General features: G+C 38.3%; 112 protein-coding genes and 4 tRNA genes (2 of these 116 cut by a window edge). 51 read left to right on the plus strand and 65 right to left on the minus strand.

Annotated features, from left to right (window positions below):
- Positions 1–208, plus strand: the end of a protein-coding gene (locus tag ABEG20_RS09535) for a carboxypeptidase regulatory-like domain-containing protein (RefSeq protein WP_406827141.1). 2,453 nt of this gene lie to the left of the window's left edge; the window shows 208 of its 2,661 coding nt (coding positions 2,454–2,661); its start codon lies beyond the left edge, outside the window; it ends in the stop codon at positions 206–208.
- Between the two features lie 56 nt (positions 209–264).
- Here the strand turns inward: ABEG20_RS09535 and ABEG20_RS09540 are convergent, their stop codons facing one another.
- The 4 genes from ABEG20_RS09540 to ABEG20_RS09555 form a co-directional block, all read right to left on the minus strand.
- Positions 265–1,761, minus strand: coding sequence for a M56 family metallopeptidase (locus ABEG20_RS09540; protein WP_406827142.1), 1,497 nt, complete (start codon positions 1,759–1,761; stop codon positions 265–267).
- A gap of 5 nt (positions 1,762–1,766) precedes the next feature.
- On the minus strand, positions 1,767–2,129 hold the full coding sequence (locus ABEG20_RS09545) for a BlaI/MecI/CopY family transcriptional regulator (RefSeq protein WP_406827143.1): 363 nt from the start codon (positions 2,127–2,129) through the stop codon (positions 1,767–1,769).
- A gap of 141 nt (positions 2,130–2,270) precedes the next feature.
- Positions 2,271–2,771, minus strand: a complete 501-nt coding sequence (locus tag ABEG20_RS09550; RefSeq protein ID WP_406827144.1) for a hypothetical protein — start codon at positions 2,769–2,771, stop codon at positions 2,271–2,273.
- 120 nt (positions 2,772–2,891) lie between these two features.
- A complete protein-coding gene (locus ABEG20_RS09555) occupies positions 2,892–4,265 on the minus strand; it encodes a dicarboxylate/amino acid:cation symporter (protein ID WP_406827145.1) in 1,374 nt (457 codons plus the stop codon).
- 158 nt (positions 4,266–4,423) lie between these two features.
- On the opposite strand from ABEG20_RS09555, the gene ABEG20_RS09560 reads away from it, so the two are divergent.
- The 3 genes from ABEG20_RS09560 to ABEG20_RS09570 all read left to right on the plus strand — a co-directional run bounded on the left by ABEG20_RS09560 (position 4,424) and on the right by ABEG20_RS09570 (position 6,175).
- Entirely contained in the window at positions 4,424–4,921 is a 498-nt protein-coding gene (locus tag ABEG20_RS09560) for an RNA polymerase sigma factor (RefSeq protein WP_039476083.1), read from the plus strand.
- Positions 4,908–5,507 carry a hypothetical protein gene (locus ABEG20_RS09565; RefSeq protein WP_406827146.1) on the plus strand — a complete coding sequence of 200 codons (600 nt, stop codon included), beginning with the start codon at positions 4,908–4,910 and terminating at the stop codon, positions 5,505–5,507. Before ABEG20_RS09560 ends, ABEG20_RS09565 begins: the two co-directional genes overlap by 14 nt.
- 101 nt (positions 5,508–5,608) lie before the next feature.
- Entirely contained in the window at positions 5,609–6,175 is a 567-nt protein-coding gene (locus ABEG20_RS09570) for a DUF922 domain-containing protein (protein ID WP_406827147.1), read from the plus strand.
- Here the strand turns inward: ABEG20_RS09570 and ABEG20_RS09575 are convergent.
- The 10 genes from ABEG20_RS09575 to guaB form a co-directional block, all read right to left on the minus strand.
- Positions 6,164–6,535: a diacylglycerol kinase family protein gene (locus ABEG20_RS09575; RefSeq protein WP_406827148.1), complete on the minus strand. Its 372-nt coding sequence runs from the start codon at positions 6,533–6,535 to the stop codon at positions 6,164–6,166. The two genes, ABEG20_RS09570 and ABEG20_RS09575, sit on opposite strands and share 12 nt — an antisense overlap.
- Positions 6,536–7,064: 529 nt before the next feature.
- Positions 7,065–7,661 carry a hypothetical protein gene (locus ABEG20_RS09580; RefSeq protein WP_406827149.1) on the minus strand — a complete coding sequence of 199 codons (597 nt, stop codon included), beginning with the start codon at positions 7,659–7,661 and terminating at the stop codon, positions 7,065–7,067.
- Positions 7,662–7,723: 62 nt separating this feature from the next.
- Positions 7,724–9,634, minus strand: a complete 1,911-nt coding sequence (locus tag ABEG20_RS09585) for a beta-N-acetylhexosaminidase (protein ID WP_406827150.1) — start codon at positions 9,632–9,634, stop codon at positions 7,724–7,726.
- A 644-nt stretch (positions 9,635–10,278) separates the two neighbouring features.
- On the minus strand, positions 10,279–11,235 hold the full coding sequence (gene trxB / locus ABEG20_RS09590) for a thioredoxin-disulfide reductase (RefSeq protein ID WP_406827151.1): 957 nt from the start codon (positions 11,233–11,235) through the stop codon (positions 10,279–10,281).
- 226 nt (positions 11,236–11,461) lie between these two features.
- Positions 11,462–13,090 carry an acyl-CoA carboxylase subunit beta gene (locus ABEG20_RS09595; protein ID WP_406827152.1) on the minus strand — a complete coding sequence of 543 codons (1,629 nt, stop codon included), beginning with the start codon at positions 13,088–13,090 and terminating at the stop codon, positions 11,462–11,464.
- 338 nt (positions 13,091–13,428) lie between these two features.
- Positions 13,429–13,983 (minus strand): hypothetical protein, encoded by a 555-nt coding sequence (locus ABEG20_RS09600; protein ID WP_406827153.1) that lies wholly within the window; start codon positions 13,981–13,983, stop codon positions 13,429–13,431.
- Positions 13,984–14,042: 59 nt separating this feature from the next.
- Entirely contained in the window at positions 14,043–14,504 is a 462-nt protein-coding gene (locus ABEG20_RS09605) for a MaoC family dehydratase (protein WP_406827154.1), read from the minus strand.
- Between the two features lie 89 nt (positions 14,505–14,593).
- Positions 14,594–15,187 carry a TIGR00730 family Rossman fold protein gene (locus ABEG20_RS09610; protein ID WP_406827155.1) on the minus strand — a complete coding sequence of 198 codons (594 nt, stop codon included), beginning with the start codon at positions 15,185–15,187 and terminating at the stop codon, positions 14,594–14,596.
- A 348-nt stretch (positions 15,188–15,535) separates the two neighbouring features.
- Positions 15,536–18,115: a TonB-dependent receptor gene (locus ABEG20_RS09615; protein WP_406827156.1), complete on the minus strand. Its 2,580-nt coding sequence runs from the start codon at positions 18,113–18,115 to the stop codon at positions 15,536–15,538.
- Positions 18,116–18,517: 402 nt separating this feature from the next.
- Positions 18,518–19,987, minus strand: coding sequence for an IMP dehydrogenase (gene guaB, locus ABEG20_RS09620; RefSeq protein WP_406827157.1), 1,470 nt, complete (start codon positions 19,985–19,987; stop codon positions 18,518–18,520).
- Between the two features lie 292 nt (positions 19,988–20,279).
- Here guaB and ABEG20_RS09625 point away from each other — a divergent pair, with 292 nt between their 5' ends.
- Positions 20,280–20,561, plus strand: coding sequence for a pyrimidine/purine nucleoside phosphorylase (locus ABEG20_RS09625; protein WP_406827158.1), 282 nt, complete (start codon positions 20,280–20,282; stop codon positions 20,559–20,561).
- A 133-nt stretch (positions 20,562–20,694) separates the two neighbouring features.
- On the opposite strand, the gene ABEG20_RS09630 is transcribed toward ABEG20_RS09625, so the two are convergent.
- Together ABEG20_RS09630 and ABEG20_RS09635 are read right to left on the minus strand one after the other, a co-directional pair.
- Entirely contained in the window at positions 20,695–21,966 is a 1,272-nt protein-coding gene (locus tag ABEG20_RS09630) for a M16 family metallopeptidase (protein ID WP_406827159.1), read from the minus strand.
- Positions 21,959–23,203 carry a M16 family metallopeptidase gene (locus ABEG20_RS09635; protein WP_406827160.1) on the minus strand — a complete coding sequence of 415 codons (1,245 nt, stop codon included), beginning with the start codon at positions 23,201–23,203 and terminating at the stop codon, positions 21,959–21,961. Before ABEG20_RS09635 ends, ABEG20_RS09630 begins: the two co-directional genes overlap by 8 nt.
- A gap of 158 nt (positions 23,204–23,361) precedes the next feature.
- On the opposite strand from ABEG20_RS09635, the gene ABEG20_RS09640 reads away from it, so the two are divergent.
- From ABEG20_RS09640 to ABEG20_RS09650, 3 genes are all read left to right on the plus strand, one after another.
- Positions 23,362–23,991: a hypothetical protein gene (locus tag ABEG20_RS09640; RefSeq protein ID WP_406827161.1), complete on the plus strand. Its 630-nt coding sequence runs from the start codon at positions 23,362–23,364 to the stop codon at positions 23,989–23,991.
- 1 nt (position 23,992) lies between these two features.
- On the plus strand, positions 23,993–24,610 hold the full coding sequence (locus tag ABEG20_RS09645; protein ID WP_406827162.1) for a hypothetical protein: 618 nt from the start codon (positions 23,993–23,995) through the stop codon (positions 24,608–24,610).
- A 62-nt stretch (positions 24,611–24,672) separates the two neighbouring features.
- Positions 24,673–25,797: a CofH family radical SAM protein gene (locus ABEG20_RS09650; protein WP_406827163.1), complete on the plus strand. Its 1,125-nt coding sequence runs from the start codon at positions 24,673–24,675 to the stop codon at positions 25,795–25,797.
- 219 nt (positions 25,798–26,016) lie between these two features.
- Here the strand turns inward: ABEG20_RS09650 and ABEG20_RS09655 are convergent, their stop codons facing one another.
- Positions 26,017–26,931 (minus strand): ferritin-like domain-containing protein, encoded by a 915-nt coding sequence (locus ABEG20_RS09655; RefSeq protein ID WP_406827164.1) that lies wholly within the window; start codon positions 26,929–26,931, stop codon positions 26,017–26,019.
- A gap of 18 nt (positions 26,932–26,949) precedes the next feature.
- On the minus strand, positions 26,950–27,684 hold the full coding sequence (locus tag ABEG20_RS09660; protein ID WP_406827165.1) for a ferritin-like domain-containing protein: 735 nt from the start codon (positions 27,682–27,684) through the stop codon (positions 26,950–26,952).
- A gap of 125 nt (positions 27,685–27,809) precedes the next feature.
- Here ABEG20_RS09660 and ABEG20_RS09665 point away from each other — a divergent pair, with 125 nt between their 5' ends.
- From ABEG20_RS09665 to ABEG20_RS09685, 5 genes are all read left to right on the plus strand, one after another.
- Positions 27,810–28,595, plus strand: coding sequence for a LytR/AlgR family response regulator transcription factor (locus ABEG20_RS09665; protein WP_406827166.1), 786 nt, complete (start codon positions 27,810–27,812; stop codon positions 28,593–28,595).
- A 67-nt stretch (positions 28,596–28,662) separates the two neighbouring features.
- Positions 28,663–31,590 carry a two-component regulator propeller domain-containing protein gene (locus tag ABEG20_RS09670; protein ID WP_406827167.1) on the plus strand — a complete coding sequence of 976 codons (2,928 nt, stop codon included), beginning with the start codon at positions 28,663–28,665 and terminating at the stop codon, positions 31,588–31,590.
- A gap of 250 nt (positions 31,591–31,840) precedes the next feature.
- Positions 31,841–32,407, plus strand: coding sequence for an SMC-Scp complex subunit ScpB (gene scpB, locus ABEG20_RS09675; RefSeq protein WP_406827168.1), 567 nt, complete (start codon positions 31,841–31,843; stop codon positions 32,405–32,407).
- 87 nt (positions 32,408–32,494) lie between these two features.
- Entirely contained in the window at positions 32,495–32,686 is a 192-nt protein-coding gene (locus ABEG20_RS09680) for a hypothetical protein (RefSeq protein ID WP_205056023.1), read from the plus strand.
- Positions 32,687–32,758: 72 nt separating this feature from the next.
- Positions 32,759–33,877 (plus strand): GNAT family N-acetyltransferase, encoded by a 1,119-nt coding sequence (locus ABEG20_RS09685; RefSeq protein ID WP_406827169.1) that lies wholly within the window; start codon positions 32,759–32,761, stop codon positions 33,875–33,877.
- Between the two features lie 298 nt (positions 33,878–34,175).
- Here the strand turns inward: ABEG20_RS09685 and ABEG20_RS09690 are convergent, their stop codons facing one another.
- The 8 genes from ABEG20_RS09690 to ABEG20_RS09725 all read right to left on the minus strand — a co-directional run bounded on the left by ABEG20_RS09690 (position 34,176) and on the right by ABEG20_RS09725 (position 40,712).
- On the minus strand, positions 34,176–35,105 hold the full coding sequence (locus ABEG20_RS09690; protein WP_406827170.1) for an EamA family transporter: 930 nt from the start codon (positions 35,103–35,105) through the stop codon (positions 34,176–34,178).
- Between the two features lie 4 nt (positions 35,106–35,109).
- Positions 35,110–35,589 (minus strand): Lrp/AsnC family transcriptional regulator, encoded by a 480-nt coding sequence (locus ABEG20_RS09695; RefSeq protein ID WP_406827171.1) that lies wholly within the window; start codon positions 35,587–35,589, stop codon positions 35,110–35,112.
- 119 nt (positions 35,590–35,708) lie between these two features.
- Complete coding sequence (locus ABEG20_RS09700) at positions 35,709–36,029, minus strand: helix-turn-helix domain-containing protein (RefSeq protein WP_406827172.1); 321 nt, start codon at positions 36,027–36,029, stop codon at positions 35,709–35,711.
- Positions 36,030–36,106: 77 nt separating this feature from the next.
- Positions 36,107–37,459, minus strand: a complete 1,353-nt coding sequence (gene murC, locus ABEG20_RS09705; protein ID WP_406827173.1) for a UDP-N-acetylmuramate--L-alanine ligase — start codon at positions 37,457–37,459, stop codon at positions 36,107–36,109.
- A gap of 115 nt (positions 37,460–37,574) precedes the next feature.
- Complete coding sequence (gene prmA, locus ABEG20_RS09710) at positions 37,575–38,414, minus strand: 50S ribosomal protein L11 methyltransferase (protein ID WP_406827174.1); 840 nt, start codon at positions 38,412–38,414, stop codon at positions 37,575–37,577.
- Entirely contained in the window at positions 38,415–39,176 is a 762-nt protein-coding gene (gene tpiA / locus ABEG20_RS09715; RefSeq protein WP_406827175.1) for a triose-phosphate isomerase, read from the minus strand.
- A 48-nt stretch (positions 39,177–39,224) separates the two neighbouring features.
- Positions 39,225–40,391 carry a putative sugar nucleotidyl transferase gene (locus tag ABEG20_RS09720; RefSeq protein WP_406827176.1) on the minus strand — a complete coding sequence of 389 codons (1,167 nt, stop codon included), beginning with the start codon at positions 40,389–40,391 and terminating at the stop codon, positions 39,225–39,227.
- 72 nt (positions 40,392–40,463) lie between these two features.
- Entirely contained in the window at positions 40,464–40,712 is a 249-nt protein-coding gene (locus ABEG20_RS09725; RefSeq protein ID WP_025142617.1) for a type B 50S ribosomal protein L31, read from the minus strand.
- 289 nt (positions 40,713–41,001) lie between these two features.
- Between ABEG20_RS09725 and ABEG20_RS09730 the strand changes: the two genes are divergently transcribed.
- Both ABEG20_RS09730 and ABEG20_RS09735 read left to right on the plus strand, forming a co-directional pair.
- Complete coding sequence (locus ABEG20_RS09730) at positions 41,002–41,169, plus strand: hypothetical protein (protein ID WP_165902591.1); 168 nt, start codon at positions 41,002–41,004, stop codon at positions 41,167–41,169.
- A gap of 8 nt (positions 41,170–41,177) precedes the next feature.
- Positions 41,178–41,876, plus strand: coding sequence for a hypothetical protein (locus ABEG20_RS09735; protein ID WP_406827177.1), 699 nt, complete (start codon positions 41,178–41,180; stop codon positions 41,874–41,876).
- Here the strand turns inward: ABEG20_RS09735 and ABEG20_RS09740 are convergent.
- Both ABEG20_RS09740 and mce read right to left on the minus strand, forming a co-directional pair.
- On the minus strand, positions 41,873–42,157 hold the full coding sequence (locus ABEG20_RS09740; protein ID WP_406827178.1) for a hypothetical protein: 285 nt from the start codon (positions 42,155–42,157) through the stop codon (positions 41,873–41,875). The genes ABEG20_RS09735 and ABEG20_RS09740 overlap by 4 nt on opposite strands.
- Before the next feature lie 282 nt (positions 42,158–42,439).
- Complete coding sequence (mce, locus tag ABEG20_RS09745; protein ID WP_406827179.1) at positions 42,440–42,847, minus strand: methylmalonyl-CoA epimerase; 408 nt, start codon at positions 42,845–42,847, stop codon at positions 42,440–42,442.
- A 117-nt stretch (positions 42,848–42,964) separates the two neighbouring features.
- Between mce and ABEG20_RS09750 the strand changes: the two genes are divergently transcribed.
- The 3 genes from ABEG20_RS09750 to ABEG20_RS09760 all read left to right on the plus strand — a co-directional run bounded on the left by ABEG20_RS09750 (position 42,965) and on the right by ABEG20_RS09760 (position 45,122).
- The gene (locus tag ABEG20_RS09750; RefSeq protein ID WP_406827180.1) at positions 42,965–44,176 is read left to right on the plus strand and encodes an IscS subfamily cysteine desulfurase; all 1,212 of its coding nucleotides are present in this window, start codon (positions 42,965–42,967) and stop codon (positions 44,174–44,176) included.
- A gap of 113 nt (positions 44,177–44,289) precedes the next feature.
- Positions 44,290–44,703 carry a Fe-S cluster assembly scaffold IscU gene (gene iscU, locus ABEG20_RS09755; RefSeq protein WP_025142622.1) on the plus strand — a complete coding sequence of 138 codons (414 nt, stop codon included), beginning with the start codon at positions 44,290–44,292 and terminating at the stop codon, positions 44,701–44,703.
- Positions 44,704–44,795: 92 nt separating this feature from the next.
- Positions 44,796–45,122, plus strand: a complete 327-nt coding sequence (locus ABEG20_RS09760; protein WP_121284726.1) for an iron-sulfur cluster assembly accessory protein — start codon at positions 44,796–44,798, stop codon at positions 45,120–45,122.
- A gap of 59 nt (positions 45,123–45,181) precedes the next feature.
- Here ABEG20_RS09760 and ABEG20_RS09765 read toward each other — a convergent pair whose 3' ends face one another.
- The gene (locus tag ABEG20_RS09765) at positions 45,182–45,901 is read right to left on the minus strand and encodes a hypothetical protein (protein ID WP_406827181.1); all 720 of its coding nucleotides are present in this window, start codon (positions 45,899–45,901) and stop codon (positions 45,182–45,184) included.
- A gap of 293 nt (positions 45,902–46,194) precedes the next feature.
- Here ABEG20_RS09765 and ABEG20_RS09770 point away from each other — a divergent pair, with 293 nt between their 5' ends.
- Complete coding sequence (locus tag ABEG20_RS09770; protein ID WP_406827182.1) at positions 46,195–48,123, plus strand: AMP-dependent synthetase/ligase; 1,929 nt, start codon at positions 46,195–46,197, stop codon at positions 48,121–48,123.
- Positions 48,124–48,194: 71 nt separating this feature from the next.
- On the opposite strand, the gene ABEG20_RS09775 is transcribed toward ABEG20_RS09770, so the two are convergent.
- Positions 48,195–48,884 (minus strand): DUF2461 domain-containing protein, encoded by a 690-nt coding sequence (locus ABEG20_RS09775; protein ID WP_406827183.1) that lies wholly within the window; start codon positions 48,882–48,884, stop codon positions 48,195–48,197.
- Positions 48,885–49,228: 344 nt separating this feature from the next.
- Between ABEG20_RS09775 and lysS the strand changes: the two genes are divergently transcribed.
- Together lysS and ABEG20_RS09785 are read left to right on the plus strand one after the other, a co-directional pair.
- Positions 49,229–50,938, plus strand: a complete 1,710-nt coding sequence (gene lysS, locus ABEG20_RS09780) for a lysine--tRNA ligase (protein ID WP_406827184.1) — start codon at positions 49,229–49,231, stop codon at positions 50,936–50,938.
- Positions 50,939–51,074: 136 nt separating this feature from the next.
- On the plus strand, positions 51,075–51,287 hold the full coding sequence (locus ABEG20_RS09785) for a hypothetical protein (RefSeq protein WP_335321652.1): 213 nt from the start codon (positions 51,075–51,077) through the stop codon (positions 51,285–51,287).
- A 75-nt stretch (positions 51,288–51,362) separates the two neighbouring features.
- Here the strand turns inward: ABEG20_RS09785 and ABEG20_RS09790 are convergent, their stop codons facing one another.
- Positions 51,363–51,917 carry a pyridoxamine 5'-phosphate oxidase family protein gene (locus ABEG20_RS09790; protein WP_406827185.1) on the minus strand — a complete coding sequence of 185 codons (555 nt, stop codon included), beginning with the start codon at positions 51,915–51,917 and terminating at the stop codon, positions 51,363–51,365.
- Between the two features lie 162 nt (positions 51,918–52,079).
- On the opposite strand from ABEG20_RS09790, the gene ABEG20_RS09795 reads away from it, so the two are divergent.
- On the plus strand, positions 52,080–52,577 hold the full coding sequence (locus ABEG20_RS09795; protein ID WP_406827186.1) for a YdeI/OmpD-associated family protein: 498 nt from the start codon (positions 52,080–52,082) through the stop codon (positions 52,575–52,577).
- Between the two features lie 461 nt (positions 52,578–53,038).
- On the opposite strand, the gene ABEG20_RS09800 is transcribed toward ABEG20_RS09795, so the two are convergent.
- A complete protein-coding gene (locus ABEG20_RS09800) occupies positions 53,039–55,057 on the minus strand; it encodes a M3 family metallopeptidase (RefSeq protein ID WP_406827187.1) in 2,019 nt (672 codons plus the stop codon).
- Between the two features lie 112 nt (positions 55,058–55,169).
- Positions 55,170–55,709 (minus strand): hypothetical protein, encoded by a 540-nt coding sequence (locus ABEG20_RS09805; protein WP_090496042.1) that lies wholly within the window; start codon positions 55,707–55,709, stop codon positions 55,170–55,172.
- A 115-nt stretch (positions 55,710–55,824) separates the two neighbouring features.
- Between ABEG20_RS09805 and ABEG20_RS09810 the strand changes: the two genes are divergently transcribed.
- The 3 genes from ABEG20_RS09810 to ABEG20_RS09820 all read left to right on the plus strand — a co-directional run bounded on the left by ABEG20_RS09810 (position 55,825) and on the right by ABEG20_RS09820 (position 57,941).
- Positions 55,825–56,343 (plus strand): thioredoxin family protein, encoded by a 519-nt coding sequence (locus ABEG20_RS09810; protein ID WP_406827188.1) that lies wholly within the window; start codon positions 55,825–55,827, stop codon positions 56,341–56,343.
- A gap of 201 nt (positions 56,344–56,544) precedes the next feature.
- A complete protein-coding gene (gene ung / locus ABEG20_RS09815) occupies positions 56,545–57,225 on the plus strand; it encodes a uracil-DNA glycosylase (RefSeq protein WP_406827189.1) in 681 nt (226 codons plus the stop codon).
- Positions 57,225–57,941: an alpha/beta fold hydrolase gene (locus ABEG20_RS09820; protein ID WP_406827190.1), complete on the plus strand. Its 717-nt coding sequence runs from the start codon at positions 57,225–57,227 to the stop codon at positions 57,939–57,941. The genes ung and ABEG20_RS09820 overlap by 1 nt, the downstream gene beginning before the upstream one ends.
- Positions 57,942–58,365: 424 nt before the next feature.
- Here the strand turns inward: ABEG20_RS09820 and trpA are convergent, their stop codons facing one another.
- The 4 genes from trpA to trpD form a co-directional block, all read right to left on the minus strand.
- On the minus strand, positions 58,366–59,133 hold the full coding sequence (gene trpA, locus ABEG20_RS09825; RefSeq protein ID WP_406827191.1) for a tryptophan synthase subunit alpha: 768 nt from the start codon (positions 59,131–59,133) through the stop codon (positions 58,366–58,368).
- Between the two features lie 36 nt (positions 59,134–59,169).
- Positions 59,170–60,351, minus strand: a complete 1,182-nt coding sequence (trpB, locus tag ABEG20_RS09830) for a tryptophan synthase subunit beta (RefSeq protein ID WP_406827192.1) — start codon at positions 60,349–60,351, stop codon at positions 59,170–59,172.
- A gap of 150 nt (positions 60,352–60,501) precedes the next feature.
- Positions 60,502–61,134, minus strand: coding sequence for a phosphoribosylanthranilate isomerase (locus tag ABEG20_RS09835; RefSeq protein WP_406827193.1), 633 nt, complete (start codon positions 61,132–61,134; stop codon positions 60,502–60,504).
- Positions 61,128–62,117 (minus strand): anthranilate phosphoribosyltransferase, encoded by a 990-nt coding sequence (gene trpD / locus ABEG20_RS09840; protein ID WP_406827194.1) that lies wholly within the window; start codon positions 62,115–62,117, stop codon positions 61,128–61,130. Before trpD ends, ABEG20_RS09835 begins: the two co-directional genes overlap by 7 nt.
- 294 nt (positions 62,118–62,411) lie before the next feature.
- On the opposite strand from trpD, the gene ABEG20_RS09845 reads away from it, so the two are divergent.
- Positions 62,412–63,353, plus strand: a complete 942-nt coding sequence (locus ABEG20_RS09845; RefSeq protein ID WP_406827195.1) for an ion channel — start codon at positions 62,412–62,414, stop codon at positions 63,351–63,353.
- Positions 63,354–63,666: 313 nt separating this feature from the next.
- Here ABEG20_RS09845 and ABEG20_RS09850 read toward each other — a convergent pair whose 3' ends face one another.
- The 3 genes from ABEG20_RS09850 to recR all read right to left on the minus strand — a co-directional run bounded on the left by ABEG20_RS09850 (position 63,667) and on the right by recR (position 66,458).
- Positions 63,667–64,509, minus strand: a complete 843-nt coding sequence (locus ABEG20_RS09850; RefSeq protein WP_406827196.1) for an alpha/beta hydrolase — start codon at positions 64,507–64,509, stop codon at positions 63,667–63,669.
- 396 nt (positions 64,510–64,905) lie between these two features.
- The gene (locus tag ABEG20_RS09855) at positions 64,906–65,724 is read right to left on the minus strand and encodes an SDR family oxidoreductase (RefSeq protein WP_406827197.1); all 819 of its coding nucleotides are present in this window, start codon (positions 65,722–65,724) and stop codon (positions 64,906–64,908) included.
- A 116-nt stretch (positions 65,725–65,840) separates the two neighbouring features.
- On the minus strand, positions 65,841–66,458 hold the full coding sequence (recR, locus tag ABEG20_RS09860; RefSeq protein ID WP_406827199.1) for a recombination mediator RecR: 618 nt from the start codon (positions 66,456–66,458) through the stop codon (positions 65,841–65,843).
- A 279-nt stretch (positions 66,459–66,737) separates the two neighbouring features.
- Between recR and ABEG20_RS09865 the strand changes: the two genes are divergently transcribed.
- The 4 genes from ABEG20_RS09865 (at position 66,738) to ABEG20_RS09880 (ending at position 70,151) form a co-directional block, all read left to right on the plus strand.
- Entirely contained in the window at positions 66,738–68,246 is a 1,509-nt protein-coding gene (locus ABEG20_RS09865) for a sodium:solute symporter (protein ID WP_406827200.1), read from the plus strand.
- Between the two features lie 17 nt (positions 68,247–68,263).
- A complete protein-coding gene (locus ABEG20_RS09870) occupies positions 68,264–68,971 on the plus strand; it encodes a TIGR00730 family Rossman fold protein (RefSeq protein WP_029278019.1) in 708 nt (235 codons plus the stop codon).
- Between the two features lie 157 nt (positions 68,972–69,128).
- Positions 69,129–69,632, plus strand: a complete 504-nt coding sequence (locus tag ABEG20_RS09875; protein WP_406827202.1) for a hypothetical protein — start codon at positions 69,129–69,131, stop codon at positions 69,630–69,632.
- A 24-nt stretch (positions 69,633–69,656) separates the two neighbouring features.
- The gene (locus ABEG20_RS09880) at positions 69,657–70,151 is read left to right on the plus strand and encodes a hypothetical protein (protein ID WP_406827203.1); all 495 of its coding nucleotides are present in this window, start codon (positions 69,657–69,659) and stop codon (positions 70,149–70,151) included.
- A gap of 214 nt (positions 70,152–70,365) precedes the next feature.
- Here the strand turns inward: ABEG20_RS09880 and arsC are convergent, their stop codons facing one another.
- The 3 genes from arsC to ABEG20_RS09895 form a co-directional block, all read right to left on the minus strand.
- Entirely contained in the window at positions 70,366–70,710 is a 345-nt protein-coding gene (gene arsC, locus ABEG20_RS09885) for an arsenate reductase (glutaredoxin) (protein WP_406827204.1), read from the minus strand.
- A 12-nt stretch (positions 70,711–70,722) separates the two neighbouring features.
- The gene (locus ABEG20_RS09890; protein ID WP_406827205.1) at positions 70,723–71,313 is read right to left on the minus strand and encodes a DUF502 domain-containing protein; all 591 of its coding nucleotides are present in this window, start codon (positions 71,311–71,313) and stop codon (positions 70,723–70,725) included.
- A gap of 365 nt (positions 71,314–71,678) precedes the next feature.
- Complete coding sequence (locus ABEG20_RS09895; RefSeq protein ID WP_406827206.1) at positions 71,679–74,138, minus strand: bifunctional UDP-N-acetylmuramoyl-tripeptide:D-alanyl-D-alanine ligase/alanine racemase; 2,460 nt, start codon at positions 74,136–74,138, stop codon at positions 71,679–71,681.
- A gap of 61 nt (positions 74,139–74,199) precedes the next feature.
- On the opposite strand from ABEG20_RS09895, the gene ABEG20_RS09900 reads away from it, so the two are divergent.
- The 3 genes from ABEG20_RS09900 (at position 74,200) to ABEG20_RS09910 (ending at position 75,011) form a co-directional block, all read left to right on the plus strand.
- Positions 74,200–74,688 carry a regulatory protein RecX gene (locus ABEG20_RS09900; RefSeq protein WP_406827208.1) on the plus strand — a complete coding sequence of 163 codons (489 nt, stop codon included), beginning with the start codon at positions 74,200–74,202 and terminating at the stop codon, positions 74,686–74,688.
- Between the two features lie 94 nt (positions 74,689–74,782).
- Positions 74,783–74,858, plus strand: a tRNA-Gly gene (locus ABEG20_RS09905).
- Between the two features lie 69 nt (positions 74,859–74,927).
- Positions 74,928–75,011 (plus strand) — tRNA-Leu (locus ABEG20_RS09910).
- A 125-nt stretch (positions 75,012–75,136) separates the two neighbouring features.
- On the opposite strand, the gene ABEG20_RS09915 is transcribed toward ABEG20_RS09910, so the two are convergent.
- The gene (locus ABEG20_RS09915; RefSeq protein WP_406827209.1) at positions 75,137–75,634 is read right to left on the minus strand and encodes a hypothetical protein; all 498 of its coding nucleotides are present in this window, start codon (positions 75,632–75,634) and stop codon (positions 75,137–75,139) included.
- A gap of 51 nt (positions 75,635–75,685) precedes the next feature.
- The gene (locus ABEG20_RS09920; RefSeq protein ID WP_406827210.1) at positions 75,686–76,411 is read right to left on the minus strand and encodes a hypothetical protein; all 726 of its coding nucleotides are present in this window, start codon (positions 76,409–76,411) and stop codon (positions 75,686–75,688) included.
- Positions 76,412–76,804: 393 nt separating this feature from the next.
- Between ABEG20_RS09920 and ABEG20_RS09925 the strand changes: the two genes are divergently transcribed.
- Together ABEG20_RS09925 and ABEG20_RS09930 are read left to right on the plus strand one after the other, a co-directional pair.
- Positions 76,805–76,877 (plus strand) — tRNA-Gly (locus ABEG20_RS09925).
- A gap of 71 nt (positions 76,878–76,948) precedes the next feature.
- Positions 76,949–77,032 (plus strand) — tRNA-Leu (locus ABEG20_RS09930).
- A gap of 416 nt (positions 77,033–77,448) precedes the next feature.
- Here ABEG20_RS09930 and ABEG20_RS09935 read toward each other — a convergent pair.
- On the minus strand, positions 77,449–78,147 hold the full coding sequence (locus ABEG20_RS09935) for a YoaK family protein (RefSeq protein WP_406827211.1): 699 nt from the start codon (positions 78,145–78,147) through the stop codon (positions 77,449–77,451).
- Positions 78,148–78,615: 468 nt separating this feature from the next.
- Between ABEG20_RS09935 and ABEG20_RS09940 the strand changes: the two genes are divergently transcribed.
- The 3 genes from ABEG20_RS09940 to ABEG20_RS09950 all read left to right on the plus strand — a co-directional run bounded on the left by ABEG20_RS09940 (position 78,616) and on the right by ABEG20_RS09950 (position 80,804).
- The gene (locus tag ABEG20_RS09940) at positions 78,616–80,034 is read left to right on the plus strand and encodes an SDR family oxidoreductase (RefSeq protein ID WP_406827212.1); all 1,419 of its coding nucleotides are present in this window, start codon (positions 78,616–78,618) and stop codon (positions 80,032–80,034) included.
- Positions 80,035–80,040: 6 nt separating this feature from the next.
- On the plus strand, positions 80,041–80,187 hold the full coding sequence (locus tag ABEG20_RS09945) for a DUF2256 domain-containing protein (protein ID WP_406827213.1): 147 nt from the start codon (positions 80,041–80,043) through the stop codon (positions 80,185–80,187).
- A gap of 77 nt (positions 80,188–80,264) precedes the next feature.
- Positions 80,265–80,804, plus strand: coding sequence for a lipocalin family protein (locus tag ABEG20_RS09950; protein WP_406827214.1), 540 nt, complete (start codon positions 80,265–80,267; stop codon positions 80,802–80,804).
- 177 nt (positions 80,805–80,981) lie between these two features.
- Here ABEG20_RS09950 and ABEG20_RS09955 read toward each other — a convergent pair whose 3' ends face one another.
- On the minus strand, positions 80,982–81,260 hold the full coding sequence (locus ABEG20_RS09955; protein WP_406827215.1) for a hypothetical protein: 279 nt from the start codon (positions 81,258–81,260) through the stop codon (positions 80,982–80,984).
- Between the two features lie 255 nt (positions 81,261–81,515).
- On the opposite strand from ABEG20_RS09955, the gene ABEG20_RS09960 reads away from it, so the two are divergent.
- Positions 81,516–82,172: a response regulator gene (locus ABEG20_RS09960; RefSeq protein ID WP_406827216.1), complete on the plus strand. Its 657-nt coding sequence runs from the start codon at positions 81,516–81,518 to the stop codon at positions 82,170–82,172.
- Between the two features lie 368 nt (positions 82,173–82,540).
- Here ABEG20_RS09960 and ABEG20_RS09965 read toward each other — a convergent pair whose 3' ends face one another.
- Both ABEG20_RS09965 and ABEG20_RS09970 read right to left on the minus strand, forming a co-directional pair.
- Positions 82,541–82,795 (minus strand): hypothetical protein, encoded by a 255-nt coding sequence (locus ABEG20_RS09965; RefSeq protein ID WP_406827217.1) that lies wholly within the window; start codon positions 82,793–82,795, stop codon positions 82,541–82,543.
- A gap of 222 nt (positions 82,796–83,017) precedes the next feature.
- On the minus strand, positions 83,018–83,836 hold the full coding sequence (locus tag ABEG20_RS09970) for an alpha/beta hydrolase (protein ID WP_406827218.1): 819 nt from the start codon (positions 83,834–83,836) through the stop codon (positions 83,018–83,020).
- 186 nt (positions 83,837–84,022) lie between these two features.
- Here ABEG20_RS09970 and ABEG20_RS09975 point away from each other — a divergent pair, with 186 nt between their 5' ends.
- Positions 84,023–85,114 (plus strand): AI-2E family transporter, encoded by a 1,092-nt coding sequence (locus ABEG20_RS09975; protein WP_406827219.1) that lies wholly within the window; start codon positions 84,023–84,025, stop codon positions 85,112–85,114.
- Between the two features lie 363 nt (positions 85,115–85,477).
- On the opposite strand, the gene ABEG20_RS09980 is transcribed toward ABEG20_RS09975, so the two are convergent.
- On the minus strand, positions 85,478–86,020 hold the full coding sequence (locus tag ABEG20_RS09980) for a peroxiredoxin (RefSeq protein ID WP_406827220.1): 543 nt from the start codon (positions 86,018–86,020) through the stop codon (positions 85,478–85,480).
- 246 nt (positions 86,021–86,266) lie between these two features.
- On the opposite strand from ABEG20_RS09980, the gene ABEG20_RS09985 reads away from it, so the two are divergent.
- The 6 genes from ABEG20_RS09985 to ABEG20_RS10010 all read left to right on the plus strand — a co-directional run bounded on the left by ABEG20_RS09985 (position 86,267) and on the right by ABEG20_RS10010 (position 94,899).
- Positions 86,267–86,785 carry a protease gene (locus ABEG20_RS09985; RefSeq protein WP_406827221.1) on the plus strand — a complete coding sequence of 173 codons (519 nt, stop codon included), beginning with the start codon at positions 86,267–86,269 and terminating at the stop codon, positions 86,783–86,785.
- 332 nt (positions 86,786–87,117) lie between these two features.
- A complete protein-coding gene (locus ABEG20_RS09990) occupies positions 87,118–87,537 on the plus strand; it encodes an SRPBCC family protein (protein ID WP_406827222.1) in 420 nt (139 codons plus the stop codon).
- Positions 87,538–88,124: 587 nt separating this feature from the next.
- A complete protein-coding gene (locus tag ABEG20_RS09995) occupies positions 88,125–89,519 on the plus strand; it encodes a TolC family protein (RefSeq protein WP_406827223.1) in 1,395 nt (464 codons plus the stop codon).
- Positions 89,520–89,532: 13 nt separating this feature from the next.
- Entirely contained in the window at positions 89,533–92,817 is a 3,285-nt protein-coding gene (locus tag ABEG20_RS10000) for an efflux RND transporter permease subunit (RefSeq protein WP_406827224.1), read from the plus strand.
- Between the two features lie 13 nt (positions 92,818–92,830).
- A complete protein-coding gene (locus ABEG20_RS10005) occupies positions 92,831–93,931 on the plus strand; it encodes an efflux RND transporter periplasmic adaptor subunit (RefSeq protein ID WP_406827225.1) in 1,101 nt (366 codons plus the stop codon).
- A 26-nt stretch (positions 93,932–93,957) separates the two neighbouring features.
- Positions 93,958–94,899 carry a helix-turn-helix domain-containing protein gene (locus tag ABEG20_RS10010; protein ID WP_406827226.1) on the plus strand — a complete coding sequence of 314 codons (942 nt, stop codon included), beginning with the start codon at positions 93,958–93,960 and terminating at the stop codon, positions 94,897–94,899.
- A gap of 294 nt (positions 94,900–95,193) precedes the next feature.
- Here ABEG20_RS10010 and ABEG20_RS10015 read toward each other — a convergent pair whose 3' ends face one another.
- Together ABEG20_RS10015 and ABEG20_RS10020 are read right to left on the minus strand one after the other, a co-directional pair.
- Entirely contained in the window at positions 95,194–98,712 is a 3,519-nt protein-coding gene (locus tag ABEG20_RS10015; RefSeq protein ID WP_406827227.1) for a M1 family aminopeptidase, read from the minus strand.
- Positions 98,709–99,608 carry an ABC transporter ATP-binding protein gene (locus tag ABEG20_RS10020; protein WP_406827228.1) on the minus strand — a complete coding sequence of 300 codons (900 nt, stop codon included), beginning with the start codon at positions 99,606–99,608 and terminating at the stop codon, positions 98,709–98,711. The genes ABEG20_RS10015 and ABEG20_RS10020 overlap by 4 nt, the downstream gene beginning before the upstream one ends.
- Positions 99,609–100,265: 657 nt before the next feature.
- Here ABEG20_RS10020 and ABEG20_RS10025 point away from each other — a divergent pair.
- Positions 100,266–101,429, plus strand: a complete 1,164-nt coding sequence (locus ABEG20_RS10025; RefSeq protein WP_406827229.1) for a sensor histidine kinase — start codon at positions 100,266–100,268, stop codon at positions 101,427–101,429.
- Complete coding sequence (locus tag ABEG20_RS10030; protein WP_406827230.1) at positions 101,426–102,151, plus strand: LytR/AlgR family response regulator transcription factor; 726 nt, start codon at positions 101,426–101,428, stop codon at positions 102,149–102,151. Before ABEG20_RS10025 ends, ABEG20_RS10030 begins: the two co-directional genes overlap by 4 nt.
- A gap of 3 nt (positions 102,152–102,154) precedes the next feature.
- On the opposite strand, the gene ABEG20_RS10035 is transcribed toward ABEG20_RS10030, so the two are convergent.
- Positions 102,155–102,748: a 2OG-Fe(II) oxygenase gene (locus ABEG20_RS10035; protein WP_406827231.1), complete on the minus strand. Its 594-nt coding sequence runs from the start codon at positions 102,746–102,748 to the stop codon at positions 102,155–102,157.
- A 112-nt stretch (positions 102,749–102,860) separates the two neighbouring features.
- On the opposite strand from ABEG20_RS10035, the gene ABEG20_RS10040 reads away from it, so the two are divergent.
- The 3 genes from ABEG20_RS10040 (at position 102,861) to ABEG20_RS10050 (ending at position 105,587) form a co-directional block, all read left to right on the plus strand.
- The gene (locus tag ABEG20_RS10040) at positions 102,861–103,865 is read left to right on the plus strand and encodes a phosphotransferase enzyme family protein (RefSeq protein ID WP_406827232.1); all 1,005 of its coding nucleotides are present in this window, start codon (positions 102,861–102,863) and stop codon (positions 103,863–103,865) included.
- A gap of 63 nt (positions 103,866–103,928) precedes the next feature.
- Positions 103,929–104,792, plus strand: a complete 864-nt coding sequence (locus ABEG20_RS10045) for a dienelactone hydrolase family protein (protein WP_406827233.1) — start codon at positions 103,929–103,931, stop codon at positions 104,790–104,792.
- Between the two features lie 570 nt (positions 104,793–105,362).
- Positions 105,363–105,587 carry a GIY-YIG nuclease family protein gene (locus ABEG20_RS10050; RefSeq protein ID WP_406827234.1) on the plus strand — a complete coding sequence of 75 codons (225 nt, stop codon included), beginning with the start codon at positions 105,363–105,365 and terminating at the stop codon, positions 105,585–105,587.
- A gap of 1,006 nt (positions 105,588–106,593) precedes the next feature.
- Here the strand turns inward: ABEG20_RS10050 and ABEG20_RS10055 are convergent.
- The 12 genes from ABEG20_RS10055 to ABEG20_RS10110 form a co-directional block, all read right to left on the minus strand.
- On the minus strand, positions 106,594–107,556 hold the full coding sequence (locus ABEG20_RS10055) for a hypothetical protein (RefSeq protein ID WP_406827235.1): 963 nt from the start codon (positions 107,554–107,556) through the stop codon (positions 106,594–106,596).
- Between the two features lie 7 nt (positions 107,557–107,563).
- The gene (locus tag ABEG20_RS10060; protein WP_406827236.1) at positions 107,564–108,661 is read right to left on the minus strand and encodes a toxic anion resistance protein; all 1,098 of its coding nucleotides are present in this window, start codon (positions 108,659–108,661) and stop codon (positions 107,564–107,566) included.
- Positions 108,662–108,688: 27 nt separating this feature from the next.
- Positions 108,689–109,303, minus strand: a complete 615-nt coding sequence (locus tag ABEG20_RS10065) for a TerD family protein (RefSeq protein ID WP_406827237.1) — start codon at positions 109,301–109,303, stop codon at positions 108,689–108,691.
- A 4-nt stretch (positions 109,304–109,307) separates the two neighbouring features.
- A complete protein-coding gene (locus ABEG20_RS10070; RefSeq protein ID WP_406827238.1) occupies positions 109,308–109,862 on the minus strand; it encodes a TerD family protein in 555 nt (184 codons plus the stop codon).
- 2 nt (positions 109,863–109,864) lie between these two features.
- Positions 109,865–110,701 (minus strand): phosphoribosyltransferase family protein, encoded by an 837-nt coding sequence (locus ABEG20_RS10075; RefSeq protein WP_406827239.1) that lies wholly within the window; start codon positions 110,699–110,701, stop codon positions 109,865–109,867.
- Positions 110,688–111,392 (minus strand): HAD family hydrolase, encoded by a 705-nt coding sequence (locus ABEG20_RS10080; protein WP_406827240.1) that lies wholly within the window; start codon positions 111,390–111,392, stop codon positions 110,688–110,690. Before ABEG20_RS10080 ends, ABEG20_RS10075 begins: the two co-directional genes overlap by 14 nt.
- A gap of 104 nt (positions 111,393–111,496) precedes the next feature.
- Positions 111,497–112,312, minus strand: a complete 816-nt coding sequence (locus tag ABEG20_RS10085; RefSeq protein ID WP_406827241.1) for a TerC family protein — start codon at positions 112,310–112,312, stop codon at positions 111,497–111,499.
- Positions 112,313–112,450: 138 nt separating this feature from the next.
- Positions 112,451–113,470 (minus strand): WD40/YVTN/BNR-like repeat-containing protein, encoded by a 1,020-nt coding sequence (locus ABEG20_RS10090; RefSeq protein WP_406827242.1) that lies wholly within the window; start codon positions 113,468–113,470, stop codon positions 112,451–112,453.
- 7 nt (positions 113,471–113,477) lie between these two features.
- Positions 113,478–113,909 carry a DUF2147 domain-containing protein gene (locus ABEG20_RS10095; protein WP_406827243.1) on the minus strand — a complete coding sequence of 144 codons (432 nt, stop codon included), beginning with the start codon at positions 113,907–113,909 and terminating at the stop codon, positions 113,478–113,480.
- Between the two features lie 102 nt (positions 113,910–114,011).
- The gene (locus tag ABEG20_RS10100; RefSeq protein WP_406827244.1) at positions 114,012–114,392 is read right to left on the minus strand and encodes a DoxX family membrane protein; all 381 of its coding nucleotides are present in this window, start codon (positions 114,390–114,392) and stop codon (positions 114,012–114,014) included.
- 370 nt (positions 114,393–114,762) lie between these two features.
- A complete protein-coding gene (locus ABEG20_RS10105) occupies positions 114,763–115,179 on the minus strand; it encodes a VOC family protein (RefSeq protein ID WP_406827245.1) in 417 nt (138 codons plus the stop codon).
- Between the two features lie 134 nt (positions 115,180–115,313).
- Positions 115,314–115,343: the 3' portion of a hypothetical protein gene (locus ABEG20_RS10110; RefSeq protein ID WP_406827246.1), read on the minus strand. Its footprint extends 384 nt past the window's final position; only the last 30 of its 414 coding nucleotides appear in the window; the start codon falls outside the window, past its right edge; it ends in the stop codon at positions 115,314–115,316.

The raw sequence follows: 115,343 nt of genomic DNA on the forward strand, positions 1-115,343 counted from the left end.
GTCGCAACCTGATTTGAAGTACCTTTTTGCAGATGCAAACATGCGCTACAAATGGCTGAAAAGGAAGACTGATATTGAATTTGGGATCACCAACCTCACCAATATTAAAAGATTTGATGCCATCTACCTTTCGGCGAATTCCCTAACTACCGGAACTTATGATATCCCCGGACGGGTGGCCATGCTGAAAGCAACATTTAATTTTTAATAAATCAAAGGCAAATTTGTCAACTTTCTGGCACCTTGCTAATAAAGTTGACAAATTTAATTTGCCGAAGGCTTTGTATTTATCTGTATGGATTGCCCATTTTGATCCATTTTCAGATCCATGATCATATTGGGATTTAATTGATCAAGCTCGGCCTTACTCACCTTGTTTCCATTCAGATAATAACTCATACTGGTAACCGACGATTCTTTTGCTGCTGGTTTATCTTTTAATGTCCCGATATTTTCTTTCGTGTTGACAGTAGATTTCATCACAAAAACAGCAGTAACTTTTTTCCCTTTGATATCAGCTACATTTCCGAAGCCTCCGTTTACCTGATCAGCCAGCATAATCTGCTCAATTCTTTCATTAGCAGGAACAGAATCGTTAAATGTGAATTGTTTAACAAAAACCCTTTTGTTTGAACGGCCATCTGTTTTAAAACTAAATTTAAAATGATCAACCTTTTTTTGAATTGCAGTCACTAGATTATGCTGTGCCGAATCCCCAATATTCTGTTTCAAAACAAAGGTAAATGTGGTAGCGGTATCTGTTTTATGCACCATTGGTGCTGTAGTCTTTCTCTTTTTGTCAATTTTTGATTTTATTTTGGCTTCCCCAACATTTTCAGCCTGCTGATGCGGCATCACATTGATTACCATTTTGGTTAATGGTACCAAACCTTTCTGTACAGCTTTTTTATCGATGGTAAAAGCAAGGGTAATGCACAACAAAACAGGTAAAGCGAGCATATAGCGAGTCAAATTTAATTTTGAGGAGCGCTTAGCATTCATCATCTTGATCCTTTTCTTAAGATCAGATAAGTTAAAATTATTGACAATAGCTACTGACGGCTGTAACGCACCTACATCGAGCAAACTATACTGATAGGTTTTTCTATCAATCCCCTTCCTTAAAATACGGGCATCGGTAATAAACTCAATATTTTCGCGTACGGCCTTTTTCATCAGCCAAACGCCGGGGTTAAACCAGTAAAAAACCACACAAATTTCGGCCAGAATAATATCAAGTGTATGCCATTGTTCCACATGTACTTGTTCATGTTCCAAAATATTGGGCAGATCTTCCTGCTTATGCAAGCCCGGATTAATATAAATGGTTTGCCAGAAACTGAAAGGACTTACCTCATCTGATAAAATTCTTACCGGATATTGATTTAACTTATCGGGCAAAGAATTTTGATGCATACGGTACAAAGAAATAAACTGCACCATTAACCGCAACGCCATGAGCACCACACCAGCGTAAAAGAATACCGAAAGTAGTTGCCACAATACCGGAACTGCATCTTGTTTGATCAACTGCCTCACCTGTTGGTTCAAACCGGGAACAAATGCAGGTACAGATTTATGGCTGCCCAACAAACTGGTCAGGTTAATAAAAGGATAAGCAGAAGAAAACAAAATTCCGAATAACAGAAACATCCTGTTAATGGAATAGAAGGTTAATCTCCGTAACACCAGGTAATAGGTAGCCGAAAACAAAATCAGCACCAGGTTAATTTTCAATAAAATGAGAAAGAAATGTGGCATAGCCTTTACTTTTCAGGGTGCTCTATTAAATTTATAATCTCTTTAAGTTCTGCAGCACTGATTTTTTTGTCCCTGGCAAAAAAAGCAACAAGCTCTTTATACGAACTTTGAAAATAATTATTGACAAAACCGCTCATAAAACGCTTTTTATACTCTATTTCTTTAACTTTTGCACTATAGCGGTTGGCATTGGCAAAACGCTCGCTTACCAGGTATCCTTTACGTTCCAGGTTTTTAATAGTCGATGCCAAAGTGGTATATGGCGGTTTAGGCTCCGGCAGCACATCCATAAAATCTTTAATAAAACCTTTTCCAACCTGCCAAACAGCCAGCATCGCTTCTTCTTCCTGCAATGTTAATTTTTCCATTTTTACGAATATATCGTAAATATACGAAAACATCCTAAATAAAAAAGGCCTTAATCTAAGCAGATTAAGGCCTTTTCCTATAATAATGGGTATTTTATTTCAGCTAAATCTGACTCGGGACTCCCGACTATGGACTTTAGACTATTTAGCGCTTCTTTTTTCGGCCTGTAACAACGTCTGATCTACAACCTTACGCATTTGCACTGCAGCATCCAATAATTTTGGATTACCATCAAAATCGCCGTAAATGACTACATGTTTTGTTTTTTCCTTGTACTTGAACAAGATATCATAACGTGGTACAGCCATTGATTTTTCGCTCTTCTTACCTATCGTATCCGGAAAATTCCAGAGTCCAATTTCATTGGCTTTGCCGTGCATGTAAAGAATATCATCGTTCTTTAAAAAGATTTTTTTCTTAATTACCGAATCTGCCCCATTTACATACTGATATTCGCCTGTGGCCGAATTATAGTGATTTTCCAGGGTATCTTTAATACCCCATTTATACTCCATCGATACAAAATCCTTTTTCCGGAACGGTGCATTCTGGATAATTGGTTTATAATAGATGTAACAATAAATGATCATCGGCACGATAATCGTAATGGCTAAGAATATTTTTTTTCCTCTACTTGACACTTTGTATTGAATTATTGAATGATTTTGAATGCTTGAATTTTGAATGAGCGAATTAGAGCATTATTGAATAATTGAATGTTAAAACAGACTCAGGACTAAATACTCCGGACTTCAGACTACCTACTCCTTCAACTCCCCTTCCCATTTACTGACCACAGCAGTAGCAATACTGTTACCCACCACATTAGTTGCCGAACGGCCCATATCCAGTAAAGGATCAATACCAATTAACAACGCCAAACCTGCTTCAGGAATGTTAAAACTGGCAATGGTACCCGCTATAACCACTAAAGATGCTCTAGGCACACCCGCAATACCCTTACTGGTTAACATCAGGATTAACAGCATTGAAATTTGTTGCTCGAAACTTAAATGAATGCCATAAGCCTGCGCAATAAATAGCGAGGCAAAGGTCATGTACATCATTGATCCATCTAAATTGAATGAATAGCCCAATGGCAGCACAAAACTTACAATTTTATCCTTACAGCCGAAGCGTTCTAACAGCATCATTGTTTTTGGATAGGCCGCTTCGCTACTTGCAGTACTAAAAGCCAGAAGTGCAGGCTCCTTCATATCGTTTACCAAACGGAAAATACGTTTTTTGAGTATCAGGAAGCCAAGAAAGATTAATAATCCCCACAAAATGATTAAACCAAAATAAAATTCACCAATAAAAATGGCATAGGTATTCAGCACGCTTAAACCCTGTTTAGCAATAATAGCCGTCATCGCACCAAAAACAGCAAGCGGTGCAAAGTTCATGACATAGCCCGTCATCTTTAAAATTACATGTGCAATAGCATCAAAAGCCTTAACTACAATAGCTCCTGCAGGGCCGATTGCTGCTGTTGCCACGCCAAAGAATAGGGAGAAAACTACAATTTGAAGGATTTCATTGTTAGCCATCGATTCGGCAATACTTTTAGGAAATACATGTGCGATAAAATCTTTAACACTCATGGCTGCCTTTTGGATCCCGGTATCAACCAGATGATCAGGAAGTGATAATTTCATATGCTTGCCAGGTTCAAACAAATTCACCAGAATCATTCCCAATACCAGCGACATTAGCGACATGGTTAAAAACCAGCCGAGCGTTTTACCGCCGATACGGCCTACGGCTTTAATATCCCCTACTTTGGCAACGCCTACAACCAGCGTAGTAAACACCAGCGGTGCAACAATCATTTTGATCAGGCGTAGAAAAATATCGCTTAACAGGGTAAAAAACTCCAGCTTTTTTTCCCTTATTGCTTCATTTTCTTTTTTGATTTTAGCGGCAGCTTTTTTATCAATTTTAAGCTGGCTGTAAACTGCGCTCGTGGTATCAGTCGATTTTATAATGTTTACATCTATACTTTTAACCTTTGCATCGGCATTCAGGATATTCTGATTGTAAACATTGATAGCATTTACATTTAAAATGTACCCCAATGCAATCCCTGCAATCAGCGCTATAAAAATAAAAAGCGTGAGTTTGTTTTTCTTCATGAATAAAAAAGTTTGTGGCAACTTAATTCGGTAAAACTACGATATTTACGGCTTGTAACAAATTTTGAGTTCAGGAGGTATCAAAAATATATTATTTTGAAATCCTCATGTAACAAAAAGTGTGTATCAACATCTAAAAAGCAACGACAAACTCCTAAATGGAACAAAAAGACAAGTTATTTAAGCAGATCTTCGATTCGAATTCCAAAAAAATATTCCATTTATGTTATGGTTATACTGGCGATACCGACGCTGCAAATGATCTCTTACAGGAAACTTTTTTGAAGGTATGGCAAAATCTGGATAAGTTCCGCAATAAATCTTTGATTTCAACATGGATTTATCGCATCGCAGTGAATACCTGTTTAACTTACCTGAGATCGGAAAAGAGACAGGCTAAAGACGAATTAACCGATAACATCATTGAAAATAAAGTAGAAGAATTTTCGGAGAAAAACGAACAGGTAGCCCTGCTTTATAAATGTATTTCTAAACTTGAAGAGAATGATCGTTTAATTATTACCATGGTACTTGATGAGCTCCCGTACCACGAAATTGCTGATATTTCAGGTATCAGTGAAGGCAATTTAAGGGTAAAAATTCATCGTATTAAACAAAAATTAACAGAACTATATAGCCAGTATGCAAGCGTTTGATCAAATACAGGAGTTGTGGCAAAAACACGAAGTAGAAGTTAAGGTTTCTGCTGATGAGATGTTGCAACAAGCGAAAAAAGAAGTAAATGGATTAAAGCTGAAATCGGCCTTAAACATTGGGGGTATGCTGCTGTCTTTCATCGCCATTGCCGCATTATGGATATTCTTTCACTTCCAATCGTGGACTACACATGTAGGCATTAGCATTACCGTTATCGCCATCGGCGTTTATACTTTAATTCTTTACCGCGATTACCGTCTTATTTCAAAAAATGATTTCACTGCTCATCCCAACGAGTTTTTAAACAACTTAAAAACTTATCAGTTAAACCGTTACAAACTATACAATACGCTTTATTGGTTTTACGCTATTGCCCTTTCTTTGGGTATAATATTTTATTTCGTAGAAATACTGGCATACTTTAACACTATACAGAAAGTGATTGCCATTGGTTTAACAGCACTTTGGATTATTTTCTGCTCAACCATTTTACGCAAAGCCGTAATTAAGAGAGAAAAGGAGAGGATTGCTTTGCTGATTGAAAAATTTGAGCGCATTAGCGCACAGATTTCTACCCCGGAATAATTTTAGGCACGGTTTTTTCGTTGTAAAATTCGACACACAAAATCCTGATCATTTGACTGGTTAATAGGCAAAAATTCAGGATAAGATACCGTTGAAAAATTATGCTATTGAAAAAACTGATCATACCGATATTATTGCTGCTGCCCTTTTCTTTTGGTTTTAAACAGGATTTTACCCAACCTGTGCAACTTAACTGGGAAACTTATTTTAAAGGCAAAGCTGATGAGCGTTCGCCATTTATTGCATTAACAGCAATGACCTGGGAGTACAGCTATAACAGTACGGTGTATCGAAACCGAGTAGTCATCGATCTTAAAAACGAAGTTCGTATTGACAAAAACCGTTCCTGGGTAAAGTGGGATAAAATTAAAGATCCCGAAGTCAGGGCGAGTTTACTACACCATGAACAGGGCCATGTAAACATTCAGTATATTTTGCTTTCTGAAGCAGAAAGAGTGCTGAAAAACCGCAATTATTCAGTTAGCAACTATAAAGCGCAGATAGCCGAACTGGCCAACCAGATCAGTACTTATTTCGATACCATGCAGCGTAACTATGATGAAGAAACCGGGCATGGCAGCAACCATAAAATGCAGGCCCGCTGGGACCGGATAATCGAGGATAAAATGGAGGAATCGAGAACAGCCACGCTGGCTTTACAGAAATAATTTGGGGATAAATATAATGGCACCAACGGCTAAAGCTAAACATGCAGCAACCAAAACCGCAGCAGCAGCCAGATCTTTTACGATTTTGATTTTAGGATGAAAATCTGGTGAAACCACATCAGCCAGTTTTTCAATAGCTGAATTTAAAATTTCGGCCACGATAACGGCTGATATAACGCTTAAAATAGCAATCCACTCTAAGGCAGAAAGTTTTAAGTAAAAAGAAAAACCAATCGCAATAACTGATGCAAAAAGATGAACCCTCCCGTTATGATCGAGCATAAAAAACAGTTTTAAACCCTGAAAAGCATATTTAAAACTTTTAATACGATCTATAATAGAAAATTTTTGGTTGTTCATTATTTTTGAAATTCGTCATCCTGAATTTATTTCAGGATCTCTCAGTATAAATTGATGCAGAAATAATTTACCAATAATAGTCTTTAATAAGAAAAATCATCATTGCGAGGCACGAGGCAATTTTAATGCGTACGCTAGTAGCGATCGTTTTAAGATTGCTTCCCCGAAAGGTTGGTGCAAGCTGTAGGCTGAAAAAGCCTTCTCACAAGGACAATGACTCCTAGCCTTTAAATTTACTAAATCATCTGTCAATCCTATTGATTTTTATACAATAAATTATCTCTCAGGATAACATCGAGGGCGAAAAGCCTTCATCTCGACCGCAGCAAAGCAAAGTGCCTGCCCGTACAGGCGAGAAGAGATCTTTGTAACAACTTATTAAAATCAAATTTAAAAGATTTCTCCATTTCGCTACCGGTGAAAAATCGGTAAGCTTCAGTCGAAATGACGATTAACTGGTTAGAAGTTGTCGCCACGCCATACACATCACGCTATGCACCATCCACCTTTATACCTTCCACCTTCTACCCTACTTCACCTCGCTCGTCGAAAAACTGTTACCACTTAACCTGTATTGATAAGTTTTAGTCACCGTTTTACTACTATCTGCGCTATCTTTTGCAGGAAAAGAACGAAAAAGATCGCCATTTTTAATAGAAAACTTATCGTTACCCGCATAGCCTTTCTTTTGGTTTCCACTTAAAGAAGGAAAACTGATTTTATTAAAATTGCCGCCTGCGTATTCAAAAACATGGAGATCGGAAACATTTTTTTTGCTCAGTAACTGAACGTATAATTCCGGATTTCCGTCGTTATCCAAATCCATGTTCCAGGCATCGGTAATAATCCCTGAGCGATCAACAGCTACTGAACGGTAATGATTATGGATAGAATCGGACATTAGAATCTGATATCCACCTATCGAATCCACTCCTTTTCCCCAACTTACAATTTCGAAATTTAATCCGGGTTTTACCTCAATATCTTTATAAAAAGGAAAGGGGTTTTTCTGCACTTTTACAGTTTCTGGCTTTACTTCTTTTGGTTTATCTTCTGTGCATGCCAAACAAAACAGCATCCCTGTGATGCACAAGAGATGCTGTAATGTATATTTCTGAGGTTTCATTTTATTAAGGGATATTTTAGTTGTCCCAAATTAAGGATTTTAGCCTATCAAAGCAATTATTTTTATTTCTTTGCTTCTGCTGAAACGTCAGGTGCGCCGTTATTTAAAACCGTTTCCGTAGTTACACTTCTTCTACCGCTCGGGGCAATAACAATTGTTTTTAGAACCCTCTTCTCTCCTTTTGGTACTGTAATTTTTACCGGACCGGTGTATAAAAAAGCATTTTCTGAAGGACGCGATAAATCAATTGAATAATAGATTTTACCACCTTTAACAGGCACTTTTAGGTCAATAGTAAATTCACCTCCTGTTAAATTTTTATCGCTCAGGCCAATTGGAGTGGGTACCCAATAGTTAACATTTATTTTATCTAAACGGGCTAAATGTACAGGCAAACGTTCTTCGCTAAAGTTTTTCAAATCTTTGCGTTCAACCGGCGACCAGGCAATTTCCGACAGAGCCAGTATGCGTGGATAAGCATGGTTTTCCGCCTTCTCGGGGGTTTTGATGTATTCAGTCCACATATTGGCCTGTACACCTTTAATATATTTTCGCTGATCGGCAGTTAATATTTTTGGAATGGGATCATAAGCATATATTTTCTGATATGGCGCAAAACCACCAATGGTAACCGGCTCATCAGGAGAATTAGATTGTTTATGATCGATATACAAACCCATAGAACCTGGCGTCATAATTACATCATGATTTTGCTGCGCTGCAGCAATACCACCGTCTTCGCCCCTCCAGCTCATTACTGTTGCATTTGGTGCCAAACCGCCTTCCAAAATCTCGTCCCAGCCAATAATAGAACGGCCTTTGCTGTTTACATGTTTTTCGATCGTCTGGATAAAATAACTTTGCAGTTCATGCTCATCCTTTAAACCTTTTTCTTTCATCAAAGCCTGGCAAAATGGCGATTCTTTCCAATAGGTTTTTGGTGCTTCGTCGCCACCGATATGGATATATTTTGAAGGGAAAATAGCAATCACCTCATCCAGGATATTATTTAACATGGTAAAGGTATTGGCAGATGGCACAAAAATATCATCAAAAACACCCCAGGTTTGCTGCACCTGTTTGCCTTTTCGGCTGCCGGCCCATGGCGTTTTATCGCTGATAAAAGTATCGCGATCAGGAAAACAGCTTAATTCTGGGTATGAAGCAATAGCAGCAGAAGCATGACCAGGTAATTCAATTTCGGGGATTACGGTGATGTATTTAGCAGCTGCATATTTAACAATATCTTTGGCTTCTTCCTGCGTGTAAAAACCTTTTACCGGCTTAAGGTAATTTCCGTTACCCGGATAATTACCGATGATCGTACCATTACGCGATGAACCGATTTCGGTGAGTTTAGGGTATTTTTTTATTTCCAATCTCCAGCCCTGATCATCAGTTAAATGCCAGTGAAAAGTATTGATTTTATAATAAGCCAACTGATCGATGTATTTTTTGATAAAAGAAACCGGAAAAAAATGACGGCTTACGTCCAGCATCGTTCCACGATAAGCAAAACGGGGATAATCATTAATATTAACGGCAGGGATAGTAATTTTATCGGCAAGTTTATCTGGCATCATTTGCATAGCCGATTGAACCGCATAAAACAGCCCAGCGCCTTTTCCGGTTAAAACAATCTGTTTTGGTGTAACTTTAATGGTATAACCTTCGGCTGGTAATTGATCTGCGCCAACAGATGTTAAAATAATAGCCTTCTGGTTAGGTTGGGTAATTTTAGTTTCGCGTAAAGCAAACCCCGCCTTGGTCACAATAAAAGCATTTAATAAATCAGCCATCTTCGCACCATCAATGCTTTGATTGACTAAAACTGTGGTTTTATCTAATTCGAAATTTCCGCTTGCCCTCGTAACGGATACGGGAGCAGGTATGATCCCCAGGTTGGGATCACGCTGCGCAAATGCACTTGAACCGATTAAAACTCCAATAAAAATAGATAATGCTTTGTTCATTTTAGTATTGATTTTATAGCTTAAACTAATTATTTGAACCAAGATAGAGATTATGGAGAAATTACAAATCCCACATTCTTGTTACAATGCTGATCAACCGTTTGACTTTGATGTATAAGACATATAAATCTTAAGTGGTCGTCATTTCGAGCGGAGTGCAACGCAGCCGAGAAATCTATATAGTGAAGTTTCTTGCGAGTAGATCTCTCCATTTCACTGCGTTTCATCCAATAGCTATCGGATCGAGATGACGACTTTTTTTTTGAAATCAGATACAGCAGCGTTTGGGTTATGATACTCCCGCTCCCGCTTCTGCCAATTTGAAGAAAATTGGCATCCCGCTTCGATCGGGTTTAGATGGCACAACCAGTTGAACTATTAGGGGCTGCAAAGTGCAAAAGAATTATTTTAGACAGCATGTTATTCAACTGTAAATAGCAGGTGAAAAGAATTATTTAAACCTCATTGAAGTGAAAAGCCCGCAGCGTTGGACTTGTAACGGAAAGCAGGACTAGCATTAAAAAGAGTCACTGTAATTGTTTTCCAAAAAACAAGAGGGCTTAGCATTATGCTTTGAAGAATGTGGCACAAAAAAAGAGAAACCGTTAGTAATTTCTCTTTTTCAAAATATTTTAAAATGATGCTTATGCTTCTACCGGATGTTCTTTAGCGGCCAGGTATCTTTCTGCATCAAGCGCAGCCATACAACCTGAACCTGCAGCGGTTACCGCTTGTCTGTAATACATATCCTGCACATCTCCACAGGCAAAAACACCTTCGATATTGGTCAAGGTAGAACCTGGTTTAGTGGTTAAATAACCGGTTTCATCCATATCCAACTGTCCTTTAAAAATATCAGTGTTCGGTTTATGACCAATAGCTACAAAGAAACCTTCAACAGCGATATCAGATTCTACACCTGTTTTATTATTTAAAACTTTAACAGCAGTTACATTTTTACCGTTACCTAAAATTTCCTGCGTTTCGGTATTGTAATGTACTATGATATTTGGCGTAGCTAACACACGGCTAACCATGGCTTTAGAAGCCCTGAATTCATCACGGCGAACCAACAAATGCACTGTTTTACAAAGTTTAGCTAAGTAAGTTGCTTCCTCGGCAGCGGTATCGCCGGCACCTACAATGGCCACATCCTGACCTTTAAAAAAGAAACCATCGCAAACGGCACAGGCAGAAACACCAAAGCCATTATATTGTTGCTCACTAGGCAGACCCAACCATTTTGCAGTAGCCCCTGTTGCAATAATTACGGTATCGGCAGTAATGGTTTTAATTTCATCGACTACCACTTTATGAGGGTTTGAAGAAAAATCTACCGAGCTTACATAACCGAAACGGATATCGGTACCAAAACGTTCTGCCTGCTTGCGAAAATCTTCCATCATTTCCGGTCCCATAATTCCTTGTGGGTAGCCAGGGAAATTTTCCACATCTGTAGTTTGTGTAAGCTGTCCGCCAGCCTGCATGCCCGTATACATGATTGGTTTTAAATCAGCTCTGGCGGCATAAATTGCAGCAGTATAACCTGCAGGACCTGAACCTATAATTAAACACTGAACGTGTTCGTTTTCTTGTGACATTATATAATAAGTTTGAAATTCATTAATCGTAGTGCAAATTTAATGCTTTAAATAATTGTTAACAAGCGCACATTGTCAACATAGTTTACTTATTAACATGCCAGATTTTTAGCATGGAGCAAGGGGCATAGTAGCTTGGTTTTACACAATGAAATAAATCGCCCAGCTTTGTGTTTCTCTGCGCCTTTTCTTTGCGCTCTTTGTGGTTAAAAAAGTCGATCATGAACTAAGTCTGTATCACCCCAACACTAAACTTTTTGGTAATCGGTGATTGATTGGCGGCCTCAATACCCATCGAAATTACCTTTCTGGTTTCGAGTGGATCGATAATCCCATCAACCCAAAGTCGTGAAGCAGCATAATAAGGGGTAGTTTGGCTATCATATTTATCGGTAATTTCTTTTAGCAGTTCAGCCTGTTTTTCGGGGGTAATCACCTCCCCTTTAGCTTTTAATGATGCTTCCTGAATTTGCAGCAGGGTTTTAGCAGCCTGTGAGCCACCCATAACAGCAATTTTTGCTGTAGGCCAGGCATAGATCAATCTTGGATCGTAAGCCTTACCGCACATGGCATAATTACCGGCACCATAAGAATTACCTAATACGATTGTAAACTTAGGCACTACCGAATTGGCAACGGCATTAACCATTTTGGCCCCGTCTTTGATAATACCACCGTGTTCAGAGCGACTGCCAACCATAAAACCGGTCACATCCTGCAGAAAAACCAAAGGAATTTTTTTCTGGTTGCAATTCATGATAAAACGGCTGGCCTTATCGGCACTATCCGAATAAATTACCCCACCAAACTGCATCTCCCCTTTTTTCGATTTGACTACTTTACGCTGATTAGCGACGATACCTACGGCCCAGCCGTCAATACGGCCTAAACCACAAACAATACTCTGTCCGTAACCTTTTTTATATTCTTCAAATTCAGAACCATCGACCAAACGGTTAATGATATCCATCATTTCGTAAGGTTTATCTCGGTTTTCGGGAAAAATACCATACAAGTCCTCTTCTTTTTCTTTTGGCTTAACCGCAGCAATACGATCGAAACCAGCATTCTGAGGAGCCCCCAGCATACTCATGATGTTTTTGATGCTATCTAAACAGGCCTGATCGTTAGGATGTTTATAATCGGTAACACCGGATATTTCGCAATGTGTGGTTGCACCGCCTAAAGTTTCATTATCCACTTCTTCTCCTATGGCCGATTTAACCAGATAAGACCCCGCTAGAAAAACAGAACCCGTTTTATCCACAATCATGGCTTCATCGCTCATAATAGGTAAATAGGCACCTCCTGCAACACAAGCGCCCATAATGGCCGAAATCTGTACAATCCCATCTGAAGACATGATGGCATTATTGCGGAACATTCTGCCAAAATGTTCTTTATCAGGAAAAATTTCATCCTGCATGGGCAGGTAAACACCAGCACTGTCAACCAAATAAATTACCGGCAAGCGGTTTTCCATGGCAATTTCCTGTGCCCGGAGGTTCTTTTTGGCTGTCATCGGGAACCAGGCGCCTGCTTTTACGGTCGCATCGTTAGCCACAATCATACATTGCCGGCCACTTACATAACCCATACCACACACTACCCCAGCTGAAGGGCATCCCCCCTGCTCGGCATACATACCATCAGCCGTAAAGGCGCCAACTTCTAAAAAGTCAGAATCTTTATCAATTAAATATTCAATCCGCTCACGTGCCAGCAGCTTACCTTTTTCTTTTTGTTTTGCAGCATTTTTTTCACCGCCACCCAGGTATACTTTTTTGAGTCTGGTTTTCAGTTCGTAAACCAACTGCTTGTTTACATCCTCGTTTTTATTGAATTCGATATTCATGGAGGCAATTTAAATTTAATTTTATAAAAACAGTATTGACCAAAATGGTTTCTGGTCTACAGATAGGCTTAACCACAAAGAACGCTAGTTTTTTAACCACAAAATTCTCAGAGGAAAAGTACGGCGGGGCACAGCGTTAGATGGAGTCAAACATATCCATGTTTCCATACTTGCGTGGATTTTTTAACCGCAAAGTGCGTTAAGTATTTCAAACACAGAGATCACAAAGTTGGGTTTAGCATCTCCGTATTTGCTGTGCTTCTATGACTAACTAATTGGTGGCAAGAAAATTAATACTTTCTCTGTGTCCTCTGTGTAAAACTCCGTGAACGCTGTGGTTAATTTTTATCTTGGCTCTCTTGATAAACTACTCCATCAATTTTTATTTTTTGGTATTGATCAGCCCAGCCTTTACCTCTTATATATTTCACCAGCGTGGGATGACCTTTTAAATTGGGATGGTAAACAGGATCAAACGAAAAAGTGATTTCACGATCTGATTTTTGAACAACAGTTACTTCATTATCATTTTCATCTTTTTCGCCCGTAGTGAAAAACTTATCGCCTTTCTTTGCAGAAAAATCAGCTCTGGTATATGTTTTCAAAGGACTATCGGGATAGCCCTCAATCAATTTATGATGCTCGTCTATCCTCAAATAAACCGTACTACTTGCATCGCCACCTACCAAAGAATAGAACTTGTAAAAAAGCTTCTTATTAATCCGAACGGTATCTTGAATTTCGGTATAGGATTGCGCATTCATATACCATAAATTACCAATCTGCATCGGTAAAAATGAATCGGCTGCCAAATGCTGATCCTTCTTGATTTGGCAAGACAGGATAAACGGGATAACTAAAATAAAGCTTAAGAATTTATTGTTTTTGATCATGAGCGAATTTATTTCCTATTTAAACTATAAATATAAACAATCCGCTACATTGTAAATAATTAATTTACAAAATGATACAAGAAAACTACTTCTCCGCTAAATGCAGGTTTTTTCTGATCTTCGATTTCCATTTCGATAGCCATATTAACTTTGGTTACACCACGGAGGTTAATAATTGAAGCCAGTTTAGCCTTTAACCTTACCTTACTGTTTACCGTTACGGCTTGTGCAAATCTTAAACTTTCTATCCCGTAATTGATCTCCATTTTTAGGTTTTGAATATCAACAATTTCTTTCCATAGATATGGGATTAATGAAAGCGTCAAATAACCGTGCGCTATAGTTGCCTTAAAAGGGCCTTCATTTTGAGCCCTTTCTTCATCAGTATGAATCCACTGATGATCAAGTGTGGCATCGGCAAATTTGTTAATCTGTTCTTGTGTAATGGTATGCCACGAAGAAACGCCTAATTCTTTGCCCAGGTATTGTTCAAATTCTGAGTGCGAGGTAATAATTTGCATTTGGTATATTTTTTTTGGCGCCAAGTGTTTTGCGTATGGCGGATTAATATTGATTAGTGTTAGTTGATGCTTATTACTTAATACTTTTTCTAACTCAAATTTCTGTCTCTAAACCAGACCTCGTCCGGAATAGCCGAAAAATCATGCATTTTATTTATTAAAGTTTTGGCATCTGCTTCATTGAATACTAAATCGCGATTGGCCGGTTTCAAAAATTTATTTTGCACCATCATATCCATTTGGGCGAATAAAGGATCGTAAAAACCACCAACATTTAATACACCGATTGGTTTATTGTGCAGACCGAGCTGAAGCCAGGTTAACACTTCAAAAAATTCCTCCAATGTACCAAAGCCGCCGGGTAAGATCACAAAACCATCGCTCAGATCGGCCATTTTCTGTTTTCGCTGATGCATATTTTCGGTAACAACCATTTCTGTTAAACCTTGGTGCCCAACTTCTTTATCCATTAAAAACTGGGGAATTACACCCGTAACCAAACCACCTAAATCCAGCACATCGTTAGCGAGCACTCCCATTACACCAACACTTCCACCCCCATAAACCAGTCTGATCTCCTGCTTTACAAGTGTTTCTGCCAATTTGTTTATTGCATCACGTAACTTTGCATCGCCATTAAAATTTGAGCCGCAGTATACACAAACCGAAGAAAGCTTATTCATTGAATTAAAAATTTAACGAAGTTAAGATTTTATCGGCTTTCTATAAATTTTTATTCTGCACAATGCTGTTACTGGACTTATTGCGCATAAAACCTGCAAAACTCAATCGAATGATTTCTCCATCCAAGAACCACTTAACTTGTTGAATAAACCTGGATAGAAAGGAAAAACCGGAGCGAAGTGAGGATTTCAGGAATAGCAAGAACTGACTTTAAGATGCCCCCTGTCATTGCTTTTAAAACCATATTAACACTTAAAATATTTAAACGTTTCCTGTTCCAAGAAAAAGGAGCGGCATTATGCCACTCCCGCTAACCAAATATAAGAGAGAAAAGATGAATTTAGCTATTAGAAAGCATAACGGATGGTTGCCCCATAAGTTCTTGGATCACCCAATACACCTGCGTATAAACCAGAGTTGCCTGCTGCAGCCTGTAATTGCTCATAATAATTCTTGTTAGCAATATTTCTGCTCCAAACAAACAAGGAGAACTTATCTGATTTGAATCCTAACCTGGCATTAAATAAGGCATAACCTTTAACAATCAATACGCTTGACGGTGTAGGATTTGAAGAGTATTCTGAACGGTAACTGGCGTCACCGGCAATGAAATACCGTCCCGTTCTGGTGGCCAGATTGCCGGGCGTACTCAATTCTGAACCACCAGAGATATTCCATTTGGAAATACCCGGTAACCTACCGCCCGATGCATCTTTAAATGCCACCTGGGTAGCCACGCCATTGATCAGTTCGGTGTGCCCGGTTTCTTCTAAAGGAAGTGGTGCATTTGTAAATTTCACATACTTGCCATCAAGATATGCCAAAGCCGCATTTAACGTTAAAAACCGCTCCAACTGGTAAGTGCCGTCTATTTCCAATCCTTTTACCCTTACTTTTTCAGCATTGGCCAAATAACCTCTGTTTACACCGAGCTGTGGCGATTGCACATTGGTCTGGTAATCTTTAATATCTGTATTAAACAAACTAATATTTACTATGGCACCTTTAATTGGCTTCGTTTTAGCACCTAACTCATAATGCTGAACGTATTCGGGTTTAACAATCGCTACCGATAAATCGGCTGCACCAGTTGAGGTGGTTGGCAAACCGCCTACGTTAACCCCTACCGGTTTATAAGCGGTAGAGAAAGTTCCATAAACATTTAAGTTATGGGTTGGACGGTAAGAAACGGTAAAGTTACCTGATAAATTGTTGTTATCTACCTTTGTGGTGAACTGCTGATTGGCATAAACAGCTGCTTTAAGCGCCAATAATGCCGCATCAGTGGTTTGTAAACCGCCATACGTTACCCGATCATAATCCACATCCTTCTTATCATAGGTATACCTTAAGCCTGGTAATACATGCAGATTTTTTAAAACTTCCCAATCAACCTGTGCAAAAACAGCCGCACTTAACGATTTAATGGTAGAGTTGGTTTTAATTCCAAAACCATCCAGTAAACCCGGAGTAGAATATAAGGCCTGGCTTCCGGTATTGCTGGTTTGTACAAAACGCCATTGATCTTTACCTACCTCTTCTGTTTGTGCCAAACCTTTTAAATTCTGACCCAGGAAATAAACCCCCACTACCCCACTTAATTTTTCAGTAATATTTCCTGCATACCTAACTTCCTGCGAGTACTGATCATGTCGTGAGGTACCCTGCGATTTGGTTAGTGCCGCCAATTCTGAGAAATCCCGGTCATTTGTTGGATCCCAGTTCCAGAATCTCCAGGCCGTAGTTGAAGTAAGCGTTCCGTTACCGATTTTATAATCTACATTTAATGAGATTCCTCCTATTGATTGGTTGTGCCTCCATGGCGTATTGGTATTGATTTCTCTTGAAAAAGGATCTATTTTAGGTTGCTGATAACCTAAATCAGAAACAATTTTAGCGTACTGGCGGTATGCACTTCTTTCGGTTGTGGTAACACCGGCGATTACCAATGGGTAACCTGCCGGATGCTGAATACTCACATCACCGCTTAACAAAACCTGTAATTTTTCTGATGGGGTATAATACAACTGACTTTTAAACCCCAGGTTGTTTTGCCCGCTGTACCTGCGCTCTTCTCTGGTATTCCAGATGGTACCATCACGTTGGGTACCTGAAAGGGAAATTTTTGCAGCAAGATCTTTAGCCAGTGCCCCGGAAACTGATGTTTTGGCCTGAATAAAATTATAATTCCCCGCGCTTAATTCTATTTTTGCGCCAGGTGTTAAAGTTGGCTTGCTCGTAGTAATATTAAAGGCACCAGCCGTTGTATTTTTACCAAATAGGGTGCCTTGCGGGCCACGCAAAATTTCGATCTGATCAATATCAAGAAAATCGGTAGAGGTAGCCGCCGGACGGGCGTGATAAACGCCGTCAACATAAAAACCCACCCCGGGATCGATACCATCGTTGGTTAAACCAAAAGTAGAACCCAAACCCCTGATGTTTAAAGTAGTATTTCTGGCATTAGAAGCATACAGCTGTACCGAAGGCACCAGTTCTTTTAAACGGTTAACGTTAAAAGCACCAGCATTTTCTGCTGAACGGCCACCAATAACCGTAATTGGAATGGGAACATCCTGTAATACCTCTGAACGCCTTCTGGAGGTGACCACAATTTCATCGAGCAATGCGTTTTCTACCAAAACCAGTTCTATCGGCGTATCCTGAAGTTTTAGTATCTGAAAATCCTGTGGTTTATAGCCTACAGAGCTTACCTGCAGGTAAAAGGGTGTTTCTTGTTTCACGTTCATGCTAAAAGCACCGTTTTCATCAGCTACTACTGCTTGGTTTGTGCCCCGTACCTTGATGGTTGCATTCGGGATTGTAGTGCCACTGGTTGTTTTAACTACGCCGGTTACCGGACTTTGGGCAAAAGCAAATCCTGCTGAAAGTAAAAATGTAAAGAGAAAAAGTAAAGTTTTGTTCATGATTATGTTGATGGTTTATTTAAATGCTGCTGATTAATGACCCGTTGGATAGTATCCGATTAATGTTTTAGAATGGCTATAACAACAATACGAGCGCGTTTTTTGAATTGTTTTCATAATTATCATATAAATCCTATAGATTTAGTCGACAAATATATTAAAAAATATCAGCTGCCAAATTTTATTTTGTGATTTTTAATAAAATTGGACTCAGACCTTAAGGTTTTAAAAACCTATAAGGTCCGATAACGGAAAACCTCGCAGGTTTTAAAAACCTGCGAGGTTTGAATCAAATCAAAACGGGGCTATCGTAAACCGATGCCCCGTTTTGATTTTATTTGGAAAGATTGGGGAAATACCTTCAACCTCCTTACGTCTTACTCTTACCTTCTGCCTTAAACCCTATCTGGTATAATTAGGCGCTTCTTTGGTAATGGTGATATCATGCGGGTGACTTTCGCGCATACCCGCAGCTGTAATCTGTACAAATTGTGCTTCCTGTAAGGCTTCAATGTTGGCTGCTCCACAATAGCCCATACTGGCACGCAAACCGCCAATGTATTGGTACATGACCTCTGCCAAGGTACCTTTAAATGGTACGCGACCAACAATACCTTCAGGAACGAGCTTTTTAATATCGTCTTCCACATCCTGGAAATAACGGTCTTTAGAACCTTGCTCCATCGCTTCGATCGAACCCATTCCTCGGTACGATTTAAATTTACGTCCTTCGTAAATAATGGTTTCACCTGGCGATTCTTCAACTCCTGCAAATAAAGAACCTGCCATTACGGTGCTTGCGCCTGAAGCAATTGCTTTGGCAATATCGCCGGTATGTTTAATACCACCGTCTGCGATAACCGGTACACCAGTACCTTTTAATGCTTTGGCACATTCGTAAACAGCATATAGCTGGGGAACCCCAACACCGGCAATAATCCTGGTGGTACAGATAGAACCCGGACCAATACCTACTTTAACAGCATCAGCACCGGCGTCTGCCAAAAATTTCGCAGCTGCACCGGTAGCAATATTACCAACAATAACCTGTAAATCAGGATATTTTGCTTTAACTTCCTTTAATTTATCTACTACACCTTTGGTATGGCCATGGGCGGTATCAATGGTAATTACATCAACACCGGCATGAACTAAAGCATCAACGCGTTGTAAAGTATCGGCAGTTACCCCTACCGCTGCCCCTACCCTTAAACGGCCATGTTCATCTTTACAGGCTACGGGGTAATTTTTAACTTTTGAAATATCTTTAAAGGTAATTAAGCCACTCAGGTAACCATCTTTGCTCACCACAGGAAGTTTCTCTATTTTATGATTCTGAAGAATCTCTTCGGCCTGAACCAAAGTAGTTCCTTCTGGTGCAATGATTAAATTATCTTTAGTCATCACCTCAGAAATTGGTCTTTTCATATCCTTCTGAAAACGCAAATCCCTGTTGGTAATAATCCCAACCAGTTTGTTATCGCTACTTACAACAGGAATACCACCAATTTTATGCTCCTTCATAATCTTGAAAGCATCAGCAACCACAGCTGTTTCCAGTAAGGTTACAGGATCTTTGATCATACCACTTTCCGAACGCTTAACCTTACGTACTTCGGCAGCCTGTCTGTCTATCGTCATGTTTTTATGTAACATACCAATACCACCATTCTGCGCAATGGCAATGGCTAGCTCGGCTTCGGTTACGGTATCCATCGCAGCAGAAATCAATGGAACATTAAGTTTGATTTTTTTTGTTAAAAAAGTGGCAGTATTTACTTCACGGGGCAGAATTTCAGAATATGCGGGCACCAATAGTACATCATCATACGTTAAACCTGTGGCAATAAACTTTGTGGAATCGAGTTGCATAGCAAATAAATTAGGATTTATTATTTGCCAGGCAAAGATACGAAAATCGAGTGAAAATAAAAGCATAAAGTTAAAAATGCTTAAATATTGAGCTTTCCTGACAATTGCAATGACATAGAAATGATGAGGTTCATGAAAATTGGGTTATAGTTATATTAAACTTATCACTTAAATTTGACCAGGCACAGATTTATCCACCAGAAAAACATGATAAATAGGTAGTTTTTTACTAAAAGATTGACCAGGCGGATAAACAAAAAGCTGTTTTGACTAAAACATTATAAATTCGTATATGATTACTGAAAACCAATATTTTGATGGCAACGTTAAATCGCTGGGCTATGAAACTGCTGATGGAAAATCTACTATCGGCATTATCAATCCGGGAGAATATACCTTTGGTACAGCTCAAAAAGAAATGATGCATGTTATAGAAGGCGAATTAGCAGCCTTACTTTCCGAAGCTACAGGATGGCAAATCATTAAAGCAGGCAGCACATTCGAAGTTCCTGCAAATTCATCCTTCAAGGTAAAAACCACTGTGCAAACGGCATATTTATGCCAGTATAGATAGTTAATAGAAGAATATTAACCGAAAAAGGCGTCATCTCTACAGATTTAGCTTCGCTGAGCACGCTGTGGTTCCCGACTTCGCTGCACCCGATAGCCTGCTATCGGGTCTGCTCGAAATGACGGCCTCCGGACACTTACTTCTTCCCAATCACTACTTCTGTAAAATTTTCTGTAGTCAGGTATTTATTAGCTAATGCCAATAACTCTGCTGAAGTGATGGTCTTCACTTTTTCAATATATTTGGTGTAATAATCGTAATCCAGTCCCGAAAAATAAATATTTTTAAATTTATCGGCATGCGAAAAAACATTCTCCAAACTGCCTAACATCGATCCAAGCATGTAGTTCCTAACCAGGTTCAGTTCTTCTTCCCCTACCGGCTCATTTTTCAATAACCCGATCTCTTTATAAATTTCAGTTAGCGCAGCCGAACATACATCGGCACCAACTTCGGTAGCGATAAAAAAATAACCCGCCTGCAGCAGCGAAGAAATGCCAGAGCCAATGCCATAGGTATACCCTTTATCTTCGCGGATGTTGTTCATTAAACGCGAACCAAAATATCCGCCTAAAATTGTATTCAGAACCTGAAGTCCACAAAAATCTTCATGTTTACGGTTGATGGCCAATTGGCCTATACGGATAGCCGATTGCAATGCATCCGGCTTTTCGGTATAAACCGTCTTTTTTTCGGTGACCTTAAAACTGAAACTATTCTTTAACGCATTACTTTTTTGCCAATTGTTGCCAAAAACATCGTTCAAAAGATTGAATCCACCATCATCAAACTTACCTGATATCACGATGGTGCAATTATTCGGAGTATAAGCAGCCTTAAAATAATCAACCAGATCTTCACGTTTTAAGGCATCGTAATGTTCTGCCTGGATGTTTACACCATAAGCGGTATCACCAAACAACGCATGGGCAAATTCCTTTCTCGAAAGGATATCATTTTTCTTCAGGTTAACCTGTAGCTTTTGCTTCTGGTTTTGGATATAGATGTCTAGTTCGTGCTGTGGAAACTGACTTTCTGATAAAACATTTTTCACAATCGGTAATACCGAATGCAGATGTTTATTTAGCGTATACATTGTAACAGAAGATTGATCCTGTATATATTCCGTTTGAAAAAATGCACCATAAAAATCAATTTTTTCTGCTATTTCTTTGGCTGATAATTTATTTGTTCCGTTATTGATTAATGCGCTTACTGCAATAGCCTGTAGTGGTTTATCGAGTTTCCAGTTTACGTTATCAAAAATAAATTCGATTCGCACCAGATCCTGTTCTCCGGAATAAATGGTATAAACGGGTACTCCATTATCCAATACTTTTTTTTCTGGCCGGATAAAGTTTATGGTAGATACCTGCTTAAAATCAGGTGCCTGTTGTCTGTTAAGCATTTTCTTCAGTTAAGTAATATAAAGTAGATGATGATTTAGGGTTAAAAGTTTCGTTAGATATCCTTTGGATGTCTTCTGCCTCCACTTTTAAAAACTCTTCGGTTTCTTGGTTCAATATAGCAGCATCGCCCAACAGCTCGTAATAAGCCAGGTTCATTGCCTTATCCAGCAGACTCATCTCAGAAAAAACAAGCACAGATTCTACCTTATTCTTCACTTTGGTTAACTCAGTTTCAGAAACCAGTTCGGTTTTTAACTTTTCAAGTTCGGCCCAGATCGCTTTTTCTGCCGCTTCGATGCTTATACCTTCGACCAATTTACCTTCAACAATAAATAAACCGGGATCCAAACTGCTCGAAATGTAGGCATTAATATCGCTAAAAAGTTGTTGCTCTTTTAACAGGCTGTTATATAAACGCGAAGACTGCCCGCGGGATAAAATATCCGAAAGTAAATCAAAGGCGTAATAATCCTGACTTAATCGTCCTGGCATTTTAAAAGCCATATAAATTGCATTCAAAGGTACGTTAGCCTTAACTGTTTCATTTCTGGCTTCGGTCTGCTGATCCTCCTGAACTAAATTCCGTTTATATTTCTCACCTGCAGGGATTGGCTCGAACCATTTTTCGGCCATTTTTTTCACATCAGCTGTTTTCACATTTCCACCAACAACCAAAATTGCATTTTGCGGCGTGTAGTGTTTCTTAAAAAATGATTTCACATCATCCATTGTTGCATTTTCGATATGCGAAAGCTCTTTCCCTATAGTTGCCCATTGATAAGCATGCTTCTTATAAGCCAACGGACGCAGTTTTAACCAAACATCACCATAAGGCTGATTAAGATAACGCTGTTTAAATTCCTCACTTACCACATTACGCTGTGTATCTAAGCTTTTTTCAGAAAAAGCCAGGCTCAGCATCCTATCGCTCTCCAACCAAAAAGCAGTTTCGATATTCTCGGCCGGCAGCGTAATGTAATAATTGGTAATATCATTACTTGTAAAAGCGTTATTTTCTCCTCCTACCCGTTGCAAAGGTTCGTCGTAACTGGGAATGTTTACTGATCCGCCAAACATAAGATGTTCAAACAGGTGTGCAAAACCCGTTTTTTCAGGGTCCTCATCACGGGCACCTACATCATATAAAATATTTAAAACTGCCATTGGAGTTGTGGTATCTTCGTGTACCAAAACTTTTAACCCATTGGCCAGTGTAAAACGATTAAAATCTACCATAAGTGACAAATATAAACGAATTGTTGAATAGCCAAATTGTTTAATCAATTAATCCGGCAAACTGACAGTTAATTTTTAAGAAAATTAAAAATTAACAGCATTTGTAATTTCTTTATTACATCTAATTATATACTTTTATAAAAAATTATAAAAAATATATGCTCACGTATACTATAATATCACTAGTTTTAGTAGCAACAAGTCTTTTTTTACTCAATTTTAGACGAGATAGCCAATGGCGTAAAAACAACAATGATACGTTTAGTTTTATTATTTCGCTGATTTCCACTTTTACAGGATTATTTATTGCCCTGTCTGTAAATACTTTTTTAGATAACATAGACAAAAAGAATAACCTGATCAAGCTACTAAATACAACCAATCTGGCTATAGAAAACTGCCAGATGAAAACTAAGGGAATGTATTTAAATACTTCAAATTCCGGATTGAACTTAACCGAAACCTTAAAGAAAACACCAGTTGAACTGCCAAAATTATACCCGCAACTCGCCACAAATAATCTGGTTAACGATTACTTTACACCGAATGCTTTTCAGGCCTACATTGTTTGCATCGATAATATGGAAACCTTTGTTAAAAACCTTGGCAATACCGAACAAAACAATAATGGAACGAAAATTGAAGTTCTTAACCGATATTTGAAATATTTAGAATTTGCTAAAAGCATTAATAATTTAGAGATTGAAAGACTTGGTGGAGGCATCACAGAGGAACAGGAAACCAGTTCGTTAAAAAAAATAGTTGATCAATTTACTACCTCAAAATAACATGAAAAATATAATTCTAATCTGTCTGCTCACGTTCAGCTTAGCAGCCTGCAACACAGCTACAAAAAAGGAAGAAAAAATTGACTTTACAAAATCTTATGAAACTGCGGCCCTCGCACTTACTGATGCCCAGTTAAATTATGATGCAGCCGTTGCAAGTAAGGATACCGCAAGAATAGCTGCTGCAAAGATCCAGTTGGAAACAGCCAAAACAAATTATTTAAACAGTAAAAACAATTATACCGCAAATGGTGGCATTGTAAAGCAAGAAGATGATCAACTGCTTGCCAAAGCAAATACTGCTTTGGGTAAACCAGCTAAGGATACGACCACTTTAGCAGCTGCAGCCGAGAAGTTTATAGATAGTACTAAAGTTAATGCCGATAAAAAAGCAAAACAGGTTATCGGCGCTATTGCGACTGGTGAAAATAAGGTCAAACAAGTTTCTGATGCAGTTGCTGCTGGCCAAAATACAGTTAAAAATAATGTTATCAAGGCTAATGAAGGTTTAAAAAAAGTTAACGACAGCACAAAAAAACGTTTAGAAGAGATTAAAAAGCAGGGAAATGACTTGCTAAACCTCTTTAAACGCAAAACAGATACAACAAAAAATAATTAGGCACCACTGTTTTTTTATAAAACTGTGATTATAGTGATACTTATTTCGAGTATTTTTGTTTCATGAATACAGCCAATTTACTGCAACGGGCACTACATTTCGATTTTTTAACCCAAGAAGAAGGTGTATACTTATACCACCATGCCGATACTGCATCATTGATGTTTGTAGCCAATGAGCTTAGAAAAATCCAAGTGCCCAGCGGCAAAGTAACCTGGCAGATTGACCGTAATGTAAATACCACCAATGTTTGTATTGCGAATTGTAAATTTTGCAATTTCTTCCGCAGGCCTGGCCACGAGGAAAGTTATATTACCGACATAGAGACCTATAAAGTTAAAATTGAAGAAACTTTCCGCTTAGGTGGCGATCAGTTATTATTGCAGGGCGGTCACCATCCTGATTTGGGTCTGGCTTTTTACGCCGATTTATTCAAAAAATTAAAAGAATTATACCCTGATTTAAAACTTCATGCATTAGGTCCACCAGAAATTGCGCACGTAGCCAAGCTGGAAGGAATCTCGCATACTGAGGTATTAAAAACACTAAAAGAGGCCGGAATGGACTCGCTTCCTGGTGCTGGTGCTGAAATATTAAACGATCGTGTGAGGCGTTTGATCTCTAAAGGTAAATGTGGTGGACAAGAATGGCTTGATGTAATGCGTGCCTGTCACCAATTGGATATCACAACCTCTGCAACCATGATGTTCGGCCATGTAGAAACCATTGAAGAGCGTTTTGAACATCTGGTATGGATCCGTCAGGTACAAAGCGAAAAACCTGCCGACGCCAATGGATTTCTGGCCTTTATTCCATGGCCTTTCCAGGATGATGGCACATTATTAAAAAGGCTCCGTGGAATCAGCAATACGGTAACTGCTGATGAATATATCCGTATGATTGCCCTGAGCCGTATCATGTTGCCAAATATCAAAAACATCCAGGCCAGTTGGTTAACCGTTGGAAAAACGACTGCCCAATTGTGTTTACATGCAGGTGCAAATGATTTCGGATCGATCATGATTGAAGAAAACGTGGTATCTGCCGCCGGTGCGCCACACCGTTTTACCGCCAATGGTATCCAGCAATCCATCAAAGCTGCTGGTTTTGAGCCACAGTTACGCGGTCAAAAGTACAATTACAGGGATCTGCCAGAGCATTTAGAAGAGCAGGTGATTACTTATTAAAAATGATGTAAGGTTAGGTGGGAAATGGTGGATTGCAAGATTCAACTTTCTATGATCAATAGCATTAATTTTAATGAGATTCTGGTGTGGCATTTCTAATTTCACATCAATCTTAAATCTCGAAAACGCTGATAAAACAAAGGGAAGTAAAACTAAAGTTTTACCTCCCCTACCTTAAACGAAACATTACCTAATCAATAATGTCAATATTTTGGTGTGTTATGATAACTTTTTACCTGGCTGTAAAAACAGGTTAGCAATTGTTACCACACTAGCCTTATCTAAAGGTTCATCAAAACTTTCTACAGCTGCTGCTTTGGTTATACCTGAAAAACCACCAATACCCACAATATTTGCCCCAGCCTGTACGGTTAAATCTTCACCAGCATATACAGCATCAACAGCTGCAACACCTGAATCATTTGCCTGACCGGAAGCACCAAGGCTAACCCAAGGTTTAAAAACGGTAGAACCTGCAGCGGTACGCATTTGACGGATGTGTGAGGCATGGCGTGCTTCAACAGAGTGGATCTGAAGAGCGGTTTGCAATACGCCCGGAGTAGCCATTAAATTGGCTGCCTGGCCTTTATATGCCCTAACACCTGTGTCTTCAAAACCCTGTGCTACTGCTAAAAAGGTGTTATAATCAGAATATACTGTAGAAAATGTTCCACCAGCTCTAAAATCGGTATCCGCATAGGCAATTGGTGTACGTGCTGAACTCCCCAAAGCTCCTACCAACAAATCTACGTGCGCTTTTTCATGATCACGAATAGTGGTGATGGCAGCCTGGCTGGCTGCATTAGGAAATGTAAATGTAACATCGGTCACATTGTTGTTAGTAGTACCATCTTGATTTTTCTTTGTTATACCAACAATAGTGTGATTGTAAAAATGATATTCTAAATACTCTAATGCCAATGCGAAGTTTAACACATCTACAACGCCTGACGGTAAAGCAGTTTGTCCGTATGCTTTCTGAAACATAGAACCCAAAGCCAGTGGCATAGCAGCCAATGAGATTTTTTTACCGATGTTGAAAAAGCTTTTCATCGCAGCTCTTCTCGGGTTTAAACGCTCATAAACCTCACCATCAACTTTTTCAATTTCTTCTAATATATTTACGATATTCATGATTTCTAGTTTAAAGTTTTAAAGATTGATTACATTAATTTTAGTTTTGATGTATTTCGAAGCAGCAGCCAAAACCTTATCCGGCGTTAATGCCGCATCTAAGCCACCTGAATTATTGGCACCCAATGAGGTAAGGCTATTCAGATCTGCAAATGATCCATTTGAAATGATATCACGAACATAAGCAGCGTGACGGGCCTCAACTGAAACAATTTTACCTGCCAATAATAAGTAAGCGCCGGTTTTTAGTCTTGGACCAGCACCATTGTAGGCAGCAACACCTAAGTCTTCAAAAGCCATCGCAGTAGCTAGAACGCTTGCTTCGCTGGTAAAATCAATTGAAGAAAAATCAACTTCTAAACTTCCTATTGCAGCTGTACCAAGAGCAGCTTTAAAAAACTCTCTGTGCGCTATCTCATGAAACTGAATATCCTGGAAATACGCTTTTTTTGCAGCAGCATTCGTTCCTGTAAATTGAGTATTGCTATTAGCAACCTTAATGTAAAATGCAGCTTCCAATTGCTCTAAAGCATAGGCGTAGTTTAATACCCCGAAATCATCTTTAAAATCCAGTGTTGCGCCATTCATTGTTGGGTTATCGTAACCGCGATCTTTGCTACAACCCGCAGCAACTAAAGCGATACCTGCAGCACCTGCACCTGCATATTGCAGAAAAGATCTTCTGCCCACAGTTTTGTCAAACAAACTTTTTTCCTGAAGCTCGCTTTTTGTTTCTAGTTCATTGTTTTTCATAGTCATCTATGTTTTAGTGGTTTTGAATACGTTTGATGATACATACGTGACAATTTGTATACTGGTTTTTTCAATTTGCATTTTTTTTTATAAGACCATTTTAATACATTCACCAACCTGTAACTATGACTACATTAAAGGCCATTATTGTTGATGATGAGGAGTTTGCACGATCGTCACTATTTTTTTTACTGCAGCAGAATTGCCAACAGGTAGAAATTACCGGTATTGCAAGATCTGTAGCCGAGGCGAAAGATATTTTGGCTCATCACCCTATTGATCTGATCTTTCTGGATATTGCCATGCCCGGAGGAAATGGCTTCGAATTGATTCCTGATGCACAAAAACACCATGCTGCTGTTATATTTACTACAGCCTACGATCAATATGCACTAAAAGCGATAAAAGCAAATGCGCTGGATTACCTGTTAAAGCCAATTGATATTGATGAACTTAAAATAGCTGTAGACAAAGTTTCCCAGCACATCAAATTATTTAAAAGCCAGAACGAAAATGATGAAAGAATCAATAATCTGGCTTCCAGTTTAAGTTCGAAATCAGAGATTAAGAAACTTACCCTTCCTTACGGACAGGGTTTTAAGATGATAGATATTGATGATATTATCTATATTGAAGCCGATAGTAATTATTCTATTGTACACTTAAACAACCACGAAAAAATTACCGTTTCTAAAGTTTTAAGGGAGTTTGAAGAACTCTTGCCAACTGATCAGTTTGTCAGGATCCACAAATCAAGCATTATTAACCTCAACCATTTAAAGGAATATAATTCTAAGAACGGCCTACAGGTTTTTCTCAAAAACGGCGAAATCATCAACATTTCCAGGAGAAGGGCAAGCGATTTCTTTGAAAAAATAAAATTATTTACAAAAGCAAACAGTGATCATTAGACAGCAGATAAAAGTGAAATCATTAGTGCCAAAAGCTATTGTGAGGTCCAGCTTCAGTTATAGGCTTATGGCTTTTTTATTTTTGCTGCTGGGTTTTAGTGCACCTCAAAAACTTTTTTCTCAAACCACTTATCTCCCACATTATAATACTAAAAACGGGCTGGCCAGCAATAACTGTTATTACATTTTACAGGATAAAAAAGGTTTTATATGGATTGCCACCGATAATGGATTGAGCCGTTTTGACGGTACAAATTTTCAGAATTTCACCATTGAAGATGGTCTGCCAGACACCCAGATCCTGCAGATGAAGGAAGATAAAGAGGGCCGGTTGTGGTTTTTTGCGCTAAACGGTCAGCTCAGTTATTTAAAAGAAGGAAAGTTTTATAACCAGAACAATGATGAACTACTTAGAAAGCTCAACTTCAATACCGTAATTGTTTCCTTTTTAACCGATCAGTCAGGACGGATCTGGCTCGGAACAAATGCGAACTTAATTGTTTGCTGGGATGGAAAAACCATTAAAAAATACATTTCCCCAAATCAAAAGGATAAATTTATCAATGCCTTTATCCATGAAGATGAGCAAGGTAATATATTCGCATATAGTGATTTAAGCGTGCAACAATTTAACGGAAAAACATTTTCCGTGATTAAGTCAAAAGTGCAGCCCCTTTCTTACATGACAGCTGCGAACAGCAGCCACAGATCTTTATTTTACCTGGATAATGGCGGCTTAAAACAATACCGGCACGGAAGCATTAACGATCTTATTCCCATTCCGCAGAACCTGATCAAAAACATGTCGGGATATTTTTATTACGATGTTTATACCAAAGAAGTTTGGTTATCCAATGCCAATGGAGCCTTTATACTCGATAAAAGCGGAAAAACGGTGCAGTATCTACAGGATATTTCGGTTAACCAGGTTATTAAGGACAATAACCAGAACATGTGGTTTGCTACCAATCAGGGCATATATATGCTGCCCAATGCGAATAACCGCTTATCAATTATTGATGCAGAATCTGGGCTGAGCAGCAATGTAATCAAAAGCATTACCAAAGATGGGCAAAACCGGCTATGGCTGGGTACCGATGATGCGGTAATCGATGTACTAAACATCGATAATTATCAGGTTGATGAAATTGGGTTAGACGATTTTAAAAAATACAAAACCATTAAACAGATTACATTCGATCCACAAGATCAATCTATATATTTTGCATCCGATTATGGAATGGGTGTTTTCAAAAATATCAATAACAGCAGTAATGAAGTAAGGTATTTAAAGGAATCAAACAACTCGATGTTCGTGATCAAACACTTTAGTGTAGCTGAAAACAACAATCATCTTGCCCTGGCCCTGTCATCTGGTGTTGTTTTCTTATCAGATCGGAGAAATAAATTTGAGTTTAACGCTGCAAAATACCGCGAAAAAGAAGATTTTTTTAAAGACAGGTCTTACCATGTTTTTTATGATCGCGAAGGCAATTTGTGGTTTTCAAATGTGAACGGACTTTCTCAATTTTCGAAAGGAAAACTGATTAAACATTATGAAAATCATCCCCTGCTGACCAAAAGGATCAACGATATACAACAGCTTGCCGATGGCACATTGATTCTGGCTACTGATGGTTATGGTTTAATTTTTTATAAGAATAACCAGATTACCAGGCAGATTACCCAAAAAGATGGCCTAACCAATAACATCTGCACCAAAATATTTATAAAAAACAATGAAATATGGGTATTAACCAATAAAGGCGTTAACAAAATAGCCAATTATCCGAATCAACCTAATGTTGCCAATTTCGATTATGGAAAAGACCTTTTAAGCGATGATATCAACAGTTTGTTTATTGATGACAGCACGGCTTATTTTGCGACAAACAAAGGCCTTATTTTATTTAAATACAATAATAAAAATATTGTCAAGAATCTTCCTAAGGTGTACGTTACCTCTATCATTAAAGATAATGAACGTTTACCTGTTGACCAGGATAATTTTACCTTCGAAACGGGCAACAATACCATTCTTTTCACCTTTAGTGCGGTAGATTTTACCACCAGCGATATTACTTACCGCTACCGCTTAAATGAAAATTCGGCCTGGGTAGAAACCCGTACCAGGCGTTTGGATTTTTCTTCTTTACAATCAGGCGACTATGTATTTGAAGTAAGCGCTAAAAGCCAGAATGGTAACTGGGGCCAACCTGCAAAAATTGCCTTTACCATTAAAAAACATTTTTGGCAAAGCCTGTGGTTTTTATCTGTTCTGATATTACTCGTGGCTTATATTTTTTACAAGGTAGCTGTTTACATCACCCGCAAGCAAAAAGATAAGGAGCAGGCACAATTGTTATTAAAAAACAAAGTCCTCATGTTAGAACAACAAGCGCTGCAGGCCATGATGAATCCGCACTTTGTGTTTAATGTGATGAATTCTATTCAGCATTATATTAATACGCAGAATACGGCATCTGCTAATAAAGTTTTAACGGGCTTTGCCAGATTGATCAGAAAAAATCTGGAAATCTGTACCAAAAGCTATATTTCGCTTGAAGAAGAACTAGAATACCTAAACCTCTACCTCAAACTGGAGAAGAACCGTTTTGGCGATAAATTATCGTATACTTTTAATGTGGATGAAGATATCGACAAAGAAGAAACTTTTATTCCCTCTATGTTGTTGCAGCCTTACGTAGAAAATGCAATATGGCATGGCATTATGCCAAAAGAAACCGGTGGCCAAATCCTGATCAATATTAAACTGATGGATGAATTCTATCTTAATATCGAAATTATTGACGATGGGATTGGAATAGACAATTCTTTAAAAGATAAAAAGGAAACACATATTAGTAAAGGCATGCAACTCACCAAGGAAAGGTTACATCTTTTAGGTCAGATTGGAGCAAAACCAATACACTTAAACGTAAGTCAAAATGTTACAAATGGTACAACAGTGTCTATTTCTATACCGTTAAAATAGATAATTTACCGTTTACTCAATTATTAATACCACTCACTAAATAGAATCTTGATCGAACCTGGTTTAGCCTTAAACTTGTGTTAGAAATAAACGATAGTGTTTATCAAAGACGTTCTTATAGAATTGATATAGATATTTAATAACCTAACCTAAAACTATATCTTAATTCAGGTTTCATTTGTGTGTTGAAAGCGGTCTTGTTTTTAAAAGCGAGACCGCTTTTTTTATGTCAAAAATTTTATTTTTGTGTATGCCCAATCCTAACATCACCAGGCACATCGAAGCCCTTATATTTTCTTCCAGCCAAAGTATTGGTACGCAAGAAATCATACTTGCCCTAAATGCAGTTTTTAATGAAGAATTTAACGAGGCACAAATATTCGAAAGCATAGAGCAGCTTAAAGAAAAATATAACCATGATGAATTGGCTATCGAATTGGTATTTCTAAATAATGGTTATCAGTTTCTAACCAAAAAAGATTACCATGAAACGGTTAACCAACTGCAGTTACACCGTTCCAAGAAAAAATTAAGTCAGGCTGCTATGGAAACACTTGCCATTATTGCCTACCGCCAGCCCATTACCAAACTGGAAATTGAACAGATCAGGGGAGTAAATTCTGATTATTCGGTACAACGCCTGCTTGAAAAAGAATTGATCAGTATTGATGGAAAAGCAGAAACTCCCGGCAGACCTATCCTATATAGTACCAGCACACTGTTTATGGATTATTTTGGTTTAAATAACTTAAACCAACTCCCGCAGCTAAAAGATATTGTTAAGGAGGAAAATGCTGTAGGAGAAAACGCAGAGTAAATAAATTAATTTATTTATTCACAGCTTGTTATTAAAAAAAGTTTTTTTGTATTTTTAAACTATAAAAGCAATTTTTATTTTTGTGTTATGACAGCGCCAAAGAAACTCCCAACTAAACCGACTGCCAAAAAACAGGTAGACGAAGATGATGATTTTGAAGATGACGATATTCAAACAACAAAAAAGAAGCCTCAGGATGATGACGATGACGATTTTGACTTGCCATTAGATGATCTTGACAACTTCGATAATTTTGACGATGACGACGACGATTATTAATATTTAAAAAACATATATTTGAAAAAGCATCCGCCCGCTTGGTAGGATGCTTTTTAATTTTAAAATCTGCCCATGCAAGTGATATCCGTAAGCAATTCATCATTAAAAAAAGACTTCCTAAACACCCCAAAAATCTTATATAAAAACGATAAAAACTGGATCTGTCCGTTGGATAGTGAAGTTGAAAATGTTTTTAACCCTGAAAAGAACACTTTTTTTGCTCATGGAAAATGTACACGTTGGGTATTAAAAGATGATGCAGGACAACTGATTGGCCGTGTAGCAGCTTTTATAAATGAGAAAAAAGCATACCATTATGACCAACCAACAGGCGGTATGGGTTTTTTTGAATGTATTGATGATGAAAAGGCTGCCTTTCTTTTATTTGATACAGCCAAAAACTGGTTAACTGAAAATGGGATGAAGGCAATGGATGGTCCGATTAATTTTGGCGAAAACGATAGTTTCTGGGGCCTGTTGGTTGAAGGCTTTACCCCTCCTTCTTTCGGCATGAACTACAACTTCCCATATTATCAGAAATTTTTCGAAAAATATGGTTTTGTTACCGAATATGAACAGCTAACCAACCACATTAACCTCACCATCCCCTTTCCGGAGCGTTTTACAAAAATTGCAAACTGGGTAAGAAATAAACCAGGCTATACATTCGAATATTTCAGCAAGGCCAATTCCAGCAAATACATTAATGATTTAATGGAAATTTACAATGATGGCTGGCAGAATTTCGAAAACTTTGTTCCCATCAAAAAAGAAACGCTCGAAGAGAGTTTTAAAAGTATGGAACCCATTATGGATGAACATTTGATCCAGTTTGCTTATTTTAACGGGGAACCAGCATCATTTGTGGTATTGATTCCTGATGCCAACCAGATGATAAAAGGTTTTAATGGAAAACTGGGCTTAATTGAGAAATTAAAGTTTGCTTACCGCCGCTGGGTGGGCGTTACCCGCATGAGGGCGATTGTGATGGGCACTAAACCTAAATTCCAGAAACACGGCTTAGAATCTGTACTTTTTATCCGTTTAGGCGAATATGTATTACCTAAAAACCAATACAAAGAGCTCGAATTGAGCTGGGTAGGCGACTTTAACGAACAAATGATCGCTATCCATAAAGCGACAGGCGCAACCTTTGGCAAAAAGCATTTGACGATGCGAAAAGTATTTTAAACCACTGATCAGAAAAGGTTCGTGTCTCCGCGAACCTTTTTCTTATGGCCACGGAGTATCCTCCCCGATTGCTTTCCATAGAACAAATTATTTACATAAAATGAAAGACGATCATGCATTCGCTTTAAGATTTTCGCCTGCGTGGGAATGACCATCAGACCAATGGATCGAATTTTTCTTATTTTTGTCAAGTAGTCACCGAAAACACAGAAAAATTCAGTTTTAAGACTCTCTATCTTTACTCTACAGATTTCCCTATTCCGCTGCACTACAGTCGAAATGAAGTTTAAGCGATAACCTACACACTTTTATACTTCGGCAAATTAATCAAAAGTACACTTCCTAAAATAATCACCAGCCCAATCACCTGCGTAAGGCCGATCACTTCATTAGTAAAGGTTAAACTCAACAATACCGCAACAACGGGATTAACATAAGCATAGGTACTCACCTGTGTGGCCGGACGCACTTTAAGCAACCATACATAGGCACTAAATGCCGCAATAGAACCAAATAAGATCAGGTAAATAATAGATAGCCAGGCATCCAGCGATATACTATTCCAATCCAATGATTTAAATTCTGATTTCACTAATGCTGCAGGTAAAAAAGCCAGACCCGCCAATAACATCTGCCAGCCGGTATTTACCGATACTGAACTACCCGTAACGGGATGATATTTCGAATAAAGCGATCCCCCGGCCCAGGCAATCGGCCCGAAAACGAGTAGTACCATACCCATAACCTGCAAATTACTTTGGGGTTTATCAAGCGAAAGCCTAATCTGATCGCCAAACAAGAGCATAACTCCTAAAAAGCCAATAAACAGTCCTGAAACAATATATTTATTACTCAGATTTTCTTTCCAGTGCGATTTATCCAGAATCACAAACCATATGGCCGCAGAGGCGACCATAATAGCCACTAATCCACTAGGGATAAACTGCTCTACCCAGATTACGATTCCATTACCTAAACCCAGCATCAAAATACCACTTATCGTAGCAATTTTGATGGTTTTAAGCTTAAAAATATCTTCTCCTTTAAGCTTGCACCAGGTAAGCATCAGTACACCTGCAACAGAAAAACGGAATGCTCCTAAAATGAATGGCGGAAAACCGGCCAGGGCCTTTTGAATAAAAAAATACGTAGAACCCCAAACAACATATACGATAGCAAAAGCCAGGAAAACCATTACCGGCGATGCCTCTTTTTTAAAATTTGTCATGGCTTTATTTTTCGGGAATGACTAATTGCTGCTGTTCTTTTACTGTTTCTAATACAATCGTTGTCCTCACCGACAAAATATTGGGAATTTTGCTAAACTCATCTCGTAATAAAGCCATCAGCGATGCCGAATCCTTCGTTCTCACTTTCACCAGGAAACAATCATCACCAGCTATTACATGTACTTCCTGCACATCGGGGATTTTCGCCAATTCACTTGCAGTATCATTACAGCTGAAACTTTGAGAGGATTTCATGGAGATGAAAGCCAGCAACTTTAAGTCAACCGCAACAGGATTTACTTTAGCACTGTAACCGGTAATTACATTCTTTTTTTCGAGTTTTTTTACGCGTTCCAGTACTGCTGACGGAACAAGATCCAATGCCTTCGCTAAATCTACATTAGAGATACGCGCATGATCCTGCATGAGCCTGAGTATAGCCAGATCAATATGATCCAGACTAAAATTGCTTTCGTTTACCATACCATAAAACTATAAATATTATGAATAAAATTCAAAATAATTTAAACAAAAAGGAATTTTATTCTATTTAACAGCTTTAAAATGATAATTAATCGATTATATAAGCAATATACCGAATTTTACATCCCAAGCTTATCATAAAGGTCGATCACCTTTTTACGGAGTTTATTAATTTCTTCCTCCTTTTCGATCAGTTCTTTTTTAAGCGCAGTCAATTCTGCAGAAGAATCTGCCCCTACCGACTGAACATCGATCAACTGTACAACGGGAACTTTAAAGGTTTTAGAAATCTGGAGTAAACGGGAAATATTGAGATCAGTTTGGCCCGTTTCTATTTTACAGAAAGCCGGAGTAGAGATATTCAATTTTTTAGCAGCATCAGCCTGACTTAATCCTAAAGCCTGTCTACTTTGCTTAATACGATCTCCGATGCTTTTCATAGTTGAATCAGGTATGAGATTGGAGAAGTGAGATATTAGATTGGAGACAAATCCCTTTCAAATCTCACCTCTCCTATCTATTGATTTAAAGCAGCCGCCAGCTCAGGCAGATCGAAACCTGCATAATTACCAGAACTCATCATTAATAAGTTGGTGTCTTTATAGCTTAAGCTTAACAGATAGGCTTTAAGCTTTGCTGCATCATTAAAAAACTTTAATTTTGGATTGGCAAAAGCCTGCTGCACATCATCCTCAGAAAAAGGCTCCATCCGCTTTTGTTCAAAAGATTTGATGTCAATAAACACGATTGCCTCATCTGCTTTATCCATTGCCCCTGTGTATTCTTTCAGGAAATCTTTATTTAAACTGCTGAAAGTATGTAATTCGATACAGGCTACTAATTTACGGTTGGCAAATTGGGCTTTAACCGCATCAATAGTGGCTTTTAGTTTTGATGGTGAATGGGCAAAATCTTTGTAAACATTGGTTGATTCATCAGCTGAAATCACCTCTAAACGTTTTGCAGCACCAGTAAATGAAGCAATAGCTGTATCAAAGTCGCTTTCACTGATATCTAATTGTTTACATACCAATTTAGCTGCATTCAGGTTCATCAGGTTATGATCACCAAAAATCTTTAAGGCCGTTTCATCCGGCAGCAGGTAGGTTATACCATTTCTGATTTCATGTCTGGGAATGGCATAAGCTATTTTATTTACATTAGCTTTTGAATCGGAGACAATCTCATTCAGGTCAGCATCTGCTTTACAATAAATTAATGTCCCATTGGCTTCGATGGTATCAATAAACTTATCAAACTGCAAGGTATAATCGGCATAAGTTGGAAACACATTGATATGATCCCAGGCTATACCGCTGATTACCGCAACATTGGCTTTGTACAGGTGAAATTTAGGTCTTCTATCAATTGGTGAAGATAAATATTCATCGCCTTCAATAATCATTACGGCCGCTTCTTCGGTAACTTTTACCATCGTTTCGAAACCGGCCAGTTGTGCGCCAACCAAATAATCGAAATCGCGTTTATAAAAATTAAGCACGTGCAAAATCATACTGGTAATAGTTGTTTTACCGTGACTGCCACCAATTACTACACGTAGTTTATTTTTGCTCTGCTCATAAATATATTCAGGATAAGAATAAATTTTAACGCCCAGTTCCTGTGCTTTCAACAATTCTGGATTATCGATCCTTGCATGCATGCCCAAAATTACCGCATCTAAATCACCCGAAATTCGATTTTCATCCCAACCCATTTCAGCGGGTAATAAGCCATATTTATCCAAACGCGATTTTGCTGGTTCGAAAATCACATCGTCGGAACCTGAAATCTGGTAACCTTTTTGATGTAAGGCGATAGCCAGGTTGTGCATGGCACTCCCACCAATCGCTATAAAATGTATGCGCATATAAATTAATTATTGAATGACTAAATGACGGAATGACTGAATGACTGAATGACTGAATGATAATTTATCGAAAACTAAAAACCATTAGATCATTCACTCATTCAAAATTTAATCATTATTTTTTCTCAAACTGTGCCGCTACCCAATCACCATTCTGTTTATGATCAATGTATTTAATGCCGTATTTAGCACATTCTGCAGTAATCATTGCCAGATCAGGATCTAAATAAAAGCCACTGAAGAAAATTTTGCCTTCCGGCTTTAAAACCTCAGCGTAACGGTGGATCTGGTCTAAAAGAATATTACGGTTGATATTGGCAAAAATAACATCATATTTATCATCAGGAATGACTTCCTTACTGCCACAAAGTGCCTGTAAATTACCTACATGGTTAAGCGCAGCATTTTCTACCGTGCTTTCATAACAGATATTATCATAATCGATGGCCATTAAACTTTTAGCACCCAATTTTGCCGCCAGGATAGCTAAAATTCCGGTCCCACAGCCCATATCGAGGATATTTTTATCCTTTAGATCGGCTGCCAAAATATACTGCATCACCATGGTAGTTGTTTGATGGTGACCAGTGCCGAAAGCCATTTTAGGATCGATCACGATCTCGTAAGGATATGATGGTTGTGGTTCGTGAAAGGTTGCCCTAACATAACACACATCATCAATAATCAGCGGACTAAAATTCTTTTCCCATTCGGCATTCCAGTTTTCGTCGGCAACATCTTCCAAAATATAATCGGTTGCAAATTCTTCGCTATAATTGGCCAGGAGATCTTTTAATTCCTGCTCGTTAAAATTATCCCTGATGACGAAAGCCGTAAAACCACCCTCACTGTCTTCAAAAGTATCGAAGCCTAAATCGGCCAGATCGCTGATGAGCAGATCCTGTTGATAATCTTCGATACCTTTGAAAGTAAATATTGCTTTTGTGTATTGCATTTAGCTGTTTAATGCTTTAATAATGTCTGTAAAATCGCGTGATTTTAACGATGCACCGCCAATCAGGCCTCCATCAATATCTTTTTGTGCAAATAAGCTTGCCGCATTTCCCGGGTTACAGCTACCACCATATAAAATAGTGGTGTCATCAGCCACATTGAAACCATAATTGGCTTCGATTTCACTGCGGATAAAAGCATGGATATCCTGTGCCTGTTCTGGCGAAGCCGTTAAACCTGTTCCGATTGCCCAGACCGGCTCGTAAGCGATCACGATTTTTTTGAAATCTTCTTCAGTTAAACTGAAAATACCCTCTACCAATTGTTTTTTCAATACTTCGTAGTAACTACCGTTGTTACGTTCATCTAAAGTTTCGCCGATACAGAAAATAGGCGTTAAACCATTAACCAAAGCAATTTTAGTTTTTTCAGCTAATAAATCATCGCTTTCAGCAAAATATTGCCTGCGTTCTGAGTGGCCCAAAATCACATATTCAGCACCAACAGATTTCACCATTTTAGCAGAAGTTTCGCCCGTATAAGCTCCACTTTCCTTATCACTGATATTTTGAGCGCCAATTTTAACATCGTTACCACCCAATTTTGCCAAGCTGTTTAAATGAATAAATGGCGAACAAATAATAGCCAGCTGATCGCCTTTGCGCTCATCTTTAACCATATTTACGATTTCGCTGAACAACGAAACGCCTTCGTTATAATCTAAGTTCATTTTCCAGTTACCGGCAACAATCTTTTTTCTCATTTTGTATTATTTAATGGTTGGTTGATCTTATTAAGATCAGGTTTTATATTAAAATCGCCTATACGATTCGGTTAATTCAAATACTTGGGTCAGAATGTTTTTTTCTACCCCATTAAAAGCGACATCTTTTCTTGCAAATACCTTTTCGATTGTTTCGAACATTTTTTTCAGTTTATAGGTATCGAAACCAGCGGCACCACCCCAACTAAAATCGGCGATGTGATTTGGTGGAAAACCGGCTCCAAAAACATTGGCACCAACCCCAACTACACTACCGGTATTAAACATAGTATTTATACCTGCTTTAGCATGATCGGCCATAATTAAACCGCAAAACTGCAGACTGGTATTCCGCATTTTCCGACTTTCGTAATCGTAAAGTTTTACTTCTGCGTAATTATTTTTTAAATTCGAATTATTGGTATCGGCACCGATATTACACCACTCGCCCATCACCGAATTACCCAGATATCCTTCATGGCCTTTGGCCGAATTACCCCATATTACGGCATTGTTAATTTCACCACCGGCGCGGCTATTCGGACCAATTGTAGTGCCTGAATATATCTTCGCACCCATTTTTATGGATGAATTGTCGCAAAGGGCAAAAGAGCCCCTGATTAAAGCGCCTTCCCAGACCTCGGCCTTTTTACCGATATAAATTGGTCCATAAGTAGTGTTGAATACACTGCATTCGGCTTTCGCTCCTTCCTCCAGGAAAATATCATCGCCTAACAATTGATTGGTACTACTTAGTTTTGCCGAGCTGCGCCCCTGGGTTAACACTTTAAAATCTTTTCTGATTTCTGCCGGGTTATTCCCGAAAATATGCTCTGGATAAACAATTCGCGTAAACTCGCCAGTATATTCAATCTGTTTTAACGACTTAGCGGCTTTAAGATCATAGTGATCGGAAAGGTAAGCGATAACAACATCATTTTTATAAAGTGCTTCCCCTGCTTTAAGGCTCGAAATTGCTTGAAGCAAGGGCTCATCGGGGCAAACAGAGCCATTTATAAATAAATCAGCATTAGGTTTTGGCGCAAATTTTATAGAAAGGTAATCCTGGGTATGAAAACCAAAATCTGCATTTAAATATTTTGCCCATTTTTCGGCAATGGTTAAAATACCAATCCGTAAATCGGCCACAGGCCTGGTAAACGTAAGCGGACGTAAGGACATCCAGGAAGCATCATCAAATAAATTGATTGTCATAAGCAGCAAAAATAAAAAAAGTCCCGATGCTTTTGGCAAAGGGACTTCAAAAAATGCTTTTTGTTGCTAAAATTATTTCTTAGCGTAACGGTTTTTGAATTTATCGATACGTCCTGCTGTATCAACCAATTTCATTTTACCAGTATAAAAAGGGTGTGAAGTGTGAGAAATCTCTAATTTATAAAGCGGATACTCGTTACCATCTTCCCATTTAATTGTTTCTTTAGTATCTACACAAGATTTTGTTAAGAAAGCATATTCGTTAGACATGTCTTTAAAAACAACTGGTCTGTAGCTTGTTGGGTGCAAATCTTTTTTCATTTGAATATTATTTTTAGTTATTTGTGTGAAAGCATCAAGAACATTCTTGCAATTTGCTGGCAACAACGCTTATGACATTTCCTATTAGTCTTTCTACCTCTATTTTAGAGGATGCAAATATCTTAATTTTATTTTTGATTTACAAGCCTAATTAAAGAATTTTAAATTATATGGCTTTTCTACCTCCGGTTTAACCAAAAGTACTTAAAAACAGATCGATGCAAAGCTAAACTTTTTCTACCTGAATATTGTTTTTCAGATATTTAAAAAATTTATGTAAATTTGGTATATGAGAAAACACGGCGAATTAGACGGTATCATCCATGCCGATAGCAGCGGAAAGCTCTACATTAAAAGTCCCGATTTTTTTGCACAGCCAAGAGTGATTGAAATGGTGGGTGCATTAATGCAATCAAGTATCTTTAAAAAAATAGAAAAGGATAAAAACAAGAAATAGCCTTATAGATGCCCTTTAACCTACTTTTATTTCCTCTTGTAGGCGGCTATTATATATTAATCAGGTTCAGGTACCTGCGGTATGTACAATACCGGCTCGAAAGCCAACGCATCTTATTAAACGCTGCTTTTGCGGGCATCTTATTACTTGGTGCATGTTTTATATTAAGGGCAATTTTTATTGCCATCTGGCCTGAAACGGTCGAACAGCTTAGCAAATCACTCCCAATCCACACGCCTTATTTCGGCACCACCAGTCTATCATTATTCGTTGCGGTTGCGGCTACAGAAATTGCCAATCTTTTTATCAACCGCCTTAAAGCCATTAAAAGAGCCATCGCTACTTCGGGAAACGAGTTTGAATTACTATTGAGTTCATCTTTTTTTGAGGCGCATCTTTTACAATTCACGATGGATAGCGGAAAATTCTACATTGGATGGGTAAAAGAATTACCGAAGCCCTTTACCACCAGTTATATCCGCATTACACCTGCCTTTAGTGGTTACCGCAAGGCTGATGACAAGGAACTGATTTTTACCACGCAATATTTAACCGTTTATGCCAGCTATATCGAAGATGGCTCTGTAGCGAATACCGATGAATTGAAAACCGACCTGGTATTAAAAGCAGACAAAATTAATTCCATTTCGTTTTTTGATATGGATATGTACAACCGCTTTAACCCTGCTCAGGAAGAAACCGCCTAATCCTTTTTGGGACTATATTTTTTCCAGGTTTCTATTTTGGCCTTCTGACGGGCGATGTAAGCATCAGCAATTACTTCTGCCGAACTGGAACCTTCTACCGTTTCCAATAATTCTTTTAATTTATACTGATCTACATCTGCCTTATATAATATCTGGATCAGTTTCGGGAAATCGTTATCGATGAGGTAAGCAAAAGCACTGACCATTGCGGCGCGCAGCTGGCTTTCGGAAAGTTGATCGGGTATATCGAAATCTTTACTGATGATGCTGATTAATGACATGGAATGGGATTTTTAAGATTGCAGGATTTTAAGATCAGGCTTTTAATAAAAGATAATTGGGGCAATTTGCAAAAGCCAGGAACCACTATCCAAAGTTAAATAAACCTGATGGAAAGGCAGCGCCCGACTGCAGGGAGAACCTAAAAAGTACAGCAGGGCTACAGACCCGATGAATACGGAACCCTTCGTTTTCAAAGACCCTGAATTAAATCAGATAGCTAGCGGATCAGGGTGGCGAATGCGTGTACATTAGCCATCTTACATCCTTCCATCTTACATCCCCTACACCCATTTAATCTCCTGGCAGATTTCAATCAGCACGCTATTGGTATCTTTAGGATGCACAAAACACACCATCTTATTATCTGCGCCTTTTTTTGGAGAATCGCTAAGCAGCACAAAACCTTCTTTATGCAGTCTTTCCATTTCTGCCAGGATATCATCAACCAGGAAAGCGATATGATGAATACCCTCTCCTTTTTTCTCGATAAATTTAGCGATCGCACTGTCCGGAGCAATAGCCTGAAGCAACTCTACCTTGTTCTCGCCGGTTTTAAAAAAAGCTGTATTGACCAATTCGGATGCCACCTGCTCTGTTTTATAACAATCAGTATTGAGCAGCTTCTCGTAAATGGCAATGGAACGGTTAAGGTCTTTTACAGCGATACCGATGTGTTCTATCTTTTTCATAGGGTATAAGGTTATGTTAATGTAAAAATGCAGCTTTTCTCTATAAGCTCATAGCTATTATTTATAATTGTTAAATAAGTTTTTTCGTATCTTTGTGATATAATTAACAGAATAGAGATGAAACAGCCGATATATTTAGATAATAATGCGACAACACCGTTAGATCCACGTGTGCTGGAAGCAATGCTACCTTACTTTACTGAAAAATTTGGAAACGCTGCAAGCCGTAACCATGCTTTTGGATGGGTGGCTGAAGAGGGTGTAGATTACGCCCGCGAGGAGGTAGCCAAATTAATCGGCTGTACTGAAAAAGAAATTATTTTTACCTCAGGTGCTACCGAAGCCGACAATCTGGCGATTAAAGGTGTATTTGAAATGTACAAAGAAAAAGGTAACCACATCATTACTGCGGTTACTGAACATAAAGCAGTTTTAGATACCTGCAAACACCTAGAAAAAAATGGCGCACGCGTTACTTATTTAGGTGTTAAGGAAGATGGATTGATTGATTTAGCTGAATTGGAAGCTGCTATGACTCCTGAAACTATTTTAGTTTCGATTATGTATGGCAATAATGAAATCGGCGTAATACAACCTGTAAAAGAAATTGCAGCCATTGCACATCAACATGGTGCATTATTTATGACTGATGCTACGCAGGCAGTGGGCAAGATTCCTGTTGATGTAAATGCTGATGGTATTGATTTAATGGCTTTCTCGGCACATAAAATGTATGGTCCGAAAGGTGTTGGTGCACTTTATGTACGCCGTAAAAACCCAAGGGTTAAAGTTACCGCACAAATGGATGGCGGTGGTCACGAACGTGGCATGCGCTCTGGTACCTTAAACGTTCCGGGTATTGTAGGTTTAGGTAAAGCCTGCGAACTTTGCCGTTTAGAAATGGAAAGCGAAGCTATTCGTTTATCGGCTTTACGCGATAAGTTAGAATCAACTTTAAGCAAAATGGAAGAGAGTTATGTAAATGGCAATACACAACATCGCTTGCCGCATGTAGCAAATATTTCTTTCAAATATGTTGAGGGTGAAGGTTTGATGATGGCCATGAGCGATTTAGCAGTATCTTCGGGATCAGCTTGTACCTCAGCATCTTTAGAGCCATCTTATGTATTGAAAAGCTTAGGTTTATCTGATGATTTAGCTCACTCTTCTATCCGTTATGGTTTAGGAAGGTTTACGACCGAAGCAGAAATTGATCAGGCCATTGAAGTAACTCAAAAAGCAGTTAACCACTTAAGAGAACTTTCTCCACTTTGGGAAATGTTTAAAGAAGGAATCGATTTGAGTAAAATTGAGTGGGCAGAACACTAGTTCAGTTTATAGTCGGCAGTTTGCAGTTTTGAGTAAGCAAACTGATCATCGAAAACTGATCATTGAAAACTAATTAAAAATTTGCTCCGTAAGGAGATTAAAAAAATAAAATCATGGCATATTCAGAAAAAGTAATTGACCATTACAATAACCCACGTAACGTAGGTACTTTAAATAAAGACAGTAAATTTGTAGGTACAGGGCTAGTTGGTGCACCTGAGTGCGGCGACGTAATGCGCTTACAAATTGAGGTTGGAGAAGATAACGTAATCACTGATGCTAAATTTAAAACATTTGGTTGTGGTTCGGCAATTGCTTCTTCTTCTTTAGCAACAGAATGGTTAAAAGGAAAAACAATTGATGAGGCTTTATCTATCGATAACATGGATATTGTTGAAGAATTGGCTTTACCTCCAGTAAAAATCCACTGTTCGGTATTAGCAGAAGATGCAATTAAATCAGCGATTAACGATTACCGCGTTAAAAATGGCTTAGAAGCTATTGTGTTGGAAAAATCGCACCACTAGACTAGATTTGAGAAGATAGATTTGAGATGTGAGACTTCAAGGTTCTCAATTTATTCTCAAGTCTAATATCTCAAATCTCAAATCTTAATATTATGATTACGATAACAGATAAAGCAAAAGACAAAATAGACCACTTAATGCAGGATTCGGAAATGGGTTCTGACTACTTTTTACGCGTTTCGGTAAAGGGCGGTGGCTGCTCTGGTTTATCATACAATCTGGATTTTGATAATGAAGAGCAAAAAGGCGATCAGTTTTTTGAGGATAAAGGAATTAAAATTGCTTTGGATATGAAATCTTTCCTTTACCTGGCCGGAACTGAATTAGATTTTACTGATGGTTTAAACGGAAAGGGTTTCAATTTTATAAATCCAAATGCCAGCCGTAGCTGTGGTTGCGGTGAAAGTTTTTCAGTATAATCAGTTAAAATTATACAATAAAAAAGCGGCTTGGAAAATTTTCCGGGCCGCTTTTTTTATTATTTGAGTTGAGATGGTTGTTTACCGCTTATGGTATTTCTTTCGGTAATCCCAGCTGTTTTGCTATTAAAATCTGTAGGTCCGGAAGTATAATCGCCATCAAAGGCAACCCTGCCCTGTCCCTCAGCAATGGTATTAGGTCCGGTGTGGGAATCGTCGATGTTTATGATGCCTGCAATTCCGTTTTTAATATTATTGCCGTCTTTTTCTCCCGACATTAAAAAAGCGTAAAAATTATAACCACCGTTTCTATATGCTTTTACCTTTCCGTAAACGGTAAATTTATTTCCACTTCCACTAATGGCGGTAACGACACTGGTATCTGCTGCACCAATAAAATTTTTACCCAACATTTTTATGCTGAAATCGCTGGTACTTTGCTCATAAAGTTTAATTATGCCATCATTAAGCACATACCCTGGCTGATAGGTATCGTAGGGTATGTTACTGCTCTTAATGGTGAAAGGCTTAAATAAATAAGAACCAACAATATTTGGTGGCACAGTACCTTTATTTATGGTAAAACCCAGTTTGGTCAGGCTATCCACATACCGTTGCGGAATAATATCTTCTATTTTCTTACTCAAGATTTCATCATCGCTCGGATTAATATCTTTGTTTTTAGAGCAAGCCGCAAATTGCAGCATTACACCTGCTATTAAAGCAAATGCACATCCTTTCGATACCGCAGTTAAGTTTGTTGTTGTTTTTTTCATCATGCAAATTTTAATTCTAAATTTAGAATGTGAATTGCAACTGCAGTGCCAGTACGCAACAACTTGGATCAAATAGATTAAAAATAACGGTAAACCACTATATGAATCTACCTAAAACCAGGTATTTGCATTAATGCTGAAACAAAACTGCTGTCCTTTTTTCTTACGGTCTTTTTGTTGTCGCTTAAATTTTATATTTTTTATTTAATTTTAGAATAGGTTTATCATACTGTTGCAATTATTAAAGCTAAAAGCCTTATTATTGTTAATTATAATCAGCAGACCAAATTACGAGCATGCCATTAATAAACGAGTTTTCAACAGTCCCTACCTTATTAAGGAATGTTGTAAAAAATATTCACAAACCTCAGGAAACCTTTTTAATCCATAAAGAAGGTACCCGGTGGGCTGAAATTTCTTATGAAGATACTTTAAAAAGAGCTGATGCTGTTTCTGCATTCTTCCTGGAAAAAGGGATCAAAAAAGGTGATCGTTTAGGTTTAATGATTGAGAATTCCCCGGAATATGTATATTATGACCAGGGCATCCAGCAAATTGGTGTAATCAATGTTTCCATTTATCCTACACTTTCTGAACAGGAAGTAGCCTATATTATTAACGACTCTGGCATAAAAGCTATTCTGGTTGGGAATAATTTTCTTTACCGGAAGGTTTTAAAAGTAGCAGCAAACTGTAAAGCACTAAAATATATTATTCCAGCTTTCAAGGATTTCGAAAAAGTCACTATCCCGGCAGATGTAACTGTAGAAGTTATCGCCTTTTCTGATATTTTAGCGCTTAAACATCAGGTTACCGCTGCCGAAAAGGCCGAAATTGAACAATGTAGAAGTTTAGTTTTACCTGAAGATATTTCTTCATTAATTTACACCTCTGGTACCACCGGAACCCCTAAAGGGGTAATGCTTACCCATTATAATTTTGTAAAAAACGTTGAGGTTTGTTTGCAACAGATCCCGGTGATCGATCAAACAGAAACTTTCCTTTCTTTTTTACCGCTATCGCACGTTTTCGAACGCACGGCAACTTACCATGTTTGCTGCGCCCAGGGCTGTAAAATTGCATTTGCTCAAAGTTTAGAGTTATTGGCCAAAAACATGGGCGAAGTTCGTCCAACAGTAATGAGCTGCGTTCCGCGCCTTTTAGAACGCATACACGATAAAGCAATAAAAGGAGGAACTGCAGGAGGAACTGCAGGAGGAGGTGCAAAAGCAAAAATATTTACCTGGGCCTTAGAAACCGGCAAACAATACCGTGTTGCAAAAGAAGCTGGCAAAAATCCGGGCTTAATCTTATCGGCTAAAAAAGGAATTGCAGAGCAATTGGTATTCAGCAAGATTAAGGAAAAAACCGGTGGCCGTTTAAAATTTATGATTTCGGGTGGTGCTGCACTACCTAAGAATGTGGGTGAGTTTTTTGGCGATCTGGGCATTAAAATACTGGAAGGTTTTGGTTTAACCGAAACTTCACCGGTAATGTCGGTTACAGAATATCACAGACAGGTATATGGTACCGTTGGACGTATTATTCCGGGTATTGAGGTAGGTATACAGGATGTAGAGAGTAAAGAAATGATCAGCATCCAAACCCACCATACTTTTAGCGAAGATTTTGAATGTGCAGAAGGCGAAGTAATTGTACGTGGTCACTGCGTAATGAAAGGTTATTTTAATAAACCTGCAGAAACAGCAGAAGCGATTGATAAAGACATGTGGTTCCACACGGGTGATATTGGACGTTTTTACAAAGGTAATCTTCAGATCACAGATCGTTTAAAAAACATGATCGTTAATGCTTTCGGCAAAAACGTATACCCCACTCCGGTAGAAAATATCTACTTAAAAAGTCCGAAAATTGATCAACTCTTTTTGATTGGGGATAAAAGAGAATTTATTACGGCGATCATTATCCCAAATAGAGAAACTTTAGAAGAAACCTTTAAACTTAAACCTTCATTTTTTGAAGAGGCTGACCCGTTTATCAGCAATCCTGAAATTATAGATTGGATGGAACAGGACATCAAGAAAATATCTAACGAACTGGCTAAATTTGAACGTATTAAAAACTTTAAGATCAAGCGCAATCCTTTCAATATTGATGAAGGAGAAATTACACCAACCATGAAAGTTAAACGCCGTATTGTAGAAAAAAAATATGCAGACGCGATTGACGAAATGTATGAGGAAGGTGTGGAAGCGGAATCATAATTAAAAAAGGGTCGTCATTACAAACTGAGTATGATGACCTTTTAATTTTTTACAACAATTATAAAAATCAATTACAAATCCAATCCATTAGCATCGGTTGTTAATATTTCGCTCATGTAATCAAAGAATGGACGCATATTTTTAAATTCCTGATTGCAATACACAAGAAACTCTTTACTCAATACTTCCTCATCGGTAAATTGATGAATTAACAAAAATTGTTTATGGCGTAGTAAATCGATGTCCTGATGATCTCCATCAAAACCCTTTGGGGCTGTTTTCAATTGTTCGCCTTTCAACGTGCCGAAAGAAGAGGTAAAAGTTTCTTCACTTAATATTTCTCTTAAAGGTGCGGCATCAAAACTGATATGCTCCCTTATTAGTTTTAAATCCTGGGGAGAAGGTCCGAAAAAACCGCCTGCCACAAAGCTATTGCCTGGTTCGATATGGAAATAGTAGCCTCCCCTCCTTTGCTTGCCAGCCCGCTTAAAACTTCCGCTCCAATGCGTTTTATAGGGCGTTTTATCATGTGAAAAACGAGTGTCCCGATAAATCCGGTATAAACTTTTCTTTCCGGATGGTGTCTCGATTACATCATGGGTATTCATCAAATCTAATAAATGCTGCGCAAAAGATTCTAAGTAAGTTAATTCTTCCTGATAGACTGTTTTATGGTCATTAAACCATTCACGGGTATTGTTATTTTTTAATAACCTTAAAAATTCTAAACTAGAAGGAGGTATTTGTTTTATATAGGGCATATTTTTTTTAAAGGGCTAAATGATTCCAAACAAATATAACACCTGTAAAAGAGTAAATTCATACCGCTTATTCATAAAATTTTAATTGCTTCATTTTACAAATGATATTCCATAATCTTTGATATGTACGGTGTAATACTTTAGGTAAGCTTGTGTTTTCTGATTTGGAACGCATGGTGTTTTAACATCCTAAAATGCGTTTTTATCTCAAATAAAGCATTTATTAATTGCAATACCTTTCTTATCTTTGCCAGCGGTGTCTTTTCACAACATGATGTTTGAAATGATATCCATAACCATAAGAAACACATTGCAAATTCTTATTTTTGCAAAAAATACCCGAAATGAGTATAGGATTATCAGAACAAGAGCAATTACGACGTGAGTCGCTAAAACAATTACGTGCATTAGGCATTGAACCCTATCCTGCAGAAGCTTATGAAGTAAACGCATACGCAGCAGATATATTAGCCAATTATGAAATAGATAAGACTGCATATAAGACTGTAGTATTAGCCGGTAGAATTATGAGCCGGAATATTATGGGTGCTGCCTCTTTTACGGAGTTACAGGATTCTACAGGCAGAATTCAGATCTACCTAAAACGTGATGAACTTTGTCCGGGCGAAGATAAAACCCTATATAACACTGTATTTAAAAAACTTTTAGATATTGGCGATTTCATTGGGGTTAAAGGATATGTATTTACCACACAAACCGGAGAAATTTCCGTACATGTAACTGAATTTAAAGTTCTTTCTAAATCTTTACGCCCACTGCCAATCGTAAAACGTGACGATAAAGGAAACGTATATGATGAATTTACCAATCCGGAACTGCGTTACCGCATGCGTTATGTAGATTTAACGGTAAATCCAGATTTTAAACAGATCTTTATTAAACGCAGCAAGGTGATCAACACCATGCGCAATTATTTCGATAACCAAGGCTGGATGGAAGTGGAAACCCCTATCCTACAGCCTATCCATGGTGGTGCAGCGGCACGTCCGTTTGCTACACATCACAATACCTTAGATATGCCGCTTTATTTGCGCATTGCAAATGAGCTTTATCTAAAAAGATTAATCGTTGCCGGTTTTGATGGCGTATATGAGTTCGGTAAAATGTTCCGTAATGAAGGAATGGACCGTACCCATAACCCTGAATTTACTTCAATGGAAATATATGTAGCCTATAAAGATTATATCTGGATGATGGCCATGGTTGAAGAATGTTTAGAAAAAGTAGCAGTAGCCACTACAGGTTCAGCAGTGGTTAAAGTGGGTGAGAATGAGATTAATTTTGAAGGGCCGTACGAAAAATTAACGATGTACGAGTCTATAGAAAAGTACACCCACATCGATGTTTCAGATATGACGGAAGAAGAAATTGCTGTCAAATGTAATGAAATGGGCATCGAAATCGATTCGACTATGGGACGTGGAAAATTGATTGATGAAATTTTTGGTGCAAAGGTAGAAGCGAACCTGATTCAGCCTACCTATATTACCGATTACCCCATCGAAATGACACCCCTGGCTAAAAAACACCGTAATGCAGAGGGCTTGGTAGAGCGTTTTGAACTTTTTGTGAATGGTAAGGAGATTGCGAATGCTTATTCAGAATTAAACGATCCTATTGACCAGAAAGAACGTTTGGAAGATCAGTTAAAACTAGCTGCGCGTGGCGATGATGAGGCCATGGCCATGGATGATGATTTTGTACGCGCTTTAGAGTATGGTATGCCACCTACTTCGGGTTTAGGTATTGGTATCGATCGTTTGGTGATGTTAATGACCAACCAAAGTACCATCCAGGAAGTTTTATTCTTCCCGCAGATGCGCCCTGAGAAAAAGAAAATCGAAATGACTGCTGAAGAAAGTGAATTGTATGCATTGGTAAAAGAAAACGAGCAGCACTTGTTAACTGATGTGAAAGCAAAATTAACTGACTGGAGCAATAAAAAATGGGATACTACTTTAAAAGCCTTAACCGGTAAAGGCATTTTGAAAGTTGCCAAAACAGACGATGGCTTATTTCTATCGCATAAATAATAATTTGTTAACTCACAGATAAAACACCAATCTGATTTTTAACAAAAACATAACATAAACTTAAAAGGCTTGCTAACAATTGTTTAGCAAGCCTTTTCTATATTTACAGCAATCGATAATTAAAATCAATTGCCATATGAATACGTCAAGTTTAGAAATCAACGAAAGAGAGTACTGCATTAAATTGAGCAAAGATGCTTTTGATTTAACACTGGTTCGCCAATTAATAAAAAGAATCCAGGCTGAAGCTCTGTTCTTCTCCAGAGTACAGGTTGAAGAAGAAGATATCTTAAGCAAAAGAGCTCAGCGGGAAGACTTTGAGGGTTTTGATTATTTAGGAGATAAATAATAGATAATCGTCATGCTGAATTTATTTCAGCATCTATGAGACCCTGAAATAAATTCAGGGTGACGCTCTAGTTGATTAATCAACATCCAAAGTTCCTTCTACAGAATCATCCATCGTTTTGCCTATAATTACGGATGCGGCCATTTTCAAAAATGCAACGGCTGTACCGTGTTTCGTATCCCAGTAATAACCTTCTGAAGGGATTACTTTGATCAGCGTAATATTCGGGTCGTCTTTACCTCCCTGAAACCAGGTTTTAATAAACGGACTCCAAAGTTCGTCGATTTTGGCCTGATCTCTGCTGATTTCTGAAATACCATATATATTTACAAAACCTGAATGGGCGCCGGCCTGAAATAGTAAATGTGTAAAAGGATCAGCAGAAATCTCCTCATTTTTATGACTGTCTTTCATGCTCATGAACCAGATATTACCTTCATCATCAACCTGCTGAATGGCCATTGGTCTTACCGATAAGGGCACACCTGTTTTAATATTCGTACAAAAAAAGCAACTTTCAGCCTTTTCAGCCAGTGTTCTCAGTTTTTCGATAGCTTCTTTACCGCCCAGATCTTTAATGTTATTTTCTTCCTGAGTATTATTTGTACTCCCTTCTTGTGATGTTGCCATAGTTTTGAAATTTATATAAACTACAATGGAAACCAGAATTTGGTTTTGATTTTTTACGGAGAGTTTCAGGACAAGAGCGTTGCGAGGTGAACATAGCGATATATTATTTGATTTATTGACTAAAAATTATGGCGTTTTGATCGAAGGCAATATCTTTAAGTAATGGATATCAAAAAGCCAAAACCCTTTAATGCCAAAATTAAAATTATAGGCATCAACCCTTTTGTTTTTGTACCGGAGGAAGTATTAAATTATGTTTTCCATCAATCTGGAAAAAATAAGGGACAGCTACCTGTTAAAATGAAAATTGATGGTCATGGGTTTAAACAAACCCTGGTTAAATATGCCGGAGATTGGCGTTTGTACTTAAATATGCCCATGCGAAAAGCAGCCGGAAAGGATATAGGCGACACCGCAACTTTCGAAATTGAATTTGATACTGAAGAACGGACAATTAGGATCAATCCCAAACTGGTACAGGCCCTGGCAGAAAATAAACAGGCCAGGGATATATTTGAGAGTCTTGCTCCTCATTTACAGAAGGAAATTATACGTTATATTGCCAACCTTAAAACGGAAGAGTCGGTTGACCGCAATGTCAAAAAAGCTATTCAGTTTCTTTTGGGTAAAGAACGGTTTATCGGCAGAGATGGGATTTAATGGAAAATAGCACTATAGCTACAATGCTTCTTACCTAATTTTGATGAAGTATTGATCGTGCTTTTATCCATCAGCACAGTCTTGCCTCGGCTACCGATGAAAAATCGGTACAGGTGCGCCGCCGCCGAAGGGCTCTTTCTTTTTGCTGCCAAAAAGAAACAAAACCGAGGCATTGCCGAGCTCATTAATACAGATAGAAAACAATAGACAACCATTAATAAACCACCGCCTGAAAATTTTTTCGAAGCCTGTAGCAGGGCCAGGACAGCATAGCCCGAAAAATTTGTTATACCGGAATTTAGTAGAACGGAGATGCGGTACTACGGCCTGGCTATGCGAAAATATATAGATGCGGCAAATCGCTTATTAATATATAATTTCAGAATAACGTCAATAGTAGCCCATTATTCATCCTAGTACAAAGGCCAGTTAGTAACTGTCCTTTGTACTATAGTGTTATTTTATAACAATCCCCGCTTTTTAAGCATTGGTTTAATATCAGGGTTATGTCCCCTGAAATTAAAAAACATTTTGCCCAGGTCTTCAGTATTCCCTTTAGACAAAATCATATCCCTAAAACGCTGACCGTTTGCCCTGGTTAATCCGCCATTTTCCTGAAACCAGGAAAAGGCATCATTTTCTAACATGGAAGTCCAGCTATAGGCATAATAGCCTGCGGCGTAGCCGTTGCTCCAGATATGTAAAAAATAGCTGGAACGATAGCGTGGCGGCACATACGATAAATTTAAATTGGTTTTCTTTAAAGCGTCAGCTTCAAATTGGTCTACATCCTGCAATGGTGAGCCCGGAGAAATCGTGTGCCATTGCATATCAAGTTCGGCTGCTGCCAAAGCTTCAGTAAAAATATAGCCTTGATTAAACGAACTTGCTTTTTTAATCTTATCCAATAGAGCTTGGGGCATTGGTGCTCCTGTTTGGTAATGAAGGGCATAATTCTTTAATATTTTTGGATCAGAAGCCCAATGTTCATTAAACTGCGAAGGAAATTCGACATAATCGCGAGCCACGTTAGCGCCCGAAAGGCTCGGATATTGCTGGTTGGCAAACAGACCGTGTAAGCCATGTCCAAATTCATGAAACATCGTTGTAACATCATCAAAACTAATTAATGCAGGTTTTCCAGCTTCGGGTTTAGCAAAATTACAGACATTATAGATTACCGGAATGGTACCAAAAAGCTTAGACTGCGGAACCAGATTATCCATCCAGGCACCACCATCTTTGTTGTCACGTTTAAAATAGTCGCAATAAAACAAGCCTAACTGTTTTCCATCTTTATCCATCACATCAAAAACACGAACATCTTCCTGATAAACAGGTAAATCTTTACGTTCCTTAAAAGTAATCCCGTAGAGTTGTGTTGCAGCATAAAAAACACCATTAACAAGTACTTTATTGAGTTCGAAATAGGGTTTGACTTCGTTTTCATCCAAATCGTATTTTGCTTTACGCACCTGTTCAGCATAAAAATCCCAGTCCCATGGCTCCAGTTTAAAGCCACCTTTTTGCTGATCGATTACGGCCTGTATATCTGCCGCTTCACTTTTTGCTTTTGTGGTAGCCGCTGGAATAACTTTACTAAAAAAATCGGCTACGGCTTCAGGCGTTTTAGCCATCTGATTTTTCAATTTCCAGGCTGCATAATTTTTAAAGCCAAGCAATGCAGCCTGAGCAGAACGAATCTGCGCGATTCTTGAAATTATTTTACGGGTATCATTGGCATCTCCTTTTTCTGCCCTGTTCCATGATTTTTTAAAAAGCTCTTCGCGTTTGGTCCGATCGGTCATGGATTGCAATTCAGGCTGTTGGGTGGTATTTTTTAAACCTTTACCTGCGGCCTGTAATTGTGCGGTAAACTTTGCACCTAAAGTAGCTTCTTCTTTATTCAGCGCTTTAAGTTTATCTTTGTCAGCGTCAGAAAGCTTTGCTCCTGCCAGTTCAAATTTCTGGTAATAATACTCCAGTAAGCGTAACGACTCCGCATCCAGCTTCAGTTGATCCTTCTTTTTGTAGAGCGTTTCCACCCGATTAAAAAGCTTGGTATTTAAATAAATGGCATCGGTATTCGCTGTTAGCTTAGGCGCCTCCTCTTCTTTAATCTTCTGCAATTCCGGATTGGTATTGGCACCGGTAAGCAGGTTAAAAACCATATTTGTCCGGCTCAACAGTTGTCCACTTTTTTCGATAGCCAAAATGGTATTTTCAAAGCTTGGTACAACATTCTGTTCAGCAATTTTCCGGATTTCATCCATTTGCTGTTTCATCCCTTCTTCCAATGCCGGCTTAAAATCGGCATTTTTAATTTTATCGAAGGCAGGGGCCTGAAAGGCAAGTTCACTTGCTTTAAAAAAAGGATTGTCAGATGAAAAGCTTTCGCTTTCTTTCCCCTGTTTTTTATTATTGCAAGCCCCGATAATGGCTAGGAAAGCCAGCATGGGCAGATAAGATACTTTTTTCATGAATATTAAAAGTTAAGTATCTATAAAAATAGTAATTTATATGCAGCAATTTTCGATAAACAAAGCGGGCAGAAACAAAAAAGCCATTTCGGTTAAGAAATGGCTTTTAATTTTATCTGTAACGAACTTGCTGTTGTTTGTCCATCATGCCCATCTGATCTTTCATTTGTTTAATTTGATCGGCCAGCAATTTATTCTTATCTGCTTTTTTAGCTTCGGCAAGATACATGGTTGCTTCGCGTTTATTACGTTTAGCCATGGCAATACCTGCTAAACTTAATTTTGCCAAAGCAATATTATGATCCATCTGCATACCTAATGCAAGCGATTTTTTAAAATACTTTTCACTTTGCATTGGTGCTGTTCTGCTTTCAATTAACCCGATCAATAAATTATAATAACCATGTTGAACTTTGATCAACTGCGTTTCATAATTGGTAATACGATCTAAAAACATTTTTGCTTTGGGCATGTTATCTTTTCTAAGAAACCATTGTGCTAAAAGCATGTTCTCATTAAAGAAATAAGTTACGAGTACAATTATCCCCAATAAAATGGCAATAATACCCCAAGGCCAGAAACCGAAAATAAATAAAGCTACTGCGCCACCCAGTAAAGCAAACCCCGCAATTAATCTGATGATATTTGGCATAAATTTTATCCTAATTATTTTTTTCCGCAAATATCGTGTTTAAATGGCAGAAATTAGATTTTAAAACAATAATTTCAATAAAAATTTAAAAGCTCAAAAAAAACACCTGATAAATATGAAAATCCTCTTATCTGTAACCCTAATATTACTTGCAATGAATGTTTCTGCACAAGAAGTAAATAAAAAAATCCACGATCAAGTCCACAATAAAGATATCCTGATTAACGCTTGTACACGCGAGGGCGTTACTACTTTCCCTGAGTTTAAGGAAATGTATGATCCGCTTTATGCAGCATATGTACCCGATGCAGCAACCATGATCGAGCTGAAAAAACTGATTAAAAACGAAAAAATCAAAATTGTTTTGGGAACCTGGTGTGGCGACAGTAAGGCGAACGTACCAAACTTTCTTAAAATTTTAGATGCCTTGCACTTTAAAGATAAAAATGTAGAGATTATAGCTGTTGATGGAAACAAAAAGGCAGAAAATGGCATATTAGATGGATTGGATATCTTAAGGGTACCCACCTTTATTGTTTTTGATAAAAAAGGTAAAGAATTGGGACGGATTATTGAAGGGCCAAAAACTACACTCGAAGGGGATTTACTGGCGATATACAAGAAAAAGTCTTAAACTTTTAGAGCGTTTTTTGATTCATGGTCTAATGATTAATTGCTTAAGTCTTTCATAGTCGATAACCTCTTGGCCTATATTTAGCCCACCTGAGCATTGACCATGATCTTTAAAACCATTAATGATTAAGCCATCAGCTAAAAGTTTATTTACGAGACATTACCCGAAATCATTTTACATTATACATCTTACATCAATATTATGTCAGCAGCATTAGAACCGGGATGGTTAGCCGTTTTAGAAGAAGAATTTGAAAAAGACTACATGATTAAACTGAAGTCTTTTTTACAGGAAGAGAAGCAGCGAGGCGCTACGATTTATCCGAAAGGTGCAGATATATTCAATGCATTGAATACCACTCCGTTTGATCAGGTAAAAGTAGTTATTCTGGGTCAGGACCCTTATCATGGTACGGGCCAGGCACATGGTCTTTCTTTTTCGGTACAACGCGGTGTAGCGGTTCCCCCTTCGTTAAAAAATATATACAAAGAGTTGGAAACAGATATTGAAGGTTTTAAAAGCCCAAGCCATGGCCAATTAACACATTGGGCAGAACAAGGTGTACTGCTGTTAAATGCCACTTTAACTGTTCGTGCTTCAGAAGCAGGTTCACATCAAAACCAGGGCTGGGAAATTTTTACCGATGAAATTATTAAGGCTTTATCCGAGAAACGTGAACATATCGTATTTCTATTGTGGGGCAGATATGCGCAGCAAAAGGCAGCGTTAATAGATCAAAAAAAGCATTATGTGCTGACAGCTGCCCATCCCTCACCTTTTTCGGCCTACAATGGCTTCTTTGGGTCGAAACATTTTTCGAAAGCAAACCAGTTGTTGGTACAAAACAACCTGAAACCAATAGACTGGACCTTACCAGCCTAATGAATACCTATTTTATTAGCGGCCTCGGAGCCGATCAGCGGATTTTTTCGAAATTAAAGCTTAGTGAAAAGATCAACATTATTCATGTTAAATGGATAAACCCTAATAAAAATGAGACACTTGAAGCTTATGCGGAACGCCTGAGCAGGATTATAGATACCAGTAAGCCATTTGCTTTGGTAGGTGTATCATTTGGTGGAATGATTGCAGTAGAAATGGCTAAATTGTTAAAACCTGTAGCCATTATTATGATATCAAGCAGCACGTTGGGCAATCATCTCCCCGCGTTATACCGCTTTGCAGGTAAATTCAGACTGTTAAATTTGATTCCGGCTAAGCTCTTAAAAGCATCGAACAAACTTACACAGCACTATTATTTCGGAACAAAATCTGGAAGCGAAAAAATATTACTGAACAGGATTATAAAAGATACTGATCCTTATTTTTTAAAATGGGCAATAGGAAGTATTTTAAGCTGGGAAAATAAGATTAAACCGGAAAGGATTTTTCATATCCATGGCACAAATGATAAAATCCTTTATTCTAAAAAAGCAATACCAGATTTCGTCATCGAAAACGGTACGCATTTTATGGTTTATCAACATGCCAGGGAAATATCGGATATTATTGATCAATTGATATTAAATGCTGAACCCAAAAAATTAATTAATTATCAGTATTTTATAAATCATAAAACCATTAATATTAGCCGTTAAAATGATCGTTATCTCCTAAAACATAATTTAATATCCTGAGTTCAATTAATATTTTCAGCAAGTATATGCTTTTTTATAGGTCCCAGGCCAGACATTGCGTCATGCTGATCCGATACACCTATCAGATTTATTTACAAGTAGAAATAATATTCTCCATGGCCTTGTAGCTACTTCGTGGTCAGCATCTTATTTTGCAGGAAAGGCCCTGAAATGAATGACCTCCGTTAGGCTCGCTAAAGGCTCGGTTTACTGCGTAGCTTTCCGCTGCACTACAGGTCAGGGTGACGACCCGTTGATGCAAAATATTCATGCAGACGAATAAAAGATTATTATTAATTAAACTCAGGTTAATAAGAAATTTATTTTTAGCTTTCTAAGCTGCATTACGCTTTGCTAGATCACGATCATTAAACGATTGATGATTTTAATCCTTAAATTTTTTCATAAAATTACGTACGCTTTCTTCTAAATTTCCATCGGCAATGGCTTTAACGAAAGCCGTTCCAATGATGGCACCATTGGCATAAGAACAGGCCTTATCAAAAGTTTGCTTATCGCTGATCCCAAAACCAATCATCGTTGGATTTTTCAGGTTCATATTTTTAATCCTACTAAAATAAGTTTCGGTAGTATTGCCAACTTCTAAGTTTTTACCGGTTGTAGCCGAAGATGATAACAGGTAAATAAATCCATTGGTTAAACCATCTATTTTGCGAATACGCTCTTCGGCAGTTTGAGGGGTAATTAAAAATACGTTGCTCAAATGATGTTTTTCGAAGCAATCTTTATAAAACTCCTCATACTCAACCATCGGCAAATCTGGCACGATACAACCATCTACCCCTACTTCGGCACAGGCCTCGCAAAATTTTTCTACGCCAAACTGCAAAACCGGATTTACATAGCCCATTAGCAAAACGGGAATAGTAACATGTTTACGTAAGTCTTTCAACTGTTCGAAAAGCAGTTTAAGTGTCATCCCCTGATCAAGGGATTGTTTGCTACTCGCCTGGATCACCGGTCCGTCAGCAACCGGATCAGAATAAGGAAAGCCGATTTCCAATATATCTGCACCTGATTTTTGCAGGGCTTCAGCAATCTGAATGGTATCGCCAATATTAGGATAACCAGCAGTATAATAAATTGATAATATATTTTTCTTCTCCTGGAAGAGTTTTTTGATACGATTCATAATCATGTAAGATGAAAAATGTAAAACGGATGATGGCTATAAATTAAAATATTTGATATAAGTATCCAAGTCCTTGTCGCCGCGGCCTGAAAGACAAACTACGACATTTTCGCCACCTTTAAATTCCATTTTTTCTAAATAAGCCAGCGCATGCGCACTTTCTATGGCAGGGATAATGCCTTCCAGTTGAGTGCAAAGCAAACCCGCATCCAAACTTTCTTCATCGGTGATAGAAACATACTGTCCGCGACCGGTTTTAAACAAATGTGCATGCTGTGGACCAATACCCGGATAATCCAGTCCTGCCGAAACCGAATGAGGCTCAACTACTTGTCCATCTGGCGTTTGCATTAAAATACTTCTACTACCGTGTAAAACGCCTTCATGGCCCAGGTAAGTGGTAGCAGCCGAAAATCCGCTTGATACACCTTTTCCTGCTGCTTCAACAGCGATCAGTTTTACGTTTTCATCATCCATAAAGTGGTAAAACATACCCATGGCGTTACTTCCTCCGCCAACACAAGCCAAAACATAATCAGGCTGGTCGCTACCGGTTTGCTCCAACAGCTGTTTTTTGGTTTCTTCAGAGATGATCGATTGGAAAATCGCCACCATATCAGGGTAAGGGTGCGGACCAACAACTGAACCGATAATATAATGTGTATCAACCGGGTTATTGATCCAGTCGCGCATGGCCTCATTGGTGGCATCTTTTAAGGTTTTACTACCCGAACTTGCCGGAACAACCTTTGCGCCCAACATTTTCATCCGGGCCACATTTGGCGCCTGACGCTCGATATCGACCTCGCCCATGTAAATCACACACTCCAGGTTACGCAGTGCACAAACCGTTGCTGTGGCTACGCCATGCTGACCAGCACCGGTTTCGGCAATGATCCGTTTTTTACCCAGTTTTTCGGCCAGTAAAATCTGCCCGATGGTATTATTGATCTTGTGGGCACCGGTATGGTTTAAATCCTCTCTTTTCAAGAAAATATTGGCTCCATACTTTTCAGAATACCTTTTAGCCAGATACAATGGTGAAGGACGGCCTACGTAATCTTTTAATAACTGATGAAATTCCTTTTGGAAATCAGGATCGGCAATAATCTTTAAATAATTCTGACGCAGTTCTTCTACATTCGGATAAAGCATTTCGGGGATGTACGCACCTCCAAAATCTCCGTAATATCCTTTTTCGTTTACTTTGTATTTCATAATATTTTATCAACTGGTTTGTCATAATGATAGCCGCTAAAGATAAGTCGTCATTTCCGCCCGCGGAGAATCATAAAGCTATTGCAATACGATCCCAAATTCATTCGGGATGACGGATCAACCTATATTTTAATCAACTTCATCATGACATTATTTTGTAGTCATTTCTTTTATAAATTCTTTAATTTTATCAGCATCTTTTAGTCCAGGTTCGGTTTCGAAGCGACTGTTAATGTCTAACGCATATAAACGATCATCCTTTATGTTTTTAATGGCATTGGTATGTTCCAAGTCAATTCCACCGCTTAAAAAATAGGGTTTTGTGTATGTATATCGGTCTAAAACAGACCAATTAAATGTTTTTCCCGATCCGCCATGTGCTTTTGTCTTGGTATCGAACAGAAAATAATCAACAGTGCCTAAATAAGCTTCCAAAGCTGAAAAATCGAAATCTTCATCTATCCCAAAAGCTTTGATTACTTCTACATCAGGAAAACTTAATTTTAATGCGGTAGCATATTCCGGCAATTCGCTTCCATGTAACTGAACAGCCTTTAACTTCAATGTGTTTACTTTATCTTTTACTTTTTCAAGCTCTTCATTTACAAAAACACCAGCAGTTTTGATTTCAGCGGGAATGTATTTGATCAGTTCTGCTGAAACATCACTAATCAACCTCGGTGATTGCTCATAAAAAATAAAGCCTAAATAATCAGGTTGCAATCCCGCAACCGCAGCAATATTAGCGGCTAAACGCATGCCACAAACCTTTAATTTTAGCATGCCAGTAACTGTTTAAAACTATGTAAAGCTTTTTTACCCATCAGCGATTCTTCTGCTTCATAAAAACAATCGGCGAAAGACTGTTGAGGTTTGATGGTTTTAATGGCCAATGCAGAGTTGCACAATACTACATTGTTCTGCACATCAGTTGCCTCGCCATTAAGTACATCCATAAATATTTTGGCTGATGATGCTACCGTATCGCCACCTTTAATGGCATTTACATCCACCTTTTCGAAGCCCATATCCTCAAGTGTTAAAATCTGCTCGCCCTTATTTGAAAAGGTTTTTACATCACAGGTTAACGAAACTTCATCATAACCCTCCAGTGCATGCACAATAGTATAGCTTTTATCGGTATCCTGGTATAAATAAGCATATAAGCGAGCCAGTTCCAAACTAAAAACGCCCACCATCTGGTATTTTGGTTGCCCTGGGTTAACCATTGGGCCCAACATATTAAAAAATGTTTTTACCCCAAGTTCTTTACGGATCGGTGCCACAATTTTCATGGCAGGATTAAATAGTGGTGCATGTAAAAAACAGATCCCCGCAGTATCTAAATTACGCCTTAAAGTAGCTTCATCGTTGGTAAAGCTATAGCCCAGGTATTCCATTACGTTTGATGATCCGCAACCCGAAGAAACACCGTAATTACCATGTTTGGCTACATGATGCCCTGCCCCTGCCACCACAAATGATGATAAGGTAGAAATGTTGAAGGTGTCTTTCCCATCGCCGCCGGTTCCGCAAAGATCGATCAGATCGTAAGCAGAAAGGTCTACCTTTACGCACATATCCAACATGGCATCCCTAAAGCCCTGCAGTTCCTGTACGGTAATATTCCGCATGGCATAAGCAGTAATAAAGGCAGCAATCTGCGAAGAATTAAATGCGCCTTCCGAAATGGAGATTAAAATACTCTTTGCTTCTTCCCTGCTAAAACTCTTGTTCTCGAATAAATGGTTTAATATCTTTTTCATGTTTTTGTATTCAATCTTGTGCCATGGTTTGTGTGTCTACAAACCATTATGTTTATTCCGGTTCGTGGAGACACGAACCGTGGCGATGTTTTAAAAAACTGCATAAAAAAAGGATTGCTTTTTGGGCAATCCTCTTCGTTGTATTTAAAATATTTTAAAATATATAACAATAGAATTTGCCTAACGAATTTCGTTATGCCACCACCAATTGTTATTTAAGTTTTTAATGATCATGTTTGTATAAAGCAAATATTGACATAGTTTTTTAATATTCCAAAATCTTTCTAAAAATATATGGCTTTCTTTAAAAGAAAAGTACACTTTAATGATGATTTCGGTTTCGGTTCCAATCCCGTTACCAAAAATCAGCGCATGCTTAATCCCGATGGTTCGGCAAATATAGAGCGGACCGGCCTGCCATGGTTTAAATTCGATGATACTTACACCCGTCTGGTCACCATGAGCTGGACACGTTTTTTCTTTGTTATTCTTATAGCCTACCTCATTGTAAACACCATTTTTGCAATATTATATAATGTAGTTGGGATCGAAAACTTAGAGGGTGCTAAAGGTTTAACCCTCCGCGATCAGTTTTTTGATGCCTTTTTCTTTTCTGCGCAAACCATTTCTACGGTGGGTTATGGCCACATTTCACCACAGGGCTTTATTACCAGTGTGCTTGCCGCTTTCGAGAGCATGTTGGGTTTACTGGCTTTTGCATTAGCTACAGGTTTATTGTATGGCCGTTTCAGCAGACCAACTTCTAAAGTAAGTTTCAGCAAAAAAATGGTGATTGCACCTTACGAAAAAGGACATGGCTTGATGTGCCGTTTGGTTAATTTACGCCGCAACCAGCTTATCGAAGTAGAAGTGCAGATGGTGATGTCGTACAATGAAACGGTTGACGGCAAACATGTAAGAAAATTTTATCCTCTGGCATTGGAGCGCAATAAAATCGGCATCCTCTCTTTAAACTGGACCTTGGTACACCCGATTACGGAAGATAGTCCGTTTTTCGAAAAATCCTTATCCGAGCTGCAGCATGCCGAAGTAGAGGTTTTTGTAATTCTTAAAGCTTTTGATGATACTTTCTCGCAGACGATCCACACCAGAACCAGTTACCAGGATGAAGAAATAGAAATGGATGCTAAGTTTGAGAAAATGTATTACCATAACGAAGAAGGCAAAATGGTGATGGATTATAGTAAACTGGATAAGGTTACGCGGACGGTGTAAGGCCTTTATCGCTTTAGAAGTGCCTTTTCTTTTTTTGGAAAGCAGGTTTCTGTGCCAATCGGTTGCGGTAGTCCCGCCATACACTACAATCTTTTTGTGGTGGTGTCATCATGAAGTGTGAAAGATTTTTTCCATAGGCTGCAGATGACCGGATATTCGAGTTTGCTGCAAACAAAAAGGATTTCCGCTGCTGTCGGGTTTAAGTGAGTTGGAGCGGTGCAATAAATAAAATCACTCTGTCTTACCGATAACCTCTCCAAAGGATCCAGATTTGTCAACTTTAAGAGCAAAGAGGCAAGAAAGTTGACAACTCTTACGAAGATGTCTTTTGTATAAAATCCAAAATATCCTTATACAACTGATTCCCGCCAAAAATCATCTGACTGATCATCGGCACATGGCTTTTGCCTTTAATTTCTTTTATTTCTACAGGAATATTTTTGGCTTTAAGCTTTTCATACAACCTTGGCGTTTGCAATTTAATAGCGCCGTAGGTTTTACCACCATAAAAGAGTAAATGAGGGTTTTTAATATTGTTTACATAGGCTAATGGTGAAGCAACTGTCCAAACGGCAGGCTGATCGGTAAAAGTGCGGATGAAATCGAAATAAAAATGGTCTTTTTCAGCAGTACTTAAATATTCGTGCATGTCCAAACCGAATGGGTCGTTCAGGATTACTCCTTTAACCGGATTCGCTATTCCAGCCTGTTTAAAAAATTTAGGATCGGCATTGATCAGTTCGCCCAGATGCGCTCCGGCAGAATGTCCCATTACAAAAATCTTTTCCGGACTCGCCGTATAATCGGCTATATGCTCTTTTACCCACTTTACAGCCAAAGCACAATCGTCGCTCATTTTTTCGTATTGAACATTCGGTGCCAAAGGGTAATTGATGATGACGGCAACCACGCCTTTCCGCGCGAAATTCCTCCCCAACCACCAGTAAGTTTCTTTTTTGCCACTGCTCCACGAACCACCGTGAATGAAAATCAAAACAGGTTTATTTTTGATACTATCGTTTTTGTAAAAAATATTCAGTGTATTGGCTTCATCGGTATTGCCAGCATAATTGATGTTTTTTACCTTTTTAACCTGGGCAGAAGAAAGTAACGTTTGAAACAAGAGCATCAATAAAACAAAGTATTTGTACATCATAAAGTTTTTCCAACTCAACAGTTAATAAACGAAATTGTTGTTAGTGTAGATTTGTTAGTAGCGAGTATTAAGTAGAAAGTATCAGGTATCAAGACAATTATAGGCACCAAGCACATCCGCTAACCCATTAGCCTTACAGTTTAAATCCTTTATCTATACCCCCAACACTTCTACCCATGATTCGTCACCCTGATCCAATAGCTACCGGATTTATTTCCGGATCTATTCAATCTAGAATGGATAAGGTAATTCGCTAAACAATTGGCACAAAGTCTTCGACTCCGCCCAGACTGACAATTACTTTAGCTTAAACCGCCAACATAACTGTGCAACCGCAACGCCAAACTCTAACCGCAATACGCTATTCTACTTACCTTATGCCTTAAACCCTCTACCTTAAGCCTTAATCAACGGATTCTTTTCTTTCGCGAACAAATCAAAAACCTTTTTATCTACAAACGCAGGAAAAAGCTTATTCATCCAAACGGCCAGTTTCCCTTGTCTGGTCATGACTAAAGTTCGTTTGCGTTGTTCAATGCCATCGGCAATAATGCTGGCCACTTCTTCTGATGACATCATTTTACCTTCATCCATACTGGTTTCTCCATGTGCTGCACCATCTTTGGATAAGGCGGTTACCCGGATATTTGAAGCTGTAAATCCAGGACAGGCCACCATCACATTTACACCGGTTTTAAGCAATTCGGTACGTAAAGATTCCATAAAACCATTCATAGCAAACTTTGAAGCCGAATAACCTGTCCGGCCAGGTAAGCCACGGTAACCTGCAATAGACGATACGCCTACCACTGTTCCTTTTGTTTTTAAAATCTCTGGCAAAGCATACTTGGTACAATATACCGATCCCCAAAAGTTTACATCCATTAGGTTTTTAAGCACCGATAAATCCAGATCGTTAAACAGGGCACGCATCGATAATCCGGCATTGTTCACCAGGATATCAATCTTTTGAAACGATACTAATGCTTGTTTGATAATGAGTCCGCAATCTTCTTCTTTACTCACATCGGCTTGTACCGCCACCGCTCTGATGCCATGTTTTTTCTCCAGTTCTGCAGTGATTTCGCACAGGGTAACGTATTGACGGGCGGCTAAAACCAGATTGGCACCACGCTTGGCAAATTCTTCCGCACAGGCTTTTCCAATTCCGCTTGATGCCCCGGTGATGATGATTACTTTATTTTTTAGGTTCATTTATTTGTAGTAGAAAGTATTGAGTAATTAGTATTGGGTAGCAAGTATTGAGTATGGAGTAGCAAGTATCGAGTAGCAATTAGCAAGACTTGATACCACTATAGGTTATATTATGACTATTTCATCATCGCGGTTTCATAAGGCACACGGGTGATGATTGATCGGCCCAATGTAATTTCATCGGTATATTCGAGCTCGCCACCAAAAGCAATTCCACGTGCAATGGTGGTTACGGGGACATTAAATTCTTTCAGTCTTTTATAGAGATAGAATAAAGTGGTATCACCTTCCATATTCGGACTTAAAGCTAAAATCACTTCTTTAATGCCTCCTGCTGCCATCCTGGCGACCAAACCTTCAATAAACAAATCAGAAGGGCCAATACCATCCATTGGTGAAATTAAACCACCTAAAACATGGTAAACACCAAAATATTGTCCAGTATTTTCTATGGCCATTACATCGCGCGTATCTTCTACCACACAAATGGTTTCTTTATCACGTTTATGGGAAGTACAGATTTCGCAAACCGCATAATCAGAAATATTATGGCAGGTACTGCAGTGTTTAATCTGTTGTTTAAGTTTTATAAACGTATTACCAAACTGATTTACCTCCTCCTGCTCCTTATTTAAAAGATGTAATACCAAACGTAAAGCTGTTTTTTGCCCCACACCAGGAAGTTTTGAGAATTCGTTTACCGCATCTTCGAGCAGCTTGGATGAAAAATTCATAGTGCAAAAATAGGTAAAATCGTTTGTTAGTTCAATAGTTCATTAGTCATTGGTTCATTGGTAACTGCAAATTGCCAACTGAAAACTGGATATTGGTTCATTGATAACTGCAAATTGCCAATTGAAAACTGATTAGCGTTTATTGGTCATTATATATTGATTCTTGGTGTCTGATAATTGCATATTGGTTATTTGACGTTTTAACTCCGGACTTCAGACTAATAAGAATATTGCTTGATTTGATAGTTTTTTTTACATTTATCAGCTTAACACAAAACTATGTCTCCAACCATTCTCTTATGTTTTCTAATTGGTTACTTCCTGTTACTGATTATCATTTCGTTTGTAACCTCTCAAAAATCGTCAGACAATAGTACTTTCTTTGTTGCTAACCGAAATTCTAAATGGTACCTGGTAGCTTTTGGAATGATTGGAACGGCACTTTCGGGTGTTACTTTTATTTCGGTACCAGGGGAAGTAGGTGCACCCAGTGGAAACCAGTTTCAGTATTTTCAATTTGTGCTGGGTAATGCGGTCGGCTTTATCATAATAGCCACAGTTTTGCTCCCGCTCTACTATCGGATGAACTTAACCTCTATTTACAGCTATATCGAAAAGAGATTAGGCCATTATAGCTATAAAACAGCTGCTTCGATATTTTTATTGAGCCGTACATTGGGCTCTGCAACCAGATTATACCTCGTCGTAATTGTTTTACAGCGTTTTATATTCGACAATTATGGCGTACCCTTTTGGTTAACAGTACTGATTTCTTTGGCACTCATTTGGTCTTACACGTTTAAAGGCGGGTTAAAAACCATTATCATTACCGATACTTTACAAACGTTCTTCCTCGTTTTATCTGTTTTCTTAACCATTTATTTCATTTGCAATAGCCTTAATTTCAATATTCCTCAAGCCTTTGAGACCGTAAAAAACAGCAGTTATTCCAAAATATTCTTTTTAGATAATTTCCTGACCAATAAATTCTATTTCAGTAAACAGTTTATCGGTGGTATTTTTGTAACCATTGCCATGACGGGTTTGGATCAGGATCTGATGCAGAAAAACCTGAGCATGGGCACCATTAAAGAAGCACAAAAAAACATGTTTACCTTCACTGGTGTATTTGTAATTTTAAATGTCTTCTTTTTAAGTGTAGGCGCGTTGTTGTACATTTTCGCAGCTAAAAATGGTATCGACATTCCATTAGATCACCTCACGGGTAAACCGCGTACAGATTTATTGTTCCCCGAAATTGCACTGAATAACCTTGGTGCTGTGCCTGCAATAATATTCATGTTAGGCCTAACCGCAGCAACTTTCGCCACTACCGACTCAGCCCTTACTGCGTTAACCACTTCTTTCTGTGTAGACTTTTTAGGCATGGCTAAAGCAGAAAATGTAAATGCTAAAGATGCTGTAAAAAAACGCCATACGGTACACGTTGTCTTTTCTATTTTGATGTTTCTGGTAATTATCGTGATCAATGCGCTGAACAGCTCCTCTGTTGTGAGTTTGATTTTCACCATCGCCTCTTACACCTACGGACCTCTTTTAGGCTTATATAGTTTTGGATTATTTGTAAAAAAACGTGGTCTTCACGATAAATTAGTGCCAATAGTTTGCTTATTATCACCTTTTTTATGTTACTTGCTTGCAAGCAATTCTGCCGCAATATTAGGAGGATATGTTTTTAGTGTTGAACTGATTTTAATCAACGGTTTAATCACATTTTTAGGTTTGTTGTTCATCAGCAAGAAGACCGATGCGCAAACCAAATTTTAATATTAGAATAACAGTATATGACGAGTGAAGAAAAAATTAGAAGTGCTTTTGAAAACAAAGACTGGCAGGAAATTAAAGTAACCGACTCCTGGCAAATTTTTAAAATCATGGCCGAATTTGTAGACGGCTTTGAAAAATTAGCTAAAATTGGTCCCTGTGTTACCATTTATGGTTCGGCACGTACCGCCCAAACACACCGGTATTACCAATTGGCCGAGCAGTGCGGTAAATTATTAACCGATAGAGGTTATGGTGTTATTACCGGTGGTGGCCCGGGTATTATGGAAGCGGGGAACAAAGGTGCGCATACCAATGGCGGGAAGTCGGTAGGTTTAAATATTGAGTTACCCTTTGAGCAGTTCCACAATAAATATATCGATCATAATAAGTTACTGGAGTTTGATTATTTCTTTGTGCGTAAGGTAATGTTTATGAAATACAGCCAGGGTTTTGTGGTATTACCGGGTGGTTTTGGCACAATGGATGAACTATTTGAAGCCTTAACCCTGATCCAGACCGGCAAAATCGCCCGTTTTCCGATTGTATTGGTTGGTGTTGATTATTGGGGCGGACTAATCGATTGGATTAAAGGAACCATGTTGCAAAAAGAACACAATATTCATGAAGAAGATTTAAACCTTTTCAGATTGGTTGATACGGCAGAAGAAGCCGCAGAACATATTTTCCGTTTCTACGATAAATATGTACTTAAACCGAATTTCTAGTGGTATTGTATAATCAGCTAATTGTTCAAATTGGTTAACCGGTAAACTGAAAACTGCCAATTTAAAACTGGCAACTGAAAAAGTGCTTACGAACCATAAGCACTTTTTTATTGTAACAACTTCAGACAACCGGTATCTAAAATAAAACGTAATAAAAATGTCGAAATTGATCAACTGGAAGAGCGATTGGTTCAGCGGGAATTTTCAGCTCTTTGTAGATGGGTTGCAAAAAGGCGCCATTACTTTCGGAATGTGGACAAGCAACGCTGAAAGTGTGTTCGAAGATCAAAACTTTCAATTTGTAAACGAGGGATTCTGGCAATCTAATACTAAGGTAATCGATCGTAAAACAAATGAAGTTCTTGCCATCATTACTTACGACTGCTGGAAATCAAAAGCATTAATCAGTTTAAATAGCGGAGAACAGTACGAATGGAAAGCAACCGGCATCTGGAAATCGAAATGGACGGTAAGCAATTACAAGGATGAGCATATTATATACACTTCTAACAGTAACAGTGGGGCAATATCTTCCGACACCGACAATAAATTATTGGTAGTTGCGGGTTTATTTATTAAACAGGTTTACAACAGAATGAGCGTTCTCTTAATCGCCTGCATCGTTCCGGTTATTACCACCTCAACGCTTCGCCATCATTAATGATGTAAATAAAATCTTTGTGAGATGGAACAGATATTAAGTTGGAGAAAAGGTTTATTTGACAGTAATTATCAGGTATTTAACAACAGATTATTAAAATTTTCGATGAATTTTATTTCATGGAAAAATTCGGCAATATCTACTACGCAAGCGGGTATTTATATGTTTAAAAGTGAAGGGTTTTCTAAACCTGAAACTAAAATTCTTGACAACAAGAATACGGTTTTGGCCGTAATTACCTATGACTGGCTGGGTTTTAAAGCAAAAATTGTGTTTGCCTCTGGCGAAACTTTCGATTGGAGTTATCAAAACAGCTGGTTAAGCCGCTGGTCGTTAAATAACCATAAAGATAAACAGATCCTTTTTAATGCTTCAGCAGGAAGTGGTTTGTTACACACCAATGTAGATGATGATCTACTCATTTTGTGTGGACTTTTTGTCCGGGAATATTATTCGAGACTAGTTTTTGGCCTGATTGTTTTTATATTTTGCATGCTTACCTTTAAAAGCATTTTTTAATCTGTCATTCTGAGTGCAGCGAAGAATCTACATGATCTTAGTGTCTCATTAAAATATAAAACTTAAATTACAGAACTATTTTATACCGTAGCGGGACGCTACGTCAAGAGTTATCCTCCTATATTCTACATAGATGCTGAAATAAATTCAGCATGACGATCGCACTTGGAAATATATTTTCAAGAACATTGCCGGATCCAATGTTTGATGCCAGTTAACCCAATATCTCATTAATTTTTTCTGTTGACCTCGCGATTACCGCTTTGTTTCCTGAAATAATGATGGGTCTTTCAATTAAAATGGGATGCGCAATCATCACATCAATCCATTCTTCATCACTTAAGTTTTTACTTTTATAATTTTCAGTAAAGACCTTTTCCCCTTTTCGGATTAATTCCAATGGTTTAATGCCCAGTTTGCTGATCATTTCTTTTAGCTCACTTTTATTGGGTGGCGTTTCCAGATAATAAACGACCTCAAAAGCCTTTCCACTGTTTTCTAATGCTGCTAAAGCACTCCGGCTTTTAGTACACCTGTTATGATGAAATATCGTAATCATTCAGAAAATTGTTTAAAGTCCGCTTACACCACCACTAACTACAAGTTTCATGGCATCAGCTGCTGTCATTTTTAAATCGGTAACCTTATCCCGCTGTACGATACATAACTGACCTGCAAATGAATAGGAAAGCGGGAAATAAACCGCTACTTCATTGGGTAAATCAAGCTTATGTAAATCGTTTTGCGTTAAAAACCCAATCTTTTTTAAACCACCCTCTACTTCCACCAGCACCGGGTGATTAAATTTCTTCTCATCGCCAACAAAAGCCTCTGTTAAATCTTTGATAGATGAATAGATAAAGTTCAGTAGCGGTAAACGCTGCATCATCCGCTGAAACCAATGGTACATGGGTTCGGTAACCAAATTGGTTACAAAAATACCAGCAAGCAGAATAATGGCCAAAACCGTTAATAAACCTAAACCGGGAATATTGCGGCTTTCGCCTGTGTGCGGATTTACACCTAAGATATTGTTTACATTTAACCAGCTATCAACTGTTGTAACTGCCCAAACCACAATAAAAATACTCACGGCAATGGGTACAACAATTAATAAACCTTTAATTAAATAGTTTAAAATAGCTTTCCCGATTTTATTCATGCTGTAAAATTAGTATTTTTTTTAGTTATAAGTGTTTATTGGTTCATTAGTCATTAGTGCATTGGTGCAGGCTGTATATTCTAGCAATCGTTCATCAGTTATTAGTTCATCTGTATAGGATATACAAACAAGCGATCGGGTATAATAAATTAGTTCAATCGCCCGTTCGTCATTAGTTCATTTGTATAGGGTGCATATTTTATGCAATTGCTGGTTACCGATGACTATGAACTGATAAACCATCAGACTATTAGCCAATTAACTAGTATATTAAATAGGCATTTTGCTATACCAATGACCAATTAACAACTGAATCAACAGGCTATTTGCCATACTAATGACCAATGAACAGCTAATCCAATGAACTATTCATAGAAATATACCCTTTTAACCCGTTGCGAAATATTGGTCAGGATTTCATACGGAATGGTACCGATATCTTTGGCCAACTGCATAATGGTATGCTCTTTATTAAAAACAATAGCCTCATCGCCAGCCTTCACCTCTATACCGGTAACATCCAGCATAGTCATATCCATACAGATTGAGCCAATTGTAGGCACCAAATGGCCATTGATCAGCATTTTGCCAATGCCATTACCAAAATATCGGGTATATCCGTCTGCATAGCCAATTTTTACGGTTGCTATTTTTCCGCCATTTGGCATTATGCCTCTCCTACTGTAACCTACAGTTTCACCAGGAGCCAAAGTTTTCACCTGGGTAACCGTAGTTTTAAGTACCATTACCGTCTGCAAACCCCGGTTATTAGCTATAGCAGAATCAAAACCATACAACCCTATACCCAAACGTATCATATCCATTTGTGCATCAGGCCAGCGTGAGATTCCAGAGGTATTGGAGATATGCAATAATGGCTTATAGCCTAAAATGTTAACCAATTGATTGGCTACGATTTTAAATTGATCGATCTGCTGCCGGGTAAATCCATCGTGCTCTGCGGCATCACTAGCCACCAGGTGAGAAAAAATGGTCTGCACTTTTACCCTTGCCGATTTTTTTAACAGTACAGACAAGGCATCGATTTCGGCTTGATCAAAGCCTAAACGGTGCATGCCACTATCTATTTTAATGTGGATGGGATAATCGAAATCATAATCTGATAGCGCATTTAAGAAGCTGTTCAGGATTTCTACACTATAAATTTCGGGTTCCAGCCTGTGTTTGATAATGGCTTCGAATGCAGATTCTTCCGGACTCATCACCATAATAGGCAAAGTAATTCCGGCCTTCCGCAAAGCAATACCCTCATCGGCATAAGCTACCGCCAGATAATCTACCTTATGGAACTGCAATAAATTGGCGATTTCGAAACTTCCACTTCCATAGGAGAAGGCTTTAACCATAGCCATTATTTTAACGCCAGGCTTAATTTTAGCACGATAAAACTGCAGATTGCCCACCATGGCATTCAGGTCGATCTCTAATACCGTATCGTGTATTTTTTGGGTGAGCAATTTACTGATGCGCCCAAATTCAAAACGCCTGGCCCCTTTTACCAATATGGTTTCGTGGTTAAAGTGTAAACCTGGAAAAGCCTCCACAAAAGCATTGGTATTGTTAAAAAACTGGGTTTCGAACTTAAAAAGATTGGCATAACGGGCAATGTTTGTACCAATGCCAATCAGTCGGTTTATTTTTTTCTGCGAGAGCAACCCCGCTATTTCAGTATACAAATCAAAATCGTCTCTACCGGTTTCGAATAATTCGGAAAGGATAACGGTTTTCTTGAGATGCTGGTTCTGTTGATTTAAAAAATCAAGCGCTATGGCTAAAGAAGAGATATCAGCGCTGTAAGAATCGTCAATAATAGAACATTGGTTAATGCCGTTTTTCAGTTCCAGGCGCATGCTTACATGGCTCAGTTTCTCCAGGCGCAGATCTGCCTGCTCTGGTGTATAACCTAAAGCCAATAAAGTTGCCCAGCAGATCATACCATTTTCTATTGAAGCTTTATCTTTAAAAGGCAAAATGCATTCAATTTCTCTATTCTGATAAATGGCCCTTAAATAACATTTTCCTTCAATAGGTTCAACAGTGGTGATCTGCAGATCTGCCGCCTGTTTACTGCTCCAGCTAAACTGTTTTTTACCCGGCAGGTTTTTTATACCCGTGTTATTTACATACTCCGGCGAATAAATAAATAGTTCAGATGCTGCAAAAAGTTTTAGTTTTTCGGTAAGTTTTTCTTCTTTGGAACTAAATCCTTCAGCATGTGCTTCACCGATATTGGTTAGGATCCCGATTTCGGGCTGGATAATTTCTGCCAAATGCTGCATCTCATCCACTGCAGAAATACCGGCTTCAAAAATGCCAAGGGTATGGCCGGCCTCCATCTGCCATACAGAAAGCGGCACCCCTATTTGCGAATTATAACTTTTCGGACTCTTAACAATATTAAAGTCGGTTGCCAAAAGCTGATACAACCATTCTTTAACGATGGTTTTTCCATTGCTCCCTGTAATACCTATTGTTTTTAAATGGAATTGATTCCGATGGTAAGCACTTAACTTTTGTAGTGCTGCCAGGGCATCATTGACCAATAAAAAATTGCAATCCGGATATTCGTGAATGTATTTCGCTTCGGTAATAACAAAATTCCTGATTTCTTTTGCATAGGCATCTTTTATAAATTCGTGTCCATTGCGGTGTGAAGACAGCGCAAAAAACAACGAACTTTCAGGCACTAAAACCGAACGGCTATCCATCACCAGGTACTGGATAATTACCTCTCCATCAAACAATTTTGTATTGGCATTTAAAATTTCGGCTATTTTGGCAACAGTATATATTGGATTTTGCATGCTATTATATTCAGAAAAATACGGTAATCGCTTTTATTTTTACGAATTTCAGTAATTAATTATGAAAAGCGGTAAACAAGAAGCAGTATTATTAGATAAAAAACAAGCTTTGGCCAAAGCTGAAAGTTTTTGTGTTTACCAGGAGCGCTCGCAAAAAGAGGTACGCTATAAATTGGTTGAATGGGGCATGCGTGGCGACGAACTTGAAGAAATCATTACCGACCTGATCATCAACAATTTTTTAAATGAAGAAAGATTTGCCAAAAGTTATGCATCAGGTAAATTTAACATTAAAAATTGGGGGCGGGTTAAAATTAAACAGGGGCTGAAATTGAAAGGTGTGCCTGATAAAATTCTACAAAAGGCAATTTACAGTATAGATGAGGATGATTATTTACAGACGCTGGAAAAATTAGCGGCAAAAAAAGCGCAAAGTTTGGGAGAAAATGATCCTTTTAAAAGGAAAAATAAGCTGATGAGCTACCTTCAGGCAAAAGGATTTGAAACTGATTTAATTTTACTGGTACTGAAAGCCAGCAATTTAAATTAAATATTAAATTTTTAATAAAAAATCTCTTGACAGAAATATAAATCTGCCTATATTTGCATCACCAAAACGAAACAACAACATCAGTTTTGTAAATGCGAAAGTAGCTCAGTTGGTAGAGCACGACCTTGCCAAGGTCGGGGTCGCGAGTTCGAATCTCGTCTTTCGCTCCAAAATGCCTTCCTACCAGAAGGCATTTATTTTAAAGTTAACCAAGCCGATGGAGATCGGTAGCGGCTAATGCTCGGGTGGTGGAACTGGTAGACACGCAGGACTTAAAATCCTGTGCTTTCAAAGGCGTGCGGGTTCGATTCCCGCCCCGAGTACACAACGAAAAGTCCGGTCAACATGATCGGACTTTTTTGTTTTGAAACAAACTTTAATCATTTTCTAATTAAGATTTGTTTTCGATTTATATGCTTTAGTATCTCTCCATTATTTTCACATTTGCTTAATGCTCTACATCTAATGCGTCTGTGCTGGCTAGACCATTCAATGTTTTATATTTTTTTCTGAATTGCAGATATAAAATTGTTGTGATGCATGGATAAAGTATTGAAAAGATCAAAAGTTCTGTCATGACATTTTTGCTAAAATCATAAGTTGATATCCATAAACTAATGATGGGCATTGCCACCACTAAAACAGGTGCTCCAGAAAAACTAAGCCAAGAAAGAATAGAATGATGTCTTATCTTGCTGAAGAAGTTCAAAAAAACGGTAAAAGAGCAAATTGCCACTGCAATAAGATACAATAAAGAATAACCCAGATTTAAAACGATATCCAAGAAATACAGCACATTTGCGAAGAACCCATTGCCACTAGCAGTTTTATTCATAATGGTAATAGTGTATGCAGCATATAAAACTAAACCTATCAGTAAATCTATTATCCAGTATTTTAAAATAGTTCTGTGCATGTTCAATGTTACCTGTGCTGCGTTATTCAAATTAAAAAGTGTATTACTACGTTAAAAACAGTTTGCGAAAGAAATATAGTATTAATTAAAAGCGACCAGTTTATCCTCCGGAAGATTATACTCGTAAATCCGGCCATTCTCTTCTTCAACGTAAAGCCATTGAACAATATTACTGCCGGTTGGACCTATTGGCGCAATACCAATTACCTTGAAGTGCTGACTGTTCCTTTCTGCCGACTCAATAGAATATGTCAGCTCCTGCCGGTTTTTAATGGCCTCCCGCAGCAAAGGATTTTTGGTTTGTGTAAGATAATACTCCGTTAACAAATAAACTTTGTTAAGATAGGTCGAAGTAAATTCCTTGTCGTTCCAGGTATATTTTAATTTTTTACCATAGCTGTTTCTGAAAGCAGTTACCGGCCCCTCTCCTGTTTTCTTTATGGAAAGTATTAACTTGGCTGGCATTTCAGATTCATTATCGCCGGGAACGGTAACCGTACCATTCTTCCATACCACCTGTATCTGGTCTCCACGATTTAAATTTCTGCTGGTATCGGTTTCATTGATGAAACTAAATGAGCTATCGCCCTTTTTAGCTAAGATCTGAAAGTAATCGCCGTCATCAAGATATTCCATAAAAGTTAATTGGGCAACATGCTCAAGCTTATTATTTTGTTTTTGTGGAATAACATTTTGGTCATGAACAGGACTTAGCTTTCCTGATGCTTTCCGCTCTGCTGTTGTTGAATGGCAGGCCAAGAGCACGCATATTATTATAATGGTGAGTGCGTTTATTCGTTTATTCATTCGGTAAACTGTTTTATCATTTGCTTAAATAAAATCAAACCGTGTTTCCATTCTAAGCTGCAAACACTAACCTTATCATTTATATAGGTCTGAGCAATTTACAAAAAGTTAATATTGATCAAAATAATTAATTGTAGCTGGTGTAATGGATAGACAGCAATTTTATTATTTTTTTTATGCCTGATCAAATCCCCCATCTGCTAACAACCCTCATTTTAACTCCCTGATAATCTTCAAATTTCAAGATTAAATCATGAAAATTGATCAACTACCTCAACACAAAAAGCCACTAAACACACCTTAAAAAGCAAAAAAATAAAATTATTTTTTGATAGTGATATTTATATTTCTATATTTGCAACCCCAAAGGAATACAACACCATGTATTAATTTGCGAAAGTAGCTCAGTTGGTAGAGCACGACCTTGCCAAGGTCGGGGTCGCGAGTTCGAATCTCGTCTTTCGCTCTAAATGCCTTCCTACCAGAAGGCATTTATTTTTAAGTTAACCAAGCCGATGGAGATCGGCAGCGGCTAATGCTCGGGTGGTGGAACTGGTAGACACGCAGGACTTAAAATCCTGTGCTTTCAAAGGCGTGCGGGTTCGATTCCCGCCCCGAGTACAACAAAAAATCGAACAAGAAGCCTTGATGAAAATCAAGGCTTCTTGTTTTGTTATCCATCTGATTGTGTAACTATTAAAATATCGGATCATGATGCCTAAATTGTTACACACCTACCGCTCCAAAGGCCGGATTTATGGCTGAGTAAGCAATCCAGCATTATGGCAGGTCTGCCCAAGATCAATATGCCGAACCTACCAAAAGGACAGCGACCTGTCTTTCCATTTACTTAGCGGTTAGATGCTTAAAATTTTCGAGCTTAGGGTATAGATCTACTTAAGATTAATTCGTGCGTCAAGTAAAAAATAGTCTGATAATAAGTTTTCTGAAACTTTATTTCACCTGTAGCTTCATATCAGTATTAACAGATACAAAATGATATTTTTCCTTTCACAAAAATAGAAACAGCTGAAAGCTCATGAGGAGACATCATTGTTATATTTGTTTTTCTGGTTAATCCAGTTGTGTATAATGCGTTTGAATTGGATACGCATAACGTCATAAAAAAGCGTGTAGGCCAGCACAGCAATGGGTAAAAAGAAAGCGCTGAATCCAACACGTTTATACAGGTAGGCACCTGTTAATGCCCCAAACAAAAAGAAAAAGATGATTACCAGCCTCAATTTGATACGCGACTTGATTATGGCACGCTCAGCAGTGTCTTTTTTTAATACCTGTGCAAGCTCGATGCCCAGGTCAGTAAAAGTACCTGTAAGGTGCGTAGTACGAACCACGGAGCCTGAAACCATAGATACCAGTGCATTCTGTATTCCCATTACAAAAAGCAGGCTTCCTGCAAAAATCTCTTTTCCGACTATTGTCCCGTTGTAACGGTAGCCTTCCAATGCAACAATACCCAGGATAATGATTTCAATTAAGATTGGCAGCACATAGGAATAACGCTGATTACGACCTATAAAGGAAACAATGACACTTGAAACAAAGGCACCAAATAAAAACAGGAACATCCATAAGGCCACTACATGCGCCGTCTCCCAATCCTGCATAGCTATCTTCTCTGCAAATAGTGCGGCATGCCCAGTAACATTTGTGGTGAGCACTGCAAAAGCCAGAAAGCCTGCAGCATTTACGAAACCAGCTGTTAGACCAAGCAAGGAGGCTAGTTTTACGTTATGAATATATGTTCTTTTTGTGCCCTGATGCCGTAACATATCTATTGATCTTGCTGAACGAAAGTACGCATTAAAAGCCATTGAACATATCTATACATTCTGGCCTAGGTTGAATTCCGAAATATGATAAAGCCGTTCGGTACTGTTTTCCAAAAGAAAAAGAGAGGTATTAGACTAAAGGGGGTTACTTTCCGCTTCTACGTTTTAAACTTCATCTGCCCGCTGATCAATTTTACCTTTCTTACATCAGGCAATGAAAACATAATGGTTAATTTCGATTATGAGTTAAGAACGAATTCCGTATTTGCTGATAAAATCCTTAACCGTTTATAGGAAGCTGATTATAACAGTCTGCAATTAATTTCCTTCCTTCATTTTCAATTAAATTTATCTTTACCTCCCGGCAAACATAAACAGAAGGATAACTGTTGATATACTTAAAATTACGTTTTGAACATACTACTCACCGGTGCAACCGGATATATTGCCCAGCGATTGCTTCCAGTGCTGTTAGAACAGGGCCACAATGTTTTTTGCCTGGTTAGAAATGCAGCACGCTTCGACAAAAACAAATTTGGCCATGATGCGCAGATCACCGTTATCGAAGCTGACCTTATGAAACCGGAGAGTTTACAGTCACTGCCAAAAGATATTGATGCCGCTTACTACCTTGTCCATTCAATGAGTGGCAACCAAGATTTTAGTGACAGTGAAGCAAAATCTGCCCGTAATTTTTCAAAAGCAATTGGCGAAACAGCAGCGAAGCAAATTATATTTTTAAGTGGGATAGTGAACAGTACTGAACTTTCTAAACACCTGGCTTCCCGTAAAAAAGTGGAGCAATTGTTGGGCCAAGGCAAAGTACCACTCACCACACTGAGGGCGGGGATAATTGTGGGATCAGGCAGTGCTTCATTTGAGATCATACGCGATCTGGTAGAAAAATTGCCGGTTATGGTTGCACCAAAGTGGCTGCATACCAAATGCCAGCCGATTGCCATCCGAAATGTGATAGAGTTCCTGTTTAAGGTACTGTTAAAGGAATTCACTTTCGGTAAACATTATGATATTTATGGTCCGGACATATTAAGCTACAAGCAGATGTTATTGGAGTTTGCAGCGGTTAGGCGGCTTAAAAGGCGCATTTTAATCGTGCCTGTTATGACACCTAAGCTTTCCTCTTACTGGTTATATTTTGTAACCTCAACCTCTTATAGCCTGGCGCGGAATCTTGTAGACAGCATGCACATAGATGTAGTAGCCGAACCCAATGATTTAGCAGATCAACTTGATATTAAATTAATTCCGTACAAGCAAGCTATTAATCTTGCCTTTCAGAAGATTGAGCAAAATATGGTGCTTTCAAGCTGGTACGATGCGATGGGAAAAACCTATTCGAAGGAGATGATCAAAAAGCTGCTCGCTGTGCCCAAAAACGGCGTGTTTGTAGATCGAAAATCAGCCCACACCAATAACCGGAAACTGGCTGCAGCAAGAATTTTTGCCATCGGTGGAAAATCGGGATGGTACTATGCAAATTGGTTATGGAACTTTCGGGGTTTCCTCGATAAATTATTCGGTGGTGTTGGACTCAACCGCGGAAGAAAAAACCCGACAGCTATCAGCACTGGAGATCGGCTTGATTTTTGGCGGGTAATCTATTCAAATACCCAGGAAAGCCGCTTGTTGTTATATGCTGAAATGAAATTACCGGGTGAAGCCTGGTTAGAGTTTAAAATAGTGGATGACTGTGTTTACCAAACCGCTACTTTCAGGCCACTAGGATTAGCTGGTCGTTTATATTGGTACGCTGTGCTACCATTTCACTATTTCATTTTTAATGGAATGATAAAGAGAATTGTCACATAAAACCTTATGAAGGATGTAAAAAAGCAGCATTTACCCACAAAAACATGCCCCGTTTGTAACCGGCCATTTATGTGGCGCGCCAAGTGGGCAAGGCACTGGGATGAGGTGATCTATTGCAGTCAAAAATGCAGGCGCACAAAAAACTTAGCCTAAACGGTTTAAATTCATACCCATCTTCGCATTCAAACATTTGCGCTTCACCTTTGTTGCAGTTATTTAAGCTAACCATTATGAATAAAAAATACAGAAATACACTTTTATTTGCCACATTGGCCGTCGTGGCAGCAGCCTACGCAAGCTGCAAGGTTTCCATCCCCAATGGCGCAACAGCAGTTAAGCCATTTAACACAGATAAATATCTGGGAACCTGGTATGAAATTGCCAGAATGGATTTTAAGTTCGAAAAAAATCTGAAGAATGTAACGGCTACTTATTCAAGAAATGACGACGGATCTATCAAGGTTGATAATAAAGGGTACGACATGGTTAAAAATAAATGGAAGCAGAGCATTGGAAAAGCCAAATTTGTGAAAGGTGAGGATGAAGCACGGCTAAAAGTATCCTTTTTTGGCCCTTTTTACGCTGGATATAATGTAATTGAAATCGACAAGGACTACCAGTACGCCCTTATAGCCGGAAATAACCTGGATTACCTCTGGATACTGTCCCGCACAAAGCATATTCCGGATGCGGTAAAAACAAATTACTTAAAAAAAGCAAACGATCTTGGTTATCAAAAAAAAGACCTGGTTTGGACGGTGCAAGATTAACAGATAAGATAAAGGGAGACCAACATGGCGACATCTTCCGGGTCAATCTGTTGCATAAACAGTTTAAAGACCTAAATCTTCTATCATCATATCCTGTGGCTCATCTGCCAACTTTTGGCAGGCATTAAGGAAACACCTAAGCCTGCCAGCAAATTTTAAAATTTTCTCGTTACGAGATCAATCATTTTCTTCCTTGTTGTTATTCGGGATTGAATTTGGCATGTTTCCAGCTTCACCAGGATTTCCCTTATCCGGATCTGCCCTAGCCTCTTCAGCACCGTAATCTCCTTCGCCCATTTCACGGCCAAGCATTCCCGCACCATCTTTCACCTTATCTAATTCACTGCTATTATTGCTACGGTGTCGGGGAACCTGATTATCAGGCATATTCGATTTATCCGCGGTATGATCTGCATTAGGATCTGCAAGATTGCTGTTTTTATGATCTTTTTCCATAATTAATATTATTACTTATCATACAACAGGTAAACAGGCTGTGAAGTTTGATATGATCGCTAATAAAACCGTTTTTCTACACTTTTTGTAATGCCTGAAACCAATATGTTCAAACCGATCCTGCCTTGCATAAAACTTTTAAGCTGAATGGCAAGTTCTATCTATATCGGAAATCATTTTTTTTTGCTGCAATCAGAGGATAGATGCTCTCACCTGCTATCGAATCAGCTTTAAGTTTTATCAACCGGAATGCATATGAACAAATTAAAAATAATCCTCGCAGAAGATCATAACCTGGTGAGGAACGGGATTAAAATGTTACTTGAATCGCAGGCTGATATTGAAGTGATTGCTGAAGCCGATGACGGTAAGCAGGTATTGGAACACCTGGTATCCGGAATTGTTCCCGATATTATTCTTGCAGACATCAATATGCCGGAAATGGATGGCATCAGCCTGATAAAAGCCATTAAATCAACCCATCCTCATATTAAAGTAGTGATTCTTTCTATGTTAGATCAAGAAAAGTATGTAATGCAGGCCTTTATGGAAGGGAGCTATGGTTATCTGCTAAAAAATGTAAATGAAAGCGAAATGCTGTTTGCCCTTAAAACTGTAGCCGACGGCGCTAAATATCTTTGTGTTGAATTGACAGAAACAATGCTCAACCGTTTGATCAACCAAACTTCTGCCCAAGCTGAACAAGAGAAAAACCAGGTAGATTTTTCCATGCGGGAAATTGAAGTACTGCATCTGGTTGCAGAAGGTTATACAAACCAGGAAATGGCTGATAAGTTATTCTTAAGTAAACGCACAATTGAAGGACACCGCCAGATGCTGATTGATAAAACGGGATCTAAAAATACCGCATCACTAATCCGTTTTGCCATCATGAATGGCTTTTTAAGTTAATTAATGTAAAGTATTTTTATTTGGAACCTTTGCACACATAAGTCCTTAGTCTTGAGTCCGAAGTCGTAAGTCTGTTTATGCAGGATTGTAGTCTGATCAGGCGACCTTTTGGCAGCTTAAACCTGCTTTGTAATTTAAAGCGTTCGTTAGCCAAACCTGTAGCACAGCGAAAAGCGCCGCACTAAAATCATTAGTGCTACACTATAAAATAAAAAAGAGGCGCTATCATCAGTAGTAATTCACCTCAGATTTGTCAACTTGATCCTGTTGAGACGCCTTTGAAACATTTAACAGAGATCTTTTAACAAACTCAGGATGAGAATTCACACTTATGATACAGCCTCCCTTGTGTAATAGATTAAGCTTTTTTAGCTTAAAATAATCTGGTAATTTACATTTACCCTTTTCGGATAATTGCTTTGTTCGCTATTCAGGGAAACAAATGCAGCATTGCCGTGAACTTCATTTTTCAAGGCATGTTCATAATGCGATTGGATCGTTTTCTGATAATCGTTCTGCAGGCCTTTTGTGGTTTCTGCTAAAAGATTTCTATCATTCAGGTTTTCAGGCAATAATGTAATATCGCAGTTTCCTTCACTGATTTCTTTGACTAAGTATTTCATTTTGGTTTTAAATCTTCGTTTCCTGTTTTGTAAATAAGATTTCAAGAAAGACCAAAAATAGAGTAACCGTTTAGTTTGTGTGTAATCTAAAAGTTAATTTTTAAGGTAAATCATGTATCAATTTAAATGCAGGAAATAGGATTATAGCCATGAATTAACATCTGAAGTGATAGCCTGTCAGCAAAAAAAATCGAATGAATTTATCCCTTGCCAATAGTTGGTTTAGGGTTTCTGATTAAAATAATTACTTATAAAAACACTCTGAAATTTAACGGCGTTTGCCCAGTAGTCCCAATTGTGTACGCCTGGCCTTGTGGTAAAATCGTGCTGAATATTATGGTACAATAGTTCATCATGCAAGCGTACGTTCATTTTATAAAAAAAATCGTCTACACCACATTCAAAAGCGATGGCCAGCGATCCTGGCTTTATCAGGTAAATCATATCAATTACACTGTTTTGTTTCCAGCGTTCCGGAAATTCATCCTGTTTGCCCAATCTTTTCGAAATATCCCATCCGTTCGGAAAAGGTTTAATATCTACCCCTCCGCTCATGCTGCCAACGGCCCCATATACATCCTGGTGTTTAATGGCCAGGTAAAATGCCCCATGACCACCCATACTTAAACCGGTAATGGCCCTCCCCCTTTTATCGGCAATGGTTTTATAATGTTCATCGATATAACTTACCAGCTCGGTAGCCACATAAGTTTCGTATTTCCATGCAGAATCTACCGGACTATCAAAATACCAACTCGTTACATTACCATCCGGGCATACGATAATAAACTGATACTGATCGACCAGGTTTTTTATCCCGGGCACTTTTCTGGCCCATTCTGCATAACTCCCCCCTGCTCCATGAAGCAGATAAACAACTGGAAATTTTTTGCCTGTTTTATAGCGATCAGGCTTAATCACCACGGCTTTGATATTTTTTTTCATCGATTTGCTATAGGTCAAAGCTGTATCTACTTCCGCAGCATTTAAAACATGGCTAAATAAAAATAAACAGGCAATTAGTAAGAAGCTATTTTTCATGGGTAATTTTTAAGAATGATTATAACATCGTGCTAAATTTATAAAATAACTGGTTATGGTTTGCCATTTCTGTAAATTGTAGAAACCTAAAAAATGGTATTGCCTGCTTAGCTATTCCTCAGACAACTAAAAACTTTAAAACAATTTTGTTACATTTTAGGTTCTTGAACGGATAACCCATCTAAAATGCTTAAAACCTACCCATTCTACATCAAAGCGCCCGTAATTCTTTTAGGATTAGTCATTACGGTATTCATCATGAGTGTGCTGAGAGATATCCTGGTGCCACTTGCTTTTGCAGCCCTTATAGCTATACTACTTAACCCACTGACCAACCGTTTCGAAAGAAAAATGCCAAAAATCGTGAGCATTATGCTTTCCATGCTTATTGGTTTATTGGTGGTGGTAGCTGTGCTGTATTTTTTGTCATCACAGCTAGCGCACTTTTTTGATGACCTCGACAGCATTAAACAAAAATTATCGCAGCTGCTGGAGCAGATCAGAAGTTGGTTACAAGCCACTTTTGGCATTTCTACCAAAAAGCAGACGCAAATGCTTAATGATGCAGCGAATGGCAGCAAAGCATTAATTGGCCAAACGCTTAGTGGTTTGATGGGGGTTTTAAGTGTCGTTTTTCTGATTCCGGTTTATACTTTTCTGATCTTATTATATAAAACGCTGATCCTGAATTTTATTTACGAAGTATTTTCAGAAGAAAACAAGGAGAAAGTTGCTGAGATTCTAAGTGAAACGAAAGCAGCCATCCAAAGTTATATTATCGGCTTATTAATCGAAACCTCTATTGTTGCCATCATGAATTCTGCTGCTTTGCTTATTCTTGGCGTACAAAATGCTATTTTAATTGGGGTAATCGGCGCAATATTAAACCTGCTCCCTTACATTGGAGGTATTATTGCCATCGCACTTCCGGTATTAATGGCCACCTTAACTAAAGATGGTTTTACTACACAACTTTTAATTATAGGCGCTTATGCGCTGATCCAGTTTATTGATAACAATATCCTGGTGCCTCGCATTGTTTCGAGCAAAGTACAGATCAATGCCCTTATTTCTATTGTAATTGTCTTAATGGGCGCAGCCCTTTGGGGTATCCCCGGCATGTTCCTTTCCATTCCGTTTATTGCGGTAATGAAGATCATCTTTGACCGGATTGATGGACTTAAACCTTGGGGTAAACTGCTCGGCGATAATATCCCTACAGAACATATGGGACAGGTAAAAAGGTTTAGGAGAAAGAAAAAACTGGCAACAGAATAAGCATTATTTTTTTGAAAACGATCGTTCAGTATTCCTTCGGAGCCAGCAGCCCCGTTATCCGCTTTATCCCGATAGAACCTGCGAAATAAAGGGAAACTAACTAAATCGGGATGCCCGCTCCTACCGGGTTTATCAACAAAGGCTCGTGCAGGTAGGCACCCTGACAAAAATAGTACTGCTAACTGGCCATCTAGACCCGATCCGACCGCTATCTGATGGAGTGAACACGAAGCCGCAGGAAAAGTAAAACGGAAAGCTTAGGAAACAATAATAGCCGTACCAAATTGCTCTCTTCTGTCATTAAAACATTCAGGAAAAAGAAAAGCCCGCCAAAAGTGACGGGCTTCAAATTAATTGTGAAAATTACTTCTTTTTCAGAAAAGCCAAAACGCTGATGGCATGCTCATCCCCTTTTAACATTCCCTTAAACTTAAACACTACTTTACCATTCAGATCAACCAGGAAAGTTTCTCTTCCGGTTAAAAACATGACATCTTTAACGCCAAACATTTTTAAAACTGTATTATCAGGATCGCTTAAAAGCGTAAAAGGCAGATTATGGTGCTTTTTGAAATCGGCATGACTTTTTACAGTACCAGAATTTATACCAATAATCATGGCATCTGTTGATTTAAACTCCTCATAACTATCCCGAAAGGCACAGGCCTCTTTAGTACAAACACTACTTTCATCTTTTGGATAGAAATAAATTACCAGTTTTTTCTTTCCGATATAGTTGCTCACTTTAAAATCTTTACCACTATCATCTTTAAGGGTAAAATCGGGAATTTTGCTCCCAACCTCAATTTGTTGAGGTTTAGACTTCGGTTTTGTTTCCTGGGCATAAGTTTCTACCCCAATCAGGCATAAGAGAACCAATGTGATTGCTGCGATATTTATTTTCATTTTATTTAAGAATTTATCCCTATATACGCTTAAACGCTCCAGATGGATCGGAAATTATCCTGATCTACCTTAATTAACCCATCAAATCAATTGTGATTTTTACTATTGCACGATGGTATGGATTTGCAATCCAGATCAATTGAACTGCAGATATGCAATCTGCCTGTAAGATCAATTTAATCGTTTTAGTTTAATCAATTTCAAACAAAACCAACTTTTATTTGCTTATACAAGCAAAAATAAATCATGAAAAACATCAGATTAATTATTCCAGCCCTTTTGGTATTATTTTCGGCCTGTAGCGAAGCGACGAGAAATACGGCGACCAATAAAAATGATAACACCAGTCAAAGTGCTGCCAACAAAACTGACTCGCTGGAAGTTAAACTGAAAATAAATGGCAATGTAGCCACCGGTGAGCCATTGTTGTTAAGATTCGTGGTATATAATAATACAGACAGTGCAAAAAAATTCTGTATCTGGCATACGCCATTCGAACCTTTAATGAGCAGTTATTTAAGCATTACGAATGATAAAGGAGAAGAAGCCCAATATAAAGGCGCCATGGCCAAAAGGATTATGCCACCTCCAGCCTCTAGTTATACCCAAGTAAATCCTGGTGATAGCCTCGTGGCAAATGCCGATTTGCTTAAAGCATACGACCTGAAAAAAGGATCGGTTTATAAAGCCGTTTACACCGGTGGGAATATGAGTGGTTTGGCATCCAGAGATACCGTGACCTTTATTTATACGGATCTACATTAATTTGCATTTTTCATTGCCGCTAAACGTACACTTTAGCGCATTTTTCTTGTCGGTAAAACAGATTTGGAAATAGTAATTCCCAAAATTTATGAGGCCATATTAAGTTAAATGGCCTTATATTTTAAATAGAAACGCTTGACGATCGCCGTTAGTCACTAAAAGTAACATATTCAGGAAATTGTGTCTATAATTAGCTCAAATCCATGCCAGTTATGATGAATTAAATCTGCTAAACCAATTGTAGGTATTCACCCCCTAATTTGTCGCATTTACACTTTATGAAATGTAAAAGTTCCCATAACTTTATTCAACGAATTTAAATAGCCAAAAAAATGAAAAATAGCACAACAATTACTGTAGAAACCACGGTAAATGCGCCAATAGAAAAGGTTTGGGAATTTTGGAACAATCCAGATCATATGACCAAATGGAGTTTTGCATCACCCGACTGGCATACGCCTTATGCTGAAAACGATTTAAAAGTTGGTGGTACATTTAAAAGTACCATGGCTGCAAAAGACGGCAGCATGAGCTTCGATTTCGCAGGCACCTACACTATCGTTGATCAACATAAAAAAATCGAATACACCATTGAAGATGGTAGAAAGGTAAGCATCATTTTCGAACCCTTAAACGAGCAGACAAGGGTGATTGAAACTTTTGATGCAGAGTCTACCCACCCGATAGAAATGCAACGCAGCGGCTGGCAGGCCATTCTGGATAACTTTAAAAAATACACGGAAGAGTTGTAAACATATTTTTTAATAAAGGCTGTATCGTATCTGTATTCCACGCGACTTTGTTATTCCAGAGAATTCAACATACGGATATATCATTGGTATCTTTTGCATTGACCGTCATTGCCAGCTTGACTGGCAATCTTAATGCAACCGGAGGGTTAATGAGCCACAAGCTTTAAGATTCCTGTTTTCACGGGAATGACGTAAGGTGAATGAATTATTTCTAATAGGAATAATGGAAACAACTAGTCAAAACGTCTTGCGGGATATTTAAAAAAATCCTTATCCAGGCTATCGTTCTCAGATTCCAATAGAAAAATCGTCATCTCGACTGAAGCTTCGAGGAGTGCCCGCCTCTGCGGGCGAGGAAAGATCTTTAGCCTATATTAAAAAATTTCTCCAGGAGCTATTCGCTTGAAACCGGGATGTTTTTAAATTTCATTTTATGAGACGAACTTTTCCAATTTAAACACATCAATTATCCTCTTTAATCTTTAAGTAACATTTCGATTATTATTTGATTCGCATAATTTTTGATTTGAACCGAATTACTTTGATATAGCGCTCATAATTTACATTTGCTGTGTAAATTATACACTATGCCTCGTATATCTTTATTTTATCTTTCATTCCTATTATTATCAATCGGTTTTTCTGCTGATGTAAATGCACAAACACTCAGCTTAAAACAAGCAGTGGATGCTGCATTAACCAATTATGGTTCCATTAAAGCAAAGGATAATTATGCCAGTGCATCAAAAACCTTAATCCAACAAGCCAGAAGAGAATACTTACCGAATTTAAACTTAAGCGCGCAGCAGGATTATGGCACCATTAACGGCCAGAATGGTCCTCAATATGGTCTGGGGGGATTAGGCACTGCTTCTTCTGGTCCGTCTTTAAACAAACAAAACTGGAATGCCGCCTTTGGCGGACTTTATCTGGCCAATGTAAACTGGGATTTTTTTACTTTTGGAAAAATAAAGGAACGCATTAAAATTGCTGATGCTACCTACCAAAGAGATAAAAATGACCTGGAACAGGAAAAGTTCCAACAGGAAATCCGAGTTTCCGCAGCCTACTTAAATCTGCTCGCTGCGCAAAGGTTAAGCAAATCGCAACAGAAAAATCTCGATCGCGCCATTACCTTTAAAAATATGGCCGTAATCAGGGCCAAAAACGGATTAATTGCCGGGGTAGATTCTTCACTCGCAAAAGCCGAAGTTTCCAGTGCTAAAATTGCTTTAACCAAAGCTAAAGATCTGGAACAGGAGCAAGCTAATCGATTAGGCGTTTTAATGGGATTAACAGCCACATCTTATGTACTGGATACCGCTTCCATAACCCGGATTCCAGGTAACCTGCTCGAAGATACGGTAATCAAAAATTCACATCCAATGTTAAAGTTTTATCAAAACCGGGTTGATGTTAGCCAGCAGCAGGTTAATTATTTTAAAAAATTATACTATCCAACATTCACTTTTTTCGGGGTAATGCAAGGAAAAGGTTCCGGTTTTAGTGCTGCTTATGCCTTAGATCAAACAGCCTATTCTACCAGTTATGCTGACGGAATAAACCCTACAAGGGGAAACTATTTGATTGGCATAGGAATGACCTGGAACCTCTCTACATTGTTAAAAAACCGTCCACAGGTGCGTGCACAGGAATACATCAGTCAGGGTTTAAAAGAAGAATATAACCTTGTTGACCAGCAATTAAAAGCCCAGTTGGTCCTCGCCGAAACCAAGCTGAATAATGCATTAGCCAATTACAGGGAAGCGCCTATCCAGGTAAAAGCTGCATCTGATGCTTATCTGCAAAAGAGCACTTTATACAAAAACGGACTTACTACATTGGTAGACCTTACACAGGCGCTTTTTACCTTAAACCGCGCCGAAACTGACAGGGATATTGCCTTTACCAATGTTTGGCAGGCCTTATTGCTAAAATCTTCGGCATTGGGGAATTACGATCTATTTATCAACGAATTTTAATCTGGCTTTATAAATGAATTTAATACGTTTCGCACTCCGCAAGCCCATATCCATCCTGGTTTTGGTGGCTGGATTGTTCTTTTTCGGCATAGGAGCCATCAACCAGATCAAGGTTGATATCCTGCCGCAGATGAACCTCCCGGTAATTTATATTGCCCATCCGTTTGGTGGTTATACACCTGACCAGATGGAGGCCTATTTTGGTAAACAATACGTTAACATCCTGCTTTTTGCCAACGGCATTAAAAGTATCGAAACCAAAAACACGCAGGGTTTAATGCTCATGAAGCTCACCTATTACGAAGGTACCAATATGGCGCAGGCTGCAGCAGAACTAAGTGCGCTCTCTACACGTGCGCAAGCCATTTTCCCACCAGGTTCGCAACCACCCTTCGTTATCCGTTTCGATGCCTCCTCACTGCCTGTTGGCCAGCTTGTTTTAAGCAGCGCTATCCGTACCAATAACGAATTGCAGGATCTGGCCAATACTTACGTACGCCCTAGCTTTTCGGCCATACCAGGTTTGCTCTCTCCCGCCCCATTTGGCGGTAGTCCACGTACGATAGAGATTAATGTAAACCCTTCATTACTGCGCTCACATAACCTAACAGTAGACCAGGTGGTGGAAGCCATCAGGTTAAATAACCAGACCGCGCCTTCGGGAAATATTAGGATTGGCGATAAAAACTACCTTACTCCAACCAATTATACCATTAAAAAGGTGAAGGATTTTGAGAACATTCCCTTATTTAAAGGCAGTGTGCAAAATTTGCAACTCCGCGACGTGGCTACCGTAAAAGACGGTGCTGATTTAGTTGCTGGTTACGCCCTGATCAATGGTAAACGCTCGGTATATTTAAGTATTGCTAAATCTGGAGATGCCTCTACCTGGGATGTAGTTAAAAACTTAAAGAAAAACCTGCCCAACATTCAAAATACCTTACCGGAGGATGTGAAGCTTTCTTATGAGTTCGACCAATCTGTTTATGTGATCAACGCCGTAAAAAGTCTGATCAGTGAGGGTGCAATCGGTGCGATATTAACAGGTTTAATGGTTTTACTTTTTCTTGGAGATAAACGCGCCGCACTCATTGTAATCTTAACCATTCCTACCTCTATTATTGCCGGCGTGCTGTTCCTGAAATTATTCGGACAAACGATCAACATCATGACTTTGAGTGGATTAGCATTAGCTATCGGTATCCTGGTAGATGAATCGACAGTAACAATAGAAAATATCCACCAGCATTTTGATATGGGCAAGCCCAAAGCCCTGGCCATTTGGGATGCCTGTAAGGAAATCGCGTTTCCCAAGTTATTAATCCTGTTTTGTATCCTTGCCGTATTTGCACCTGCCTTTACCATGACCGGTATCCCCGGGGCATTATTCTTACCACTGGCATTGGCCATTGGCTTTTCGATGGTGGTATCATTCCTGTTATCACAAACTTTTGTACCCATTATGGCCAACTGGCTCATGATCGCGCATCCTAAAAAGGGTAATGCGCCTCATCCGGGCATTACAGAAGATGAGGCTGATTTTACAGCAACAGGCATTACACTCGATTCAGAAAAAGACACCCTGAACCAAAAAAAGGTGCTGGTAGAACGTGAAGATTTTAGCGGCAATGGTAAAATTGGTTTCTTCGATAAGTTTCGCAACCGTTTTATGCGTTTCCTCGATCGGATTTTGCCTTACCGTAAATCTGTTGTTTTGGCTTATTTAGTTGTTATTATTGGCTTAGCGGCGTTGCTTTTGGCTAATATTGGCCGCGATGTTTTGCCCAGGGTAAATTCGAGTCAGTTTCAGTTGCGTTTACGTGCACCCGACGGAACGCGTTTAGAACGCACTGAAGAAAAAGCTAATGTGGTTTTAGCTGAGCTTAAAAAAATGGTTGGAGAAGAGCATATGGGTATATCTTCCGTTTATGTGGGTCAGCACCCTGCACAATTTTCGGTAAACCCCATCTATCAGTTTATGGCTGGTCCGCATGAAGCTGTTTTCCAGGTAAGTTTAAAGGATTTTGAAGAAGATATGGACGACTTTAAAGATCAGTTCAGGGAAAAGATCAAAAAATTACTACCTGATGTTAAACTCTCTTTCGAGCCGATAGAACTAACGGATAAAGTATTGAGTCAAGGTTCCCCTACCCCCGTCGAGGTGCGTATTGCCGGAAAAAACAAAAAAATGAATGAAAAATATGCCAGTAAAATACTGGCAGAATTGAAAGAAATCCCCTATATGAGGGATGTTCAGATCGCCCAGCCCATTAAATATCCTTCATTAAATATTGATATTGACAGAACGCGGGCAGCACAGATCGGGGTAGATATGGCTGATATTTCGCGTTCATTGATTGCCTCCACTTCATCATCACGTTATACGGATAAAAACATCTGGCTGGATGAAAAAGCAGCTTTGCCTTATAGTGTACAGGTTCAGGTACCACTGAATCAGATGACCAGTAAGGATGATATTGGAGAAATTCCTTTATTAAAAAATTCAGCAAGGCCGGTGTTAAGCGATGTGGCAAAAATTACCCCGGATACTACTGCTGGAGAAAACGATAATATTGGTGCTATGCCTTTTCTGTCCGTAACGGCCAACCTCTACCATACAGATCTGGGTTCGGCATCTAAGGATGTAGAAAAAGCCATTGCAGACGTTGGCGAATTGCCAAGGGGATTAAATGTTACCGCCATTGGTTTAAGCAAAGTATTAACAGATACTTTAAATAGCTTACAATCGGGTTTATTAGTGGCCATTGTAGTCATTTTTCTGATGCTGGCAGCGAATTTCCAGTCTTTTAAAGTTCCGTTGGTTATTCTAGCCACTGTGCCAGCCGTGATTTTAGGTTCATTATTATTATTAACCATTACCGGATCAACCTTAAACCTGCAATCGTATATGGGGATTATCATGTCGGTCGGGGTATCTATCGCCAATGCCGTATTGCTCATTACCAATGCAGAGCAATTAAGAAAACACAATGGCAATGCGCTAGAATCGGCACGCGAAGCCGCAGCCTTACGTTTACGTCCAATCATCATGACGAGTATTGCAATGATTGCGGGCATGTTACCCATGGCCATTGGCCACGGTGAAGGCGGTGGCGCTGTTTCACCTTTGGGAAGGGCGGTTATTGGTGGTTTAGTGGCCTCCACATTTGCCGTATTAATTATATTACCATTGGTATTTGCATGGGTGCAGGGCAAACAGACTACTCATTCGATATCGCTTGATCCGGAAGATGAAGAAAGCATCCACTACATTAAAGGTTTACAGGAAAAAGAATAAATCATCATTACAAATGAATACAAAGATATTTTCAACAGGATTATTAAGTACAGGATTTTTAGTGTTAACGGCGATATATGGTTGCGGGCACTCCGAATCGAAAGTGGCCCCCAAGAAAGAAAAAGAAGCTGTAATAGCAACGTTCGACCTTAAAAAAGAAAAACTATCCACAAAACTGAATTTACCCGGCGAATTAATTGCTTTGCAACAAGTAGATTTATACGCCAAAGTAAGCAGTTTTGTAAAAACCTTAAAAGTTGATATCGGATCTGAAGTAAGCAAAGGGCAGTTATTGATGACTTTGGAAGCACCAGAAATGAGTTCACAACTGGCTGCAACACAATCCCGGATAAAAGCACAGGAAGCCATATATACGGCAAGCAAAGCGAATTATAACCGTTTGTACGAAACCAGCAAAACGCCCGGAACGATTTCTAAAAATGATCTGGACCAGGCGATGGCAAAAAAGAACTCAGATTTAGCGCAACTTGAAGCAGCAAAAGCGGCCTATAAGGAAGTAAGCTCAGTTCAGGATTATTTAACCATCAGGGCACCGTTCAGCGGTGTTATCTCTGCCAGAAATGTAAATTTAGGTGCCTATGTCGGTCCAACAGGTAAAGGTTCTGATTTACCTTTATTTACTTTACAGGATCAGAGGAACCTGCGTTTGGCCGTTTCCATTCCAGAGGTTTATACTGGTTATTTAAAAGCTGGTGATGAAATTAGTTTCACAGTAAAATCTTTGCCCAGTCAAACTTTTAAAGCTAAAGTGAAACGTTTATCAGGTGCTTTAGATTTACGCCTACGCGCTGAGCGCATTGAAATGGACGTACCAAATGCATCGAAAATTTTATTGCCCGGAATGGTTGCCGAGGTCAATATTCCGCTTCCGGCCAATGCCGGTACATTTATTATTGCAAAAAAGGCTTTATTGGATACCAGTGAAGGACTATTTGTATTAAAAGTGGTGGATAACAAAGCCGTGAGGGTGGCGGTGAAGAAAGGTAGAGAAACGGACGATCAGGTTGAAATTTTTGGTAATTTAACAGAAGGTGACAAATTAGTTGCAGAACCTACCGAGGAAATGCACGAAGGAATGACGATTAAACATTAACTTTACGGGTATAAAGCACTTAAAATATGTCATCAAAAAATCAAGAGCTTTCTATACTACACAAAAAGGAAACATTAGAAGATTTCTATAATAAACTAAAAATCACGAGGCCAGAAATTCCAACGCCAAGCCTCGGAATGATTAATGATATTGGGCATTTTAATGTTTTTAACCGGGGCAATGTCTGCACTAACGTACCTTCTGCTTTTAGCCGGAGAGATTTTTACAAAATTTCGTTGATTATTGGTAATGGAATTTTGCATTATCCTGATGCACAGATCGAAATTAAAGAAAGGGCATTGTTGTTTACGAATCCGAATATTCCCTATTCATGGGAAAGTACCTCGCCAAAACCCGCTGGTTTCTTTTGTTTATTTACCGAAAATTTTATCCATAACCGTAATGAAACCCTGCGTGATTCTTTGTTGTGGCGCATAAACGATAGTCCGGTCATACATATTGATGAAGAACAGGAAGTAATGTTGAAAGATATTTTCAGTAAAATGATGAAAGAAATGGATGGTGATTACATCCATAAATACGATCTGTTAAGAAACTATGTGCAACTAATTGTTCATGAAGCATTGAAGGTTAAACCTCAGGATATTGTTTTTAAACAAAATAATGCTTCGGTACGTTTAACATCATTGTTTATCGAATTATTGGAAAGGCAGTTCCCCATCGGCTCTACAGAGCACATTTTGGAATTAAAAACAGCGCACGACTTTGCTTTGCGTCTGCTGGTGCATGTAAATCATTTAAATCATGCGGTAAAAGAAGTGACAGGCAAAACCACTTCTGAGCACATTTCGAGAAGAATAGCTACAGAGGCAGTTGCGCTGCTTAAACATACCGAATGGAATATTGCCCAGATTGCTTACTGTTTAGGTTTTGAATACCCTGCTAATTTCAATATATTTTTCAAACGCCAGATGCAGTGTACACCGAAAGGTTTTAGGGCAAATTAGTTGTAACCGATTCTAATAAAGACATCTCGTCACCCTGAACTTGTTTCAGTGTCTTATTCTTAACAATCTAATGATTTCCGCTAACGAGCGTTGAATAGGATATCGTTTACAACGATAAAATCGAGTAATTATTTTTGCACTCGTTTGGAAACGAGCGCAAGCATGAAAAATCTAATTCTATAAATTTTAGCTTCGCTGAGCCTTCGGGTTCTCGACTGCGTTGCACTATGCTCTAAAGAAGACATTAGGCATATTCAAAGGATTGTTGTTTCAATGCATTGTTATTGTATCATTTTATTTTACCACCCAAATATTATTGCTTCTATCCACATCTAACAAATATCCATAAGGATCAATTGCAATTGTTTTTGGTTTATGGTTAACTACAATCGACAGCCTGGTCTTATTTTGCCCGATGTGATGCTTTTGATAATAAATCGGCTTTGTATTGGTATCCCATTCACTTTCCAAATAATCAAAACAGGCTAAATCTATATCAAGATCAGGTAATTGCTTACTGCCATCACTTATTCTTTCAGTAGAAATTTCCAGGTCAACGCTATATTTTCCATCCTTCAAGGCTTTACAACGAATCAATTTGATCCCCAGATCGTAAGTCACTACCTCATTAAAACAATCCTTGATAAACTTTTTGTCTTTAGGTTGTGCCTGCTTTAAAAGTAAATTTACCAGATCGGCAGCTGTTGCTTTAGGCTTAGGGTATTTGTGTTCCACAATTAGTTGATGCAGTGCGGTGTTAAACTGCTGCTCACCCATCGTTTCTTTTAATGCATACATTATTAACCCACCCTTTTGATAATGTACATAAGGCTGATCTAAAGTTTTGGTGAGAGGCAATTCTTTTTTATCATTATTCCGGTTCAAAAAGTAGAGGTTATTATCGTAAGAAAGGTATTTTTTCAAATACATTTTGCCGAAAGTCTTTTCAATCAATACATTTTCGGTGTATTTAGCCAGCGATTCGGTGAGCATAGCATAACCTGCACCATCTGCAGGAGACAATATGTTTGCCCACCATTGATGTGCAGTTTCATGTGCAGTAATAGCGTAACTTTGATTGATAGCACCTTTCTGACTGTAATTGCCCAGAAAATTAATATTTTCTACACTAAAAATTACGCCTGGATAAGCTGTAGCAGCACCTTTATAATGTGGAATTTCGGCAACGGTTAAATGTTTCAACGCATATTTCTCAAAATGCGCGTTACCATAATCTAACGCATCACGAAGCGCTTTAAACATACTTTTTAGGTTATATTCCTGGCCAGGCTGATGATAAATACTCAAATCAATCCCCTTATAGCTTTCTTTTTTTATGGCATATTTTGCGCTGCTCAATGCAAACATGAAATTAACCGGAGCAGCAGTTTTGTATTTAAAATATTGCCGGTTATTAGCGATCCAACTTTTCTGCAAATCCCCTACAGTAATCACCTGCTGATCGACAGTGGTAGAAATAGTTGTTTCAAAGTTCACCAGATGGTACGTATTGTTGAATGGTGGCTTTGTGGCAACTTTAGGCAGACCTGCTTTTTTCCGTTCATGCTGATCATCACTTTCAAAGTTATAACAGTAACCCAAATTCGGTATAAATTTTTCCAGTTCGATGTAAGTACCATTATCGACTAAAGAATTTTCCGTATCGAAAATCGTAAATCCGTTCCTAATGACTTCAATAGAAAAATTCATTACGATTTCTTGATCGGGCTGTAATGGCTTCTTTAAAATCAGAAACTGTTGACTAAAAACTTCATCCCTTTCATCACTTTTAATTTCACTAATGTTTATGGAAAATGAATATACAGCGGGGCTAACAGAAGTCCAGATTTTGGTAATTGGCGCATTTGTTTCATTTTTAAGCAAGTACGTTCCCTCAACCGTATATTTTCCTTCTCCCGGATATAAATCCACATTGGTTTTAACCGCTTTGATTACAGGCTGAGGGAGATTTGCCAATGATTTATATTTGTGCTCATAAGCCAGGCGCCAAATTAATTGGGCCTCTTTATCTTTATATTTTCCAATGATGTTGCTTTGATGGAAAATGAACGCGCCGCAGAAAATCCACATCATCAGCGCAAAAACAGTCGTCCATTTATACTGCTTCAAGCTTCTGCCAATTAACATCAATCTTTCAACAATCTTTACTTCGATATTACGCTGCCACATTCCAATGGTTAAAATTGCAATAACAGTTGTAAAGGCCAACCAGTAAAGCATATACCAGTTAAAAGCTGTGGCATAATATCCAAAACCATTAAAATAAGAATGTTGGAGATCTGGAACAGTAGCAAAACGGAAAAGATAATGCGATATCCTAAACTTTTCCGCATAAGAAATCAGCAAAACAACCAACATGCTTAATACCATGCCGAGGTATTTATTTTTACTCAGATTCTGAACAAACATGATCAACACCACGAAAAGCAACATCGGGAAGGCACTGTAATAGTATAAAGTTAGATACAAAGGCCATTCGATGTGGAAATAACCATGACTAACCTGTAAAACAATACCAATCACAATATTTAACGTAACGAGGATAAAAACCAATGTAAACAAGCTGAAACTTTTTGCCATCCATAACACGGAATTCCGAACTGGGGTACCGTAAATTAATGCATGAATATTAACTGATTTTTCCCTGCTGATGCTTTCTGCAGCATAAAATAAGATCAGGATCAACCCAAATTTCATCGAACGCATTTCTTCGATAATCATACCGGTTGCCGGATAACTATGGATACCGTAAACACCACTGAACAATCGGTCTTTTAATTCAACACCATACAAAAACACCCAGAGTAAAAGCATTACCATAACCGGGATATTTTTAAACAGGAAGATCGCTTCTAATCTGAACTGCGTTTTAAATGTGCCGAAAACATAACGTACACCATTTGGCAAAACATTTAAAGCGCGATAGGGAATCAGTTTTATTTCTTCTTGTTTAACTGGCTTTAATTTTAATTGTGCCTGCTGTTGTACACGAAAATTGAACAAACAGTAGGTTACCAACATAATTAAACCGGTGAAACCCATCCACAATAACCTATTGAACAAAAAGATACCTTCTACCGGAAATAATAGCTGGTTGCGTTGAATAGCTGTCCAGGTTCGGGTTTCGCCAAAAAACGAAGCCAAAGCAAAAGGGTCTAAAAGTACGGGCAAAATATCAGTATTACCCGCTTTCATTGCTGAAGTAGCCAACAATGGCGAATTGCCAAATATCGAGGCTATCATGTATAAGATGTAAATCAGTACGCCTACTACGTAAATCACCCTGACACTTTTAGTTAATATAGCGGTACAAAACAATGCTCCTGAGGCAAACAGTACATTAGGAAAAGCAAAAGCCAAAAGTGGCTGCAAATAATAATTCAGGTGAAAGGTGCCCAAACGATCGGCATCGACGAATAAAGCGCCGATTAAAACCCCCAGGACCACAAATATATACTGACTAAAAACAACAAAGAACAATCCTAAAAACCTGATAAAAAAATAGTTGAATTTATTAACCGATGTAGTAAAAATAACCGCTTCCATCCTGAACATCGCATCTCTTAACACCACGTTCGCACTGAATATAGCACCAGAAAAGATGGAAAAAAGCGAAAGCAGGGCGATAATATTGGTAATGACATAAGGCGAATTTTTATGAACTTCTTCACCACCAAAGCCGCCCTGTACCACACAGAAATACCCTAGAACAAAAAATAAAAGCGCCGCAGCTTTAAACGATATCTGCCCGAAATGATATTTCAGCTCAAATTTTAGTAAATCTGGTATCATCTCATTGCCTCCATGTTTAAATTCACTACGCCAGATAATGAAGAAAAATAAACCTCTTCCAAACCTGGGTAAACAGATTCGAAACCTGCTGAGGGTAATTGATCTGCCAGTACAAATACATGCAACTTACCCGAAATAACCCTGGTAGAAATTACATTGAAAATGGAGGAATATTGAGCCAGCTCTACCTTATCAATTGCCTTTCGCCAGATTTTTCCATCTAATTTTTCGATCAGTGCTGAAGGTTTACCTTGTAAAATCAATTTTCCATTAGCCATCACTGCCATTTCAGCACAGAGATCATTCACATCCTCCACAATATGCGTAGACAGGATCACTACCCGATTGGCGCCAATTTCACTCAACAGATCGTGGAACCTGTTTCTTTCCTGTGGATCAAGCCCTGCGGTGGGCTCATCAACAATAATCAACTGCGGGTTACCCAATAAAGCCTGTGCAATTCCGAAACGCTGTCGCATACCACCAGAAAAAGTACTGACAGCTCTCTTCCTAACTTCAAATAAATTGGTCTGTTGCAGCAATGATATTACCTGCTCCCTTCGTTCACTCTTATTTTGCATCCCTTTTAAAATCGCAAGGTGATTTAATAAATCTATTGCTGAAATATGAGGATACACACCAAAATCCTGTGGCAGATATCCCAATTTGTTGCGCATCTCCTGCGGATTCTGCAATACATCATTTCCATCAAAATAAACGCAACCGACATCTGGCAGTTGTAACGTAGCAAGCGTACGCATAAGTGAAGATTTACCAGCTCCATTAGGGCCCAGTAAACCAAACATTCCATTTGCAATATTTAGCGTAACATCATGAAGGGCCTTTACCCCATTTTGATAAGATTTTGTAAGTTGCTGTATTTTAAGTCGTACCATATTAAGTAGTTAAGATGGCCGCAAATTAGGCTGATGAAACCAGTCTGTTAAATTAAAGTGACAAAGGAAGCAGAAATGATGATGAAAGGAATAATGAATAGCGATGCGCCTTTCATCATGAAAAATATGCCTTTCATCATCTAAATTTTTCATGGACTTCAAACTTTCTTAATTTTAAAAATTGTATAAAAGATTGGTCACTATGATATGGTCAGGCTGAGTGAAGTTGAAGCCTTTTAAAATTAGATTACTCAAAAAAGGTTACCCTTCGACTCCGCTCAAGGTGACATCTTTTTTTAAATAATATTATCCTATTTTAACAAAATGCCCAGCACAAAAAATTTAAGCAGTCATTATAAATACCAGGACTTTTTCATATTTCTTGGCCTGTTGTTGTGGATAGCTATATTTAATACTTACCACTTAACCAGCAAAATTTGGCTTAACTATGTCAGCTGCATTTTGGGATTAGGTTTTTGTTTACTTCCTATTCTCGTTTTTTCTTTTCTTAAAGTCAGACTAAAAAACGTCTTAACTCGAAATCGATACGTTGCCTGTTGGTGCACTTGCTTCTTCATCCTGCTTCCGGTTTTTACTGATCTTGCATTTTACCTGCAAATTGCGCAGCTTGACCGTACCGTTTTTATTTCAACAGCCTTGGCAGCAGTTAGCCTCGAAATGATGTTGATTGCCAATCAATATTACCAGAAAAAAGTGCAGCACATTAAATGGATTAAAAAAATCGGCCTGGAGCATGCAGTACTCATCACCATTATTTTACTTGCTGCAACCATTTCCATAATGGCTGTTTCAAGTTTAGACAACCCCATTTACCAAAGAAAAGGATTCCGCTTAGTTGGTTTCGAATTTAATATTGAAATGCTGCTGCGTAATTTTGGAACATTTTTAGGCTTCTTTTCGCAATTTCTGATCATGTATTTATGCGGATACCTTCTTTTTCTGATCAATAGCCGTTTACTGGTATCTAAAATCCTCAAAGAAAAAGGACTGCTCATTTATTTGTTAACACTTTCTACTACCGTTGCAGTGCTGTATCCCCTATTAGCACAATTATTAATTTTACTACCCATTAACACGGTTTTTGGCCGGAGCATATTTGTAAATAATGCCTTTGAGCTTGAAAATGCATTTGGGGCCTTTGCCATTATGCTCATCAGCTTACCCGTAGTTTTGGCAATGCAATGGGGCAAACAGAACAATAAAATCCTTTCTTTAGAGAAGGAAAAATCACAGCATGAACTCGATTTACTCAAACAACAACTTAATCCTCATTTTTTCTTTAATACGCTGAATAACCTTTATGCCTTAAGTTTGCAAAAATCTGATAAAACGCCCGAAAGTATTTTACAGCTATCAGAACTGATGCGCTATACCATTTATAAAGGGCAGGAAAAATCAGTTAAGCTATCGCAGGAAATTGATTATATTAATGATTACATTCAATTGCAACAAATCCGTTTGCAAAAAACCTTACATTTTGAATTTGATAAACAGGTTACCGATGATCAGATTGAGATCGTTCCTCTTCTACTGATTGTATTTGTAGAGAATGCATTTAAACATGGTATTGAACCTGCTGAAAACGAAGCTTCTCTAAAACTAACGCTAACCGCTAACCACACGGTTCTCTTTTTCTCCTGCGAAAATTCATTTGATCCTGAAGAAAAGACCGATCATAAGGGGATTGGGATTGATAATTTAAGAAAAAGACTTGAATTACTTTATCCTAACCGCTATACATTGCATATCACCTCCGTTGGTCATATCTTTAAGGCAGAACTTAAACTTCAGCTAACATGAGCTTACGTTGCTTAATAGTGGATGATGAACCGCTTGCACATGGTGTAATTACTGAATATGCAAAAGATATTCCATTTATTAACATCGTTGGCAATTGTTATCGTGCTACAGCAGCATTGGATTTTTTAAGTAAACAACCAGTGGATTTAATTTTCCTGGATATCCGGATGCCAAAATTAAATGGTTTGGATTTTTTAAAGACTTTAGCACACAAACCTCTTGTAATTATAACTTCTGCATACGAAGAATACGCTTTATCAGGTTTTGATCTGGCCGTTTGCGATTACCTTTTAAAACCCTTCAGGCTCGAGCGTTTTTTAAAAGCGGTTAACCGTGCACTTGAATTGCACAACCTTAAAAAGCAAACAGCTACAACTAGTGAAATTGAAAAAATTCCGACTAAAAACAATGGACAAATCTCTCTTAAGGTTGATAAAAAGCACATCCTGATCAAAATAGATGAAATACAATATCTGGAAAGCCTGGGTAATTATGTAAAAGTTTGGAAAAACGGTGATTTTCTGCTCACCCCCAGAACGTTGGCCAGTTTTGAAGACCAGTTGTCAACAGATTTCATCCGAATTCATAAATCTTTTATGCTTAACAAAAAATATGTCGATTATTTAGAGGGAAATACCATTGTGCTTAAAAATGGTCAGCATGTACCTATTGGTAAAAATTTTAAGGGCATGATCAAACAGCTACTCAATATTGAAGATTAACCATTAACCGATCTTTAACCAACCCGTAATGCTCATCCGCTGTTTATGGGTGATGAGTACTTCATGTGCCAGGTCAGAACTTTTAAAAAAAACACTTTTACCGCTGTCAGGTGAGATATTCTGTTCTTCATCCGCACGATAAATGCGCAACTCACCGCCATCTTCTTTTTTCCAATCGGTATTTAAATACATAATCATCGAGTATTGCCTGCACCCGTTATGCTGGAACTGATCGATATGTTTTTTGTAAAAAGTACCCGGTTCATATAGTGTATAATGAAATTCGTAACCAGTGATGCCGGTATAACAGGTACGGTTCAGATAAGCCACAAATCCGTCCATCAGATCGAAAAAATCATTTTCGTATTGATTTTCATGTTTTCTATCCAGCCAGTAAATCACATCACTCCTGATCCGTTTATCCTCATGAACAAGCACATCATTCCCCACGCCGGCATTTAAAAACTTTTTATTTTCAAATAAGGCAATCAGGTTTTCTTTAAGATGTGCAGATAAAGATGCACTTAAAAATCCCTCCACAACACCAACTTTATCTTCGATAAAACTATCTATCAGGCAATCAAATATTTTTTCCAACTGATGGGTTTAATCTTAAAACAGCATGCCTAAGGTTGGTAAGGTAGTCTTATTTAATGACTAAGATGTCAATTTAAAAATTTATATTTAGTCCCCCAAAACCAATATCCCCATGCAGCATCTCTTTCCCGCACAATACTCCACTTTATCAGCCGCTGCGTTAAAAAATTATTTAATTGAAGCTTATCAGTTAGATCCAGGTACGACCTGCCGGTTGCTCATTAGAAACGTAAGTGATACCTATATCCTGGAAAATCAGAACCATAAATATATCTTCAAAATTTATCGTGATGCGCACCGCAAACGCAACGAAATTGAAGCTGAAGTAGAATTGCTGAACATTTTAAAAGCCAATGGACATTCGGTTTCCTATCCTATTAAAGACGCACGAGGAAAACAGATACAGCAGTTTAATGCTATAGAGGGTTTAAGAAATGGCGTATTGCTTTCTTATGCACCTGGAAAAGTAATTTTAGACCTTGAGGATCGGCACCTGATTCAGTTAGGAAGTGATATCGCTAAATTACATCAAAGCACCTCTTCAATAAAACTGAAACATCCGAGGCCAACATTCAACTTCGAAACGACCTTATTTAAGCCTTTAAAAGACCTTGAATCTCATTTTTCAGAAATGCAAGAAGAATATGAATATTTAAGAAACATTTCAGAAAAAGTAGTTCAGAAGTTTAAAGAATTTGATACCTCAAAATTCAGTTATGGCTATTGTCACTATGATTTCTTCCCTAAAAATTTCCATTTTGATGAACAGGAAAAAATTACCTTTTTTGATTTCGATTTTGCAGGAGAGGGCTACCTGATTAACGATTTAATGTCATTCCTTAACCACTATTTCTTCCATCAATTGAATAACCTGATTTCCAAAGAACAGGCAGAAAAGGATTTCGATATTTTTTTAAATGCCTACCAAAAAGTTAGGCCATTAACTGCTGATGAATTAAAAGCCATTCCTTATCTGGGCATTACCTTTCATATTTTCTTTTTAAAATTCTTTTATGATCATTACGATGATTGGTCTAATATTTTTTTAACCCCCCGATATACGAAACACCGTGTAACGCTAATTAAAAAATGGGAAAATATGTATTGTAACTTTTAGGCAATGCGACCTTAAATCTCAACACGCTTTTTTATCTTGTCCGGTAATTCAAAAATCAATAAGATGGACCAGAAAATAATCAACCTTTACGATGAGTACACCCACAGTCAGATCGGGAGAAAAGATTTTATGAAAAAGCTGGCCGTACTGGCTGGCAGCACGGCGTTGGCCATGACCATTTTGCCCATGCTCGAAAATAATTATGCGGCAGCAGCCGATTTTAGCAGTGATGACATTGAGGTTGAAAACATTACCTACATGGGTGTTGATGGTGAAATGAAAGCAGTTTTAGCTAAGCCAAAAAATAAAAAGAATTTGGGCTGCGTACTGGTTATTCACGAAAACAGGGGCTTAAATCCACATATTATTGATGTAACCAAACGTATGGCTGCTGAAGGTTTTCTGGCTTTGGGCGTTGATGCCCTTTCACCACTTGGCGGAACGCCGGCTGATGAAGATAAAGCACGCGAGCTGATTGGTCAATTAGATGCCGAAAAAAACCTGCAGAACTATTTAAGGGCACTTGATTATTTACGCAAGAGAAAAGATGGCAATGGTAAAGTAGGTTGTGTTGGCTTTTGCTGGGGCGGTGGAATGGCCAATAAATTAGCGGTTAACGATCCTAAACTACAAGCTGCTGTCGCTTATTATGGTGCGCAGGCTAATGCTGCTGATGTTCCCAAAATTAAAGCGAGTTTAATGCTGCATTACGCCGGTTTGGATGAACGGATTAATGCCGGAATCCCAGCTTACGAGCAAGCTTTAAAAGACAATAAGATTAATTACAAAATTTATATCTATGACGGTGTCAATCATGCATTTAACAACAATACTTCGCCCACCAGGTATAACGAAGCCGCTGCAAAACTGGCCTGGGGCAGAACAATTGATTTGTTTAAACATAAATTGGCGGTGTTAACGAGGTAGTAAGTTAAACCACAATAGCTCCTTCATTTCGAATAAAGCATAGCAGAACGGAGAAATCTTTTAAAGTTGCTAGAGCTAACTTGAGTCCGAAGATTTCTCCACTGCGGTCAAAATAACGATTTTTTCCTATTAATTATTCGACTAGAAAGGAGTACCTCTAGTTCCGTCATTTCGACTGAAGTGCAGCGGAAAGGAGAAATCTTTAAAGTTACTAAAACATGGTTCAAAGATTTCTCCGCTGCGGTCGAAATGACGATTTTTTCTAGTAATTATTCGACTAGAACGGAGTAAATCTAGTTCCGTCATTTCGACTGAAGTGCAGCGGAAAGGAGAAATCTTTTAAAGTTACTAAAACATGGTTTTCGAGCGGAGCGCGGCGAAGTCGAGATCCTGAAGGCTAAGCGAAGCTAAATCTTTTAAAGTTACTAAAACATGGTTTTCGAGCGCAGCGCGGCGAAGTCGAGATCCTGAAGTCTAAGCGAAGCTAAATCTTTTAAGTTGCTAAAAGCATGGCTCAAGTATTTTTCCACTATGGTCGAAATGATGATTTTTCTTCCTAAATTCATCGACATGGAACGAGGAGGGTGTATTTACATCATGAGCAATTACCAAAGAACAACTTTATACATTGGTGTAACTTCTGATTTAAGGGGCCGTATTTACGAGCATCAAAATAAAGTTTATCCCAAATCCTTTACTTCAAAGTATAACCTGACACTTTGTGTGTACTATGAAGTTTATACATCTATAGAAGAGGCAATCGATCGGGAAAAGCAATTAAAAAAAATGGAATAGAGCGAAAAAAGATACATTAATTGATAACTTCAATAAAAGTTGGGATGACTTAACAAATATTATAAATGAATGGGAAGATTAAGAATTCTTTAAAATATATACATCATTTAAAGCAGGATTACTAGTAGGTCCGTTATTTCCTTTGGTTTATCAAACTGATTTTTTCTTCCCAATAGTATTAGAAGAAAGATTGGTAAGCGTTTAAATAAAAGGCAGAGTGAACATTCGTCATTTCGACTGAAGCGCAGCGGAACGGAGAAATCTTTTAAAGTTGCTAGAGCTAACTTGAGTCCGAAGATTTCTCCACTGCTGTCGAAATAACGATTTTTTCCTATTAATTATTCGACTAGAAAGGAGTACCTCTAGTTCCGTCATTTTCTTTAGTTTATTAAACTGATTTTTTCTTCCCAATAGTATTATAAGAAGATGGATTGGTAAGCGTTTAAATAAAAGGCAGAGTGAACATTCGTCATTTCGACTGAAGCGCAGCGGAATGGAGAAATCTTTTAAAGTTGCTAGAGCTAACTTAAGTCCAAAGATTTCTCCACTACGGTCGAAATGACGATCTTTTCCTAATAATTATTCGAATAGAAAGAAGTACCTCTAGTTCCGTCATTTTCTTTAGTTTATCAAACTGATTTTTTTCTTCCCAATAGTATTATAAGAAGAAGGATTGGTAAGCGTTTAAATAAAAGGCAGAGTGAACATTCGTCATTTCGACTGAAGCGCAGCGGAACGGAGAAATCTTTTAAAGTTGCTGGAGCTAACTTAAGTCCAAAGATTTCTCCACTACGGTCGAAATGACGATTTTTTCCAGTAATTATTCAACTGGAAAGGAGTACCAGTAATTTCTTCATTTCAAGCGGAGCGCGGCTAAGTCGAGATCCTGAAGGCTAAACGAAGCGAAATCTTTAAAGTTGCTAAAAAAATGGTTCAAAGATTTCTCCACTACGGTCTAAATGAAGTTACCGTCAGAGATTTCCCATGGACATTTCTCCATCCGATCCTAAAACAAATCCGTCTTCAGCATGGTCTTCAAAATATTTGATTGAACATCAAAATTATTGAGGTGGTTCAGGAAATTGATATCTGATATTTTACCATAACTATCTTCCAGTAAATGAACAACTTCATTCGGGATGGCAGTTTTTAAAACTGCTGCGTTACTTTTTAATTTATCGTTTTTATACTGCAGTTCCTGTACAATCCGCTCCCGTTCTGAAAGGTTATTCGTCATGTCCAGGTCTTTCAAAATGGTTAAATCGCAGAACAGGAATAGGTTTCTACTTGGAAAAAACAGGTAACAATGGTCTTCATCTAAAAATTTATAAACTTCAATCACTAACTCGCCTGATTTTAAACCCATATAAAATTCGGTCCGGAAATCGTTTTTACAAAGCTTGCCCATCAATTTTTTCTCGATGGTTGCATATATGTTTGTATACACCTGCTTACCCTGAAAATCAATCAGTTTGGAAAATTGATCTGTAGTGAGATCGAAATAAAAATCGTTGGCGTATTTGGAACTAAAAACGTTGATATTTTTTGAAAAGGGAAAATCTGAACTCAGATCAGACAATACGCTGAACAGTTTCCGCAGCGATAAGTTAATTTTAAGCGATTGTTTCTGCTTATCCTGCTGAAAACTTTTCTGGTCAACGAGCGTTCCCGCCATTCGACCGATCAGTTCTTCATTCAGGTCAATTTCATCGTAGATGAGCGATACGTTTTTCTCGTTACTCTTTTTGATCTTTCTGAGCAGTTCGATTACACTATCGGTAAATTGTAGATGGAAAAGATCTAATTTTTCGATCTCGAGTTCTTCATTATTGGCAAAAAGCTGGTGAATAACCTGGCTACGTAAGTAGATCTTATAAATTACCTCATCATCAAAAAACACAGAGAGCAACTGTAAACGGTTGATCTCTGCGCTTGATTTTTTGAGAATATTTAAACGGTATTCATCCATACTTTAATTAATTCACCCTCGTTACGTTCTTTTTCAACTCTGCTTCCAAAGTTTTAAGTTCGCCATCTAACACACGTCTGCTTTGTGCACCAGCCTCATGGATCTGTTTCACCTCGTTAAGCGTTTCAATCAATGAGGATGTGGTACGTTTTAGGGTTTCCAAAGATACCACAGTTTTTTCATTTTCTTTGGCCACATCAATACTATTCTGTTTTAGCATCTCGGCATTTTTCTGCAAAATGGTATTGGTCGTATCCGAAATTTTCTTCTGCATCTCTACATTGGCCTTTTGCCTTTGTAGAGCCACCGCAATAGTTAATTGATTTTTCCATACCGGAATGGTTGTAGAAACAATCGACTGCGCTTTTTCTGCAATGGAAGTATTGTTGTTCTGCACCACACGAATCTGCGCTAACGATTGCAACATGATGAAACGCACAATCTTCATATCGGCCAGTCTTTTATCCAAGCGGCTAATAAAATCCCTCAAATCGGCAATTTCATAATCCTGATAATCGGCCGGGCGACCTTCCATTTCGGCCAGTTTAATACTTAGTTCGTTGTATTTTAACTGTCCGGCAATAATGAGTTCCTCCATCTGGTGGATATAACCCACATTGCTATCGAACATGGTTTGCAGCGAACTGTTATCTTTAATTGAATTCAACCTTCCAGCCTTGATTTTGTTGGTAATTTTATCAATATTATTGACCACCACATCATATTTCTGGAAAAGCTTTTTCACATCAACCACTAAATTTTTCAAGAACGGAATCTTCGAGATAAAACTCTTAAAACCGCTCTGTTCCAGTTCAGATACATTGATATAATTCAGTTCAGTTAGCAGTTCGTTAATTAAACCGCCAACTTCGCCGCTGTTGTAGGTTCGTACAGATGATAAAAAATCGTTACTGTATTTTTCCATGGAGTTTTGGGCATCGCTTCCATAATTCAGGATCGAATTGACATCCGATGGTTCTAACGATTTCCCAATTTCCTTATATTTAGTTGTTTCCTCGGCTGTTATTTTTTCGAGGTCAACATTTCCGTCCTTATCCAGTTTAACCGGAGTAAGGGCCTGAGTAACGTTTGGGTTGGTTTCCATAGTTTGATTAATGACCAGCTTTACGGCTTATAAATAGTTTTGAGTTACGGTTTTAACGGTATCTTCCAGTTTTCTATCTCTGGTTGGTTCGCCAATGGCATTAAATTTCCATTCGCCGTTTTTCTTATAAAAAACACCCATTACCATAGATACGTGGCCTGCAAAATTGGCTCCGTTAGCAATGTCGAATTTGGCAAAAACCTCATTTACGCGTTTCGTTGTACCTTCATAAATGCGAATGGAAGCAAAAGGAATGGTACCAAAATCATGACCTCTAAAACTGTTCAATACAAAGGCAACATAATTTACATTGGCATCCAACTGTGAAAAATCAATGGTGATGATCTCGTTATCCAAACCATCATCGCCACCCATATCGCCAGTTAAATCATCTCCACTGTGTTTTACAGAGCCATTTTTAGATTTAAGGTTACCAAAGTATACGACCTCTAAAAGCTGTTTGTTTTCGTTGTATAAAGCACAGCTCGCGTCTAAATCTACGGCCTCTTTTGATGATCCGAAGCCGAATAATCCTTTCTTTTCAATTGCGCCCCAGTTTATCCCTACACAAGCTTGCTGAAGTGTACTCCCATTGCTTTTTTCCAGACTGATCCGTTGTCCTTTTTGAAGATTGATTGCCATAATATTATTGATATTTGTTTAAATAATCCTGTAAACCACCTTTCATGCCTACACCAACAGCTTCAAATTTCCATTTGCCCTCGCGTTTGTAAATCCTGCCGAACTCTACTGCTGTTTCGATAGAGAAATCTTCTTCTAATTCGTATTTCAAAATTACTTCATTGCTTACCGCATCAAAAATACGGATGAAAGAATTTCTAACCTGACCAAAATTCTGTCTTCTGCTTTCTGCCTCATGAATGGTTACCACAATGCAGATCTCATTTACTTTGGAATCAATTTTGGTTAAGTCAATTTTAATCTGCTCATCATCACCATCGCCGTCACCTGTTAAATTATCGCCGGTATGTTCTACTGCTCCGTCTGGTGAAACCAGGTTGTTGTAAAACACAAAATTTTCGTCAGAAATTAATTTTTTCTGATCGTTTAATATAAAAATTGAAGCATCTAAATCGAATGCAGAACCTGTTGAAGAGCTGTTGGTATCCCAACCTAAACCTATTGTAAATTTAGGTGCATCGATATTTTCACGCTGCCCCTTTTGCAAATTAATAGCCATATTTAAATTAATTTATAATTGTTGTTTTTGATATAGTCTTTTATAAGATGTAAATTTTTTGAATACGCTTCTATGGTATGGTAGTTATTCCCTAACGATAAATCATAAAGCTGATTGATAAAATCGGTACTGCGGCGTTCCAGAAAGATGGTAAAACTGCTCGAAGTTGTATTTAAAATGTATTTCACAATACGGGTATTAAACCTGAAATTGGCGCTATCAATAATATCTTCCAGGTCAAAAATAGATTTGATCTGGTGGTAATTCAGGAAGTTTTCGATATTGGGATGGATGTTTTTATTCACCAGTTCGGCAAAATAAAGCATGTGCATTTCGTTTTTTAAACCATATTCTTTTGCCATTTTTAAGATCATCCGCTCGTGGCTCCCGGTAATCCTGATATCATCCAGAAACAAAAGCGTTTTACCGGTAAGAAAATCTTTATCAATATGAAACGAATCGTTACCAATGAGCGACAGCCTTTCTTCAGCACTTAATTCGCCATAATCTTCTTTGTAGGTAATGGTTCTGTGCACTTTGGTTTCCTGTACAGCTAATCCACCATTTTCGACCAGCCAGCGGTTAAGCTGACAAACGAAATAGTTTTTCATGGCAAAAGTTGCCGTAGGGATAAAACTGTAAGGGCTGGATATGACCACAATCTGATCGGTAATTAAATTATCGGACAGGTAATACCTGATAAATCCATCAGCGAGGTCTTTCCCAAAGGACCTGGCGACCAGATCATCACCAAATTTAAAGCGGCTGTAATCGTCGGCACTAAAACCGAAATCAACAGTATTGTCTATTTTATGAAGGGAGAAGTTATACGGTATCATAGAGTAGGTTTAAGATAGATAGTTTGTTGGAATTGATGAGCATACTGTTAATCCCTATTGCTTGGGCGCCAAGGATATCGGCATGGGGATTATCTCCAACATGGATAACGTCTGTTAACAATAATTCAGGGTGTTGGGTTCTGTCAATACGATCTAACATCAACTGAAAAAAGCCCGCATTCGGCTTAGACATGCGCACTTCGTCAGAATAAAGCTGGAAATCGATATACTGGCCGATGCCTAAATGTTCAATTACTTTTTTTAAGGTTTTACCTTTAATAAAACCGGTGTTACTCAGTATATTGGCAGAGCTTTTGCCCGAATCTTTAATTTTTTCCAATACCGCTAAACAATCATCACAGTAAAGTTTGGGCATATGGTTAAATACGATCTGCTCCATATCCTCATCAAGCACTTTAAGATCTACATCGTTAAAGTTAAAATCATAATCATTGATCATACTGATGATCATTAAATACATTTCATCAGCATCAACATTTTTACCGGCTTTTTCGTTAATGGCGTTTACCATCAAATCTACCTGGCGGAAAGTGACGGCAATTTCATCAATACTTTTATGCCTGCTGTTAAAATTCCTGAAAAAATACTGTACCCGTTCCTGCTTGTAAGTTGGATTAGACTTAATTAACGTTAACCAAAGATCGAATGAGTAGTGTTTGTAAAAAGCCATTGCACCCTATTTCCTAATCTGTTTAATAAGTTCTAATATTACAAATTTGATTGTATAATCAGAAGTGGTTGATTGTAAGATTTATGACAGACAAGCCGTAAATTTTACGACTTGTCCAATACCTCTTCAGCTTCGTCCGAAATAACGATATCACTTTTGTGTTTTTTAGGATAGTTGAACAAAAGAGAAGTTAATACGGGTATGATGAAAATGGCTACAGTAAAAATCGATACAAAAAGATCAGTTTTTTCTCCTTCAATAGCATGAGAAATTGGCGATTCGGGATAAAAATGCGTAAATAATGATGAGGTAAGTTTAATACCCAAAACACCAATTACAATGAAAGCTACGGTTTCTAAAAAGGTAAATTTCTCCATCAGTTTTACAAAAGCCTGTGCCACAAAACGCATGGCCAAAATACCGATAAAAACACCAATATAAATTAACCAGATGTGATCAGTAAATGCTACCGCAGCAAAAACATTATCAATAGAAAAGGCTAAATCCATTACTTCGACCAGGGCAACGGTAGCCCAAAAAGTACCCACCAAGCCAACGGTAGATTTATAGATCCAGCTTTTGCTTTTGTCTACTTCCTCTTCTTCATCATTCTTTTTACTGTTCTTTTTTCTAAAATAATCGAAAGCGAGGTATAAAAGATATAAACCGCCAAGTGGTTTCAACCACCAGATTTTAACTAACCAGGCAGCAAGGAACAAACAGATTCCCCTGAAAACATAAGCCCCGATAATACCATATTTTAACGCTTTTTCTCTTTGCGATTTAGGCAGATCCATTACCATGGTTGCCAAAACAGCGGCATTATCAACTGATAATAAACTCTCTATTACAATTAAATTTAAAATAATTAATAATCCAGCTTGTATATCATCACCTAAAATTGTGTGCAAAAAATCCATTGAGCGATTGTGAGTAGGTTTTAAATTAAAGTTTTAGTTAACAGCAAAGAAACAAAATTTTATCATTCCGCTGTTTAAATTATTGTTTTATTGTTAGAATGGCAGATATGATAATTGTTACATATTCAGCGCCAAATATTAATAGGCGGTATCTAACTGATAGATTATGCCATTATTCCCAGCTAATAAAACTGCTTTGCCTTTTTTAGCCTTTTGAACAGCATTAAAACTCTTGTCGGAAATGTGTTTCCAGTGCTGACCGCCATCAGTAGAAATATCGGTACCCGAAGTACCTGTGGCCAGTAAAATTTTCGCATTAATATAAGTGACACCCGATCGGAAGCCGAAAACCGGTGTTACTGGTTTCTGCCAGGATTTACCCCCATCGTTTGTTAAAAGCACATTATTTGAATTTTCTTTATCTTTTAAGTAGTTACCGCCAACGGCTATACCTGTTTTTTCGTTAAAAAAATCGATGGAAAAAGGCCCGCTACTCCCCTCACCCTGTAAAATCGGGCATTTAAACACTTGCCAGCTTTTTCCGTAATCTGGAGAAAAGTAAATGTTAGACACTGCACCCCCTGTTGCAATCCAGGTTTTCCCTCCGGGCAAGGTTTTAACAGTGCTTCCACTTGCCGCAAAACCGGCCTCTCCTTTGCTCAGCCTGGTCTCCAGACTTTTAGAAATGTCCTGCCAGCTTTTTCCGGCATCCACAGTTTTAAGTAATTGCATTTTATCATTGATGGGATCGCCGAAAATGATTCCGCTTTTTTTATCCCAAAAACCTAAACCATCCAAAAATATGGCAGAATCTACATTTTTATAATTTTCTGTCCAGGTTTCTCCTCCATCGATGGTTTTTAGGATATAAGCCGGAGAGGCAATGCCCACAATAATGGCCTGTTTATCATCGAAAGCTTCAATATCCCTGAAATCGATTTTTTCGTAGCCTTGCGGGTTTACCCATTTCCAGGTTATTCCGCCATCGGTGGTTTTACCAACTGCCCCATTACTTCCGCTTACCCAGGTAACCTGATCAGAAACCACACTTAATCCGCGCAAGCTGGTTTTGGTGTGCTCATTCAGGGGTTTTAAAGAATACGGCTGCGCCGCGCAAAAAAAAGGTGCCAATAAAAGGCACCACAATAATTTCTTCATTGATAAGTTATTTTACTCGCCTAAACGTTTCTGATCTGCCTAAAAGTGAAATACCAACGTATCCACGGATATTTAACACATCAGCATTTTTTAAACTCATATTACAGCTATAGGTTTTACCACTTTTGGGATCATAAATGGTTCCATCGGTCCATTTTCCATCATCATACACAAAATCCTTTAATATTTCCAGATTTAATAAAGGACGCTTCTGCAGATTCGCATCTGGATTTTTAACATCCAATTTAGGTTTACCATTTATATTTGGCTCCTTTATCCAGGCCAGTTTGCCATAGAATTTATCACCTTTTTTGTAGATTTCTATTTGTCCTTCGCCTGATGGGTTAAGCCATTTGCCAACAATTGCATCTTTGTTCTGCGCAAAAGCAGAAAATGATACGGCTACAAAGAGTAGCATTAAAAATGGAAATTTTCTCATAGTTTTTTATTTCTAGTTAGTTTTTAAAGATAATCATTACACCCTATATGGAAACACTAAATAAAGAGAAAAAGTATGAGAATTTTTTAAAAACTTTAAAAATTACTTTGAAACGATGGGCAGATACTTTGCGCGGTAGGCATAAAACAGGAATAAATTAAATATAAGCATTGCGCCCACCATAGGTAAATCTTTCGGACCTAAAAATGCATGATAAAGGAAAATATTCAGTGTAACCGGGAAAATGATCAGTGCAGCCAATGGCGCAGTACGGTTAACAAGCAAAAGTATACCACCTATTAACTCTGTAGCTTTAATTAAGGGCATTAAATAAACAGATGCCATTACACCCGACATAAATGTGGTTTGAGCTGCCGACATTGCCGGTACCTCTTTAGGTATGATATTGAAGAAAAAGCTTACAGAAGCAAAAAGATACATGGCAGCCAGAAGCACGCGTATAACAATTACTGCAATTTTCATAATGGTTAAGTTTTAGTTTGTATTTTAAAAATAATAAAATTTATTGGTTCAATTGATCATTAGTTCATTGGTCAATAGTTTATTGGTTCTTATAAATTGGTTAATTGTAAATAAACACGGAATTTTAAACTGCCTGTTCAGTTAATAGTTTGATAGTCCATGGTTGATAGCCACATAACTTATAATAATTACTAAAACCTTAATATCCTTCACTTCTTAACGTTCTAATAATTTATAGTTGATCGTTCACTGGTAGATCAATTATTATTCCTGATCATTGATGACTGGCAATTGATCATTGGCCTTTTGTCATTATCCTATCGGCAATTTGAACTAAAGACTCACTACTATAGACTTTTGGACTCACTCCCTACTTGTAATCATAATTCACCATCCACTGTATCCCGAACTGATCTGTAGTCATACCAAAAAGTGCATTCCAGAATGTTTTTTCTAAAGCCATGGTTACGGTACCTCCTGCTGACAGGCTATCAAACAAGCGTTTGGCCTCGTCTTCACTAATCGCATCAACCGAGATTGAAATTCCTGTACCAAATGTTGCCTGCGGCATTGGACTGGTTATATCGGTACCCATTAAAATATTGCCACCAACAGGCAAGGCAATGTGCATCAGTTTTTCCTGATCGCTTATGGGCATGCCTTCGCAACCTGGCGAATCTTTATAACGTTGCACTACCAAAAATTCGCCACCAAAAACTGACCTGTAAAAATTGAACGCTTCTTCAGTGTTCCCGTTAAAATTTAAATACGTGTTAAGTGTTGCCATTTTTTTGTTGTTTTGCCCCCTTTAGGACTGGTTGTTATTATTTAGTTTCTATATATTCTTGTTAAGAAGGTCGTCATCCTGAACTTGTTTCAGGATCTATTTAGCTAAGATGCTGAAACAAGTTCAGCAAAACTTTACAAGGGAATTCTTGTCAACTTTATATC

The sequence above is a fragment of the Pedobacter sp. KACC 23697 genome (assembly GCF_045348445.1).
Taxonomy (GTDB): Bacteria; Bacteroidota; Bacteroidia; order Sphingobacteriales; family Sphingobacteriaceae; genus Pedobacter.

Coding starts and splice junctions, on each gene's coding strand:
- ABEG20_RS09540 (WP_406827142.1), bottom strand. CDS start 1,761: ATGCCACATTTCTTTCTCATTTTATTGAAAATTAACCTGGTGCTGATT.
- ABEG20_RS09545 (WP_406827143.1), bottom strand. CDS start 2,129: ATGGAAAAATTAACATTGCAGGAAGAAGAAGCGATGCTGGCTGTTTGG.
- ABEG20_RS09555 (WP_406827145.1), bottom strand. CDS start 4,265: ATGAAGAAAAACAAACTCACGCTTTTTATTTTTATAGCGCTGATTGCA.
- ABEG20_RS09560 (WP_039476083.1), top strand. CDS start 4,424: ATGGAACAAAAAGACAAGTTATTTAAGCAGATCTTCGATTCGAATTCC.
- ABEG20_RS09565 (WP_406827146.1), top strand. CDS start 4,908: ATGCAAGCGTTTGATCAAATACAGGAGTTGTGGCAAAAACACGAAGTA.
- ABEG20_RS09570 (WP_406827147.1), top strand. CDS start 5,609: ATGCTATTGAAAAAACTGATCATACCGATATTATTGCTGCTGCCCTTT.
- ABEG20_RS09575 (WP_406827148.1), bottom strand. CDS start 6,535: ATGAACAACCAAAAATTTTCTATTATAGATCGTATTAAAAGTTTTAAA.
- ABEG20_RS09580 (WP_406827149.1), bottom strand. CDS start 7,661: ATGAAACCTCAGAAATATACATTACAGCATCTCTTGTGCATCACAGGG.
- ABEG20_RS09585 (WP_406827150.1), bottom strand. CDS start 9,634: ATGAACAAAGCATTATCTATTTTTATTGGAGTTTTAATCGGTTCAAGT.
- trxB (WP_406827151.1), bottom strand. CDS start 11,235: ATGTCACAAGAAAACGAACACGTTCAGTGTTTAATTATAGGTTCAGGT.
- ABEG20_RS09595 (WP_406827152.1), bottom strand. CDS start 13,090: ATGAATATCGAATTCAATAAAAACGAGGATGTAAACAAGCAGTTGGTT.
- ABEG20_RS09600 (WP_406827153.1), bottom strand. CDS start 13,983: ATGATCAAAAACAATAAATTCTTAAGCTTTATTTTAGTTATCCCGTTT.
- ABEG20_RS09605 (WP_406827154.1), bottom strand. CDS start 14,504: ATGCAAATTATTACCTCGCACTCAGAATTTGAACAATACCTGGGCAAA.
- ABEG20_RS09610 (WP_406827155.1), bottom strand. CDS start 15,187: ATGAATAAGCTTTCTTCGGTTTGTGTATACTGCGGCTCAAATTTTAAT.
- ABEG20_RS09615 (WP_406827156.1), bottom strand. CDS start 18,115: ATGAACAAAACTTTACTTTTTCTCTTTACATTTTTACTTTCAGCAGGA.
- guaB (WP_406827157.1), bottom strand. CDS start 19,987: ATGCAACTCGATTCCACAAAGTTTATTGCCACAGGTTTAACGTATGAT.
- ABEG20_RS09625 (WP_406827158.1), top strand. CDS start 20,280: ATGATTACTGAAAACCAATATTTTGATGGCAACGTTAAATCGCTGGGC.
- ABEG20_RS09630 (WP_406827159.1), bottom strand. CDS start 21,966: ATGCTTAACAGACAACAGGCACCTGATTTTAAGCAGGTATCTACCATA.
- ABEG20_RS09635 (WP_406827160.1), bottom strand. CDS start 23,203: ATGGTAGATTTTAATCGTTTTACACTGGCCAATGGGTTAAAAGTTTTG.
- ABEG20_RS09640 (WP_406827161.1), top strand. CDS start 23,362: ATGCTCACGTATACTATAATATCACTAGTTTTAGTAGCAACAAGTCTT.
- ABEG20_RS09645 (WP_406827162.1), top strand. CDS start 23,993: ATGAAAAATATAATTCTAATCTGTCTGCTCACGTTCAGCTTAGCAGCC.
- ABEG20_RS09650 (WP_406827163.1), top strand. CDS start 24,673: ATGAATACAGCCAATTTACTGCAACGGGCACTACATTTCGATTTTTTA.
- ABEG20_RS09655 (WP_406827164.1), bottom strand. CDS start 26,931: ATGAATATCGTAAATATATTAGAAGAAATTGAAAAAGTTGATGGTGAG.
- ABEG20_RS09660 (WP_406827165.1), bottom strand. CDS start 27,684: ATGAAAAACAATGAACTAGAAACAAAAAGCGAGCTTCAGGAAAAAAGT.
- ABEG20_RS09665 (WP_406827166.1), top strand. CDS start 27,810: ATGACTACATTAAAGGCCATTATTGTTGATGATGAGGAGTTTGCACGA.
- ABEG20_RS09670 (WP_406827167.1), top strand. CDS start 28,663: ATGGCTTTTTTATTTTTGCTGCTGGGTTTTAGTGCACCTCAAAAACTT.
- scpB (WP_406827168.1), top strand. CDS start 31,841: ATGCCCAATCCTAACATCACCAGGCACATCGAAGCCCTTATATTTTCT.
- ABEG20_RS09680 (WP_205056023.1), top strand. CDS start 32,495: ATGACAGCGCCAAAGAAACTCCCAACTAAACCGACTGCCAAAAAACAG.
- ABEG20_RS09685 (WP_406827169.1), top strand. CDS start 32,759: ATGCAAGTGATATCCGTAAGCAATTCATCATTAAAAAAAGACTTCCTA.
- ABEG20_RS09690 (WP_406827170.1), bottom strand. CDS start 35,105: ATGACAAATTTTAAAAAAGAGGCATCGCCGGTAATGGTTTTCCTGGCT.
- ABEG20_RS09695 (WP_406827171.1), bottom strand. CDS start 35,589: ATGGTAAACGAAAGCAATTTTAGTCTGGATCATATTGATCTGGCTATA.
- ABEG20_RS09700 (WP_406827172.1), bottom strand. CDS start 36,029: ATGAAAAGCATCGGAGATCGTATTAAGCAAAGTAGACAGGCTTTAGGA.
- murC (WP_406827173.1), bottom strand. CDS start 37,459: ATGCGCATACATTTTATAGCGATTGGTGGGAGTGCCATGCACAACCTG.
- prmA (WP_406827174.1), bottom strand. CDS start 38,414: ATGCAATACACAAAAGCAATATTTACTTTCAAAGGTATCGAAGATTAT.
- tpiA (WP_406827175.1), bottom strand. CDS start 39,176: ATGAGAAAAAAGATTGTTGCCGGTAACTGGAAAATGAACTTAGATTAT.
- ABEG20_RS09720 (WP_406827176.1), bottom strand. CDS start 40,391: ATGACAATCAATTTATTTGATGATGCTTCCTGGATGTCCTTACGTCCG.
- ABEG20_RS09725 (WP_025142617.1), bottom strand. CDS start 40,712: ATGAAAAAAGATTTGCACCCAACAAGCTACAGACCAGTTGTTTTTAAA.
- ABEG20_RS09730 (WP_165902591.1), top strand. CDS start 41,002: ATGAGAAAACACGGCGAATTAGACGGTATCATCCATGCCGATAGCAGC.
- ABEG20_RS09735 (WP_406827177.1), top strand. CDS start 41,178: ATGCCCTTTAACCTACTTTTATTTCCTCTTGTAGGCGGCTATTATATA.
- ABEG20_RS09740 (WP_406827178.1), bottom strand. CDS start 42,157: ATGTCATTAATCAGCATCATCAGTAAAGATTTCGATATACCCGATCAA.
- mce (WP_406827179.1), bottom strand. CDS start 42,847: ATGAAAAAGATAGAACACATCGGTATCGCTGTAAAAGACCTTAACCGT.
- ABEG20_RS09750 (WP_406827180.1), top strand. CDS start 42,965: ATGAAACAGCCGATATATTTAGATAATAATGCGACAACACCGTTAGAT.
- iscU (WP_025142622.1), top strand. CDS start 44,290: ATGGCATATTCAGAAAAAGTAATTGACCATTACAATAACCCACGTAAC.
- ABEG20_RS09760 (WP_121284726.1), top strand. CDS start 44,796: ATGATTACGATAACAGATAAAGCAAAAGACAAAATAGACCACTTAATG.
- ABEG20_RS09765 (WP_406827181.1), bottom strand. CDS start 45,901: ATGATGAAAAAAACAACAACAAACTTAACTGCGGTATCGAAAGGATGT.
- ABEG20_RS09770 (WP_406827182.1), top strand. CDS start 46,195: ATGCCATTAATAAACGAGTTTTCAACAGTCCCTACCTTATTAAGGAAT.
- ABEG20_RS09775 (WP_406827183.1), bottom strand. CDS start 48,884: ATGCCCTATATAAAACAAATACCTCCTTCTAGTTTAGAATTTTTAAGG.
- lysS (WP_406827184.1), top strand. CDS start 49,229: ATGAGTATAGGATTATCAGAACAAGAGCAATTACGACGTGAGTCGCTA.
- ABEG20_RS09785 (WP_335321652.1), top strand. CDS start 51,075: ATGAATACGTCAAGTTTAGAAATCAACGAAAGAGAGTACTGCATTAAA.
- ABEG20_RS09790 (WP_406827185.1), bottom strand. CDS start 51,917: ATGGCAACATCACAAGAAGGGAGTACAAATAATACTCAGGAAGAAAAT.
- ABEG20_RS09795 (WP_406827186.1), top strand. CDS start 52,080: ATGGATATCAAAAAGCCAAAACCCTTTAATGCCAAAATTAAAATTATA.
- ABEG20_RS09800 (WP_406827187.1), bottom strand. CDS start 55,057: ATGAAAAAAGTATCTTATCTGCCCATGCTGGCTTTCCTAGCCATTATC.
- ABEG20_RS09805 (WP_090496042.1), bottom strand. CDS start 55,709: ATGCCAAATATCATCAGATTAATTGCGGGGTTTGCTTTACTGGGTGGC.
- ABEG20_RS09810 (WP_406827188.1), top strand. CDS start 55,825: ATGAAAATCCTCTTATCTGTAACCCTAATATTACTTGCAATGAATGTT.
- ung (WP_406827189.1), top strand. CDS start 56,545: ATGTCAGCAGCATTAGAACCGGGATGGTTAGCCGTTTTAGAAGAAGAA.
- ABEG20_RS09820 (WP_406827190.1), top strand. CDS start 57,225: ATGAATACCTATTTTATTAGCGGCCTCGGAGCCGATCAGCGGATTTTT.
- trpA (WP_406827191.1), bottom strand. CDS start 59,133: ATGAATCGTATCAAAAAACTCTTCCAGGAGAAGAAAAATATATTATCA.
- trpB (WP_406827192.1), bottom strand. CDS start 60,351: ATGAAATACAAAGTAAACGAAAAAGGATATTACGGAGATTTTGGAGGT.
- ABEG20_RS09835 (WP_406827193.1), bottom strand. CDS start 61,134: ATGCTAAAATTAAAGGTTTGTGGCATGCGTTTAGCCGCTAATATTGCT.
- trpD (WP_406827194.1), bottom strand. CDS start 62,117: ATGAAAAAGATATTAAACCATTTATTCGAGAACAAGAGTTTTAGCAGG.
- ABEG20_RS09845 (WP_406827195.1), top strand. CDS start 62,412: ATGGCTTTCTTTAAAAGAAAAGTACACTTTAATGATGATTTCGGTTTC.
- ABEG20_RS09850 (WP_406827196.1), bottom strand. CDS start 64,509: ATGATGTACAAATACTTTGTTTTATTGATGCTCTTGTTTCAAACGTTA.
- ABEG20_RS09855 (WP_406827197.1), bottom strand. CDS start 65,724: ATGAACCTAAAAAATAAAGTAATCATCATCACCGGGGCATCAAGCGGA.
- recR (WP_406827199.1), bottom strand. CDS start 66,458: ATGAATTTTTCATCCAAGCTGCTCGAAGATGCGGTAAACGAATTCTCA.
- ABEG20_RS09865 (WP_406827200.1), top strand. CDS start 66,738: ATGTCTCCAACCATTCTCTTATGTTTTCTAATTGGTTACTTCCTGTTA.
- ABEG20_RS09870 (WP_029278019.1), top strand. CDS start 68,264: ATGACGAGTGAAGAAAAAATTAGAAGTGCTTTTGAAAACAAAGACTGG.
- ABEG20_RS09875 (WP_406827202.1), top strand. CDS start 69,129: ATGTCGAAATTGATCAACTGGAAGAGCGATTGGTTCAGCGGGAATTTT.
- ABEG20_RS09880 (WP_406827203.1), top strand. CDS start 69,657: ATGGAACAGATATTAAGTTGGAGAAAAGGTTTATTTGACAGTAATTAT.
- arsC (WP_406827204.1), bottom strand. CDS start 70,710: ATGATTACGATATTTCATCATAACAGGTGTACTAAAAGCCGGAGTGCT.
- ABEG20_RS09890 (WP_406827205.1), bottom strand. CDS start 71,313: ATGAATAAAATCGGGAAAGCTATTTTAAACTATTTAATTAAAGGTTTA.
- ABEG20_RS09895 (WP_406827206.1), bottom strand. CDS start 74,138: ATGCAAAATCCAATATATACTGTTGCCAAAATAGCCGAAATTTTAAAT.
- ABEG20_RS09900 (WP_406827208.1), top strand. CDS start 74,200: ATGAAAAGCGGTAAACAAGAAGCAGTATTATTAGATAAAAAACAAGCT.
- ABEG20_RS09920 (WP_406827210.1), bottom strand. CDS start 76,411: ATGAATAAACGAATAAACGCACTCACCATTATAATAATATGCGTGCTC.
- ABEG20_RS09945 (WP_406827213.1), top strand. CDS start 80,041: ATGAAGGATGTAAAAAAGCAGCATTTACCCACAAAAACATGCCCCGTT.
- ABEG20_RS09950 (WP_406827214.1), top strand. CDS start 80,265: ATGAATAAAAAATACAGAAATACACTTTTATTTGCCACATTGGCCGTC.
- ABEG20_RS09955 (WP_406827215.1), bottom strand. CDS start 81,260: ATGGAAAAAGATCATAAAAACAGCAATCTTGCAGATCCTAATGCAGAT.
- ABEG20_RS09960 (WP_406827216.1), top strand. CDS start 81,516: ATGAACAAATTAAAAATAATCCTCGCAGAAGATCATAACCTGGTGAGG.
- ABEG20_RS09965 (WP_406827217.1), bottom strand. CDS start 82,795: ATGAAATACTTAGTCAAAGAAATCAGTGAAGGAAACTGCGATATTACA.
- ABEG20_RS09970 (WP_406827218.1), bottom strand. CDS start 83,836: ATGAAAAATAGCTTCTTACTAATTGCCTGTTTATTTTTATTTAGCCAT.
- ABEG20_RS09975 (WP_406827219.1), top strand. CDS start 84,023: ATGCTTAAAACCTACCCATTCTACATCAAAGCGCCCGTAATTCTTTTA.
- ABEG20_RS09980 (WP_406827220.1), bottom strand. CDS start 86,020: ATGAAAATAAATATCGCAGCAATCACATTGGTTCTCTTATGCCTGATT.
- ABEG20_RS09985 (WP_406827221.1), top strand. CDS start 86,267: ATGAAAAACATCAGATTAATTATTCCAGCCCTTTTGGTATTATTTTCG.
- ABEG20_RS09990 (WP_406827222.1), top strand. CDS start 87,118: ATGAAAAATAGCACAACAATTACTGTAGAAACCACGGTAAATGCGCCA.
- ABEG20_RS09995 (WP_406827223.1), top strand. CDS start 88,125: ATGCCTCGTATATCTTTATTTTATCTTTCATTCCTATTATTATCAATC.
- ABEG20_RS10000 (WP_406827224.1), top strand. CDS start 89,533: ATGAATTTAATACGTTTCGCACTCCGCAAGCCCATATCCATCCTGGTT.
- ABEG20_RS10005 (WP_406827225.1), top strand. CDS start 92,831: ATGAATACAAAGATATTTTCAACAGGATTATTAAGTACAGGATTTTTA.
- ABEG20_RS10010 (WP_406827226.1), top strand. CDS start 93,958: ATGTCATCAAAAAATCAAGAGCTTTCTATACTACACAAAAAGGAAACA.
- ABEG20_RS10015 (WP_406827227.1), bottom strand. CDS start 98,712: ATGATACCAGATTTACTAAAATTTGAGCTGAAATATCATTTCGGGCAG.
- ABEG20_RS10020 (WP_406827228.1), bottom strand. CDS start 99,608: ATGGTACGACTTAAAATACAGCAACTTACAAAATCTTATCAAAATGGG.
- ABEG20_RS10030 (WP_406827230.1), top strand. CDS start 101,426: ATGAGCTTACGTTGCTTAATAGTGGATGATGAACCGCTTGCACATGGT.
- ABEG20_RS10040 (WP_406827232.1), top strand. CDS start 102,861: ATGCAGCATCTCTTTCCCGCACAATACTCCACTTTATCAGCCGCTGCG.
- ABEG20_RS10045 (WP_406827233.1), top strand. CDS start 103,929: ATGGACCAGAAAATAATCAACCTTTACGATGAGTACACCCACAGTCAG.
- ABEG20_RS10050 (WP_406827234.1), top strand. CDS start 105,363: ATGGAACGAGGAGGGTGTATTTACATCATGAGCAATTACCAAAGAACA.
- ABEG20_RS10055 (WP_406827235.1), bottom strand. CDS start 107,556: ATGGATGAATACCGTTTAAATATTCTCAAAAAATCAAGCGCAGAGATC.
- ABEG20_RS10060 (WP_406827236.1), bottom strand. CDS start 108,661: ATGGAAACCAACCCAAACGTTACTCAGGCCCTTACTCCGGTTAAACTG.
- ABEG20_RS10065 (WP_406827237.1), bottom strand. CDS start 109,303: ATGGCAATCAATCTTCAAAAAGGACAACGGATCAGTCTGGAAAAAAGC.
- ABEG20_RS10070 (WP_406827238.1), bottom strand. CDS start 109,862: ATGGCTATTAATTTGCAAAAGGGGCAGCGTGAAAATATCGATGCACCT.
- ABEG20_RS10075 (WP_406827239.1), bottom strand. CDS start 110,701: ATGATACCGTATAACTTCTCCCTTCATAAAATAGACAATACTGTTGAT.
- ABEG20_RS10080 (WP_406827240.1), bottom strand. CDS start 111,392: ATGGCTTTTTACAAACACTACTCATTCGATCTTTGGTTAACGTTAATT.
- ABEG20_RS10085 (WP_406827241.1), bottom strand. CDS start 112,312: ATGGATTTTTTGCACACAATTTTAGGTGATGATATACAAGCTGGATTA.
- ABEG20_RS10090 (WP_406827242.1), bottom strand. CDS start 113,470: ATGAAGAAATTATTGTGGTGCCTTTTATTGGCACCTTTTTTTTGCGCG.
- ABEG20_RS10095 (WP_406827243.1), bottom strand. CDS start 113,909: ATGAGAAAATTTCCATTTTTAATGCTACTCTTTGTAGCCGTATCATTT.
- ABEG20_RS10100 (WP_406827244.1), bottom strand. CDS start 114,392: ATGAAAATTGCAGTAATTGTTATACGCGTGCTTCTGGCTGCCATGTAT.
- ABEG20_RS10105 (WP_406827245.1), bottom strand. CDS start 115,179: ATGGCAACACTTAACACGTATTTAAATTTTAACGGGAACACTGAAGAA.